We start from the raw sequence: 115,343 nt of genomic DNA on the forward strand, positions 1-115,343 counted from the left end.
GTTTGGAAGGGATAAGCGCTGAAGGCATCTAAGCGCGAAGCCCCCCTCAAGATGAGATTTCCCATCCTTAATGGAGTAAGATCCCATGTAGATAATATGGTAATAGGCCTGAGGTGTAAGTACAGTAATGTATTCAGCTGACAGGTACTAATAGATCGAGGACTTGACCAATGACCAGTGTTTGGAACAAACACAGAAGGTGGCAGGCTTTTACGAAGTAAACGCCGAGAACCCTAGTGTCCACGTGCAAACACAGTATAAGGTTTAAGACCACGCAACAAAACGGTTGATCTGATATATGCAATTTTGAATGTACAAGTGAAAACTTGACGTTTATATAGAGTACGATTGTAAATCGTACGAATCCAGTGATGATGGCGGAGGGGCTACACCTGTTCCCATACCGAACACAGAAGTAAAGTCCTCCAGCGTCGATGGTACTTGGCGGGCAGCTGCCTGGGAGAGTAGAACGTTGCTGGTTACAAAGAGATCTGATTGAATAATCAGGTCTCTTTGCTTTTTTGAAAGATCATACCTGTTACATGACGCAACGTTCTCCGCGCTTAAAGCAGCGCAAGGCTGTATTTTATATGCTCATGTTCATTAGAAGCATCTATTGAAATAGTACTTCCACAAAGCGGAGTACAGGAATCCGAAAACCAATCCGCAGAGTACGCAGTACTCGAGGACTCTTGGTGTGAGGGTTGCTGTACGGAGCGTATCCTTTACAACTAATGTGCATTATGCTAGAATAGTCAAATCACACAAATTAGATAGAAGTGGATGAATTTATTGTGATCACATGATTAGATAGAATTAGATGAATTCAGTTTAATCACATGAATTGAGTATAGCAAGTGGCTTCAATAAAGTTGTATAGATTAAATGGAATTAAGAGACTTCTATAATAAGCACATGTACTCAATAGATTTAGAGCAAGTGGATCGGAGATGAATGAGGTAATAAAATGTGGAGAAAACAAGGAAATGGATATAAACTTAGTTCTTTAGCAGAACATAATATACATAAGTATATTTTGTATTCAGTATTTAGCAATTTGTTAATTTTGGGGCCAATACTGACAATTTTCTTTTTGGCGAAGGGTCTCAATTTTACACAGATATTCACTATAGGTGCGGTGAATAGTCTTTTTGTTGTTTTATTTGAAGTGCCCACAGGAGCAGTAGCGGATAAGTATAGCAGAAAGTTATCCATAATAATTGGGTGCATCATGTGGATAATTTCACTTTTCATCTATATTTATGCACAGAACTTTGCTACTTTTATTATTGCTGAAATTATATTTTCTATAGGTATGACTTTTAAATCTGGCGCTGAAATGGCTATTTTGTATGATTCTTTAAAATTGGAAGATCGAGAACATGAATTTCAAACGATTGTTGGAAAAGGTAGATCCTATTTTTTATACGCTTCTGCAATTGGATCATTAGTTGCTGGTTTTGTCTATAGTTATAATATCTATTTGCCTTTTATGATTTCAATAGGTTTCATTTTTATTTCCTTAGTAATTGCCATTTTGTTTAAAGAGCCGAAGCTACATGAGTTTAAGGTGCATAGTGAAATTAAATATACACAAGTTATTAAAAACAGTGCTGGATTGATTCTTAATAATAGAAAGGTTTTAAATGTCGTCTTGTTTAGCACGGTTACATTTATATTTATGAGAATGGCATATTCTTTTTATCAGCCGCATATGCAAGCGTCGGGTGTGGACGTAAAGTACTTTGGACTTATCTTTTTTGCCTTTAACATTGTGGCAGGATTTTCTGCTAAGCGCATTGACTTTTTTATTAAAAAAACAAAACCTTATTCTATGCTCAGCGTGGGTGGACTTGTTGCAATTTCATATCTATTATTGGGATTATTTCCTGTTTTAATCAGTTTTTCTTTTATATTTCTTCAGCAAATTACACGCGGACTTGGTAATCCAGTATTTAGTAAGTACATTAATAAAAATATTCCTTCTGAGTATCGGGCAACTGTTATTTCCTTCAATAGTTTAATTGGCAATGTGGGTGTCATAATCTTGCAACCATTATTTGGGTATTTAATTGATAAATACAGTGTATTTTTAGTTGAAATGGGTATAGGAGTGTTGATGATCATATGCTTAGGGTTAATTGAAATATTTGTAAAACGAAATCAAATGAAACAGGGCTAAATGCTGAATTTTGAAGGATTTTAAGATTCGAAATTCATTATAAAATTAGTGTTTTAAATAATTTGACACTATCCAAAATTCTGTATAGAATGAAATAGAATAGATTATCTTGGAGGATGAAATGGATCTTTTTGATCAGAAAAAAGAAAACAAATCGTTAACGTCTTTGATCTTCGAAAGAATTAGAGAAGACATCTTAAATGGTAGATATGCCCCTGGTGATAAATTGGTTGAGATAAAGTTGGCCGATGAATTGGGTGTAAGTAGAACACCAGTTAGAGAAGCTCTCAAACAGTTAGAGCTTGATGGCTTGGTAGACAACATACCTAATAGGGGGGTAGTTGTAAAAGGCATTACTTCTGAAGATATTGATGATATTTTAACGATTAGACTGTGTATTGAAGGTTTGGTTGGTCAATGGGCTGCTGAACGTATTGAGGATTTCGAAATTAAAGAATTACAAGAAATTTTCGATTTGATGGAATTCTACACTTCCAAAGGAGATGTTGAAAAGATATTTGAACTCAACACGAGATTCCATGAAACGCTTTATAAAGCAACAAAAAGCAGATATTTAGAAGGCGTGTTAAAAGATTTTCAGTTGTTCATTAGACAATCCAGAAATAATTCATTAAAAGCCGAAGGCAGAATTGATTTTGCATTGGAAGAACATAGAGAGATATTAAGCGCATTAAAGAAGCACGATCAAGAGAACACACGAAAAGCATTGACAAAACATATAAGTGCATCTAATGATAACATTAAGCATTTGATATAGTTAAATTAATGCTATAAATTAAGCCATTTCTCATTGAAATGGCTTAATTTTAATAAATATGCGTGGAGGGGCGGTTATGTCGGAAAATAGACGAAAACTGATTATTGAAAAATTGAATTTAAATACAGAACCAATCACTGGGACAGAATTAGCTTCTTCTTTTGAAGTTTCAAGACAGGTGATTGTTCAGGATATTGCAATACTTCGCGCAGAAGGGTACAGTATTTTAGCCACATCTAATGGCTATATAATTCCTAAAATTCATGGGCAAAATCGAATCATTAAAACATTTGTGTCTGAGCATAAAGGTTTTGAACGCATGGAGGAAGAACTTAGAATTATTGTTGAATATGGTGGCAAAGTTATAGACGTTATCGTTGAGCATCCGGTATATGGTGAAATCGTAGGTACGCTGTTAATATCTAATATGGATGACGTTGAGAAATTTATTAAACGTGTTGAAGAAACCAACGCACAACCACTTTCATTATTAACAGATGGTGCACATGTTCATACGATAGAAGTTCCAAGTGAAAAAATATTTAAATTGATCAAAGCTGAGCTTTTTGAAAAAGGCTTTATAAAAGAGCAGTAATTTTTTTAATATTTACTGACAAGACATATGTCTTTATAAGATGACAATACAGAGATTGATTTCTAGAGTATTGATAATAAATGATTCGATTCTAAAGGAAAAGAGGGATATGATGGGGATTAGAAATTATTTGATAAAAACATTAAACGGTATGGCCTTGGGATTATTTGCGTCATTGATCATTGGATTGATTCTTAAGCAGATTGGTGATTTGGTAGGAATTCAACAGCTTGTTACATTTGGAAAAGCTGCACAGGTTATGATGGGACCAGCTATAGGGGCAGCTGTTGCATACAGCGTAGGTGCCTCACCACTTGGTATTTTTGCATCTATTGTGGCTGGGGCTATTGGTGCAGGTAGTATAAAAATAAATGAAACCAGTCAGATGATTATAAACATCGGAGAACCCATGGGTGCATTTGTATCAGGGTTAGTTGCAGCAGAGTTCTCGAAATTGATATCTGGCAAGACAAAAGTGGACATTGTTTTAGTGCCTGCGCTGACGATTGTGGTTGGAGGCATTGTGGGCATGACATTAAGTCCTGTTATAGCTTCTATAATGAAGGCGTTGGGCGCTGTTATAAATACAGCCACAGAACTCCAACCGGTGCCAATGGGAATCATTGTAGCGGTCATTATGGGGATTGTACTAACACTTCCAATAAGTAGTGCAGCGTTGGCGATATCTCTCGGACTATCAGGTGTGGCTGCAGGCGCATCACTTGTGGGCTGTTGTTGTCAGATGATTGGCTTTGCATGTATAAGTTACCGTGAAAACGGCATTGGTGGATTCATTGCTCAGGGTTTTGGGACGTCAATGCTGCAAGTGCCCAACATCATAAGAAATCCAAAAGTTTGGATGCCGCCCATTATTGCCAGTGCAATATTGGGTCCTATTAGTACTGCTGTGCTTCATCTTGAAAGCAATAGTATCGGTGCAGGTATGGGAACAAGTGGCCTTGTAGGTCAATTTGGGACTTTTGCCGCCATGAGTGAAACCACCTCCATGTCAAGTCTGTTGTTATTAATAGGCATGATGCATTTTATATTGCCTGCAGTGATCACATTTATAATAAGTGAATGGATGAGAAAAAAGGGTTGGATCAAACTTGGCGACTTAAGCCTTGAGGGAACGCATAAATAGCTAAATAGGCTATGGATCCCCGTGCGAAAAACAAATAGATGATAAATTTAAAAAAATGAGCGATGACAATATAAAATTGAAATCGCTCATTTTGATTTTATTTTAAGTTCAAATCCAATACATGGATTACCAGAACTTTTAAAAACAACAACAGAGGGAATTTGTTTTGATTTAAATCCAAACTGGCGACAGCCATGAGGATTATTGGGGTCCCAAGTCACATAATAATATTTACATTTTCTGCAGTCAATTGCCATTCTACTACTCCTTGCATAACGGATTGTATTGAGAAACATAACTCTATTGTAACGGAGGATCTATTTTTTTTCAAATCAAATTCATGAATGGCGTTGAAGATCCTTTTTTCTGGATTACAAGAGTTTTTTCAACGAGACCTCCAGATGATATTTCAAAGGAAATATGATATAATTGGAATGATTTAAAATATGGTGGTGTTTGGATTGAATAAAAATAGTAAAATCGGTGTATTTGATTCTGGACTTGGTGGCATTTCGGTGCTTTATGAAATTCATAAGCTCATGCCAAATGAATCCATTGTTTATTTTGGAGACTCTGGAAATGCACCTTATGGGATAAAAACTAAAGAAGAGGTCGTTGAACTTTCAAAGCGGATTTGTGATCATCTTATTGAAAAGGAAGATGTAAAGGCAATTGTCATTGCTTGCAATACAGCGACAAGTGCTGCAGTGGATATTTTGAGAGGCCAATATAATATACCAATCATAGGAATGGAACCGGCAATTAAACCGGCAATAACGGGAACAGAAGGTGTTATTGTGGTGATGGCTACGGAAATGACGCTTAAGGAAGAAAAGTTCAATAATTTGCTTTACTCCTTTGAAGAGGCGCATCGAATTATTAAAATGCCTTCACCTGAATTGGTTGACGTTGTTGAAAATCACATGGATGATATCGAATATATAAAAAAATCTATTTCAAATTACTTAGATTCAATAAGTGAGCATGTTGAAGGCATTGTTCTGGGATGTACGCATTTTATTTTTTTAAAAGATTTTATTGATGAATACTATGATCACAAGGTTGAAATCTTTGATGGCAATTTTGGGACGGCAAGTCAACTTAGGAATGTACTTCACACATTAGAGCTCTTAAGCGATGAAACCTTTGAAGGTGAAATCAGTATTTTTAATTCGAGAGATAGTGCATTTGTTGAAAAGTCAAAAAATCTGTATCAATATTTGAGAAAGAGAGAACAAGATGGCCATAAATGAACCTTCAGCTGTCGATGTTAAAATGATGGCATTAGTGAATGAAAAATTGCAATTGATTTTAGAAGAGGCTATTTTTGACGAAAAAGCTGAACAAATTTTTAGAATGCGCTACGGTATTGACTGTCAAATTCAAGTTCCTAAAAACATATCGAAGACACTTAAAGTGCCCATGAAGAAATTACATTTGGAGATGCATCGCATTGACAATAAAGTATTTAATATTTTAAAGAAGCATGATTTGTTTGAACAGATCTAGCATGATTTATTTGAGCAGATCTAAATCGAACTTAGAAGATCAAATGGAGCCAATCATAACGGCTGTGGATAGAAGCTAATAACTAAACTAACATAATAACTAAACTAAAATAGCAACTAAAATAAAAGCACACTTAACCTATGCATGTCTCTTTAGATTAAGCGTGCTTTTGATATTTTATTCTCTATATTAATGCTTGATCACATTTTCTCAGAGCCATCCTTAATGAACGGCTAAGTTTCTACTTTGGACACTCATCTCTTAACTTTTTAATCGCTTTGAGATTTTATTGAGGTATGAGCGACTGAGTTTTATTAAGTCATGTAAAATCATCGGCGTCATAGCATACATAACCAGCTGAGTTAAAAGAGTGAATTCAAAGTCGAATCGCATGCTCCAGAAGGCACCAATCATGAAAATGAGAATTAAAATGCCCGAGGTGGTATTTAACGCAGTTTGATGAAATGCAATTTTTCTCAACGAGATAGAAACGGGATATTGAAAGATAAAAGCCATCCCCACAAAGACAAGTCCCATAAAAAATAGAGGTTCAGGGTGATAATTACTGTACGAAATCATGAGACAATAAAGGCCGACCCATATACCAATGTGCAGTATGTTGGAATTAAAATAGCTTATGGATTTCGATTTAACGGGCTTTGACGTATCCACAGTTTCTACAAAAAGAGCTAATCCCAGTAAGCCGGATAGGCTTAAATTGAGTAAGAGCAATAGATATGGAGAAACGGTGAAAAGCATTCTAAGCGTAATTAACTCCACTAAATGCAATGATATGATGAATGATTTCAATTTATCAAATCTTATAACCAGAGTTTTGCTTTCTTCAAAAACTTCAGAAAATGATTTTTCTTCATAGGTCTTATCCACAAAATAGTCAAATAAAGTATCGTCCAGTTGCTTTAGAGGCGACTTTTCACAAGCTGTTTTTAAAATTACGGCAGTGTTTTTTCGATAAAGTGATACAATTCGATGTACTTGATCTTCATTAAAACGAGTCATAAAAGTATATCGATGTAGAACAGGGGCAAGTGTCTTATTTGAAAAAGTAATGAGTTTACTCTGATCAAATACTCTGCTCTCCTCGTTTAGTAGATTTAAATGTTTGGCAATGGCATTCACATAAATTGGTGATTCTTGAGAAAATGTGATCACTTTATAGGGTTTATCACAATGGATTTTTTCAAAATAATTGGCCGATTTCTCAGCGATTTTAGGGGTCGTTTTAATCGGTGCAAAAATACTGATTGCGCCGATATAAATAAGATCCGATGGGATATCGTCAATGACGTTGTCTCTGGAATCTATTTTAAAAGCATATCCCCAAACGCGCTCAAGTGCGTGTCCATGTTTGTGTTCAGAGGCAATGATTTTGGCAACATGTTCTTTTTTCAGAATATCGATGCCGTTTTGTGTTAAGACGTGAGTACATCTCTCCAGCAGTTGATCCAAGTCGCCCATACACATGAGTTGAGTCATATGAGTTTTTATCTCTTGATGTTGAGTCAGCCAGAGACCTTCATTTTGCCATGCTCTTATTTTAGGCCACTGTGCAGACAAGGCAATTTCGTCAATTGGAAAAAGGGATTGCAGTTGAATCTTGGAGGGTACAAGTCGTTCGTCTTCATGAGCACATAAGAGTGCTGTCTGAAGCAGTTTGGTCATATTTTTACGGCCCAGTAAAGTCTTATCATTTACAGCTGAATGCTCTGAAAGCGCAATTTCTAAATCAAATGTTTCAAGGTGAGCAATTCTCGAATTACTGTAGTCCACTAAATGGTTCATATCAGTGACGATGAGATTGCTTTTATGAATCGATTTGGATGTTTCCAGAGAATCAGATTTATACGAAATGAGCTTTGGATAGAGTTTAAATGCTTGATTTTGAACGAAATAAAGTTCAACAGGCATCAATACAACCATCAAAAGCTGAATCAATTTATTGGGCATAAATACGATGCCTATAAAATAAATGGCTATGGCTATTAACATTTTAATTTGATGTTTCTTTTTATCGGAATCTTCAGGTGAATGAGTCGCATTAAAGTACAACATGAAAAGTCCTTTCTAAGATGAATGGAGTGAGATTCTGAAAGATTATAACTGGCTCAAATAGGTTTTAATTCTACTTAATCCCTCTTGAACAAGGCTGAGTTCAGTTGCATAAGAGAGCCTAATGCAATGGTCATTTCCGAACGCAATCCCTGGCACAACTGCAAGATCGTATTGTGTTAACAGATCATCACAAATTTGTAGGGAAAGACTGTCTTCAGCATTAAATTTGTCCTTGTAGTACGAGAGATCCATGAAAAGATAAAAAGCACCATCGGGTTGTATAAAGGTCACATGGTCAATCTTACGAAGTGTTTCAACGAGGAGATCTCTTCTCAATTTATATTCAGAAACCATTTGGGTCATATCGTCTAGACAATCTGTAAGTGCAGCAGCGCCAGCCCATTGGGACACAATGCTTGGATGAGATACTAAATGGCCTTGAATCGTAGAAATCGCTTTGGCAATTTCAGGAGAAGATGCGGTGTAGCCAATGCGCCATCCAGTCATTGCAACAGATTTTGAAAGGCCGTTGATAACAACTGTAATTGCTTTTGCTTCAGGAGAAATAGAAGCAATGGATGTGAAATCATCTGTGTAGCAAATGCGTTCATAGATTTCATCTGCCAAGATGAAAAGGTCTTTTTCGATGCAAAGGTTTACAAGTGGTTCCAGTTCAGATTTTGTGTACACGGCACCTGTAGGGTTAGAGGGATTATTGATGAGTAGCATTTTAGTCTTTGGTGTAACGGCATTTTTAAGCTCTTCAAGTGTAAGTTTAAATTGATTTTCAATCTTTGTGTCTACGAGTACGGGAATACCACCGCAGAGTTTGATCATTTCTGGATAACTTGTCCAGTAAGGTTTTGGAACGATGACTTCATCTCCGGGATCTAAAATTGCAAGCAAAGTGTTTGTAATGGCATGTTTTGCGCCTGAAGAAACGACGATATCTGTCACTTCATAGTCAACGCCATTTTCAGTTTTCAATTTATTGACAATTGCTTTTCGAAGCGCCATTAGTCCTGGAACCATGTCGTATTTGGATTCATTTCTTGCAATCGCATCAATGCCCTCTAGTTTTGCCTTTTCAGGCGTAAAAAAATCAGGTTCTCCTATACTCAAATCTATAATGGATTTACCTTCAGATTTTAGGGCTTTTACTTTAGTACTTATACCAATGGTATAAGAGGGTGTGATGGTTTGAACTCTTTGAGATAATTTCATAATAAGGTCACCTTCAGGTGCTAAAACACCTGCCTTTCAGTGTAATTTTAAAAAGTTTACATTTGTTTGATGAAACAAGCATTCTAATGTGTTAGAATTATTATAGCAATTTATTGCAAAAACACAAAGACTGAGGTTAAAAATGTCTGTTTTAGATTGGATTTTAATTGGTGCAATCATTCTTTTTTTTACAGGGGTAGCTTTTTTTGCGCTTGGAGATCTCTTTAGAGATCGTAAATTTTATAAAGATAAGCTTAAAAATATTCAAAAAATGTCCGATTATAAGCAGAAGAAGCCCGTTTCAAATTCTGGAAAGGCTAAAAGATGAGACTGTTAGAAGCACTTCGTGCCATTGAATCAGAACAATTGCATTCATTTTATATGCCAGGTCATAAAAAACATCCCCAATTTATAAAAAAACTTGAAAATTTGATTCACTTAGATATTACTGAAATTCCAAAAGCAGATCATCTTCATGAGCCTAAGGGCTGTATACTTGAAACTCAGAATTTAATAGCTTCCACATATGAATCAGGGGCGTCTAGACTTCTGGTCAACGGTAGTACTGTGGGATTGTTGAGTATGATCATAGGCAGTTTGGACGAAGGGGACGCTGTTTTAATAAATCGAAATGCACACAAATCTGTTTATAATGCAATAACTTTTGCTAAGCTAAAACCCTACTATTATCTCCCTGAATATGATGATTATATGGGTATAGTTGTCGATTATGATGTAGAGCGGATTTGTTCTATTTTGAAAGAGAACACGCATATTAAAGCCGTCATTTTAACATATCCCACTTATGAGGGCGTTTGTATGGCGTTGAAGCGTGTTATAGACTTTTCTCATGAACGCAATATTCTAGTTCTAGTAGATGAGGCGCATGGTGCTCACTTAAAGTTTAATTCGGAGTGGCCAATATCTGCACTTGATTTAGGCGCTGATATTGTAGTTCAGAGTTTTCATAAAACCCTACCGGCTTTGACGCAGACTGCATGTTTACATTATGGCAAGCATTTGACTGAAAGCATGAGAGGTAAGCAGATTATACAGCAAGTGGATGATTGTTTAAAGACTTTCCAGACAAGTAGTCCGTCATATGTCTTAATGGCATCAGTGGATGCCATGCTTGATCTAATGCTTGAAGAGGGAAAGCTTTGGAGTGAAGAACTTACATCACAGATTGAATGGCTGTATAAAGAGACCCAAGATTTAAAAACCATTGCTTTTTATCATACGAAAGTTAAAAAAGATCCAAGTAAGTTATTGCTTCAAATTCATCCGGATTTTTATGAAGAAGGCGTTTGGGATGGTGAGGTGCTTTCAAAGTGTTTAAGGGAAATGGCGCATATTCAAGTGGAGTATGAAACCCAAACAATTCTTTTATTCATGACGAGTATCTGTAATGATCACTCTGATTTTGAAGCTCTTGCAAACGCATTAAAAACATTGGATAAGTTGAGAATTTTTGAGCTTTCAAGTGAATCTATTAAATCAGAAGCACGTTTAAAGCAAAGTTCAAAATTCAATTTTGTAAAACTGTATGAGGGATTGATTAAATCTGAGATTCAAATTTATCTACCTCATGAAGTGAAACGCAAAACATATACAGAAGTGATGGCTGAGGCCGCAATAGGTGAGATCAGTGCTGATTTTATAACACCGTATCCACCTGGAATTCCTATTTTAGTTCCTGGTGAGCGCATTACACAAGGTGCAGTGGATTTATTAAAAATACTGTTGGGTGCAGAGCTGAAAAAAATTAAGATTCTCGAAAGGAGCCTTGAGGAATCCTCAAGATAAATATTATGGATAAAATAAAAAAAGAATTACTCGAATGGGGACAAGCAATACTGGTTACATTAGTCATTTTTTTAATTTATAATTTCTTTTTTGCGACGACAACGGTTTACAATACGTCTATGTTTCCAACGTTAGTTGAAAAAGATATGCTTTTTATGGTTAAACGTTCAGAGCTTAAAGCAGGCGACATTGTCTCTTTTAAATCAGATTTGACTTTGTCAGCACGAGATATTGATAGTCTTAATTTTATTCAGAAATTGCTACATCATGAAGGGGAACGTAAAAATCTTATAAAGAGGGTGATCGCTGTTCCTGGAGATAGTATTGAAGTCAAGGATGGTGAGGTAATTGTAAACGGTATTATTCTGGATGAACCATATATCAATACAGTGACCAATAAATCCGCTTATTATGAAAAGATTCCAGAGGGCATGTACTTCTGTATGGGTGATAATCGATTTGTCAGTTATGACAGTAGAGAGATTGGTTTAATTTCTGGAGATGACATGATTGGCAAGGTTGTTTTTAGGTTTATGCCATTAAGTAAAATAGGTAAGGTGAATTAATTTTCGAAATTGTGGTATAATAGTGAGTAGAAGTTACTTTTGAAAGGAGGCCTATTTATGAAATTGATTATTGCAATCGTCCATGACGAAGATGCACATGCACTCGTAAAACAATTAACACAAGCTGATTTTGGGGTGACTAAATTAGCTTCCACTGGTGGTTTTCTAAAATCCGGTAATACCACTTTGATTATAGGAACACCCAAAGAACGTGTTGAATCAGCACTTGCCATTATTGAAAAGACAAGTCAGACGAGAAAAGAGATTACAACGACAACTTCATTATTGGGAGACAATTCAGTTATGGGAATGCCACTGGAGATCACTGTTGGTGGTGCCACTGTATTTGTAGTAGATGTGGAAAAATATATTAAAATGTAAAGGGTAGCGGTATGCAGTATCAAACACAGAGACTTTTTTTAGAAAAGGCCATATTAGGTGGCAAGCTATCACATAGTTATATTTTTTCAGGAACGGATGATATCAAGTTTTCAACTGAAATTGCAAAGTTAGTTTTGTGCAAACAGGAACACACCGGCTGTGATTCCTGTTCGTCATGTTTAAAAATAAATTCGAACAATCACCCGGATCTTATGATCATTTCACCAGATGGCAATTCAATTAAAAATGCACAAGTAGAAGCTTTTCAAGAGTATATCTATATTAAACCCTTCGAGAGCAAATTTAAGATTGTCATTTTTAAAGATTTGGATTTGATGACGCCAAGAGCACAAAACAGAATTCTTAAGACACTGGAAGAACCGCCAGAATATGCTCTTTTTATTTTTATGACATACAATTTAGAAGCTGTTCTTGAAACCGTTGTTTCAAGATGCCAAGTGATTCAGTTTTATCATGCTTTGGAATCACAGGGAGAAGAAATTGAACAAGAAATCTTAAATAAGGCAATTGAGTTTGTTAAAAGTATTGAGTTTAAGGATGTAAATCGGGTTTTCGAATTTGCCCTATATGCCAAAGAAGATAAATCAAGGTTTCAAGTTGTGATCAACAGAGTTGCTAAAATACTCAGGGACGTCATGATCTTCCGTGAAACTGAAAATCTTCAATTGATAAATTCTGAAAATTTCACTATACTGGACTATAGAGATCAACTTGAAAAACTCAATAAGAGTTTTACCACTGAAAAATTGGTCGAGTTGATCTTCATTATAGATGATGTCGAATTAAAACTTAAAAATAATATGAACTTTGAACTTACAATTGATCAATTGCTGTTCAAATGTATACAATAGGAGGCATAAATGATCACTGTCGTAGGCGTGAGATTTAAAAAAGCTGGCAAAATTTATTATTTCGATCCAGGTGATGTAGACGTTAATAAAAACGATCATGTGATTGTTGAAACTGCTAGAGGTGTGGAATATGGCGAATGTGTCATTGGAAGAAGAGAAATCACTGAAGATCAGATCATAAGTCCATTGAAGCCTGTTCTTAGAACTTCAACATCTGAAGACGATGAAATCCATTTAAATAATAAAAATAAGGCAAAAGAAGCGTTTGATGTTTGCATTGAAAAGATTCAATTACATCAGCTTGATATGAAGCTCATAGATGTGGAATATACTTTTGATAACAATAAAGTTATTTTCTATTTTACAGCAGATGGCCGGATTGACTTTAGAGAACTTGTAAAAGATTTGGCAGCTATTTTTAGAACGCGGATTGAGCTTAGACAAATAGGCGTTCGTGACGAATCTAAAATGGTAAAAGGATTAGGGCCTTGTGGGAGAGAGATTTGTTGTGGGAGTTGGTTAGGCGATTTTGCGCCGGTTTCTATAAAAATGGCGAAGGATCAGAATCTGTCACTTAACCCCGTTAAAATATCAGGACTTTGCGGTCGTTTGATGTGTTGCTTGAAATATGAATACGAGACTTATGTACAAATTCGAGTGGGCATGCCAAATAGAGGCGATAAAGTCAAAACACCAGATGGCAGTGCATATGTTGTGGACACCAATATTTTACTTGAACAAGTAAAAGTTAGACATATCATAAAAACAAGTCCTCATGAAGAACTTAGTGAAGATATAGTCCCTTATAACAAAGCGAACATTAAAGTGATTGAAGTTAACAAAAGTCATGGACATTCTCATGTGGCAGCGATTCCAACTGAAACAGAGCCTGTGGATTTTGTGGCATTAAAAAAATTAGAAGACTAGAATTTTAAAAGAGCTTTGTGGCGATTCCCATTAAAGCTCTTTTCTATATTTACGAGGGTAGCGGTGGAGATCGAGGATTTAAAAATGAAATTGGGAGAGAGATGTATGAAAAGACTGGAGAGAGATCTTGAAAAAGAATTGGTCATGCCGCATGAGCGAGTGGACGATTTACAATTGGATGGGCTTAAAATTATTCAAGATCCAAAGGGTTTTTGTTTTGGTATAGATGCTGTATTACTAAGTCATTTTGTAAAGGTGAAGCGCACACATCAAATTGTTGAATTTGGAACGGGCACTGGGATTATTCCCATATTATTGGCTGGTAAGACAGAATTTAAACATCTCTATGCATTTGAAGTTCAGGAAGAAGTTGCTGATATGGCCAGCAGGAGTGTGAAATTAAACCATTTGGAGGATAAAATTGAAATTATAAGAGCCAATTTAAAAGAGGCACTTCAATATTTTGATAAGGGCACAATGGACACGATTGTGAGCAACCCACCTTATATGAGCACAGATGGCGGTATTAAAAATCCTTCTGATAAGAAGGCCATATCAAGACATGAAGTGCTCTGTACACTTGAAGATATCATCGTTAATGCCAGCAGTCTTTTAAAACCTGGGGGAAATCTGTATATGATTCACAGGCCAAATCGATTGGCAGATCTCATATATCTTTGCAAGCAGAATAAGCTAGAGCCCAAAGAAATTAGAATGATTCAGCCTTATGCGCACAAAAAACCCAATATCTTTTTAATCCGATGTGCCAAAGGTGGGCGTTCAGATCTTAAATTTCATGATCCTTTGATTGTGAGAACAAATCAGGGGGATTACACGAAGGCAATTTACGATATTTATGGGATGGAGAATATAACGGTTTTTGAATAGATAGAGTTCAGATGTCGTTATTGAGATAAAATGCATTATTATGAACAGATCTATGGCATCAGATTTAAGGAGATGGATCATGAGAGGTAAGTTATATATATGTGGGACGCCCATTGGCAATTTAGAGGATATCACTTATAGGGCACTTAGAATTTTACAAACTTGTGATGTGGTTTTTGCAGAAGATACTCGACACAGTTTGAAGTTGCTGAATCACTTTGAAATTAAAAAACCGCTCTATAGTTATCATGAACACAATAAGCAAATAAAGGGACCTGAAATTTTAAGCAAATTAGATGCTGGAGATATGGTGGCACTTGTGACGGATGCAGGGATGCCAGGAATTTCAGACCCTGGTCACGATGTGATAAAACTGTGTATTGAACAGGGGTATGAATTTGAAATTATACCCGGTGTCACAGCATTTACCACTGCACTTGTGGGATCTGGACTGGATACTTCTCGGTTTATCTTTGAAGGGTTTTTGGATCGAGATAAAAAGATGCGCAAAACCTATCTTGAATCCATTCAATATGAGAAAGGCACGTTGATTTTTTATGAGTCACCGCATCGAATTAAGGCGACTTTGAAAGCTATTTACGATGTGTTAGGGAATAGAAATTCAGTTATTGCAAGGGAACTCACAAAAAAATATGAAGAGTATAAAAGAGGCCCTTTGTTAACTCTGATAAAATCACTTGAGGAGCAAGAGGTAAAAGGCGAGATTGTACTGCTGATTGAAGGCAGTCTTGAAGAAGCGCCAAAGGGTGAGAGTGTGATAGAAAGTTTATCTGTGGAGGCATTGCTAAATCATTATATAGAGCAGGGCATCGATAAAAAAGAAGCAATTAAAAGAGTTGCTAGAGAAAAACAGGTCAAAAAATCTGAAGTATATGCCATTTCAATTAAAGAGCCTCTCTGATTGACTAAGGATTCTGTTTGACTTAATATGATTTTAAAAGAGCGTTCATGGAGAGGAGGAAATGATTTTCTAAGGAGAATATCATAAAGTATAAGATGACGGATAGAGAAAAAATTATAAAACTTCATGAACTGGTCGGAAAAATATATGAGAAACAGCAGAAACAAGCGGATGTTACTGAGATAAAATCGCTGGTGGATACCTACAATGAATTATATGAAACTCTCATTGAAAATTATCTAGACTTTAAAGAAATCAGTGATCATCTCTTTGACGGCATCTATGTGTCAGATGGCGAGGGCAAAACGATTTATGTAAATGAAGCTTATTCTAGAATAACCGGAATTGACAAGCATTTGGTACTCAACCGAACGGTAAAAGAGATATCACAGGAAGGTAAAATTTATCAAGGCGCTGTTACGATGAGGGTTCTAGAAGAAAGAAAAAGGATCAGTTCCATTGGGAAAAGTCTCTTAAATAACAGAGAACATCTCGTTACAGGATCGCCTATTATGGATGAGCACGGTGAAATAAGGCTTGTGGTCATCAACAACAGAGATATCACGGAGTTAAGAGACCTTGAACAGGAAATTTGCAATCTCAAATCTCATAGAATCAAAGCAGCTGAAGAAATTAAATTTCTGAGGAAGCAACTCTCCAATGAAATTATAGAGAGCCAAGAGGTAGATACAAAAGCGATTTTCGATGTTATTGAGACCATAGCGCCAACAGATGTTTCTGTATTGATCACTGGAGAATCTGGAACCGGAAAAGAAGTTTTTGCCGATGCAATTTTTAATAAAAGCAACAGAAAAGATAAACCTTTTGTAAAGATTAACTGTGCTGCAATACCAGCAGAATTGTTGGAATCAGAACTTTTTGGATATGAAAAGGGTGCATTTACAGATGCGAGTAAGAAAGGTAAAATCGGTTTATTTGAACTTGCCAATGAAGGTACGATTTTACTTGATGAAATAGGAGATATGCCAACGAAGCTACAGATAAAATTATTGCGCGTATTGCAGAACAAAGAAATTATGAGACTTGGGAGCACTGAAACGATAAATTTGGATATCCGTTTAATTGCCTCTACCAATAAGGATCTTCATAAGGAAATGTTAGCAGGCAGATTTAGAAAGGACTTATACTATCGCATCAATGTCGTTCCAATCCACTTAAAATCTCTCAGAGAGCGTAAATGCGATATTATTGTTTTTGCAAATTATTTTTTAGAGAGATACAATAAAAAATATGGAAAAAATTTGACCTTTGAGAAGGGCTCGTTGAAAATATTAGAGGCCTATGATTGGCCGGGCAATATCCGTGAAATGGAAAATGTAATTGAGCGTATTGTTGTTGTCAACAGAGAGCCCGTTATTAAAGTCAAGATGTTGCAAAATTTACTCCATCTATCTGATTCTGATAAAGATGAGGGTCAAAATACTTCAGGATTAAAAGATGAAGTTGAACGATTTGAAACTCAAATTATTGAAAAGGCATTAAAGCAGCATGGCTCGATTAATAAAGCTGCAAAAGCTTTGAAAATTAGCCAGCCAGCGCTTTCAAAAAAATGTAAGCGCATAGGCGTTAATTATAAAGATTATCTGTTATAACATTAAGAATAAGCGCATTATAACTATAGTTATAATGCGCTTATTCTTAACTTTGTCACTTAAATACGGCTTTATAAAGCATAAATTATTTGTATCCATACATAGTTATAACTTTTGTTATATAAAATGCGTTATGCCATAGAGCAACAAAACGGATAAATCATTCAGTATTGTTGGAATTTAAGCGTTTCTAATCAAATTTGCCAACTGGCATGCCTTTTGCAATATATACTTGTGCAATCTACAAAAGTAATTTGTAGTAAAAGAAGTAGAGCGTAGTGAAAGGAGTTTTTATGAAGAAGAGAATTATAACTGTGGCACCAACAGGTGCTTGGCCGACAAAGGAAAACAATCCCAATGTGCCAATGACGCCAGAGGAAATTGCGAATGATGTGTATGAGTGTTATCAGGCTGGGGCAGCAGTGGCACATCTTCACATGCGTGATGAAAATGGCAAAGGTACAATGCGCAAGGAGCTCTTTGCTGAGACGGTTAAATTGATCAGAGAAAAGTGCGATATCGTCATTAACTTGACAACGTCAGGAGATTTAGAGGCGACTGATGAGACGAGACAAGCACATCTTAAAATGATTAAACCGGAAATTGCATCTTATGACTGTGGTTCTATGAATTGGATGCATAATTCATTATTTATTAATCACCCTAAGTTTTTAGAGACATTGGCTGTTACAATGAAAGCAAATAATGTGAAACCAGAAATTGAGATTTTTGATGCGGGTATGCTTTATAATGCGCTGTATTATAACAAAAAGGGATTCCTTGAAAACAATATGCACTTTCAATTTGTATTAGGAGCTGCTGGTGGCTCTGCTGCAACTGTTGAAAATTTAGTTTATTTGAAAGGGTTGTTGCCAGAAAAATCAACATGGTCTGCACTTGGCATCGGAAAAGGTCATATTCCAATTTTACTGGCAGCAATTGCCTTAGGTGGTCATGTTAGAGTTGGTATGGAAGATAACGTGATGTATTCTGAAAATGAGTTGGCAAAGTCAAACGCTCAATTCGTTACGCGTGCGGCAAACTTAATAAAGGAATCAGGATACGAAGTGGCAACACCGGATGAAGCAAGAGAGATCCTTGGATTAAAAAGGAGTTAATTATGATCAAAAATGTTGCAGTAATAGGTGGTGGCACTATGGGGCATGGCATTGCAGAAACTTTTGCAATGCACGGTTTCCAAGTCAATGTTTATGAACTCAATTCAGAAATCCGTGATCATCTCTTAGAGGCTGTTGAAACAGAACTCAATTTTATGGCAGAGCATGATGTTGTTAAAAAATCAGAGATCCGTTCAATACTTGAAAGAATTTCAGTATTCGATGACTTACAGCGTACTGTTGCAGACGCAGATTATGTTATTGAAGCTGTTCCTGAGGTGATTGAACTCAAACAAAAGTTATTTAAGGAAATGGATGGCTATTGTAAACCAGAGGCCATTTTTGCATCCAACACTTCAAGTTTGGCACTAGAAGATATGATGAGAGATGTAAGCGAAGAAAGAAAAAAGAGAATGATGGTCTGTCACTGGTATAACCCAGCACATTTAATGCCGATAGCAGAGCTTTCTTTCTTTGGCAATATGCCTCTTGAAATTTATAAACAGGTAGAATTACTTTATACGCATTCAGGGAAACAGGTTGTAAAAGTGTTAAAAGATGTACCAGGACTTGTTGCAAACAGAATTCAACAAGCCATTGCAAGAGAAGTATTTTCTCTTATGGAGATGGGGGTAGCTGAGCCAGAAGATATAGATAAGGCCTTAAAATTTGGTCCTGCGTTTAGATATGCAACAGCAGGGCAATTGGAGATTGCAGATATGGGGGGACTAGATATCTGGTGCACCGTTGGAGATAATCTTTTAAAAGTAATGGATAATAGTTTGTGTGCCAATTCGATATTGAGGGAAAAAGTGAATTCAGGAGACCTTGGGATCAAAACAGGGAAAGGTTTTTTTGAATATCCTCAAGATCAAATGGACCAAAAGAAAGAGGCCTTTAATAAGCGCCTAATTACGCAGTTAAAAATTATTTCAAATTATATTTAATTTAAGGGGGAGAATATGTTTACGAATACAAATGCAAAGAAAAGTAATGGTTCGCTGTTATGGCGCTTTAGCCAAAAGTTTGAATTTGCTGCAGAAAATATTATTCCAGATCCACTTGTTTTCTGCCTAATTTTAACGTTAATATTATTTGTATCTGGCGTTTTATTTACAGATTTTGGGCCAACCGATATGGTTAACTCATGGTTTAAGGGGATATGGTCCCAAATTGGTTTTGCATTTCAGATGTCATTTATGGTTGTAACTTGTTCTGTTACAGCAAGATCGAAACAAGTTAAAGGTATGCTTTCTAAATTTGCTGGTCTCGCCAAAACACCAGTAACAGCTATTATATTACTCATGATTTTCGGATATGTGGCAAGTTTTATGAACTGGGCATTTGGTACGATAGCGACACCAGTACTCGCTATGCTTTTGAGTAAAAAAATTAAAGGACTCCACTTTCCGATGCTTATTGCAGCGGGCTATTCAACTATGATTTTGGGGCAATGTCTTGGTCCCAGTGCATCCGTGTACGCATTAATTGCTGGACAAGACCACTTTTTGGTGGATAAGATCGGCGTTATAACACAGGATGTATCTGTATACAACCCGCTCAATACGATATTGTTCTTTATATTGGCCATTGGAACGATCATATTGACAATTATGGCAATGCCTCCAAAGGATCAAATCGTTGAATTTAAAGGATTTGACGATGAGGACGAATCTGAAGAAGAAGTCTCAAAAACAACGGGAAAACTATCTTTTGCAGATCGAATGAATGGCAGTAGATTGATTATGTATCTCATCGGTTTAGGTGGATTAGTGGTTATTGGAACAACTATATTTGAAAAAGGATTTTTAGGTTCTTTAAGCCTAAACTTTGTAATTTTTATCTTTTTAATAGCAAATTTCTTTTTATATGGATCGCCAGCAAAGTTTGTAGGCGCTTACAAAAATAACATGAGTCTTGCGACAGATGTCATGATACAGTTTCCGTTTTATGGCGGTATATCTGGGATGATGATAGATTCTGGACTTGGTCAAGTTATAGTGGGTGGATTTACAGCTATTGCAACAGCTGAAACACTTCCGTTTTTTGCATATATTTCAGCATCCATTGTCAACTTATTCATTCCATCACAAGGGGGACAAATTATTGTTCAGGGACCAATATTAATTGATGCGGCATTATCTTTAAAGGCGAATGTCCCACATGTACTCAATGCCTTTGTGTACGGTGATGAAGCGACAAATTTACTTCAACCCCTTTATGTTATACCAGCACTTGCAATTGTCAGAATGAAATTAAAAGATGTTTGGGGATATATGGCCTTTATCTGGTTATTCTGGCTCATTGTGACCTCGATAGGATTGCTCGTGCTACCAAATTTCTTCTAATAATTTAAAAGTAGCAGTTGAATTCAAATCAGTTGAATTCAAATCATATAAAATGACATCACATAACTAAAAGTTATTTATGCACAAAAAATATGTAAAGCCAGCGCTTTTGCGTTGGCTTTATTTTACAGCAAATAAACTACAAACATTGTGCCATATAAAATTAGAACAAAACTATAATACTCTAATTTCATCTACACAAGCAGGGCAAATATTTTTGCCTTTGATGTTTTTAACACCTTTTGCTTGACCACAAAAAATACAAGCTGGCTCATATTTTTTTAAGATGATTGTTTCACCTTCAGTGAAAATTTCTAGAGCATCTTTCTCGCCGATGCTGAGTGTACGTCTTAATTCAATTGGAATAACCACTCTGCCAAGCTCATCGACCTTTCTTACAATACCTGTTGATTTCATTGTAAACCTCCTGAGACAATTTTAAACATTTCCATGATATAATAATAGCTTATAATTTTCCATAAGTCAACAAATGTAGTAAAAAACGAGAATGTTTTTTAAAAATTGATAACTGCGCTTTAAAAATTATATTGCGCGAAGGCATTGAAATTCAAGTCTATAAATCATTCAATTCTTTTTCTGTTTCCTTGATCGTCTCTTTTAAATCTTCCAGTTTTTCCCCAAAAAATTTATCATAAATGGCCTTTCCAATGGCAACCGTATGCATAAAAGAAGCAATGCCATCCATGAAAGACTGATTTTCCTTAAGTGTTTCCGTTATGGACTCAGAGGTTTCAGCAACATTGTCAACCGTTCCTCTAAAAGCGCTTACATCATGTGCAAATTCTCCAGAGATGACTTCGATATTCTTTGTCAAATCAGGAATAACGTCAAGCGTTGCATCAATTTTTGTGCGATTATCCTCCACCACATGATTAACCGTTTTAATAATTTTAAAGGCCTTGGTTAAAATTAGAATGAGATATGTAAAGATCACTACTAATAGTCCCCAAAGTACAAATAAAAGTATATCTTTTAAAGAAATGACAATTTCACTATTCATGAATTAACCTCCTAGTTATGAGTTGAATAAATTTGAATTCAGTCGTTAGATGTTTGGATTCTAAAAATATTATACCTTAAATTTATGAAAAAAACAGAAAATAAAATAAGAGCAGATCGAGAACTTTAATAAGCATAAAAGTTTTCGATGGGCTCTCTAATTTGTAATTGGAATATTTTTAATAAATCAAATTATAATTTCACGGCATATTCTTTATTGTTAATTCGGATGCGATGCGCATCAATATAAAGTGACGAGTTATTGATATTCACAGCAAAGTTTGGAACAGAAACGAATAGGTCTTCTGAGGATCGCGTATCCACCGCAGTAAACTCACCAAATCCCAGCGTGTCATAAGAAATAATATTCAGATTCTTATCTGAAAGCTCAAGCTCTGTTTTGAGATCGTGATCGATAAAGTAAAAGGCCTTTACATCTTCAAAAACAATCAGAGCATTATCGTCATAGTCATGTCGTATTATATCTATTGAAATTTTATCAAAATCCATATCAAAGTTAATGGCATCAATTTTACCTTTAGCGTAGTTATCTAAAATGGGGTTAAAACTGTTAGTCATAAGACACCTCTTTCCTTAATTCAAAACAAGTTTCAAAAGCTTGTTGAGCTATAGGGACTTGTTCTATTAATGTCGCTTAAAATTGTATAACTTTTAAAACACATATATTAATATCATATATTTGAACCGGATGCAACGTTTTTTTGAAAAGTTAAAATTTCTTATTAAATGAAACTTATCTAAATATGGATTGCAAATAATAGAGTATAAAAAAGAGAACTTGCATTAATGATATAGCAAATTCCCTAAAAAATATAGCAAATTCCTTAAAATTCAATGATTATTTAATCTTTATAAAGAAATCATCTTGTATACATGGATAATAGTACGGTCTTGGTTTTTGAAATTAAATAATCAATATCTTGCATGGTGTGCGCTTCTGAGAGGAACCATCCTTCAAATTGAGCAGGTGGCAGTAAAATGCCTTCAGACAACATTATTCTGAAAAATTCGCCATACTTTTCAGTATCACAATCTTTGACGTCGTCATAGCTGCTAAAGGCGCCCGCTTTGAAAAAGAGACATGTCATCCCCTTAAATCGGACAAATGAGAGTGGCAGATTGTTGCTTTCAATAAATGCACTCAATTCATTCTCAAGGTGGATTGCTTTATCTTCCATGTGCATATAAACTTCTGGATGTGCCTTAAGATAGTTAAGCGTTTGAATGCCCATATGCATGGCAAGTGGATTGCCAGAAAGCGTCCCCGCTTGATAAACAGGACCTAGTGGTGAGACGATAGACATGAATTCTTTCTTGCCACCGTACGCGCCCACAGGAAGCCCACCACCGATTATTTTACCAAAGCAGACGAGATCAGGATGAACGTCATAAACCGCTTCAGCGCCCCCAAAATCGAGCCTAAAACCGGTGATGACTTCATCGAAGATTAAAAGTGAGCCATACTCATCGCAAAGAGCTCTCAATGCATCCAGAAAAGCTTTGGTTCCTGGAATAACACCCATATTGCCTGCAACGGGTTCAACAATGACACATGCAATTTCATCTTTGTTTTCTTCGAAGATCTGACGTGCCATTTCGATGTCGTTGTAACGTCCAGTTAAGGTATCTCTCACAGTGGCTTCGGGTACGCCAGGGCTCGTAGGGACGCCATAGGTGAGTGTGCCACTACCCGACTTTACTAAAAGTGCATCAGAATGACCATGGTAACAGCCTTCAAATTTGAGAATTTTGTTGCGATTCGTATAGCCTCTAGCGACGCGAATGGCACTCATGGTCGCTTCGGTACCTGAATTGACCATGCGTACCATATCCACGGCATGGTATGCACTGACAATGAGTTCCGCCATTGTGACCTCTTGATGTGTGGGCACGCCAAAACTGGTGCCTCTTGAAAAGACTTCTTCTATATTTTCAAGTAGTGCTGGATGACTGTGGCCTAGAATCAATGGTCCCCAAGAGCAGATCATATCTAGATAGCTGTTGCCATCTGCATCGTATATTTTAGAGCCCAGTCCTTTTTCAATAAAGATGGGGTCGCATCCAACGGATTTAAAAGCCCTCACAGGGCTGTTAACGCCACCGGGAATAACGGCCTGAGCACGCTCAAAGAGTGCTCTAGAATTTGTATTTTGATTTGACATAAAGACCTCCTATATGGCACTGTTGTCATCTGACAGCCATTTTCGAACAATTTCTTTTGCAAAATAAGTGATGATGATATCTGCACCGGCACGCTTAAAACCGATCATGGTTTCATAAATAATGGCTTCATCCACAAGCCCTGAAATGATACCTTGCTTGATCAGCGAATATTCACCACTGACATTGTAGGCAACTACTGGTTTAGAACAATTTTCTTTGACTTTTTGAATCAAATCCAAATACATCATTGCAGGTTTCACCATGATGAGATCAGCACCGTCCTGAATATCTTCGTGGACGATATCGAGAATTTCTCTTTTATTATGGTAATCCATTTGATAGCGCTTGCGATTTCCAAATTTAGGACTTGAATCGGCAGCAACTCTAAAAGGGCCGTAATAGTTTGAGCTGTATTTGAGTGCATACGACATAATGGGTACATATTCAAAACCATTTTCATCTAGGTGATCCCTCATGGCTTTGATACGACCATCCATCATATCAGATGGCGCCACCATATCTGCGCCTGCCTTAACATGACTGAGCGCAATTTGAGCGAGATATTCTGTGGTGATATCATTCATAACATTGCCACTGTCGTCTATGATACCACAATGCCCATGATCTGTATAAGAACACATGCAGACATCTGTAATCACATAGAAGGAATCGTTATGTGATTTAATTGCCCTTACAGCCTTCTGGACGATACCTTTTTCATCATAGGCAGAATGTCCATGTGAATCTTTTGAATCGGGCACACCGAAAATAAGCAGGGTTTTAAGACCCAGTGCGTCCAGTTCATCCAGCTCATCTTTGAGTTTATCAATAGAGAAGTGATAGACATCTGGCATAGAAGGGATTTCCTCTTTAATGCCCTCCCCTTCTACGATGAATAGAGGGTAGACTAAATCATGAAGGGAAAGTGAGTGCTCTCTAATGAGCGGTCTTAAATTATCTTGCATTCTAAGTCTTCTAAAGCGTTTCATCTGAAAATTCTCCTTATTTTAATTGCTGTTGATATTTCAATAGGATCTTGAAATTATTGTATATCCTGAATTGCAACTTTATATCCTAAATTGCCACGGCACATCGTGAATGGTCAGAGTGCATCCTCTAGCATGACTGCGCATCCTCTATCAATTGTGTGAGTAATGCCTCTAGAGTATGCGGCTCAGCGGACAAATGAACATGATATCCAAGTGCTTTTAAAGTGTCAGAAGTGATTGGCCCAATGGAGGCAAACTTCACCTTTGAATGGAGTGAAATATCGTGTTGCTCAAGAAACTCATGGAAGTGTCGTACAGCAGAGCCACTGGCGAACGTCACATAATCAAGTGCGTCAATCTTGTTGAGAAGCGGCACGAGCTCATCTTTACCGTAAATAGGTCTAATAGTTTGATAAATCGCTAATTTTTCATAGGTGCAGATGTCCTCAAGCCAGTCTGTTAAAAGAGATCTCATGACGGCAGCTCCAGGTATAAGGATAGAATCAGACGCATTCAATTTCGTTTTCATAAGCTCAATGATACCCTCTTGCGTGTATCGGGTGGGCATGAAGTCCGGTCTTATGCCGTATTGCTCTAAGCATTTAGAGGTCGTTGGTCCAATTGCCAGTATCTTGTGTCCAAAAAGTGCTCTTGTATCTAAGTCTAGCGCCCAAAGAGATTTCATAAATTCATGGACGCCATTTTCACTGGTGAACCATATCTGTGTGCTCTTTGCGAGGTGATCTTGCTCAAGTTTATGGGGTAGGCTTTCAATGGCGATCATGGGCAGCTCTATCACAGATGCACCTTGTGCTCTCAACATAGCGGAAAATTTACTGCTCTGTGCAGTGGCGCGTGTCACTGCTATTTTTTTACCAAAGAGCGGTTTACTTTCAAACCAGTTAAGCGTTTCTCTCATATGGATGACTTCACCAACCACGAGGAGTGCAGGTGACTTAATTTGACCAATTGGCAATTCATCCAGTGCTTTTTCAAGAGTGGACTCAAAAACTTGCTGGTCACTGGATGCGGCATTCGAAACAACTGCAACGGGTGTAGATGCTTTTTTTCCAAATTGAATCAATTGTGAAGTGATGTAGGGAATACTGCTGATACTCATTAAGAAGACCAGCGTGCCTTCAATTTTGGCCACCACGGACCAATCATGGTCTTTGGAATCATCTTTAAAGTGTCCAGTAAAGACGTGAAACGAGGAAGCATGATTTCTATGCGTGATGGGTATACCCGCATAGGCGAGACCACCAATAGAAGAAGAGATCCCAGGGACCACTTCAAAAGGCACTTGATGCGCTCTTAAGACTTCGCCCTCTTCGCCGCCTCTTCCAAAGACATAGGGGTCGCCACCTTTTAAGCGGACCACTGTTTTAAAGTGTTTTGCTTTTTCACAAAGTAGTAAGTTGATATCTTCTTGGGGCATGGCGTGGTTTGAAGCGGCCTTGCCCACATATATTTTTTCACAAGAAGCTGGCGCAAGTGCCAGCATCTCATCTTGTATAAGTCGATCGTAAACGAGACAGTCGCAAGATTTTAGGAGAGATAAACCCTTATGGGTTAATAAACCAATGTCACCAGGTCCGGCGCCCACAAGATAAACGGTTCCAATAGACTGTTTTGAATTCATTTAGGCCTCCTTTATGGCATCGGCACATCTTTGACCCAATAGCTCTGGGGCATCACTAGAACCTGAAAGTTTTACATTTTTTAAGATGCTGCCGTCTTCTGTGCCCCAAACACAGGTCATTTCAAGTGTCTCTTTATCTTTAGAAAGCACAGCATAGGCACCCATAGGGATGTGGCAGCTGCCATTGACACCTTTTAAAAAAGCGCGTTCTGCACGTACACAAAGGTCTGAATCTTCGTCAGATAATTGATTTAAAAGTGCTTTTAGGTCTTCACGCTCTTGATGATACTGGAGTGCTAAAGCCCCCTGTGCTGGTGCTGGGATCATCAATTTAGGATCGAGATATTGTGTAATTCGATGTGATAAATCCAAGCGATGTAGACCAGCGGCTGCGAGTATAACCCCATGAAGATTTTCTTTTTCTATTTTTGAAAGACGTGTTTCGACATTACCACGGATGGCCACTGGAACGATGTCAGGACGGACTTTTAAAAGCTGAAAAAGCCGACGCTTGCTACCAGTGCCAATGCGTGCCCCTAGAGGGAGATCATCCAGGGATGTATAGCCTTCTCTCAGAGAGAGAACGTCCCTTGGATCTTCTCGTTTAGGTACTTTTGAAAAGGCAAGTGGCGAGCCTTGATCACTGGGCATATCTTTCATACTATGGACGGCGATATCAATGTGTCCATTGAGAAGCTGTTGTTCAATTTCTTTAACAAAAAGACCTTTATCGCCAATCTTATCCAGCGAAATATTTTGAATTTCATCGCCCTTGGTGCTGATAATAATGGTTTCAAATGTCAGAGAAGCATCGAGTGCTTTTAAGGCGTCTATGACCCAATTTGTCTGTGCTCTGGCAAGTCGACTGCCACGCGTACCTACTTTAATGGTTTTCATCTTTTAAGATCCTTTCTAATTGCTCTATGGGCATTTTATTGATTTCATCAAATTTTAGACCTTTTGCACGGAACTGTCTTCTTCCCTTTTTTAAAAGAGAAAGCTTTCGGATCAATGTTTCAGGTAGATTTTGAATTAAATAATTCATGAGAATTTTACTTCCCCAAGGGGACCCCTTGCTGGATACAGCGATTAAATGTGTCTCGTGATCTTGATAAAGCATGTCGGAGAAATCGCCAAGTTCATACTGATCGGTTCGGTTCACTAATTTCCCAAAGCGCTTGCAATCATCACTGATTTTAGCATTGACGATGGGTTGATCAGTGCATGCATAGATCAAATGCATGGACATTAGAAGAGGACTGTTTTGCTTGTAAAAAGCGTCATAAGTCATGGGGATGTGGTTGATTTTATTTTTATCCACGAGAGGTTTGAATTCTATGCACAATTCCGGGGATAAAATCGTCAAAGAGGCACATTTATCCACAAAGCCAGAAGCTTTTCGAAATCCAATGTGACCACCGCCAATGATTAATATGTTTAATGATTCACATTTTAATAAAACAGGTTTATTATTCATAGCCATAAAGCTCCTTTAAAAGCTGGACACTGTGTTCACGTTTTACGGAATTGTCCATAGTCTTCAAAGATTCAAGTGGTTTTTTAATCATTTTTTTGAGCGCAGATTCCAAGTGTTTATCTAGAAGTTGTTTTAAATCTTCATCATTCAAGTCCATTTTTCGTGATAAAATGTCCAGTGTTTGCCCCTTGATCTCATTGATGGAATTATTCCAAGATTTTAAGAGATCATCTACTTTAGTTGCTTCAATCCACTTTAAACACTCATTGGATTTATCGAAGATGAGATCATCCACTTGCTTTATCAGAGATTGTCTCTTGTGATAGTTCTCCTCAGAGACTTCTTTCAATGCATCCACATCCCAAGCAGTAATGCCAGGCATTTCATAAACGCTTTGTTCACAATCTCTAGGCATGGCAAGGTCCACAATCACAGGTGTTTGAGTTTTAAAATTTAAAGAGGATTTTCGAATCACTGGATGTGGTGCAGCCGTTGAAGAGATAATGAGGTGACTTTTGTTGATTGCATTGTAGCGTTCTTCAAAGGGCACAATCATTATTTTATCATGGTCTAAAATTTCTTGTGACAATTTCTCAGGATTCCTGACAGCAATATAGATGGTCTTAAAAGGGCTTTCAAAGAGATATTTTATTGCGAGATTGCCCATTTTGCCTAAACCGACCATGGTGATGATGGTGTCTTCTGTAAGTGTCATGGCTGATTTGGCTTTTTTTATGCCAATGTAGCTCAGTGATAGGGGTGTTTCAGATATTTTCAGTTCTGTTTTGATGCGTTTTGAGAAAGACACCGCTTCTCGAAAGAGCTTGTTGAGTATTTTGCCGCTGCAAAGGCAATCTGAAGAAAGTGTCAGTGCATTCTTAGTTTGTCCAAGGATTTGATCTTCTCCTATAATTGCAGAATCAAGACCTGAAGAGACCTTAAAAAGGTGGTCAATCACATGAAATCCAGACTTTTGGTAGAGATCGGCATCTATTTTAAAGTTGTTTTTAAGGTGTTTAAGAATTTTTTGTTCTATTGGTTGGAAATGATCCATTTGAGTGACATAATAGATCTCAAATCGACCACAGGTGCCCAGAACAACGGTTTCGATTGCTCCAAGACCTATAATTGTCTGCATCAATTCAATTTTTTGATTGTCTGTCAGAGCAATTTTTTCTCTCTCTGCAACAGAAGCAGAGTGATGATTTAATCCAATGATCCCAATTTGCATAGTAACCTCCTAAAGATCAGTGTTCGAGTTCATTATAGATCATATATCCAATCAATTTGTGAACTCATTTGGTCAAAAGCGATATCATCAAAGACAAATTAGAGGCTAATCTGTCTCTCAGGATATGGCTCTGTAAACTAAAAGGCAAAGGCCTTTAAAATAGTTTTAAGGATTCAAGTTTACTTTTAAGCGCGTTTAAATCGCCACAGCTTTCACTTGTTTTGCTGACAACAGGTTGAATACAAATGGGGATGACGTCAGTTCCTTCAAGTGAATCAATATTTTGTTTAAAGGCACTGCCTGCGCCTGAATTTTTAAAGACGAAATAGTCAATTTCAAAATCCTTAAAGAGTGTTTGATTGAAAGCGATGGAACAGGGCGCTTTTATAGCCACAATGTTGCCAGCAGGTATTTTTTCATCCAAGCAAATTTTTAAAGATTCCAGCGAGGGCATAATTCTAAAGTAGAGCTGGTTCACATCAAACGCTGCTTTCCATTCGCGAATGTGCTTAATACCCGTAATGAGGATATGCGTTTTCTCATCTGAATACGATCTTACATGGGCAATCGCCTGTGCCATACTTTCAAAAGTGGGCATTGCCATTTTTAAGTCGATTTCTAGATCGACGGCTCTCTGATAGAGGATATAGGGTAAGTTCATTTTATGAGCTACTGAACTTGCCATGGCCTTAACCACACTGGCATGTGGATGCGTGGCGTCTATGATGAGCCCGATTTCATTTTGGGTGATGTAAGCTTCCAAAGTATCTGGTTCAAACCGAGTGATTAAACACTCGGTTGAGAGATGTCCATAGAGTTTGGCGCCAAAGTCAGTGGTGACAGATAAAACATGTTCTAAACCCAGTTGATTTAAAAGCGTACAAACTTCAGTGGTTTCATGTGTGCCGCCGAGTACTAAAATCATACGTGATAACCTCTCGGCGTCACCATTTTACCGTGGATGACTTTAGTGGCTTGGTTGCCGACGATGACCATAGAAGTCATGTCTATGAGATCATAGTCTACTTCATCGATTTTAAAAATATAAGAAGCTTCTTCTTCGCGGCTGGCGTCTTTCACAACGCCCACTAAGATGTGATCCCCTTGAATGGCTCTAATATGATCAAGCGCCACTTTAATATGATCTTTTCTACCATGACTCTTCGGATTATAAAAGCAGATGACAAAGTCGCCATGAGCAGCGTGCTTCACTCGATCCATGATGAGATCATATGGGGTTAATAAATCGCTTAAACTAATATGGCAGTAATCATGCATTAAAGGTGCACCTAAACAAGCTGCACTTGCACTTGAAGCGGTGATGCCTGGAATTACCTTGATGACGTCATCTGCATTTGCCAATTCGTAAATGAGGCCTGCCATACCATAAACGCCAGCGTCACCACTGCTGATTACTGAAACGGTTTTACCCGTTCTAGAGCGTTCTATCGCCTCCTTACAGCGTTCAACTTCACCGCGCATGCCGTTACTTATGACTTCTTGCTCCGTCAACAAAGATTCAATGAGTTTGATGTAAGTTTTGTAACCTACGATGATATCAGAACGGTTAATTGCGATTTTTGCTTCTTCCGACATCTTTTCAATTGCGCCTGGTCCAATGCCAATGACATATATCATAATTCAATCCTCCCAAAGGAAAAAGTACATTTTTCTTTTTTAAATGTTTTAAAAGTAAGTGCATCTTCACAAAGTATATAGGCCGAAGGGCCTGCAATTGATCGAATACCTGTTGTCTTTTCAACAAAATCAGAGCCTTCAAAGTATTTTGTAAAAGGGGCTAACTGTGTTGTGCTATGTGTTATAAAAGGCACTTCAAGCGCTTCAGAAAGCACTAAAAGGCAATTTTCTTTTGCCTTTAAAGCCACTGAACTGATGACGCCGATGGCCTGTATCGAGAGCCCTTCGGCACTCAATGCCTTTAAAAGTTGTTTAAAATAATCTTCAAAAGGCAGTTCTTTTCGGCATCCTGTTCCAACGACTAAAGATTGACTATAGAAAATAAAGCAATCATCATCGTATAGTGGATTTATCCACAGCTCAGGTTTTCGAAGGGTTATGATGGCTTTAGGGCCAGTGTGTTCAAAGAATGCACGGGATTCTTCATAGACAGTGATGGCATTGCTGTCATAGGACTTTGAAATGCGGAGCATGGGATCTAATAGAAGACCAATCGTCTGATCATTTGCCAATGCTGTATTTAAGACCTTTATAGCGGGTCTGTTTTTCTCCAGACTAATTTTGAAAAAGGACATCACTTCTTCAAAGCCCTGTATCCCCCTAATGTCTGTTGCTGTGGTGATTACAGGCACGGTTTGATAGGCTTCTTTTAAGCACTCTGCAAACAGGGTTGTATAAGCATTGGCTTTGCCAATATGTCCCGAAAGTAAGCTGATGGCAAATCGCGCGTGATCGTCTATGACAATACAAGCAGGATCTTTAAGCTTATCCTTGAGATGTGGTGCAAGCATTCTCACTGCAATACCCACTGCGCATGTGAAAACTAAAATCGTCTGATGCCGATTGTCATAAGCTGAATGCGAAGGCGGTATGATTTCCTCAAAAGTTTGAGCCACGACCTCTTTTAACCCGCCAAGTGCTTTTAATTCAGCAGGCGAATAGGCTTTATAAGTGGGCAGAAAGGCTTCATCGCAATTGACAAAATGAATCTTGAGAAGGTTTTCTAAATCTGTCATCACGTGTTGACCCTTTTCAGTTAAAGCGAAAAAGACGAAGTGAGGTTTATGATCTAAATTCATGCTTAAAGTCCTTGTCGTAGAGTTTTGAATCGTTATAAGACTTTCCAAGGCATTCTCCTACGATGATTAATGCTGTTTTGGTGATACCTTCTGCTTTCACTTTTTCTGCGATGTCCTCCAGTGTGCCACGTACAATGATTTGTTCTGGCCATGTGGCTTTGTAGATCACGGCAACAGGTGTCGTCATTGGGTAGCCACCGATGTGAAGTTCTTTCATGACCTCTTCCAGCATCCCAGTGGACAGAAATATTGCCATTGAAGTTTGATGCGCAGCGAATGATCTAAGGGCTTCTTTTTCAGGGACGGGTGTGCGACCTTCCATCCTTGTGATGATGACGCTCTGTGAAATTTCAGGGACAGTGTATTCGATTTCAAGTGCAGAGGCTGCGCCTAAGAAACTGCTCACACCTGGTATGAGTTCATATTCAATTTGAAGCGGTGCCAATCTTTCAATTTGTTCTCTCAATGAACCGTAGATTGAAAAATCGCCAGTGTGAAGTCTCACGACTTTTTTGCCCGCTTTAGTGCCCGTTTCGCAAACGTCGATGATTTCATCGAGGTTCATGGTGGCACTGTTATAAATCACACATTCTGGGGTGCAATAGTCGAGCAATGCAGGATTCACAAGTGAGCCTGCATAGATCACGATATCTGCTGTGGCAAGTGCTCTTTGTCCTTTGACGGTGATGAGTTCTGGATCTCCCGGGCCTGCGCCCACAAAATATACTTTCATTTTTGCCATCCTTTATTAATGAGTATAGTGGTGAAGTAACTGATATCTTCGAAATTGACAGTCTCAAGATTGTCATATATTTTTTCATTAGGTTTAGAAAAATCACTGACTGCAACGGCATCTTTAATGAGATTATGTTTCATGAGCAATGATTTGATAATATCGAAATTGCGATAAACTTTCATGAGTACAATAGACTCATGTGTCATGAGCTTTTGCTCAAGATCAGATAAGTCCTCTGTACAAGGGTATATGAGCAGTGGCGTATCGCCTTCAACTAAGGGTCTGTTAAAACCAGATGCCATGGCACTGTATGAAGATAGACCCCCAATGGTTTCGATTTCAATTTGATCTTTTAATCTCTTGAGTAAGTAGATGTAAGTGCTGTAGAGCATTGGATCACCCAGTGTGACGAAGCCAACGGATTTACCCGAGTCCACAAGTGCTTTGATTTCCTCAGCAATTGGATCAATGGCATCATCCATTTCCTTTTGATTGGCAGTCATGGGAAAATGCCTCGCGATGACTGCCACGGAGGAAGGTAAATGAGGTGAGGCGATGATATGCGCTTCGCTCTGACCGCCTTTTCGACCTTGCGGCACTACAAGTATATCCAGTGCTTTTAAACAGTTAACGGCTTTTAAGGTGAGTAGCTCTGGATCTCCAGGGCCAACACCAATACCATAAAATTTAGACATTTAGACCTCCATAAGTGCATTTGATCACATAGCAAGGGTTCAGTGGCGAAAAATAGTGATATCTGCCAAGGGGTTCAAGACGACTGGCTTGAATCATGGAACCCTCCAGTTCAGTGTATTGCTCGTGGGCTTCTAAATAAGACATGATCCCATTTAAACTTTCAAGCGTGATTACAGAAAACACGATAATAGTCCCCGTTCTCATGTGACTTTTTTCAAGCCAAGCCATGATTGTACTTAGATTTGACCCTGTTCCGCCAATATAGATTCGGTCATATATTTTGGGTGGGTAGTGATCAAGGGGTGCTTTTCCAAGTATGGGTGTCACGTTTGTCAGGGCATGATTTTGAGCATTCGCTTTTATGAGCTCTATGCCACTTTCAGTCATTTCAATGGCATCCACCGTGAGGTGTGGAAACTGTTTTGCGATTTGAACGCTCACAGAACCGGTGCCGGCACCGATGTCCAGCACAGAGGAAGCCTCTTCGCATTCAAGGTAACTGATAATGGTATTTCTAATTTCCATTTTAGTCATGGGGTTTTTGCCCCGAATAAAGTTATTATCTTTCATAGTCTATGATCACCACATTCATTTCGTATTCTCTATCTGCCACATCACTTGCACGATGTTCTTCGATTTTTTCATTTTCATAGGAGAGAGATTCGCCTATGATCATCATTGGATTTTGACCTTGATCTAGAATGAGCCTTGCGATTTTATAGGGTGTATGTGTTGTATCCGTCAATACGCATAATCGCTTATAGGCAGTCAACTCCTTGGGATCAAGTGTTCGGCCGTGAAGGCTTGTGAGGTAAATATCATGCATGGGGTAGCCCGTCTTTGAAAATAGAATTTGATAGCTGCCAATGCCGTTTAAAATGTCGATTTGCTCTTCTTCAAATGTACGTCGCACCCATTGACTGATGCCATAAAAACTGGGGTCTCCAGAAGCTACAAGTGCCACATGATCATGTGCTTTAAGGGCATTATGCATCAACTCTTCCAGATGCGAAAGTTTACCGTTGTAGACCAGTAAGGTGCCTTCACTGAAGGCTTCTATTGTTTCGAGTTGTCTCTGAGTGCCGATGATGCATGGACTCTTGGACAGGGCAACCGTGGCTTGCTGTGTCAAATATTTGGCATCACCAGGGCCTATGCCTATAATTTTAATCATTTGTATCTCCTAAGACTCTATTTTTCATATCGTACATGATGATCTGGATTTGGGCTTCACCATGGATATAGACTTCACATTTTGTTTTCGCGCGTTGAGTCAATGTTTGAAAGCTCTTGAAATAAGGCGTTTCAAACAGTAGATCTGAAATTTCATCTGTGGTATTGGCATCAAAGCAAGCTCTAATCAGTTCAAGTGGCGCACCGTCAAGTGCGAGCTGGGTGCAGATGATTTCGGATTTTGCATCGGCTACTTTGGAATGTGTGTTAAAAATGCCACCGGCAATCTTTATGAGTTTGCCCACATGACCGACGATCAAAATTTTTTTAAATCCCAACGAAGCGGCAGATTGGATTGAGAAGCCAACGAAGTTACTCATTTGAACAATTTGATCTTGGTTAAAATTCATGCGACTGTTTTGAAGGACATTAAAACAAAAATTTTCACCATGTTTTCCGGGAACTAAGACGAGTTGTTCTGGACATAGCGTATATTTTTGTTTGAGTTCAGCATAAATGGATGCCATAAAAGCATCTTCGCTCATGGGTCTTACAATACCCGTTGTGCCAATAATGGAAATGCCCCCTTGAACACCTAGGCGCTCATTAAAAGTTTTTCTAGAAATTTCAACGCCTTTGGGCACACGAATAAGGACTTCAATGCCAAGGGCGATGGGTTTTATAGATGATAAATTTTCCTTAAGCATTTGAAGTGGTGTCGGGTTGATGGCAGCACTGCCCAAGGGGCATCGAAGCCCTGCTTTGGTGACTCTGCCAACACCGTGGCCTCCCTCTATTTGAATTGCATTAAAAGCGGTTGTGAGCTTCACATCAGCCACGATCTCAAGACCGTTTGTGACGTCGTAATCATCTCCCGAATCCTTAATGACGCTACAGGAACAATAATCTTTCTCATGCAGAGTGATATCAGACACCGGCAGAGTAAGCGATGTGCCCTCCGTATTGAAAATTTCCACACCTTCAAGAAGGAGGCGTGTTTTTTCTTCTGGCGATAGCATCACTAAAAGTGCCGCTTTTGCCGCAGCTGTGGCGCAAGCTCCTGTGGTATAGCCCATTTTCAGAAGTTTGCCCTCTGAATTTAACACGCGATCAGTTGTCTTTGTAAAATCAATTTTAGAGGGTGTATTCATCTTCTATGCTCTTTCTTTAAAATGGTAAACAAGTGCGTTGACAATAGAAGCAGCGACGTTACTGCCACCTTTTCTACCAAGTGCTGTTATACATGGAATCGTGGAATTGTAGAGTGCAAGTTTGGATTCTTCTGCACCGACGAAGCCAACAGGAACACCGATGATGCCAATTAAACTGTCTTTGAACGCATCCTGTAGATCAAGAACTTGAAAGATGGCTGTTGGTGCGTTGCCAAATACAAATATTTTTTTACCGGGTTCTTTAAGTGCCAATTGGATAGATGCCATTGAGCGCGTAATACCTTGTTCTTTGGCAAGTGTCTTAGCTTCTTCATTCGCAACAAAGCACTTCAGTTGCCAGCCTGTTTGATTAAAAGCCGCTTTATTAATCCCTGAAAGGACCATATTGGTGTCCGTATAAACCGTCACAAGCGCCGGATTTTCATTTGTAATCACTTCTGAAAAAGCATTTATAAAATCATCTTCGATTTTAAGATTATCCAAATAATCAAAATCGGCACTGGTATGAATCACACGGCGGTAGATATTTTGAATGAGCGGATCGGCAGAAGGATAGATTCTAGATGAATTTGCAACAATACCATCTATGATTTCGAAGCTCTCTCGTTCTATGCCCATAGGATCTTTTTTGTATTCAAACTTCATAAGCTGACTCTTTCTATAATAAGATCAAGTACTTTTTCATCGTAACCAATATTTTCAAGGAAAGTAATGTTGAGTTCAGGATATTCGGCTCTTATGGCATCTAACACTTCTGGAATGTCTTCTTTGATATGATTGCCATTGAATATGAAAAAAGGAAAGGCTTTGATGTTTCTGACGCCAGATTCATATAGAGATTTAACGATACTTTCGATAGAAGGCTCCATAAGTTGTAAGTAACAGTACTCAATTTGAGTTTCAGGCATTTTGAGCACTAACTCTTGTTGATATTTTTTCATAATATCATCCGTTTCTTTCACTTTGCTCCCGTGAGCAATAATTAAAACAGCATCTTTTCTCATCTTTTTAAACTCCCTTATTTTTAAATTAAAAAAGCACACCCGAAAAGGTGTGCGACTATGTTAGTTTTTGACTCGGGTTACTGAAATGAGTCAATAGAACATCACTAATGCGCAAACTTCCCTCCGAAGCTTTGATCATTGAATATCATTGGCAGGTCTCCTGGCTTGGGGATCAGTCTACAGCTTCTCCTTCCCATGAATTTTGTTCACAGTGGTTTAGAAACTTCGTACTCCCATACAGTAGCGGGGGCTGCTGAGGCATTTGACCTCATTCCCTTTTATCCTATTTTAAAGGACCAATGACAACATTTAATTATCAAAATATGCAAATGCGTTGAGAAAAAAATAACGAAAATGCAACCAACGACATCATATCATAAATAGTGCTAAAATGCCACCTTATAATGGGGGAAATATACATGGATTAGGGTAAAAAATTGTGAGATCATTGGAGTTGTAATTTCAATATAGATTTGATTGAAACTGGCGGTTCTCTTAAATTGAGCTTATAATAGATTTAAAAGAAACGAATACAGGTGAAGAATTGCATGGGTACAAATAGAAAGGGTCTATTGTATTGAGATGAGTAGAGGTGAATCAAAGTGAAGATCCATTTTTATAGGCATAGGCCTTTAGGTATAGAAGTCATCGCCATTGATGAATCCAATGAGTACTATCCCGGTCATAATCATATCTCGCATTATGTGATTGGTCTTATGCTGAATGGGCAAGTAGACTTTCAGAAGAAACAAGAGGTCTATACGCTTGGCGCTGGAGATACATTCGTTGTTGAGCCTAATAAATGGCATTCAGTAAGAGCTTTAACACCTTTTTCACTGATTACTTTCGCCATAGAAAACACTTTTTTTAACACTTATTCTGTGGAAGAGGCTAAAAAGATTATTTTGCTGATGAAACAACAACCTGAATTATGCGGTCGATTGAGTGATGTGAATCTAGATTTGATTCTGAATCATATTGAAGCAATCTATAGGTTGAAAAAAACAAATCCAGCTACCTATAAGCATAGAGAACTGGATCACGTGAAGGCTTTAATCTGTGAAAATGCAACTGAAACTTTGAGTCTAGATGATTTGGCAAAAGTGGCTTTTTTAAGCAAATATCATTTGATAAAAAAATTTAGTGCAGAATTTGGATTAACACCTCATAATCTTAAGATTCAAAGGCAAATTAGATTAGCACAAAAGCAATTATTAGAGCAAAAATCAATTTCTGAAGTGGCACATAATGTGGGTTTTTTTGATCAAAGTCACTTCACGAAACACTTTAAAAAGATATTGAAGCTCACGCCGACAGATTATAAGCATGCTTATATAGAACTTGAAGTGATAGATTCTAAACCAAAGCAGGTATAAATTTTGCAAATAGATAGAGACCGTCAGCATCTGCGGTGACTTCGTGTTGTTCGCCCTTGTTAAAAATAGAGATGACGCCAGGCGCATAAGAAATTTGGGTGGTTTGATTTAGGCAAATGCCTGTGCCGGAGATGATCTCGTGTGTTTCGAGTTGTGATTCGTGGATATGCATACCAATTTTCATAAAGGGTTCAATTTTCACAAGATGATAACTAAAGAGACCATCTGTTTGCTCTGAAGTGATGATGTGCTTTAAGCTCACACCCTTGAATTGCTTGTGTGCATGCCACTGGAGCATATTAAATTCAACTGTTGAGTTGGGCAGTGCAAGGTGACCTTTTGAAAAAGTTTGAAATAAATTTGGGTTTTCCATAGTGTATCCTTTCTTTCTATACAATAGATGGTTTATACAAAACTGATTTTTGAAACTCTAATGATATTTGAGATATTGATATAATTCTAATGGAAATGCATCTAATTTAATTGTAAAAAATTGCGGTTATACATATGCAGGTGATTATATAGGGATGGTGATTAAATGGACATGCTTTTATTAATATTAACGGTTACAGTGATGACGTCACTTTGGTACTATCTTCAGAAAAAAACAGACTATTTAAGGCGAATAGAAAACAGATCAACAACAAATTTGTCTATAATTTTGTAGTGTCCTGTCTAATCTTAGCGTGTTTTATGCTCTTCATTAATAAAATGAATAAAACGGTATTTTGGGCCATGGCATTTTCCACAGTAAATGCTTTTATATTGAGAGAAAAAAGAAAGTTTGAGATTTTATGGTCAGCATAATAGCAAATTTAGTGAATGATCAACGAATTTACCTCTTGATTCGCAAATCCGAATATGGTACAATTTCGTTAATTGAATGCTAAATGTATGGATAGGAAGAGTAGTTTGTAGAGAAGGCGTAGAGAGCTGATGGTTGGTGAAAATCAGTGTTTTGAAGCAGATGAACATGGCCCTTGAACAGAACACATGAAATGAGAGTAGTGTGTTACGGATTTGTACACGTTAACGTACAGCTGATAGATTAGATCAGCACGAGGATATCATAGTGATGTGATATCAAAGTAGGGTGGTAACACGACATTGACTTCGTCCCTTTGGGGGAGCGAGGTTTTTTTGTTTTTTGTTTACAAATTTCTGTTTAAAAATCTAACTGAAGTATCAATAAAAAAATATGGGAGGTATTATGATGTCAAAAGGCACTTATTATGTAACAACACCAATTTATTATCCGAGTTCTAAACTTCATATCGGGCATACGTACACCACTGTGGCAGCAGATGCGATTGCAAGATATAAACGCGTAACGGGTTATGATGTAATGTTCTTAACTGGGACGGATGAACATGGTCAAAAGATTCAAAATGTGGCAAACGAACAAGGCAAGACACCAAAAGAATTTTTAGATGTGGTGGTGGGTGAGATCAAAACACTTTGGGAAACCATGGAGATTTCATATGATCACTTTATCAGAACCACGGATGATTACCACGAAAGACGTGTTCAAGAGCTATTCATGACGCTTTATAACAAAGGCGATATCTACAAAGGGGAATATGAAGGACTGTATTGTACGCCATGTGAATCCTTCTGGACAGAATCGCAACTTAAAGATGGCAAATGTCCTGACTGTGGCAGAGATGTACAAGTGACTAAGGAAGAGGCGTACTTCTTTAAACTCTCTAAATATCAAGATAAATTGTTGGCACTTTTCGAAAACAATCCAGATATTTTAGAACCAAAGTCAAGAGTGAATGAAATGGTAAACAATTTCATCAAGCCGGGTCTTGAAGACTTGTGTGTTTCAAGATCGACCTTTGACTGGGGTGTTCCAGTCCCTATCGATGAAAAACATGTCATTTATGTGTGGCTTGATGCACTGAGCAACTACATCACGGCACTTGGCTATCCTGAAATCAAAGATGGTGAATTTGCGAAGTACTGGCCTGCAGATGTGCATCTTGTGGGAAAAGAAATCGTGAGATTCCATACGATCATATGGTTCGCAATCTTAATGGCGCTTGAAATTCCAGTGCCTAAAAAGGTATTCGGCCACGGATGGATACTGCTCGAAGGCGGAAAAATGTCTAAATCTAAAGGCAATATCGTCGATCCAGTGGTTCTCATTGAACGCTACGGCGTGGATGCACTTAAATACTTCTTGCTTCGTGAATACACATTTGGACAAGATGGTATTTTCACAAATGAAGTATTACTCAATCGGATTAATTCAGATCTCGCAAATGATCTTGGTAACCTCGTTTCAAGAAGTATTTCAATGGTGGAAAAATACCGTGGTGGTGTTGTTCCTGCTCTTGGAACTGCAACTGAGTTTGATGAAGATTTAAAGAAAGTGGCGACCAATGCATATCTTGCGCTGGATAAAAAAATGGATAATTTAGATTTTTCAGGTGCGCTTGAAGAAATTTGGAAAGTCATCAGAAGAACCAATAAATATATTGATGAGACTATGCCTTGGGCACTTGCGAAGGATGAAGCAAATGCGGCTACACTGGACTCAGTACTTTACAATCTCATCGATAATATCAGATTGATTTCAATCTTAATTCAACCGTTTATGATCCATACATCAAGAGGGATTTGGAATCAAATTGGTCTTGTTGAAGGTGAAGCAACACAGTGGGATGCAGTCAAAGAAGCAAACCTCTATCCTGTGGGCACAAAGGTCGTAAAAGGCGAGTCTCTTTTCCCAAGAATTGATATTAAAGCAGAACTTGAAGCCCTTGAGGAAATGGCAGCCGCTAAGCATGTAAAAGAATTTCCACCGATCAAACCTGAAATCACAATCGATGATTTTTCAAAGATTGATTTAAGAGTGGCGACGATCCTTGATGCAAAGCCACATCCGAATGCGGATAAGCTTCTAATTTTATCCTTAAAAGTGGGTAACGATGAGCGTCAAGTGGTTTCGGGAATCGCTAAACACTATAAACCCAAAGAGATCATCGGTAAAAAAGTGGTCATCGTGGCAAACCTTAAACCCGTTAAATTACGCGGGGAGCTTTCTCAAGGCATGATTTTAGCGGCAACAGATGATGCGGACTTCTTGACACTTGTGACCGCAGATATAGAAGACGGTAACATCGTTTCTTAGATAATATAAATTGAATAAAATTGAAATAAGAATTTGAGAAATAAGAACTTGATAATAATCGAAATTCTTATGATGATTAACCTAACAAGGCATGATTAAATTAACAAAGCACCCCCTTATCCAATATCTTATGAAGGGCCTTCTTCAGACTTTAGTCGAGGGCAGAGTCCATAATAAGATTCTTGAATGAGGGGGTATTTAGTATACTCTGAACGATAAACGTCTTATCCATAGTCCGTACTAGAAAAACAATTGCGCCATGTAATAAAATGTATATTATAAATTGTAAATTTGTGTGTGAACATTGATATTTCTCCAATGCAATCCTGTTATATTAAAATGAATATTATTTTGAATCTCAAAAAAAGATTAAGAAAAATTAATATTGTCATTGACAATTTCAATAGGAAGGCACAGAATTATATCTATATAAACCCTTTTATATAAAACAATACTTTTAGGGTCAAAAGATAATTTTACATAAACCCTATACTCGATGATGTATGGCATATTTTCTATAAATCAAATTGGAGAGCATAGGGGAGTTTAACTTTGAACTTTTGGTACTTTGAGAAATGGTACATCTTAAGAAGAAAAGGACAGTTAAATAGGTGGCAATGGCGTCATTTAAGAAATACTGAGATCACTCTTTTATAAGTGAATACCATGGCAGACAAGGATGATTCAGTGGATGAGCTTACTGAAGTCGTCCTTTAATTTTAATATGGGGGAGCGATATAGATGAAATATATTATTAAACGTTTATTGGGGACCATTCCTATTGTCATAGGCGTAAGCTTGTTGCTTTATATCATGCTTAATATTGTACCTGGAGATCCAGTTGCTTTGATGATGGGAGAACATGTGAATGCAGATACCATTGAAAGAGTGAGGGCAAGAATGAATTTGGATGACCCACTTTTAGTGCGGTTTTCTAAATATGTATTAGGTGCATTTAAGGGTGATTTGGGCTATTCCTATAAATTAAAGCGCGAGGTTTCAACATTGATTTGGAAAGCTTTTCCGAATACGGCGATCCTTGCAGTTGCCGGTGCTCTGGTATCTTGGATGATTGGTATTCCAGCAGGCGTAATATCGGCGGTTCGTAAAAACACAGCAGTGGATTACGGCGTTATGACTTTCGCTTTGATTGGCGTATCCATGCCAGTATTCTGGTCAGGTCTTTTATTTCAGTACCTCTTTGGACTTAAATTAAAGTGGTTGCCGATTTCAGGTTTTGATGGACTAAACATCAAGTATATTGTTATGCCTGCCATTGTTTTAGGGTGGAGTTCCGCTGCGACGATTGCCAGATTGACGCGATCAAGCCTTCTTGAGGTCATGAGTGCAGATTATATCAGGACAGCTAGAGAAAAGGGGCTTTTAAGATATCAAGTGATTATGGGACATGCACTTAAAAATGCATTTTTACCTGTGCTCACTGTGATGACGATTCAAATCGCTTCACTTTTATCGGGTGCCGTGATCACGGAGACTATTTTTGGGATTCCGGGAATCGGCCGAATAGCAGTCAGTGCGATTCAAACACGTGATATGCCTCTGTTGCAAGGGAGTGTCATGTTCACAACTATTTTAATTATTTTGGGAAATCTAGTGGCGGATGTTTTGTACAGCTTTATAGATCCTAGAATTAAATACAATTAGGGGGATTCATGATACAGAGAACACAGTTTTTTAAGGAAATCGCAATGGATAGCAAATTGAACAGGCGGTCACCCTTTGGGTTTGGTCGCAAGCGCTTAAAATATATGATGTCAATTGAAGCCACAGAAGCAAAAAATGAAAGTGATTTGGCAACTTCGGAATCTTCAAAATCCTCTAAAATACCGAACAACGGAAAGTCGCCGCGAGATGCAGAGGACTTGGTAACGGAAGAGCATTTTTGGCAATCGCTTTTTAAGGGCATCTATCGTGATAAAAAGGCATTGGTTGGTTTGGTCATGGTATTTCTCTTTATATTAATTGCCTTATTAGCACCTTGGATCGTACCACATGACCCGTATGCTGTAGACATGGAAAAAGTTTTAATTGCGCCAAATTCAACCTATGTCATTGGCACGGATTTTCTGGGCAGAGATATTTTGAGTCGAATCATATATGGTGCGAGAATTTCACTTGTAATTGGCCTGGTGCCAACACTGATTTCTCTTGCAATTGGGACGTTTTTGGGGATGGTATCCGGCTATTTTGGAGGTAAGATAGACTATTTGATCATGCGACTTGCAGATGTCTGCATGGCCTTTCCCTCACTACTACTTGCCATGGTTGTCATGTATACTCTGGGCGCATCACTCTTTAATATATTTATTGCATTGAGTATTGTGAACTGGGGAAGTACGTCGAGAATCGTCAGAGCTCAAACCCTTTCGATAAAAGAAAAAGAGTTCGTTGAAGCAGCGCGCTCTATTGGCGTTGGCAAATTCAAAATTTTATGGCGTCATATATTTCCGAATTGCATTCCATCGTTAATTGTTTTGTTTACCTTGAGTGTGCCAGAAGCAATTATGTCTGAGGCAAGTTTATCCTTTTTAGGTGTTGGTGCTCAACCCCCTACGCCGAGTTGGGGTTTGATGATTTCAAGAGGAAAAGAATTCCTTTTTTCATCGCCATGGGTTGCGATAACACCTGGGGTTGCAATTTTCTTGGTTGTAATTGCCTTTAACTTTATTGGTGATGGCTTAAGAGATGCATTAGACCCGTACACAAAACATTGAGAAAGGGAGGCGTGATGATGAATGAGACTGTGGTAGAGATTCAAAATCTCAAAACCTATTTCGAGACGGAAAAAGGCTTTAATCCTGCTGTGGACGGTGTTTCTATGATCCTAGAATCCGGTAAAATTATGGGGCTTGTGGGTGAATCCGGTTCTGGAAAAAGCATGACGGCAATGTCCATATTGGGCTTGATTCCAAAACCCTTTGGTCAAATATTGCCTGAGAGTAAAATTCTGTTTGAAGGTGATGATCTGACAAAGTTAAGTGAAAAAGAACTCGCTAAGATAAGGGGTAATAAAATAGCAATGATCTTTCAAGAGCCCATGACGTCCTTGAATCCCGTCTATACAATTGGAAAGCAATTAATGGAACCTCTCAGGCTTCATAAGAATTTATCAAAACGCGAGGCCAAGGTTTTGGCACTCAAATATCTAGAGCAAGTGCGCATTCCAGATGCGGCAAAACGTTTTGCTTCATATCCGCACCAACTTTCTGGGGGGCTCAGACAACGTGTTATGATTGCAATGGCATTGACTTGTGAACCCAAGCTCATCATTGCAGATGAGCCGACCACGGCACTGGATGTGACCATACAAGCTCAAATTTTGGAACTTTTAAAGGATATACAGGTAAGACTCAATACCGCCATTCTATTTATAACGCATGATTTGGGCGTTGTAGCGGAACTTTGTGATGATGTCTGCGTCATGTACGCTGGAGAAGTTGTGGAAAAGTGTGATGCAGATAGACTCTTTGAGACGCCGATGCACCCCTACACAATTGGCCTTTTAAAGTCACTGCCTAAAATTGACGATGATGTAGAGGAACTCTATTCCATTGAGGGCATGGTACCAAACCTGATTCATGTGCCCACAGGATGTCGATTTGCACCGCGTTGTGATAAGTCTAAGCGCATTTGTTTTGACGCGTTGCCACCACGCATACTAATTGATAAACAACATGAAGTTTTATGTTGGCAATACGATGAAGGAGCGTGGTCAAATGAGTGAGATCTTATTAAGTGCTAAAAATTTAAAAAAATACTATCAAGTTTCTAACAATACTCTATTTTCAAGTAATGCCAACAAGGGGATTGTTAAAGCTGTTGATGACATTACGCTTGATATTCCAAAGGGCAAAACACTCTCATTGGTGGGTGAATCGGGTTGTGGAAAAAGTACACTGGGGAGGACTTTGATTAATCTAATTGATCCCACAAGTGGAGAAGTTCTCTTCAATGGTAAAAATATACATGCCTTTAATGCGCAGGAAGAGAAAGCCTTTAGAAAGTCCGTTTCCATTATTTTTCAAGATCCCTATGCCTCTCTAAATCCACGTATGAAAGTGAAAGATTTAATTGGAGAGCCTCTTTTAACACATGGCATGAAAGCTAAAAAGGAGCGCTATGCGCGTGTATATGAGCTGATGAAGATAACAGGGCTCAAAGAGGAGTACGCCAATCGCTATCCGCATCAATTTAGTGGTGGCCAGAGACAGAGAATCGGTATTGCCAGAGCTCTTGCCCTTAACCCGAGCTTAATTGTCTGTGATGAAGCGGTTTCGGCGCTGGACGTTTCCATACAAGCACAAATTTTAAACCTGCTTAAGAAGTTACAGCGAGAATTTAATTTAACCTACCTTTTTATATCGCATGATTTAAGTGTTGTCCGTTATGTAAGTGATGAAGTCTATGTCATGTATCTTGGGCAAATTGTGGAGGCAGGTAAGCCAAAGGCATTGTTTGAAGAACCGATACATCCTTATACACAATTTTTAATCAGTGCGGTGCCAATTGCAGATCCCAAGAAGAGGGATCGCAAAAAACTAATCTTAGAGGGAGATTTGCCAAGTGCGATTAATCCGCCACAGGGCTGTAGGTTCAACACAAGATGCCCTTATGCAACTGAAATTTGCACAAATGTATGCCCAGAGCTCGTCACTGAGGACGATCGAAAATTTGCCTGCCATCATCCATTGGGATAGAAAACGATACAAAAATGATGTGGAAAATGGTTTTTGTTGTCATGCTTTCATACAATAAAAATCATTCTATATAAAACTCATAAAATAAGAGGGGGAAAAAATGAATAAAAGGTTAATGACACTGGTACTCGTATTTGTGATGATTTTTACACTGACAGCATGTGGTGATAAAAATGCGGATTCAGCGACACCAGAAAAGGAAAAGGTTGTATTTACAGTACCTTATGAAAAAGATCCAGGTACAATTGATGTTGCCAAGACGACAGAATACTATGGACTGCCGCTTAATGTTTTTGACCGCTTAGTTGAATCTGTAACAGTGGGTCCTGGCGAAAGCAAGTTGGTACCGGGGCTTGCAGAAACTTGGTCTGTGAGTGAGGACGGATTGGTGTACACTTTTAATCTTAGAAAAGGTGCCAAATTCCATAATGGAGATGAAGTCAAAGCAGAAGATGTGTATTTTACTTTTGACAGAATGCTCAATCCAGAGACTGAAGGCCTTAACACGGATTTCTTTGACATGATTCAAGGGGCTCAGGCGAGAATGAATGGTGAAGCGGATACTACCACTGGGATAAAAATCGTCGATGATTATACGATAGAAATCACTTTAGAGGCACCTTTTGGACCATTCGTTGCAGGTCTTGCGACACCAGCAGGTTCTGTTTATTGTAAAAAAGCAGTAGAAGCTGCAGGTGATCAATTTGGGGTAGATCCTGAACTGACTGTTGGCAGTGGTCCGTTTAAACTGACGGATTGGGTTGTCAATGATAAAATTGTTCTCGATACCTTTGTGGATTATTGGGGTGGAAGAGCACAATACGATGAACTTATTTATAAAATCGTCCCAGATGCGGAGACGGCTAGAATGTTGTTTGAAAATGGCGAAATAGATGTCTTTGATTGTGATATGGCGAGAAGTCAAATTCCTTATTTTGAAGAAAATGAGACTTGGAAAAATAATATCGTTTCTGGACCAAGGGTTGGTGTTTACTATATCTGCTTAAATGAATCGATTGCACCACTAGACAACGTTACTGTAAGAAAAGCTTTGCAGATGGGCATTGACCGAGAAAATATTCTCAAGCAAATGTATTATGGCAAAGGCGTCTTAGTAAATGGGATTATACCACCGGGCTTATATGGCTACAATAAAGATTTGCCAGAAATCACGTATGATCCTGAGAAAGCAAAATCACTTCTTGCAGAAGCTGGTTTTCCAGATGGCTTTGATATGGAAATTACTCAAGTAAGTGACAATGCGTCAACTTTGAAGATTAATGAAATTGTACAGTCCGATCTTGCGAAAATAGGGGTTAAACTTACAATTACACAATTGGATTCTTCAACGTTCTTTGGCATTAGAAAAACGGGTAAATTGCCAAGTTACTTTAATAATTGGTCTGCAGACTACAATGATCCTGATAATTTTGTGTACACATTCTTTGATAAAGAAAATGCAATTGGTCGATCTTTTAATTATGTAAATGACGCTGTTCAATCTAAATTAGATGCTGCACGCGTTATGACTAATCCTGAAGAGCGCATTGCACTCTATCAAGAAATTGAAAAGACTATCGTGCAAGACGACGCTGCTTGGATTCCACTGTTTGAGCTCGATCATCTCTTCGTTGTCCAACCTTATGTTAAAAACTATACAGTGGCATGGAATGGTTGGTCTGATCAATCCTTTTACAATATTGTAATTGAAAAATAGACGACTTAAAACAGAAGGGGTTCATGCTGTGAGAAAAAAGCATGAACCTCTCTTCTGGTCTTGGAGTGGACAAGTTATAAATGATTGAGATTGTCGTTTAGATATAAAAAGATTAAGATAGAATTAGATTAAGATAGAGTTGAAGAGATAAAATAATCATGGACAATCGTAATGTGGAAGGAGAAGGTATAATGGAAAAGTTGACACTATCTTCAAGAATAAATGCCATCAATTACAGTTTTAGTGGCACAATGGGCGTTTATGCAAACGACTTTAAGGGCAACACCATTGAACTGAATGCAGATGAACACTTTGAAACGGCAAGCTGTATCAAGGTGCCTATTCTGGCGACGCTTTTAAGACGTGTGCATGAAAAGCAGATCCATCTAGATGACAAGATCAGTTATACGCCAGAAAACTATGTCGATGGCAGTGGCATCTTAAGAGCGCTTAGCGTAGGATTAGAGCTGTCTATTTTGGATTTTGCCACACTGATGATTATTGTAAGTGATAATATAGCCACCAACACTCTCATCGAACTTTTGGGTATAGATGCCATTAACGAAACTTGTGAAATCTTAGGGCTTAAAGAGACAAGGCTTCACAACAAAATTGATTTTGAAGCCTATAGACAGCTGGGCACGACAACGCCACGTGAGTATGCTGTGATCTTTGAACTCGCCTACAAAAAGAAACTTTGGAGTGCCGAGATGAGTGACTTATTTGTGGCAATTCTCAAAAAACAGCATTACAACACCATGTTGACCAAAGACCTGACACCGTATTACTTTGATTCAGAGGATACCGGGGATGAAGAACTCCTTTCAATTGCTTCTAAAAGTGGCAGTATGAACGCATGTAGGAATGATGGCGGCTTATTCTACACCCCTTACGGCGGCTATGTGATCACAATTTTAACAAAAGATTTCAGAGATCCACTGTACTACTCAGAACATGAATCCTACCAGTTTGGGCCCAAAGTAAGTCGATTGATCTTGGATCATTATTTATCGCTTAAAGGTTCGTTTTAAACTTAATAATGCTAATGTAAATGCAAATAGGCTCACAACTAAACACCTTATGAAGGGACTTCCGCAGACATCCGCCGCGGACTGGGACCTTATTGAGGGGGGATTGTGAGCCTTGCTATTTGAAAATGAGTGGCTAAATATCGTCTTTATGACTTTTGTATGGTATAATAAACCGTGTTTTTTATACAGGAGACTTAAAAGATTAATGGTGTTTTTAGGAGGCAAGTCATGTTGTTTGATTCACATGCACATATAGATTCAGAGCAGTTTGATCATGACAGAGATCTTGTGATCAGACGTGCGCAGTTGAATGATATCTCATATATTATGAACCCCGGTGCGGATTTTGAGTCCAGTGAAAGGGCTGTGGCACTCGCTGAAAAATATGACTTTATCTACGCTGCAGTGGGTGTGCACCCACACGATGTTGAAACGATGGATGATCAAATGTTGGCAAGCCTTAAGACGATGGCTCAAAAGGAAAAAGTAAAGGCAATTGGCGAAATCGGACTCGACTACTATCGAGATTTGTCACCGAGGACACTCCAGAAGAAGTGGTTCGTGGCACAGCTTAGACTTGCAAAAGCTCTTGATATGCCCGTGATTATTCATGATCGGGACGCCAATGACGATGTGCTTAGGTTGTTAAAAGAAGAACAGGCTTTTGAAACGGGTGTTTTAATGCACTGTTTTTCGGGTAGTAAAGAACTTGCCAGACAATATGTGGCACTTGGCGCCTATATTTCCATTGCGGGACCGCTGACTTTTAAGAATGCACGCAAGGCAGTTGAAGTCGTTGAGACAGTTCCAGTTGAACGGTTGATGATTGAGACGGATTCGCCTTATTTGACGCCGGAACCCTTTAGAGGAAAGCGCAACGAATCTATGTATGTCAAATACGTATGCCAGAAAATGGCGGATATCAAAGGTATCTCTTATGAACAACTTGCAGAAATCACGCTTAATAATGCGAAAGCATATTTTAAAATAGAATAGAAAATATAAAGCGTGTCAGAGTGTTAAAAGTCAAAGAATAGGATAGCCTTTTGTCCCATGATTTTGTTGATAAAGGCATAGGATTGAGGGGTTACGCCAAATGATTATTGGACACTTTGACCAAAGATGGGAGTATGAATATGAGTTCTAGAGGTATAAAATCACTACTTCTACTCGTCATATTTGGCTTAGTCATTATTTTCGGTATTAAAACAGTCTTTAAGCATGAAGTCGTCATCATAGATGAAGACAAAACGGTCACCATAAGCACCTTTGAAAGTAAAATACCTAAAATTTTGAAGCTTGCAGATATCAATTTGAGAACAGAAGATCGAATTGAGCCAAATCTAGATGAAGCCATCGGTAAAGATGGCAAAATAGTCATACAACGTGCAAAACCGATTACCCTTGTAGAGGGAGAAAAACAGACGACGATATACAGCACTGAAAGCAAAGTTGGTGCAGTACTTGAATCGGCTGGGATTACACTTGGAAAAGATGATCAGGTTTATCCGAGATTAAACGATGCTGTTGCAAGGGATAGACTTATAGAGATTGTAAGAGTCAAGGTCGCTTATGAAACCGTTTCTGAGAAAATTCCCTATAATACAGTTTACAAGATGACGGATTCAAAATCGCCTGGAGAACATGAAATCTTATCAGAGGGTAAAGACGGCACCTTGGAGTGTCGGTTTAAAATCGTCTATGAAAACAACGCGGAGGTTTCTAGGCAGATGGTTTCAGATAAAGTTGTATTGGCGCCGGAAACTGAAATTATAGAAGAAGGCTTAGATAAGCTCTATGTAACCAGTCGAGGGATGCCCTTTAGATATAGGGAAGTTTTAATTCTTAGAGCAACAGCTTATGACTTGTCGTACGAAAGTTGCGGTAAGAATCCAGGAGATCCGGGTTATGGTATCACTCGATCAGGTACAAAAGCGAGACCTGGTGCAGTGGCTGTAGATCCAAGGGTTATTGCTTTAGGTTCTAAACTCTATGTGGAATCGCTTGATGGGACATCGGATTATGGTTTTGCGTCAGCTGAGGATACGGGAAGCGCCATAAAAGGTAATCGAATTGATCTTTTTATCAGTAACAGAGCACAAGCTTTGCGCTATGGCGTACACCGTGTGAGGGTCTATGTACTCGATGAGAAGATTCCAGAAGAGATGCTTGTGGGCTATTCTAAAAAATAAAAAAACGGAGCAATAGATTCATGTTAGATCAAATAAAAGAAGTCATTGTCGTAGAAGGAAAAGATGATGAGTCTGCTGTGAAAAGAGCAGTGGATTGTGAAATCATCATTACACATGGATTTGGCATTCGCGAGGAGACTTTTAAGCGGATTGAGAGGGCATCACAGACCAAAGGGGTTATCATATTTACAGACCCTGATTATGCGGGTGAACAGATTCGAAATCGAATTGAAAAGCGGGTAAAAGGGTGTAAGCATGCCTTTTTAGACCGTCAAGAAGCGACTAAGAAGGGTGATGTTGGTATTGAAAACGCATCACCTTCTGCTATTAGAGAAGCCCTCAGTAAAGTGAGGACGCTTGAAATAAAAGCGGTAAATGAATTTATGCGGTCTGATCTCGTACTTGCGGATTTAATTGGGAATGACAAGGCGGCTGATAGAAGGGCTTTCATGGGTAAGATATTGGGCATTGGCTATTGTAATGCAAAACAATTTTTAAATCGTTTGAACAGATATGGTGTCACAAGGATGGAATTTGCAAGTGCACTTGAAACTATGGAGAAAGAGGAGTCTTTATGGATCGATTGACGTCACCGAGAACCATTAAATATATTATGGAGAAATATGGATTTAGATTTAGCAAGAGCCTTGGTCAAAATTTCATCATCGATTCTAACGTTTTAGATCGAATTATCGATGGATCGGAACTGTCTGAGACAGATCATATTCTCGAGATTGGTCCAGGGATAGGGGTTATGACGCAAGTGCTTTGTGAAAATTGTGAAAAAGTAGTTGCTGTGGAAATTGACAGTGCACTGATTCCGGTTCTAGAAGAAACCGTTGGTGCGTTTGAGAATTTAAAAGTGATTCACAATGACGTTTTGAAATTAGATTTGAAAGCGCTTTTTGAATCTGAGTTTAGGGCGAAAAAGCCAAAACTCATTGCAAATTTGCCGTACTATGTCACCACGCCAATTATTATGAAATTTTTAGAAGAACGCGTACCTGTATCAGACTTAATTGTCATGATACAAAAAGAAGTGGCGGATCGCATGATGGCTGTTCCCTCCACAAAAGCATATGGTGCGTTGTCTGTGGCAGTGCAATACTTTACAGAACCCTCTATAGTGACCACCGTATCTAGAGGTTCTTTTATGCCCATGCCCAATGTGGATTCAAGTGTGATCAGACTTAAGGTGAGAGCAAATCCCCCTGTTATTTTAGAGAGTGAGGCGATCTTTTTTAAGACCATTAAGGATGCTTTTGGCAAGCGTAGAAAAACTTTATTAAATGCGTTATCAAGCGGCATCTTGGGCATGAATAAAGATCAAGTGCGAACAGCCCTAGCTGCTAGTGGCCTGTCGGAGAACCTGAGGGGAGAAGCACTTGATATTGACCAATTTGCAACGCTTTCAAATGAAATATTTAAAGTGATGAAAACAAATTAGGAGTTTGGAATGAAACGTATTTATGAAACAGAGCGATTGATATTAAAAGTGTTAGATGAGTCCTATGCTGAATCAGTTATGCAGTTTTACATCAAGAACAAGGATTTTTTAGAGCCTTTTGAGCACACTAAATCGAAAACTTTTTACACTTTGGAGAATCATAAATTGACTTTACGACTCGAAGAGGAAGCGTTTTTGAAAATGAATATGGTGCGATTTTGGCTTTTTAAAAAAGAGGATACACAGTTCGAAAGACCGATTGGAAGCTTGGCACTTACTAATATCATTCGAGGCGTTTTTAAATCGTGTTTTTTGGGTTATAAAATGGACAAAGATGAAATTAATAAGGGGTATATGACAGAAGCCATCCAAGCGGTTGTCAAGATTGCATTTGGATACATGAAACTTCACAGAATAGAAGCAAATATTATGCCGCGTAATGAACGCTCCATAAAGGTCGTTGAAAAATGTGGCTTTGTCAAAGAAGGTCTTGCAAGGCAATATTTAAAGATTAATGGGATTTGGGAAGATCACTATCATATGGTTATTTTAAATGAAGATGACGTTTAGAGATAAAATAGAGTATAATAGATGTAGAATAGAATATTGGACATAATGATAGGTAAGGAGTGATTGATTTGGCAGTTAAAATTATAACAGACAGCGCTTGTGATTTACCCATTGAGGTTATTCAATCTCTAAACATTGACGTACTTCCACTATCGGTTTACGTGGATAATAAAGAATACTTAGATTCTGTCAATCTGTCTTCGGACGAACTTTATGAGCATATGATTCAAGGGAAAGCTGTTAAAACAGCACAAATCCCCCTAAAAACATTCATAGAAAAGTTTGAGACATATGCTCAAACCAAAGACAGTTACATCTACTTGGCATTTTCATCAAATCTTTCTGGTACATATCAAACTTCGTTACTGGCTATGGAAGCCGTAAAAGAAGATTATCCTGATTTTGATCTTACAATTATTGACACCAAGTATGTGTCCTTGGGATTGGGGTTATTAGTTGTGGAAGTCGCCCAAAAAGCCTTGGCAGGTATGGGTAAGGCAGAACTCATCCAAACCGTTTCGAATCAAACTCATGAAATCATACATTTATTTTCAGTGGACGATTTAGAATATTTGTTCAAAGGGGGACGAGTCAGTAGAACACAGGCGACTATTGGCAGTGTTTTAAACATCAAGCCCATTTTAAATGTTCAGGATGGTTTTTTAGTCCCTATAGATAAAGCCAAGGGCAGGAAAAAAAGACTGGTGAAAATGCTGGATTACGTCAGTGATCATGGCAGTGAGTTTCAAACGATTGGCATTGCGCATACGCTTAACATGGAAGAGGCGTCTTTGGTGAAATCTCACTTTGAATCTGAGTATGGCACTCAAAATTTTATTATTAATCAACTGGGCTGTGTCATAGGTGCGCATTGTGGTCCTGGTGTTATCGCTATTTTTTTTAAGGGAGAACTTTAACTTTAAGTAAGATGAAATCTACAAATGAAATCTATAAATGAAATCCATATGAGTTATACGGGGTGCCATCTCAGTGCAGTAATGATATGAACAAGGGGAGGGCACTTTTTTTAGGCCTATTTTTCTTGCTTTATTAAAATCATTAGGGGTATAATAATATCAGAAGACAAATGTTGGAATATTCAGAAAATTACTTTTGATAGAAAGTGGGTGATTATATGTTGCGAGATCAAAATGTTTTGCCCCAAGAAATTCAAGGCCAGCTTCCTGATAAGTTGAGTAAAGTCTTCTATTTAGAAGCATCAGAAGTTATAGAACTTGAAATGCCATTAGTTGTAGATGTCACGAAATTGTTAGTAGGCAAAATTATCGTGACGACGCGTAGCATATATCCCGTAAATAAGTTTGTGAACTTGGATTTGGTCATTACCGATTTAAAGTACTCTCTTATTGGCAGAATTAAAAGTTTTAGAGCGATTGAAGGCCGATTATATGAAATTACCATATTTCTAGAGGATTTTCCTGAAAGTCTAGTGATGGAAATCGAGTCATATTATGTTGAAAGATAGAGACAGTTTTGGATATAATAGAAGAAATACTCAAAGGGTGGTGTACAGTGAGAAAAATAGATGTTAATCAACTTGAAGAAGGTATGATTTTAGGTGCTCCGATTGTGGATTCAGAAGGGGTTGTGGAACTTTTAAGCAGAGGGACAAAGCTTACGAAGAGACACATTGCACTGATTACTCAGATGGGACCTATGGACATTTTCATATTGGAACATGAAGATGAAGCTTTTGAAGAGATTGAGATGAATGTTGAAGACCTTGCCCAAAAAGCAAAAGCCGATGGCAAAGCTTTCGACCTCGAAAAACTCATGAAAGACCTTGATGAAATCGATCAACATATCTATGAACCTGCACAGAGAAGTCTTGTAAATGCGAATATGGAAGTGAACATTCTCACAGGGGAATTTGATTTGCCTATAGATGTGAGACATGAGAAAACCATAGAAGATAATAAAAAGATATTTACTCAAATCCAAGAAGATGGTGTTTTAGATTTAAATAGAATTCGGAAAAATGTTGAAAAGACCCTGCCGGATATGGTCAGAAACAATGACGTTCTAAGGCGGCTTAATCAGTTAAAAAATTCAGATGATTATACTTTTGAGCACTCTATGAGAGTTTCTATATTGGCAACAATGATAGGCAAATGGCTAGGATACTCACAAGAGGAACTTGTAGAACTTGGAGAAGCGGGTCTGCTCTTTGATATTGGCAAGTTAAACATTCCTGACTTTATCTTAAAGAAGCCCACACAAGTTGATTTAGAGGAGTACGAGCTCATTAAAAAGCATGCTCAGTTTGGATATAGCATTTTACTTAAGACAAAAGGGGTTTCAAGCAACATTAAGTATGCGGCACTTCATCACCATGAAAGAATGGACGGCAGCGGCTATCCACTTAGACTGAGAGAAAATCAAATTCACGACTATGCTAAAATTATCATGGTATGTGATGTATTCGACGCTATGATCACGGACAAACCTTATAAAAAGGGTATATCCCCGATTCTGGCGGCAGACTACTTGTCTTGGTCAAGTGGAAAACTCTTTGATTCAAAAGTGTGCTATATATTTATTAAGAAATTATCAGAATACTATTTGGGTAAAAAAGTTAAGTTGTCCAATGGTCAAGAGGGCACAATCGTCTTTATAGATGGGAATTATCCAACGAGACCACTTGTAAGGGTGGGTAATGATTTTATAAATCTTATCAAAGATAGAAGTATCAATGTTGAAATTTTAGAGTAGATAAACGACGTTATATGAGATGTGTATGTGAAGGTTGACATTTAAAAAGATTTCGTTTATATTATTGTTAATTGCATTATAATTTCATAGAGGTGTTTGAGTGATTAGAGTAGAATTTAGATTTTTGTTTAAGAGAGTGGTGTGTTTGGTGGGAGCATCATAGAGATTTATATTCGAATTACGGATCATGAGCCATAGTGAGAAATTGCTACGCATGCTGAGCGTTAAACAGTTTGAGGTGTTGTTATATGAATTTGGCAACATGAATTAAGGTGGTAACACGGGTATTCTCGTCCTTTGGAGAGAATAGTCCGTGTTTTTTTATACACAGGTTTTTTGATCAGATACGAAGTGTAAATAAATGATGGGGTGATAAAATGGAAAATGTATATGATATTTTACTTGAACGCGGTTATATTGAGCAAGTGACGCATGAAGAAGAAGTGAGGGCAATATTGAGCAATGAAAGAGTCCCTTTCTACATTGGGTTTGACCCAACTGCAGATAGTTTGCACTTAGGGCATTTTATTCAAATCATGGTTATGATGCATATGCAAAAGGCTGGACATAAACCGATTGCACTTGTGGGCGCAGGAACTGCAAAGATCGGTGATCCTTCTGGTAAAACCGATATGAGAAAAATGCTTACACCAGAACAAATTAATGAAAACGGAAATAAGCTCAGAGTGCAAATGGAAAAATACCTGAATTTGGATGGCGAAAATGGCTACCTTGCCAACAATGCAGATTGGTTGGACGAACTCAGCTATATTCCTTTCATCAGAGAGATTGGCAGTAAGTTTTCTGTGAATAGAATGCTTACGGCAGAATGCTATAAGCAAAGATTAGAAAAAGGATTAACTTTTTTAGAGTTCAACTACATGATCATGCAAGCTTATGACTTCTTAGAACTTAATCGACGTTATAAATGTAAAATGCAATTGGGTGGTAATGATCAATGGTCTAATATCATCGCTGGAGTAGACCTTGTGAGACGTATGGAGCAAGAGCCCGTTTATGGCCTAACGTTTAAACTTCTACTCACAAGTGAAGGGAAGAAGATGGGGAAAACAGAAAATGGTGCGATTTGGATTGATCCCGATAAAACATCACCTTACGAACTCTTCCAATACCTCCGAAATGTTGAAGATGCAGATGTTGAAAACTGCTTGAGACTTTTGACGTTTATTCCAATGGACGAAGTTAAAAGATTAGGTGCTCTTGAAGGTGCAGAGATCAATAAGGCAAAAGAAATTTTGGCATTTGAATTCACGAAGATCGTTCATGGCGAAGAAGAAGCTCAAAAAGCGTTAGAGGCGGCAAAAGCATTGTTTTCAGGTGGTGGCGATAGTGATAATATCCCATCTACAACTTTAAAGGCAAGTGATTTTAGCGAAGGCATGCCTCTTTTAGATCTACTCATTCGCTTAGAACTCATTGCATCTAAAGGAGAAGGCAAGAGACTTGTGGCACAAAAGGGGATTTCTGTTAAAGATGAAGTCGTAGGTGATTTTGCTATGAATATCACTTTGGATCTTTTTGAAGATCAAGCGCTTATGATTCGCAAGGGCAAAAAAGTGTTCCATAAAGTGATTGTGGAATAATCATTAGGTATTGAGCGACGGATTAAATAGGGCGCTAAGTGTTAAACAAGGTGCGAAGCAGTCAACAAGGTTTAAAATAAAACTCGGTGATTCACTCTAAATTTAGAGTGTTTCCGAGTTTTTTTATTTTATGGGTCTAGGGGGTCAAAATAATCTTTCTATAAAATTAAATGAGATTAAACCTAGATAAAGTACATAACTCCCGATATAATGGTATAAAGGCAATAAATGTCTTGAAGAAGAAAGAGGATTTTGCAATTGAAACGGAAGGATGATAACCGTGGCGATAGAATTTAAAGATATACTGGAAACTGTACTCAAAGAGGATACATTAGACATCTACGAAAAAATGTGTCTGTTAATCCTGCTCAACATGGAAGGTGAAATCAATTTGACTTCAGAGACCCTTGGCAATTATATGGGGTGCTCCACAGTAAGGGCCAAACTCGCTTTTGAATCACTCAATCAAAAGGGGTACTTAAAGGGTGAATCCGTCTGTTATGAAGGCGAATTTATCCAGCGTAGAGAGAGCAATATCATATCGCCAAGTAAAGAGGCGATTGATGTAGGGGATATTAGAGAACCCTTGAAAGTGGAAACAGAAGAGTTTTTAGAGGGCTTTTTTAAACCGACGAAAGAAGTGCGTCCTCCAGAATACTCAAAAGACTTTCAATCGATGGCAGAGTCCAATTCAGATAGAGTACCCATTTCTGAAGCGGATGAAGAAATGGAAAGACGTCAAAGACTTGCGGCTTATCTGATGGGTAGTGATGAATTTAAAGCTGGTGAATTGAAACCTTTTGTCAGTGTCAAAGAGTCAAAACAGTCTCTAGTGGACCAAGTGATCCGTATAGTAGATGAAAAAATAAGCTTTAAGGAAGCCAATATCATACTTGGATTTGCAAGTAATGATCTCGAACTCATTAAGAGGAAATATAAAATCGCGAAATTGTCACAGATGTCAGATACCATTAGTGTATTGATTAACGAATTGCAGAAAAAAGACTCTGCAGTTATAAAGGCAGAAGAAGTGGAACTGGAAAACAATCAGATCAATACCAGTCGCATTATGAAAATGCAAGCCTATAAAAATCAACGGAGATAATTGTGTAAAATGGGGGAAATGATGCATAAAGAAGGGGTTAAACGGTGGGAGATCCTCTTTTTATCTATAGTGATTCTAGTGGTGTTTTTAACCGGTTGCCAAAAAGAAACAGGTAAAGTTCAAACGGTGACATTGGAACCTACTGTTGAGGAAAGAAAAGAGGAACCTGTCACTGAAGAACAATTAGACGCTATTTTAAAAAAAATTCAAGCGGATATGAGGGTTTTTGATGTCGTAGAGTATCATGATGACCTCTATGAACAGATCAAATCCAAAGTGAGTGCTGGAGCAGATGATGATACCTTGAATGAGATCATAAATCCCATCGTTAAAGCGTATATTGACGATATCCTATCTGATAAAATAAAAGAATCATTAGGCGAGTATTATGCACAGGCAGATTATGATTGGCTCGTCGATCGCATCGAAACAGAGTCACTTCAAAAATTGATTGTGGCCTATGAGAGAGAATACATTAAGCATATTGCAAAGTAGGTGAATGAGATGCATACCATAATGGTAGTGGAAGACGAAAGGCGGCTTAGAGAAATCATTGCAAAATACTTTATAGCAGAAGGTTTTAAAGTGATTGAAGCCGAGAATGGAAAAGAATCCATTGAACACGTAAAAACAACACATGTAGATGTCATTTTAATGGATGTTATGATGCCTGAAATCAATGGGTTTGAGGCTTGCAAGCAGATTAGAGCGTTTTCTCAGGCACTCATCATCATGCTCACTGCTAGAGATGACGATGAAGATAAAATTAAGGGCTTTGATTGCGGCGCGGATGAATATGTGACGAAACCATTTAGTCCCAAGGTTCTTGTAGCACGTGTAAATGCACTGCTTAAACGATTGAACACCGCTGTGGAGAGTACGAACTATATTCAATTTGGAAAACTGAAAATTAATAAAGACAACTATGAAGTATATGATCATGAGGATGAAATCAAATTGAGCCCAAAGGAATTTGATTTATTGCTCTTACTTGTGGAAAATAAAAATGCAGTGCTCACGCGTGAAGTTATACTCAATAGAGTTTGGGGATACGATTATTATGGGGATTATCGAACTGTGGATACTCACATAAAGAAACTGAGAAAAAAATTGCCGCACAGCAGTGATGCCATTAAGACAATCGTTAAAATCGGTTATAAATTTGAGGTGAAATAGATGAAGCGTTCAAGTGTTGTTGTTAGATTGTTCATCTTGACGACGCTCTTCTTAGTGATCTTTGTATCAATAGCATTTAAACTTCAATTAAAGTCTTTTGAAGAATATTATTTTGAACGTAAGATCAATGATATTGATGAAAAGTACTTTGACTTTATGGCGTTATATGAGTCTTCTCATTGGAACCAGACCGAATTAGAGCAAAATATTCAATATTTTGAAAATCAAAATGATATCAAAATTGCCATGATCGACAATTATTATAGCATTATCAATGAACGCAAATATAAGATTTTTATACTGAATAATGATGGAAGAGTTTATGAAGTTCAATTAAATAACGTCTTGACGAAATTTGATTATATGAAACTGGATGTTCATACAGGTGATCGCATTACGGTAAGAGGTTATATTTGGGGAGAACAGAAGAAGAATATTTCCTTAATGCAGATGGTTTTAAACGACGTCATGGTTTTTGACGTGATTGAACCGAGACTTAACGATCGCTTAAAAGTGGATGAAGTAGAAGGCACTGTCATCCGTTTTAACCTACCGGATCAGCAAGATCTCATCTTTGGTGTGGATTACACAGGGATTGCAGGTGTGGTGGATTACTATTACTTTACACCTAAAAATGGCATAAAAAAAGATGAGAGCTTTATTTACACAGAAGAGGACACTGGAAAGAAGCAAATTGTAAAGGTATTCCCTTCTAATCGTAAAGGGCTTAAAAGTATCTTTATCATGACTCAGCAACAGCCTATTATTGAGGCGACTCAGGCACTATCGGACTTCTCACCCATTCTAATTACTGGATCCTTGCTTCTTGGAGCCATATTTTTGTTTATATTCTCCAAAATGATTTCAAGTCCTTTGATTGAGCTGGAGCAAAAAGCTCAGAAAATGGCAGATTTTGATTTTAATGAGTACATTGAGATCAAACATAATGACGAAATTGGCGGATTGTCTAGAAGTTTAAATCAGCTTTCTTATAATTTGGAAAAAACAATTAAAGAACTGAATGATGCAAATGAAAAATTGCTCGATGATCTTGAAAGAGATCGAAAAATTGAAAATATGAGAAAAGAGTTTATTCGCAATATTTCACATGAACTCAAAACACCCCTTGGTGTCATTAGAGCATTTACAGAGGGGTTGCAAGACGGCATTGTGGAAAACGATGTGGATTATTATTCGGGTGTCATATTGGAAGAAGTGACCACAATAGAAGCCTTGGTCAAAGATATGCTTGAACTCTCAAAACTTCAAACAGGTGCTTACAAGCTTGAGCTGGAAACTTTTAAAATCAATGTGCTCATTGAAAACGTCATCTTAAAACAAACGCGCTTTGCCTCAGAGAAGGGCATGTCTTTTACCTTTGAACGCTGTGAATATGATCAAGTTTTTGGGGACTATCGCAAGATGGAGCGTGTGGTGTCCAACTTTGTTTCAAATGCAGTACGCTATGGGCAACCGGATACGCGTATCGAAGTTAAAACAAGTGTTTCAGAGAGACGTATTCGATTTACAATACAAAATGAATGTGAACCCCTATCTAAAGAACAGCTTGATCGGGTTTGGGATAAGTTCTATAGAGCTGATGAATCTAGATCCAAAACACTGGGGGGAAGTGGCCTTGGTCTTTCCATTGTGAAGGAGATATTGGACCAACATCAGGCAATCTATGGTGTTGAAAACACTGCAAAGGGCGTCCTCTTTTGCTTCGAAATGGATAAATACGGTAATAGTATTGTGTAAAATATACAATACAAAAATAAACTATTTTGAATAATTTCATAAGTACTCAGTAATATCAACCGATTCGAAGGTGTAAAATTAAGGAAAAATGTTTAGTTGTTTAGTGGTTAACAACATAAGTTACATTTTATTAATTGACAGACTTTTGGAGTGTGTTATAATTTGAAAAGTCAAAACAAACATAGCGCGTAGCTATGTTTCATTTTTTTTAGAAAGGTTGATAAAACATGAAAGCAAGTCAGAAGATTTTTTATAGTGCTTTTGCTATGCTACTACTCATTGTGATCGCGCTGGCCTTCCAGCAGATCAAAGCAGTACAAAAAATCGAAGCTTATGAAAACGAGCGTGCATTATTAACATCTCAAATAACAGCACAAGAAGATAAAATTGAAACCCTAACCGCATCATTAGAAAATGCAAAAAGCACTTTATCAGATCAATCCGATATGGTTGATGAGTTTAAACGATTGTCCAAGTTTATTAATTTTAGTGAATTTGATTCATCGCAGCTGGAAAGAAGTCAAAAGATAGCAAATGAGACGCCTCTGGATTCAGAGAGTGCACTTGCACTTGTAAAGTACACGGATCAATATGATGTCCCTGTGTCATTGGTGTTATCCATTATGGAAATTGAAAGCAATTTTGACGAGCATTTAGTCGGTGCAGATCAAGATAGAGGTCTTATGCAAATTATACCCGGTACAGAAAAATGGCTGGCAACAGAGTATGGCGATGAACTTGGGTTGAAATACGATCCAGATCGCATCTTTGATGCTGATTACAACATCGCTTTGGGTGTAAAGTATCTTGATATTCTAATGAATTCGCATGGATCAAACTTTGAGAGAATTCTGTCAGAGTACAATCGAGGACCATATAATCTAGAAAAGTATTATGCGTTGAATCAAACATATTCCACAACTTATTCAAGATCTGTGCTCAGAAAAGAGAAAAAGTACGTGGCTCTAAATCATTAAGTGTAACTAATAATGCAACTGCTCAACAGGGAGCCATGCTTAAAGCTATGGCTCTTTTTCACTTTTTTTGGTACAATGGATAAGAACACATGTTCAATGATAAATTTTAATGTATTTCTAATCAAAGTCACATCGAAATGCGTTAAACTGATGAGGATGGACTAGATATGGCAGATCAATATTTGAGCAAAATATCTGTAAGAGGTCTTGTGGAGTTTGTGTACAGAAGTGGCGATTTGGATTTGAGATTTCAAGGCAAGTCCAGAGCGGCTGAAGGCACACGCATTCATCAACGCATACAAAACTCTCAGGGAATGGATTATGATAAAGAAGTCTTTTTACAAAAGTCCTTTGAATTTGATGATCCCCACGACCAGGTGCCTGTTAAACTTGTGGTCAGTGGTAGAGCAGATGGCATACTGAAGACAGAAGAAGGCTTTACAATAGATGAGATAAAGAGCACAAGTACTTTTTTGGAGGATATTGACGAGCATACATACCCGCTTCACTGGGCACAAGCTAAAATTTACGGTGCGATATTTTGTGAAGAAGAGGGGCTGGATGCAATTACCATACAGCTCACCTATGCTGATTTTGAATCCTTAAGCGTCAAGCGGATCAAAGTGCCTTATAAGCGCGATGTACTGGTCTCTTTTTTTGAGACCACAGTGGCACAGTATAAAAAGTGGGTTATTTATAGGAAAAACTGGCAAAAAATACGCAATAATAGCTTAAACGACTTGACTTTCCCATTTGCAAACTATCGCAAGGGACAAAGAGAAATGGCAGTAAGCGTCTATAATGCATTTAAAAATGGACAGAATGCTTTTATTGAGGCGCCAACGGGTATAGGCAAGACCATTTCATCTCTTTTTCCAACGTTGAAGGCGATGCATGAGGGGCTTGTAGATAAAATTTTTTACCTAAGTGCCAAGACAATTACGAAGAAAGTTGCTGAGGATACTTTAAAGGTCCTCTATAATCACAGTGATAATGCGCTTAAACTCAAGGCACTGACGCTGACTGCAAAAGATAAAATATGCTTTTTAGATCAGGCGACTTGCTATCCAGATAAATGCACCCATGCAAAAGGTCATTTTGATAGATGCAATGATGCGCTTTGGGATTTGCTTCACAACGATGTGGTACTCAGTCGGGACACCGTTGAAATCTATGCCCAAAAGCATCACATATGTCCCTATGAATTTTCACTAGATGTGGCGCTCTTTGCAGATGTGATTATTTGTGATTACAATTATGCCTTTGATCCCAGAGTCTATTTAAGACGTTTTTTCGATGCGCCCACAGAGAGTTTTGCATTCTTGGTCGATGAGGCGCACAATCTTGTGGATCGGGCAAGAACGATGTATTCAGCAGAGCTCCACAAAGATAAAGTGATGGCTATTAAAAATGAGATTAAAGCTTATGACAAATCCCTTATGAAACAGATGGAAGGGATCAATAAGATGATGCTGGAGATTCGTAAGCGATGTGATGAAGACGGCATTTATGTGGATAAAGAGGAAGTCGCTGATATTTATACACAACTTAAAAGAAGGGCTTCTGTGATTGAAAAATGGCTTGTTAAAAGCCAAAGTTCTGAAATTTATGATCTGGTACTTGATTTTTATTTTGAGATTTTAACTTATTTGAGAATTAGCGAACTCTATGATGATGGTTTTCTCTTTTATATCACAGAGGGCAATAGCTCTAAAACGACCTTTAAGCTCTTTTGTATTAACCCAGCGTCACAACTGATGCGATTTATCAACAACAGCAAGGCCTCAATCTTTTTTTCGGCGACTTTATCGCCACTAGATTATTATCAAAAGATTCTCTCAGGAGATGACAATGCGAAAAAGCTGAAATTGCCTTCGCCTTTTGATCCAAATCGAAAACTAGTGCTTTTCAGTGAAGATGTTTCTGTGAAATATAAAGATCGAGAGGCAGCACTTTTGCCGATCTGTGATTATCTTTATAATATGGGTATGAGTAAAGAGGGTAATTATATGGTATTTTTGCCATCATACACATACTTGAAACATGTGACGGATTTATTTATAACCCAATATGCGTCTGAATTTGATATAATTATTCAAGAGCGTGAAATGGATGATCAAGACAAAGAGGCATTTCTCTATCAATTTGAACACCATCATAACCTCAGAAATACAGATGAGTGTACGGCGGCAGTTCGTAGAGGCAAATCACTTATCTGCTTTGCGGTTCTTGGGGGTGTTTTTTCAGAGGGCATTGACCTCACTGGGAACTTGCTCATAGGCGTTGCGCTCATAGGTGTTGGGCTACCAATGATGAATTTCGAAAACAATCTCATTAAAGCTTACTTTGACGATTACAATCAGCAAGGCTTTGAATATGCTTATCAGTATCCAGGCATTAACAAAGTCATGCAAGGCGCAGGCCGAGTTATAAGGAGTGAGACGGATCGAGGTGTCATCATCTTGCTCGATAAACGACTATCCAACCGCTATTATAAGAGACTTTTACCAAGAGACTGGGGACATACCACAGCTCGTAGAGAAACTTCAAAGGAAATCATTCAAAATTTTTGGGAGGAGTGACCAAACGATGAAAGTAAGAAAAGCCGTTATACCTGCAGCAGGATTTGGAACTAGATTTTTACCAGCGACAAAATCAATGCCTAAAGAGATGTTGACCATCGTAGATCGCCCAGCAATTCACTACAATGTTGAGGAACTCATTGACGCCGGCATTGAGGATATACTCATTATTATTGGCAGAAATAAAGAAGAGATTCCAAATTATTTTGATCGTTCACCAGAACTCGAATTACTTTTAAAAGATAAGCACAAGGAAGATCTGTTTGATTTAACAGAGCGCATCTCAAATATGGCCAACATACACTATGTGCGTCAGAGAGATGCAAAAGGACTCGGTCATGCGGTGTACTGCGCAAAGACATTTGTTGGCGACGAGCCCTTTGCACTGTTATTGGGAGACGATCTCGTCTACTCTAAGACGCCATGCATTAAACAGCTTGCAGACATGTATGAAAAGTATGAAAGCACCATAATTGGCGTGCAATCTGTCCCTGAAGATCAAGTCAATAAATATGGCATTGTGGGGGGAATCAAAGTGGATGACGATTTATATGAAGTCAAAAATTTGGTTGAAAAGCCTGCCATAGATGAAGCGCCTTCTAACGTTGCGATTATGGGACGTTATATTCTGACAGCGGACATCTTCGAGATGATTGAAAAAACGCCTCTGGGCAAAGGGGATGAAATTCAATTGACGGACTCGCTTAAATTGCTTTTGGAGCACAAAGAAATTTATGCTTATGAATTTGATGGCAAGCGATACGATACAGGCGATAAACTGGGTTATTTAAAGGCCACTGTTGAGTATGCCTTGAGAAATGAAGAACTGTCTGAGGACTTTAGAGCGTATTTAAGAACAATTATATAAAAAGAGGGGTGCTGAACACATAATTGTATGTTCAGCACCCTTTTTTAATGGACTTTAATTTGCTTCATTAATTTCATGAATGTGCTTGATTTTTATAAAAATCACAACAGTGAAAATCACAACATTAAGAGCTCATAAATGGCAGATGCATATATTTCGGTGATCTTTAGAAGATCTTTAATTTCAATATACTCATCTCTCTGATGCATCGTGTCTTCTCTACCAGGGAGTAATGCGCCAAAGGCCACAGAATTGGGCATGCTTCGAGCATAAGTGCCACCCCCTATGGTTATCGGCTTAGAGTCTAGATCACCAGTGCGATCTCGATAGACCTTCATCAGTGTCTTAACGAGAGGATGGTTTGGCTTGAAGAACAAAGGATCCACACCACGCCATTTTGTTATTTGGATGCCTGTGTCTTGAAGTGTACTCTCCACACCGGCTTTTACAAGTTTTTCTTTTGTCGTAATGGGATATCTTACATTTACAACGACTGAGCCGTGATCCTCATCGAGCTCTATGAGACCAAGATTGAAAACGAGTTCATTGTACTCATCTTTCAGGCCAATACCAAAACTTTGACCGTTGGTTTCCATGCCAATGGTTCTGCTTAAAAAGCGTATAAAGTTTGATAGGTCTCCAATTTCCATATCGATTAAGTCCAAAAACTGAATCAGTGCAGAAATGGCATTTTTGCCTTTTTCAGGTGCGCTTCCGTGAGCTGAAACGCCGTAGGATTTTAAAACGGTAACATGATCTTCTTTTATATACTCGATTTGAGTGCCCTTTGTGGCGTTATAAGCCGTTAAGATTTCTTTAATTGGATGATTTTCAATCAGACGCGCTTCTGCATAATCAGGCACCATATTAGGGGCATTGCCCCCTTTGAGGCTTAGAATTTTGATGCCGCCATCCTCACATTTATCCGTGAAGGTCTTTTCAAGTTTAAAAACGATGATTCCCATTTCACCATGAATTACTGGGAAATCTGCATCAGGACTAAAGGAAACGGTGGGAACTTCCTCGTGTTTTAAATAGTGTTTGATACATGAACTGCCACTTTCCTCATCTGTTCCGAGAATGAGGCGTACTCTTTTCTTAGGTTCAATGCCAATATCCTTAAGTGCTTTCATCGCATATAAGCTGGCGATTGCAGGGCCTTTATCATCTATAGCGCCTCGCCCATAAATTCTATCGTTGGCGATTGTGGCGCTAAAAGGTGGATAGGTCCATTGATCGCCTTCAGGGACCACATCAAGATGACATAAGATACCGACCATTTCTTTGCCTTCTCCAAATTCGATATAACCGACATGATTCTCCATATTTTTCGTCTTAAAACCTAAGGCATCACCGAGGGACAAGGTGTATTCAAGTGCGTCTTGAATGCCCTTTCCAAATGGCATATCGCCCTGAGCCGGCGCTTTGACACTTTTAATTTGGATGAGTTCTCGTGTGGATTGAATGACCTCATCTTTAAAGAGTTGAACCGTTTTTTCAAAAGTCATGTTATTTACCTCCGTTTTTTATAGGATTGCCAAGATAATCACCTTTCACAAGCCATTTCAGGAAAGCCTCTTTGGATAAATCTTCAGCATATAAATCGTCGAGTTTTTTTAACATCGTACTGGACTGTTCAATGCCTTGATTAAAATGGATGTTGAAAGCATCAAATTTAAGTGATTTGAGGTCTGTTTCTGTAAAATGATTGGGATACATGAGCTGAGACAAATCGTACTTAAAGAGTTTTGAAAAATTCTGAACCCATGGGTTTTTGCCAATGAGATCAGAGAGCAACACTTTTTGTATGACGAACATGTCATCATAGGCAGAATCGAAATCCTTACTCAAAATACTGGAATTTATAGAGAGTGAATGCAGTATAGGAGACCATAAATGCTTTAAATATGCCGTGGCATGATTTTTATAAGGCGTTACCGTCAGGGTATGAATAGGAACCTGTTCATAATAGGTCACGCACAATGCATCCAAAGCGAGTTCATAAACCTTATGAGCGCGTGGCTCAGGGGCATGCGAACAGATATGTGGATGACACTCAGCATCCAGAATATAATGTGTTAGGTAGCCAGCAACATAAGCCCTTATTGGGGGATGTGTACTCTCGATGGCACAGTCAATCAACAGTTCGAGTGTCCTATGGACATCATGGTGATGAAAATGTGTCCCAAGTGCACTGTAATGCCTTTTTGAAAAAGGGTTTATCTGATGGATATAATAGTAAAAATCAGGACCCTGCGCACCGAAGCAGTAATCTTTCATCAGATCACCTTCAAAGCTTGGTTTTGAGTCCTTAAATTGTAAGTAACGCGTGTATGCTTTTTGAGCGGCAATATGATGGCTCCAAAAATCTGGCAAGACAATCACCTCGACAATAGATTTGATTCACTTCATCATATTATACACCAAATCATAAAACTTGTGTTTCCAAAAGAATCGCTGTAAAATAATAACGGCTAAAAAAATTAGGAAAAGAGGATGATCATGGAGACTATCACAGCACTTTGTAAAACCCTTATTGATGAAGAAAAAATAATACAGATGGTATTGAGTAATGTTAAGAAGGGCGTTGAAAAGACTTATCAAAAAGTAGAGATCAAGCCAGTGCTCATTAAAGAAAGATATCTCTATCATGTTTCCTATTTTTATGAGCAGAAGGTGAAGCACGAGAATTTAGATGGAGAGGCTTTGATGGGCGTGCTCAGTGAACTCTTGGGCGCATATTTTAAACAGGGGGTCATATTTACATCGGAACAGGATTATCAAATTCTTTTCAGTAAAAAGGGAAAAGGCACTTTGCTCAAAAAGGCACCGACTAAATTTGGAATAAACTTATCTCATAATAGAGAAAAGAACTATATTCTTAAAGAGGGCACGCCATGTGATTTTTTAGAGGCACTTGGGGTGATGGATGCCTCTGGGAAAGTCTATAAGAAAAAATATGATAAATACAGACAACTCAATAAATATTTAGAATTTGTAGAAGATGCACTGGATGTTCTTAAAAGCGAAAATGGTCCTATTAAGATCATTGATTTTGGATGTGGCAAAGCTTATTTGACTTTTGCGCTTTATCACTATTTGGTGACTCAAAAAGGGCTTGAGGTAGAGATTATTGGCCTTGATTTAAAAGAGGATGTTATTGAATACTGCAATCAAGTGGCAAAGGATTTGAAATATACAGGGCTTAGATTTGAACTGGGTGATATAAAAGATTATAAGTACAAAGGCAATGTTGATATGGTGGTTTCACTGCACGCTTGTGATACTGCTACAGATGAAGCGCTTGGAAAGGCATGCGCTTGGCATGCCAAGGTGATTTTTGCGGTGCCTTGTTGTCAGCATGAACTCTTTAATCAGATTGAGCAACCCAATTTAGAGCCGCTTTTAAGGCATGGTATTATCAGAGATAAATTTGCAACTTTAGTGACAGACACCCTTAGAATGACCGCGCTTGAAGTCATGTCTTATGAAACTCAGATGCTTGAGTTCATAGACTTAGAGCATACGCCGAAAAACATACTCATAAGGGCCTATTTAAAAGACAAAACCAAGGCAGATGAGCAAGTCGCAGTGAAAACCTACGTGGATTATCGAAATTACTTTTCTGTGAAACCTCATATTGAGAAAGCACTTGGACAAGTCTTTCATGATAAATTGCATTCGTATAATGACGAATTATAAATATTTATGTTCTGAAATAATTCGGAATTCAATTGACTTTGCGGGACCATTCTGTTAATATGACTATGGAATAATTTGATGTGCTATTAAAGTCACACCTTTGAAGCGATTATGCTTTGAAAATGACTGATTATATAAAGTGAGGTGTTTTTATGTCAACTGTTGTTATTGTAGGCGCACAGTGGGGCGACGAAGGAAAAGGAAAAGTTATTGATTATCTTTCAAAACAGGCTGATGTTGTTGTACGCGGTCAAGGTGGAAACAATGCAGGACATACTGTAGTTGTTGGAGACCAAAAGTATGCACTGCGATTAATTCCATCAGGTATTCTAAACAAAGATACGATTAATGTCATTGGCAATGGCGTCGTGTTTGATCCAGAGGGATTTTTAAACGAAATTGAAGGCTTAAAACAAAAAGGTGTTGATGTTTCTTCAATTAGAATCTCAGATAGAGCACACGTGGTATTTCCGTATCATAGAGAAATAGATAAACTTGCTGAAGAGGCAAGAGGTGCCGATATGATCGGGACCACAAAAAATGGCATTGGCCCTTGTTATATGGACAAAGTTGAAAGAAGTGGGATTAGAATCTGTGATTTTATAGATGCCCCTTTCTTTGAAAAGATATTCAGATCACAAATGGAAAACAAAAATGAAATCATCACTAAAATTTATGGTGGTGAACCCCTTGACATAGATGCAACCCTCCAAAAATATAATCTCTATGCAGAGGCCATTAAGCCCTTTGTCAGAGATACTTCTGTAATCGTGTACGAAGCACTTCGAGCAGGAAAAAAAGTTTTACTTGAGGGGGCTCAAGGCACTTTACTTGACCTTGACTATGGAACTTATCCGTATGTCACCAGTTCACATCCTACATCGGGTGGATTTACAATCGGTTCGGGCATTGGACCGAATGAGATCAACGAAGTCGTTGGCATCACTAAAGCCTATACGACAAGAGTTGGGAAGGGGCCATTTGTTACAGAACTTGATAGCGAAGTAGGCGATCTGATCCGAGAAAGAGGCAGAGAATTTGGTACAGTCACAGGTAGACCGAGAAGATGCGGATGGCTGGATACGGTTATGGTGAAGTATTCACAACGTGTCAACGGAATGACTTGTATTGCTCTGATGTTGCTGGATGTGCTCTCGGGTTTTGAGACACTTAAAATCTGTACGGGTTACGAATATAACGGCGAAGTGATAAATGATTTCCCAGCAAGTCTTAATGTGCTTGGTCAGTGTAAACCTATTTATGAAACACTTCCAGGATGGCAAGAAGATATTTCTGAATGTGATACGTTTGAGAAGTTACCTGTAAACGCTCAAAATTATATTAAGCGCATTGAGGAACTGGTTGGTATTCCTGCTAAAATCATCTCTGTTGGACCAAAGAGAAGCCAAACAATCATCAGAGGTGACATCTATTAAGCAAACTTTAAAATGGACAGTCTTACATTTAGGGATAGTTTTTATTCAATAGGCCTAGATAAAATAGAACTGGGGCTTGATTATATAAAAATAGAGCGTATGATATAATTAAGTTTATATATAAAGTATCAGCTTCCTCAATGATTACATAGTGTAATACTGGGGGAGCTGTTTTTAGGTTGCAGTAGAGCGGGTATAGAATAGAAAAATTGGAATTAAGAGATTCATTGATGTAATTGGCGTGAGATGATTTTAATGGGGTGAGAGGCATGGAAAACAAGGTAATTCATATGGATGAAGTGCAGAATATTATGAACAAGACCATACAGGCGATAGACGACAGTAGAGATCAATTGCTTGATATTGTTGAGACTGCCAGAGAAGAATATGATCTTCTTAAAGCGGAACTTGCAAACCTCAAAAGGGATATTGACCGTGTCATCAGCGAAGTCGATAGACTTTCCATAAAGGATAAAATGGTAAGAAACCATCTAGCTAACGTTTCTAAGGCTTTTAACACACATACTGAAGAGGATATTAAGCAAGCTTATGAGAGGGCATCTGATGTAAGAATAGAATTGACTTCTATACGCAAAGAAGAAGAACTGCTCAAAACAAGGCGTTCTATGCTGGAGATATCCATGAAACGCTCTATGAAAAACATCCAAAATGCAGAACATGTGGTCAATCAAGTGACGATTGCAGTAAGCTACTTAAAAGGTGAGATATTCTCTGCAATTGAGGATATGGGCGCAGAGAGCATGCTTCTTGGTGTGAAAATTTTGGAGGCTCAGGAAAACGAGCGCAGGAGAATTTCACGAGACATCCATGATGGCCCAGCTCAACAGATTGCTTCCATCGTTATGAAAGCGGAATTCTGTGAACGCATCATCAAAAATGATTTTGAAAAGGGCATGAGAGAGCTTGCTGAAATGAAAGCTGCTACGAAGAAGGCTCTTAAAGAAGTCAGAGATATCATTCAGGATTTGAGGCCGATGTCTCTAGATGAAATCGGTCTCAATGAAGCCATTGAAACATATGCAGTGAACTATGGTAAAACGCATCAGATCTCCGTAAAGACGAGAATCAAGAAAATGACTTTTCCTGTGGAGGCAATCATACAAGTGGCAGTGTTCAGACTCGTACAGGAGATTCTCAACAATGTAAAAAAGCATGCCAAAGCCAGTCAAGTCAACATTGAACTTGAATATGATGCCGTGTATCTTAGATTGATAGTTGCGGATGATGGTGTGGGATTTGATTTAGAAAAGACTTTAAAAAAAATAAAAATGGAACATACTTCTTTTGGCCTTTTAGGGCTTTATGAACGCGTCAATCAACTAAGAGGAGAACTTGAAATTGTATCTGAATTTGGAGAAGGCACGACTTGCACAATTAAATTGCCAATAAATCGGGAAGTGATTGCTCATGAACGACAGTAGCGGAAGCGTGAAAATAGCATTAGAAAGATGATCAAACGAGATCACGATCCATAACCTTCTAAAAGGCGATGAATCGTGATCTCTTTTTTGTATCCATTATTTCCGATCGGATAACGGTGTGTATTTTTGGCGTTGATGTGGACACACATAGGCTGGTCGGATGATCTTTGTGTCACTCATAACCTGTTCAATTCGATGTGCGCACCATCCTGCCATACGTGCCACTGCAAAGAGTGGTGTATAGAGTTCTTCAGGAATATCTAACAATTGATAGACAAGTCCAGAGTATAAATCCACATTTGCACAGATGGTCAAACCTGGCCCCTTCTTTTTTCTTAAGAGTTCAATACCGATGAGCTCCACATTTTCATAAAGTGAAAATAACTTCAACTTGCCTTTTTCAGTGGCAAGTTGTCTTGCCTTTTCTTTTAAAATAACAGCCCTTGGATCAGATTTAGTATAGACTGCATGTCCCAAACCATAAATTAGACCTGAACCATCATAGGCTTCTTTGTTAATGACTTTTTCAAGATAAGCTCTAATTTCGTCTGCGTTGCCAATATCGGTGACATTTTGGTTGAGGTCGAGCATCATATCTCTGACGCGATTATTGGCGCCGCCATGTTTGGGTCCTTTTAAAGAGCCCACTGCAGTGCTGATGGCCGAATAAGTGTCTGTGCCACTGGATGAGACCACATGCACAGCAAATGCAGAGTTATTGCCGCCTCCATGATCTGCGTGAAGCACAAGTGCCAAATCAAGTGTGGATGCTTCAGTTTCAGTATATTGGTTATCGCTTCTAATCATGTGCAGAATGTTTTCTGCTGTGCCCACACCCTCTTTGGGTGCATGTATGAAGAGACTTTTGCGATCAAAATAATGGCGTTTCGCTTGGTAACCATAGGAGACAATGGTGGGCACCCGGGCAATGAGTTTGATACACTGAAGAATAAGATTTTCAACGGCAAGCTCATCAGGATGTTCATCATGTGAATACAAGACCAAAATACTTCTCTGAAGCTTATTCATGATATCTTGGCTTGGAATCTTAAGAATCATATTTTCTGTGAAACCTTGGGGTAATTGTCTGTAGGCATCAATCATATTGTTGAAGTCTTCAAGCTCTTGTGGATTTGGAAGTTGTCCAAAGAGGAGTAGGAAGATCGTCTCTTCAAACAAGCGTGTACCACTGGAAGCATTTTTACTGACAATATCATAGAGATCAATACCACGATAGTAAAGACGTCCTTCATCAGGACTTTTTTCTCCATCTATCAACTGATAGCCGTGAACGTCACTGATGCCTGTAATGCCTACAAGGACACCAGTACCGTTGTTATTTCTGAGGCCGTGTTTAATATCAAATCGTTTAAAATTTTCAGGTGCAATGACATTATTTTGATTCGCAAGATCAACTAAGTGCTGATTTGTGAGTTTTAGCTGTTTTAAGTCCGTATTTTGACCGGGTAAAACTTGATTAAAAATATCGGCAAAGCCCATAGTGACACCCCCTTTATAAATTATAATTTCCCCTTAGAGTCTTTTTATAACGGCATCGGTGAACTCAGACGTTGTAAGTGTTCCTCCTAGGTCCTTGGTTCTTGTATCCGCATGATCCAAGACGGCAGTGATGGCTTGAGTGATCGCCTGTGCGGCTTTCATTTCGCCAAGATGTTCAAGCATGAGGACACCGGAAAGAATGCAGGCCGTCGGATTGGCCAAATTTTGACCGGCAATATCTGGCGCACTGCCGTGTACGGGTTCAAAGATTGCCATATCTTCACCGATGTTTGCGGAAGGTGCAAGTCCAAGGCCGCCTATCAGACCAGCTGCAAGATCTGATAAGATATCGCCATAGAGATTTGTAGTGACGATAATGCCGAATTGAGAGGGCTTCATCACCATTTGCATAGCGGTATTATCCACGATCATCTCCACCAATTCAACTGTTGGATATTTTTTGGCCACAGCTCTGACAGTTTCTAAGAAGAGACCGTCGCATTGTTTTAGAATGTTGGCTTTATGAACTACGGTGATTTTAGAAGCATTTAATTTTAGGGCATGTTCAAATGCGGCTGTTGCAATTTTCATGGATGCGCTACGCGTTGTCACTTTTTCTGCAACGATATGATCTTCCGAAATAACATGTTCTATGCCGGCATATAACCCTTCCGTATTTTCTCTGAAGATGACGAGGTCGATGGATTCGTCATATCGAGTAGGGATAATTTTTTTTATGGGTCTCACATTGGCATAGAGATTGTATTTTTGTCTGAGAAAGACATTGATGCTTTTAAAACCAAATCCAATAGGCGTTGTAATGGGCCCTTTTATAGCTACTTTATTCGTTTCAAGACTCTTGAAAAGTGCCTCACTGAGTTGTCCATCTACAATATTGAATACTTCCCAATCGATTTTTAAGTCACTGTGAAGTTCAAGCGCTGCATCTATAATGGATCGAGTGCTTCCGGAGACTTCTGGACCGATGCCATCCCCTTTAATTAATGTAATTTTCACGATAAACCTCCAATTTTGATGTAATTTAAATAACCACGGTTTAAAAGTATTTGACGCTCGCGTTCGGAGCCTGTAAAATGAGCTGCAATTTTGCATTTGTCATTTGTGAGAAAAACATTTGTTCCTTCCGATATGGCAGATTCAAGCCCTTGAACTTCAAAAGTCATTTCAGGTGTAATCAGATCATAATCATCTGGGTTATTAAAGACTATAGGCGCAATACCTGCGTTGATGAGATTAGATCTGTGGATTCGAGCAAACGATTTTGCCAAAACAATTCTCACCTTTAGATAAAGAGGCACAAGTGCGGCATGTTCTCTGCTGGAACCTTGCCCATAATTTTTACCGCCGATAATGAGAACATGGTCCATGGATTTGCATCTTTCGGGAAACTCGGGATCAATGTTCTTAAAGCAATACTCTGAAAGATACGGAATATTAGAACGAAACGGCAACAAACTTGATGTGGAAGGCACAATGTCGTCTGTGGTGATGTTATCCTCAGTAATGAGTCCAACCTTGACGTTTTTGATTTCTCTTACATCAAAGCTATCTGGCAGCGGTTTGATGTTTGGACCTCTCACAATTTCACCTTTGCAGGTGGGTTGAACCAAGAAACTGTCATTGGTTGTAAACTTTTTAGGCAGTTTTATCTGCTGAGCTGTTTTAGGTGCAGTGACTTGACCCGTGATCGCAGAAAGTGCTGCTGTAAGTGGACTTACTAGATAGACGCCTGCGGAAGGCGTACCGCATCTGCCTTTAAAGTTTCGATTAAAAGTCCTAAGTGAAACGCCTTCACTGATTGGCGATTGTCCCATGCCGATACAAGGCCCACAAGAAGGTTCGAGAATTCGAGCACCTGCTTTAATCATATCTGAAAGTGCGCCGTTTTCTGCAAGCATGGTATATACATTACTTGAGCCTGGCGTTATGGAAAGGCTTACGTGAGAGGCTATCTGCTTGCCTTTTAATAGTGCTGCAACTTGCATCAAATCTGAGAAGGAGGCATTTGTGCAGCTGCCAATAGCCACTTGGTTGACTTTCAAGCCCTCTATTTCAGAAACGGAAGTGACATTATCCGGCGCGTGTGGTTTGGCCACCATTGGGATGATCTCACTGAGGTTGACGATGAGCGTATCATCATATACGGCATCTGGTTCTGCATATAACGGCGTGAAATCACTTTCTCGATTTTGTCTTTTTAAAAAGGCATGTGTGATGGAATCGCTTGGGAATATAGATGTCGTCGCACCGAGTTCAGCCCCCATATTGGTCAGGACAGCGCGATCCGGAACATCCAGTGAGCGTATGCCCTCGCCGCCGTATTCGATGATGTAGCCGACGCCACCTTTTACAGTGAGCTTTTGAAGAATCACTAAGATAATATCTTTAGCAGTAACGCCTGGTGATGGTATGCCATCGAGTTGAATCTTCATCTTTTTAGGATTTCGAATAAAGTATTTGCCTGTTGCCATGGCAGTGGCAACGTCTAAACCCCCTGCACCAATGGCGAGCATACCGATGCCGCCAGCTGTGGGCGTATGACTATCCGATCCCAACAGTACTTTAGTTGGCTTTGCAAAGCGTTCAAGATGAACCTGATGACAGATGCCACCACCTGCTTTAGAGAGTATGATGCCAAACCGATCTGCACAGGATTTGATGTATTCATGATCATCAGCATTTTCTGTAACCGTTTGAAGAGTATTGTGATCAATATAGGCAACGGAAAGCTCAGTGGCAACTTTTTCGATCTGCATAGCTTCAAGTTGTAGATATGCCATAGTGCCAGTTGTATCTTGAGTCAATGTCTGATGCACTTTAATACAAATTTCATCCTCTGTCTGTGAAATGAGGTGAGCGTCAATAATTTTATCAAATAGTGATTTCATATGGGAAGCCTCCTTTGTATACATTATAATTGTATACAATTATACATAAGACCTTTGTTTCGGTCAAGAGGATTTTCCATAAAAAAAAACTTTTTTGCAACATTTTAAAAGACTTCTTTCAAAATGAGTGAGATCATTCTAAAAAAAGTCTTTCTGAGTCGTACTTTTGTATGAAATTATTTTAAAAATGATAAAAACTGCAAAGAGACTTGCAGTTTTGAATGTGTGATTGAATTGCCGATTGTAGTATTACAATCTTATATTGAGTTAATGAATGAGAAAGTATTCTAATTCAATGAATGATAAAGGGGTTATACTTCCCATCTAACATCTGGACCATAAAACTTGATGAGCTGAAAATGCCCTTTAATCCGAGAATCAATACGATCATTATAGAAAGAAGCTATTTCAGAGAGCTTAATATTGGTGGAGATAATGACGCTTTTCTCATTGAGAATGCGCGTGTTGAGAATATTGTAAAATTCATTGATGGTAAAATTATTGGCAGTCTCTGTCCCGAGGTCGTCAATAATGAGTAGATCACAATCGAAGAGTTGTTGATATGCCATTTGGATAAACTCGTTGTTTTTATCGGTAAAGGTTCTTTTTTCAAGGATATTGATGATGCCAAAAGGCGTCTGATAGATAACGGAAAAACCTTTGTCCAAAAGCGCTTTAGCAATTGAATTGCAAAGGTAAGTTTTCCCAAGACCACTTGAACCAAAGAACAACAGGTTTTTATTGTTGGGGAAGGACTCAACAAAAGCTTCGCTTTCGGATAAAATTTGCATCATGTTTTCGCGCTGGGTAAGTGATTCTTTTGCAAGCGCTTCATCAGAAAACACTTTGAGATTAAAGTGCTCAAAATTTTGTTTTTCCATTTGCTTTTCAATATTGGACATTTGGTAAGCGACGCTGATGAGTTTTTGATTGAAACAAGAACAGCGTTCATTGGTTTCAAGATAGCCTGAATCGCCACATTTTGAACATTTGGGTTGGAGTTCCAAGTAATTCGTAGGGATATTGTTCTTGATCATAATCATCGCCTTTTCTGATTTTAAGGCGTCTAAAGAGAGCTTGAGTTCTTGCAACATAATTTCCGCATCTTGTGGGGATTTCATAATGGCTTTAGAAATTTCTGCTCCGATTTGGCTCATTTGAAGATCAATTTCCTGAAGTCTCGGAAATCTTTCATATAGCAGCATTTTACGGACCTTGCGATCGTGTTTGTTCAATTCTTGTTGACGTTTGTAACTGTCAAAGATCTCTCTGTATGGATTAGATGTATTCATAAAGTAATAACCTCATTCATTTCAAGTTTTTTCCCTTTTTAAGGAGTAAAGCTTCAAGTTCATCCTCTGAATAGGTGCGTTCTTTTTCTATCGTATATTGTTTTTTGCGTGATTTGGCCGGGATAGATTTTTGAGAAGCTGTATTTTCGGGTTTTTCAGTTCGGCTATAGGCTTCAAATGTCAAGATATTTCTAGCATGCAAATCTTTTAAACGGGTCTCAATATAGTTGAAATTCATATTCATCGTGCTTTTCGAAAAGCTTTTGAGCAGATCATAGAGGTCGTTGGGTTCAAAGTGATATTCATCTATCCAACGGTCAATGGCCTCTTTCTCCGCCTGATTTGCCATGCGAAAAGACATCCCCAGTATACGTAAAACTTCTTTATAGACTTTAAATCGGCGCGTGGACATCTCAATGGATTGATCAATGGCCTCAATTGTACTGAAACCTTGATCAATCCAACTGTTTAAAAGAGAATCAATTGCTTTAATATTTCTGATATTTCTTTCAATGTAGTTGTATTCAAAAGCGCGAACAATAATGTCGGCATTTTTATAATAGTGTGTGTAAAAATCGTTGATTTTTCTGTAATCGGCGTGCTTTAAAGGCGTTGCAATGATTTTTTCAATCCGTGCACAAAGCGCCTTAAATTTTTCGTTTTCTTTCACAAACACCGCATTTTTTGCAGAGGCTGTCTTAGAGGGCGCTGTGGATTTAGAAACAAAGTTATCTAAAATATAGAGTTCCCTTAAAGATAAAAATTCAACATCATAAGCCACCTGATCTTCGTGAAAATGTCTTACGATGAGTTTTTTACCTTCCCAATAGATCCAAGCTTCATGTATGTCTTCAATTGGTATTTTCAACATATTGGCAAGAACAGCATTGTCAAAGCGATAGTTTTTATTTTCTTCTTTGGAAAATAAAAGCCCCATCAAGTATACTTTGACATACGTGCCGCTGGCAATGGGGAGAAAATCTGTAATGAACATATTCTCAATATTGAGTTCGCCGATATCAAATGATGGTATTTTTCGATAAAAACCCATTTTTCCCCCTTTAGTACACTGTTAGAGTGTCAAATTTCAAAAGTAGAGTAGCCTTCGTCCAAGTGTTGTCGTCCATAAGTGGTACACGATACAGCAAAGGGCGAAAGGATTAAGCTAAATGGATGTGACACTCTAATCATACTTTCTATAGTCATAAGTTAATGTAGCAATATTATAGCATAAAGCCCTAAATATAGACACCATCATAAAAGGATGCAGCTGAAGAACACTTTTTTTTATTCAATAAAACCCCATAATGTTGTTGTATAATCACAATATAAATCAATATATTGTAGATGACGTGATTTTCAAAAAAAATAAAAAATTAAAACATTTATCTCTAATTCTCCATGTGATATAATAAAATAGGTATTTTTGTAGATTTAGAGAGAGATGATACAAAACCACTTACTTAAAAGGAGTATAGGATGGGGAAACAGAAAGAGAATCGTACGTATCAGAAACGGGTCTATAAGCATACACCACAGAAATACTATATAAAAGGCGATCGAAATATTGCAAGAAAAGAGAGAGTGCTCGAGTGGCTTGTCAGAATCATTGCAATGTTATTCTACCCTGTATATATGTTGATGGTAGGCTTTAATAAACTCGTAAAATACGTAAAGACAAAGGATTGGAAATCTGTGCTGAACATAAAAGGATTGAATGCACAAAAAAAGCAGAATTCGAACCCGTATTATAAGAAGTCAAATTCAAAATCGAAAAAGGGCACGAACAAATCGACTTTATCGAGAAAAGATCTCTCTTTCAAATTTTCAGGTGACAAATTTAAAGAGCGTATTTCAGCATTTGCGAGCAAGTCTTTAGAGTTATTTAAGACACATAAAATTATAGCGATTTCTGTCTTGACAGGCATTGTTGCCTTAGCAGGAGGCGGTTATGCGTGGACACATATTCATAAGACACCTACGATAGATTTGGCAACAGGAGAAATGCACATCGTTTCAGTGGGCAATAAAACAGTTTCTTCGGAACCGCTTTTGGAAAAACCATATATTGAAAACTTAGGATTTGCAAGTTTGGAGTCCTATCAAATAAAAGCGAATGGCAATGTTTTATGTAATTTTAAAACAGAGGCTGAAGCCAATCAATTGCTAGATGATCTTAAGAAGATGTACACGAGTAATGCAGCTGTTGAATTTTTAGAAACCTATTTCAGCGAAGAGGTTGAAGTCGACAAAGGTTATGTTGAAATCACTAAATTCAATGGTTATGATGAATTGGAATCTGCACTCGCATTCATTGTGAAGGGCACAAAAGAAGAGAAATTACATGAAGTTCAAAAGGGTGAAAACTACTGGGTCATTGCAAGTTATTATGGTATTAACCCTTCTGATCTCGAAAAGGCAAATCCGAATGTCAAGCCTGAAACATTGCAGATCGGGCAAAAAATAAGTTTGGTTGTACCACGACCTCTAATCAGCGTCTGTACAGTTGAACAAGCTGCTTACAACACCGAAATGCCTTTTAACGTCACTTATGAGGAGACGAATTCTCTCTACAAGGAAGAGACGAAGACAAAGGTAAAAGGCGTACTTGGTGAAAAAGCTGTTGTGGCTAAAATTACACGTCAAAATGGTAGAGAAATTGGACGCATAATTATTGAAGAGTCCGTGATTTCCGAGCCAGTTGATAAAGTTGTTTACAAGGGGACAAAAGATCCTCCGCCTAAAATGGGTACAGGTGTACTGGCAAAGCCGACTTCGAGAGGTGTTATCACATCTGGATTCGGATGGCGATGGGGAAGACGTCATGAGGGTATTGATATTGGACTTCCAGTCGGTTCTGATGTGAAGGCAGCGGATGGTGGCGTTGTCACTTTGGCAGCTTATAGCAGTTCTTATGGAAACTATATCATCATAGATCATGGTGGTAACATGTCTACGCTTTATGCACATAACAGCAAGCTGTTGGTGAAAAAGGGCGATAAGGTTTACAAGGGACAAGTGATCAGCAAAAGTGGTAACACAGGGAGAAGCACAGGACCACATCTCCACTTTGAAGTTCGTAAAAATGGTGTTCCTCAAGACCCAACAAAGTATGTGAATTATTAATTTGAGAATGAAGGAAGTGTTAGCGTGGGCTATGCTTCCTTTTTTTAAAGACTTTAAACCTTTATTATAATAAGATATAATGGGTGTAGTTGAAAAAAATAAAATGACGGATGTTGAATCAAATCGGATGTGTATGAGCTTTCGCGATCATTACGGCGCAAAAGGTTACGGACGGCTGGATGAGTTCAACGCTTTGGACAGATTGTTATATATGTAAATGAGTATGCGCACAATAAGGGGGCGGAAGTATGAGTAAAAAGATTTTGATTGTGGATGATGAAAAGCCAATCTCGGATATTATCAAGTTTAATTTGTCGAAAGAAGGCTATGAAATTGATACCGCATTTGATGGTGATGAAGCGCTTAAAAAGGTATATCAGTTTCAACCGGATTTGGTACTATTGGATGTGATGTTGCCTAAATTAGATGGCTTTCAAGTTTGCAGAAAAATTAGAGAGAGCTTTAATATGCCCATCATTATGTTGACGGCAAAAGAAGAAGAAGTAGATAAAGTGCTTGGTTTTGAACTGGGTGCAGATGACTATATTACAAAGCCTTTTGGTATGAGAGAGCTAATCGCTCGTGTTAAAGCCAACATTAGAAGAGTTGAACTCCTGGATGTGGATTCAGGTGGCAATAATATCATTACAGCAGGCAAACTTCATATAGATCTCGATCGATATGAAGTCAAAAAAGAAAATGAAGTGATTGAATTGACGCTCAGAGAATTTGAACTCTTGAAGTTCTTGGCGACACAATCCAATCAGATTTTCACAAGGGAACAACTTCTCAAAGATGTCTGGGGCTATGAATACTTCGGAGATATTAGAACGGTGGATGTTACCGTTAGACGTCTTAGAGAAAAAGTGGAAGATGATTCAAGTGAACCCACTTACATTATGACTAAACGCGGTGTAGGCTATTACTTTAAAAAGAGCTAAAAAAGGCGTTTAAGGGAGGGTTAATGTTTACAAGCATAAGATCACGATTTACAATTATTTATTTCTTGCTTGTGTTCATCGCCATGATTATTGCAGGTATTTTTATCATACAGTCTTTTGAGGATTACAACCTCAACATTGCGTCTGAAAGATTAGATGATATAGCTCAGATTATGATATCTGAGCTATCTAAAATTGAGGACAGTGACTTAGTGAGTAATAAAAAGCTTATACAAGCATCCATTGATAATCATGCAGATATCGGACTGAGAGAGGAAATATTCATAATAGATGCTGAAAGCCAGCAAATTATTGCTTCGAGTTCAGAGAATTTCGATGGCAACCTATCGGATATACTGGATGACGGTCTTGTCATCGATGGTCTTTTAGGTCAGAAAGTGGAAAAGAATATCCAAATTTCAGAGAACGTTAGGACCAAGGACAAGGTCTATCCAATTAAGTTTTCAAATAAACTGGTGGGATTGATGTACTTAAGATTTGATCTTTTGGATATCTATACGAGTCTTAACAAGACGCGTATGATCATACTTCAGGCCATATTGACTTCTTTGGGCGTGACCATTTTTATCGGCTTTATCATTTCAAAGAGCATCACGGATCCGATCAACGAGATCACTATAAAGGCCTCCAAGTTGGCTGAGGGCAATTTTGATCAGATGGTTGAAGTTCGTTCAGATGACGAAATTGGAACACTTTCGAAAACTTTTAACTTCCTGACTTTAGAGCTCAAAAAAGGCATTCGCGAAGTTTCCAGAGAAAAGAGTAAACTGGAAGCCATTATCAATTATATGGAAGATGGCCTTGTTGCCATTAACGAAGAAGGCCAAGTGATTCACCACAACCCAAAGGCTTTAAAATTATTGGGATTTGATGAAGTCTTAGATCAAGATATCATAGGGGATTTGATGTCCATATACAATTCCGGCAAATTGGGCACGGGTATTGGGACTAAAAACGTCAAATACAATAAACGCGTTCTAAAAGTCAATTTTGCGCCTTTTCTAGATGAAAGGTCTGTGAAAGTCGGGGCGGTATTTGTACTTCAAGATATCACGGAAGAAGAACGTCTAGACAATATGCGAAGAGAGTTTGTGGCAAATGTGTCGCATGAACTCAAAACCCCTCTTACCAGTATAAAGAGTTATACGGAAACGATTCTAGACGGTGTTGAAGACCCTGAACTTCAAAGAACTTTTTTAGAGGTTGTCAACACTGAAGCGGATAGAATGTCGCGTTTGGTGAGAGATTTACTAGAACTGAGCAACTTCGACTCCGATACGGTTAGACTTAAGAAAAATGAGTACAATATCAATCAGATGATCAACAGTTGTGTTTTTAAAGTTAAGGTTACTGCAGATCAAAAGAGACAGACCATCATTAAACAATTGCCAGAAAAAGCTTTAATCGCCGTTGTGGATTATGACAAGATTGAACAAGTGATCCTCAATATTCTCTCCAATGCAATTAAATACACTGGAGAGGACGGGCAAATCGAGGTAGAACTCAGGACTGGGGAAACCAGTGAATGGTTTGATATCGTGGTTATGGACACGGGGATGGGCATTCCAAAAGAAGACCTCGATAGAATCTACGAACGATTCTACAGAGTAGATAAAGCAAGGTCTAGAGCGCTTGGCGGCACAGGGCTTGGCCTTTCAATCGCCAAAGAAATCGTCGAAGCACATCGCGGTAAAATTGAAATTACTTCTGAATACGGATTGGGTACAAAAGTTACAATTTCTCTGCCGTTTCAAGAAACGCTTAACGTGTAATGCCATTTTAAATCTTATGTAATCTCTCTGTAATATACGTATTGTATAATAGTTATATAATTGTGAGTTAGACGGTAAAAAAGTTGGAGGCGTTTAAATGGGTCGTAAATTATTGAGCATGGCGATAAGCCTGTTGATCATATTGAATATGGGCATGGTATTTGGTATAGAAACCAAACAACCCCCCTCAATTTCTGCTGGAGAACTTATTATTGCAGAGCCTGTATCGGATATTCTATATGAGAATAAGCCCGTCTTTTTGAACGTAAATATCAGTGCAAAGGCAAAGGTTAATGTTCAGGAACACCCTTTAAATCTCACACTTGTAAAATTGGAAGATAAATTGCCTTTTGCGGAAGAACTGGATAAGAATTTGAATATACCCATTATAAAACTTTCGTCCAGTGCGCTTTTAAAAGAGTCGCCATCTGTACTCTACGTGGTTGTAGATCCAGCTTTAGAAAAGACAGAAAATACGGATGATTATAAGATTGAGACAGAGATCATCAATAAATATTTTAAAATGGCCGAAGAGATCAGTGCTTTAAATGCGGAGATCCTATCTGCAAATAAAAAATATAAATTGGATGCTTTAACAGAAGTGAGTCTTAGTAAGTCAAGTGAAGAGGTTAAAAAAGCCTACAAGACTTGGATTGCAAATAAAGCTGTGCTGTTGAAGCAGAAAAAAGATTTTGAGCAAGTACAGGCAACTTACTTGAGTTTGTTTGAAGTGAACATATTAGAGGATCAAGTTGACAAATTGAGTTACTTGAAAGAGGTTGGCAAACTTGATATTGGAAAATATAAATTGAGATTTACAGATGATGATGGTATTTTCATCAAAGAGATGGTTTTTGAAGTCGTAAAGGAAGATGATACTTTGAAGGCGATTACACCTACTATTAATGTCAACGATAATACAGAGAAATAAGGAGCAACACTTTGAAAGAGCGTATTAAATCTATTGCTCTCATCAGTTTAATCTTCATGGCGCTTATCTTAAGCAGGTGGGTATTATACGATGGCTTAAAGACGAATATCGTCAAGAACAGTGAAAGCGAAGTGAAAATGGTTAACCTTAATTCGTATATTAACCCCCAAAGTTATCTTATTAGCTTTGGGGGTATGTCATATACCAAGGTTTACGATCAAGAAATTCGCAATCAGATCTGGGAGAACCTCCAACCGTATATTTTTACCACATTGAGTAACTATGAGACCCTTAAAATTATTGACGAAAAAGCATATGTAGAGGCATTTTCAACTAAAAGTATTTTACTGAAGATGCCTCTTGAGTTGCGTCTATCTGACTTGGCGACATTCTATGGTATAGAGGACATACCCGAAGAACTGGCAGCGGTTATTCCAACTGAATATCTGATTGTCGGTGACGAAACGCAATCGCTCTATTTGCTGGATGGTGCTTCTCAGCAGTATTATAAAATTAAGAGCAAGACTTTTACACATGATGTTTCGAAACTGTTTGAAGTTATAAAATCGAGAGAGTTTGTTGAATACAGAAAGGTGAGCGATCGATTTAGCCTTGAAAGTACAATGGGCGAAGATAAAAATTATTTGAATTATACCTTGATTCCAATTCAATACAAATATCTGGTGCCTAATCTGAAAATTCAAAACGAGGTCGATTTGGACTCTGAGCAATTTGATGATCAAATCAGAATCATTGCAAAGGCTGTTTTCGGGAATCGTTTTGACTTCATCAAAAGACTTGAAGACATCAATGGATCTGTGATTTTCATGTATGGTTATGGCGATAAGGCGTTGACTATTACCCGTGAAGGTGTGGTTTCGTATAGTCAGAAGTATAATGCAAACGATAAATCGAGTGTTTCTATGGCTAAAGCTTTAGCGCTCGCCTGTGGAGAACTCGAGCCGTTTGGTGTTTTGCCAAGTGGTGTCAACTTGATCAAATACGAATCTAAATTAGAGAATGGCATAACGACCCAAATTTTTTCGTTTAATTATAAGTTGGGTAATTATGAAGTTATGCCTCAAAATAATTTAAGTGCAGACATTCGTGTGGTGGTTAAAGGTAACCAAGTGATCCATATCACTAAGAATGTAAAATCCTATATTGGAGACGCCAATTTAGAGCGTGCTTTAGGCTACAATAAAATGTTTGATATAGATGAATGTATCACGAGTAACTATTTAGATGTCAGTATCTATTATTTGCAAGACAACAATATCTATGATGCTTCGATGAATAGCGTTCAATACCATTATGATATTCGAAGTGCGATTTCAAGTATTGAAATGAATTATTACCAGTTGGATGAAACACACATGATTCCAGTATGGGCAGTTGAGATCAGTGGTAGGACTTATATCTTTGATGCTTATACAGGCGACATCATTACGTCATATAGATGAGGAAGTATTATGGATTGGCCGAGGATTAAAACAATTTTAATTATGGTATTGCTAGTGACAAATATCCTTTTAGGGGTTATGATTGTTAACGAACAAAAAACTTTTCAAAGAGAACAATCAGAAAAAATTGACAATATTCGTGCGCTTTATGAGAAGAGAGGCATCACTATATTGCCAATGAGTCTGAAATTTCCAGATAAGATCGAATCCTTAAATGTGGAATATGACACCTATGGTGAAAGTGAACTGCGTACCATTTTAGGAGATGATTACGAGTATGATGGTTCTAGATACTTAAATAGAGATGAAATGGTGCTCCTTACAGGCACGACATTAGAATATTTCGTCAATATTTATAGACCTCAGGAAGATTTGTTTGATATAGAGATCACAACGCCGTTTGCCCTTTTAAGCAATGGGACAGAAATAAAATCGGTTTGTGATGATTTTTTAAAGGCACTTAATATGGATCAAGATTATGTTTTTGAACACTATAAAACAGAGGGGCAATTGACCTACATTTGTGTAAAACAGATCTACAAAGATTATTTTTTAGATGATTCTTCAATGATTTTTGTCATTAAAGACAAAGAAATTGTAGGCTTTAAACGTAAGTGGTTAAATATCCTTGATAACAATGCTCAATCTAAGTATCCAATCATTTCAATAGACAAAGCATTGTATGAGTTGATGATGAACTTTAAAGAAGAAGATGTTATTTCTGAAATTGCCATTGGGTATAAACTCAATGATAGCAGTTTGCTTGTGAGTGACCTCGTATCAGGGGAAGCTCTACCGTATTATAAAATCAAATTGGAAGCAGGCAAGTGCTATTATGTTCAAGCGGTTTCTGAAACACAATAATCTGAGATACAATAGAAAGAGGCGTTATGTCATTTTATTTTTGCTCGCTGGCCAGTGGCAGTTCTGGAAATTGTCAGTTTATAGCATCGGACAAGACAAAACTTCTTGTGGATGCAGGCATGAGTGGGCGTTATATTAAAAATTCGCTGAGCAATATCGATGTGGATATCAATCATATTAATGGTATTTTATTGACACATGAGCACGCAGATCACATCAGTGGTGTGGGTGTGCTCATGAGACGACACAAAATTCCGCTTTATGTGACGGAAAAGACATGGGAAGCATTAAAACACAAGATTGGCAATATAGATGAGCATTTACTACACCTATATGATCGAATTGATAATATTGAAATTGGCGACATATTTGTGCAATCGGCGAGAATTTCACACGATGCAGTAGATCCGCTTTGTTATGCACTGATGCATGGCAATAAAAAAATAGCGATTGCCACGGATTTAGGCACAATTTCTGATGAAGTTGTGGAAAAATTTAGAGACAGTGATCTTTTAATGATTGAGTCCAACCATGATATTGAGATGCTCAAAGTAGGGCCATATCCAATTTACTTAAAAAGGCGTATTCTCAGTGAATACGGCCATTTATCCAATGAGGATGCGGGTTACATCGCCAAAGAAATTATAGAATATGGCAAAGTCAAGCACGTTTTGCTGGCGCATTTGAGTAAGGAAAACAATTTTCCAGAATTGGCTTTTGAGACAGTAAGGGGCATTTTGGAAGAAGCGGGCATCAAGGACGGCGTGGATATTAACTTGGACTTGACCTACAGAGATAAAGTGGGAAAAACCTATAAATTGTTATAAAATACTGGAGGTAGCGGATGAACGTCAAATTTATTGAATCATTGTCAAATGCGTATGGTGCACCAGGTTTTGAGGATGATGTGAATGCAGTTATCAGAGATTATGTGAAAGATCAGTTTGATATTCAAGAAGATACCATGAGAAATCTGATTCTCATGAGAAAGAATCACGATGGTGACAAACCGATATTAATGCTAGATGGTCATTCGGATGAAGTGGCTTTTATCGTGCAGTCCATCAGACCTAATGGAACGCTTAGGTTTGTCCCTAATGGATCGTGGTCTGCTCAAAATGTGGCGGCACACAAAGTGAGGATCAGAAATGCAGAAGGTGTGTACATTGAGGGCGTAGTTGCCTCTAAGCCACCTCATTTTAGTTCAGGACCAGAGATGCTTATTCCAATCAGTGAGATGCTAATTGATGTGGGGGCTTCTTCATATGAGGAAGTTGTCAATGATTATAAAATTGAGATTGGGGCGCCAATCGTGCCTGATGTGACATTCTCCTATAATGAAGACCGAGGTATTATGCTTGGGAAAGCCTTTGACAATCGGTTGGGATGCGGCTGTGTTGTCGAGGTGCTCAAGGCAATTGAAGGTATGGACCTTGCCATTGATGTGGTGGGTGCAATTTCTACTCAAGAGGAAGTTGGCGGCAGAGGCGCTAAAGTCAATGCACAAATGATTGAACCCGATATTGCCATTGTGTTTGAAGGGACACCTGCGGACGATACCTTTAGAGACGTTTACGATGCGCAAGGGGCGCTTAAAAAAGGCACTCAAATCAGACATGTGGATAAGAGCATGATTTCTAATCCCAGATTTGTAAGTTTGGCAAAAGAGATTGCGAAAGTCCATGAGATACCTTTTCAAGAAGCTGTCAGGATCGGTGGAGGTACCAACGGTGCGTTAATTCAAACTCAGGTTTTAGATGTGCCTTGCATTGTGCTGGGAACACCTGTTAGATATGCACATACACATTATGGTTTTTCCGCAATTGATGATTACAAAGCTTCAATAGATCTTGCAGTGGAAATGATTAAGAAACTTTCTAAAGACGTTATAAACGGTTTTTAAGTTTACGTATAGCAAAGCAGCATAGGCACTCTATAGAACGCGTGATATGATCCGGACAAAGTTGAGCTTTTAAGGGTTTTTCATGGTTTGTTTTATAGGGTGTTTTTTCATATTTTATAAGGTGTTTTCTCATAGTAAAGGGCATTTATACGAAATTTAATATATTTTTCATGATTAATGTTCAAAAATCTGTTATAATCACCATGACAGTAATGAAAGTATATTACCCAAGCGGGTATTTTATAGATAAGGGGAATCGCTTTGAAAAAATTTTCAATTCTAACACTCATTGGTATTATAGTGATGCTACAGTCACTTATGAGTTTTGCTGATCGTGAAGATAACAGCAAAGAAGCACTAGAAAATCTCATTCAAGTTGAAATGATACAATATAATGTCCCAGGCATAATGGTCAGTATTGCGTTAGACGGGACATCCAGATTTGAAACGGCAATGGGCATGTCTGACCTATCGACTCAGGAGAAGATGAGTTTAAAACAGACTGTAGTTCAAACGGGCTCTATTTCCAAGACTTTTACGGCCTATGCACTGGTTGAAGCCATGAAGCTAAAAGGCGTTCAGGATGAAGATCTGATTGGACCATATTTGTCTAAAGCGGAGATTGAAGCGCATCCGAGCTTTGCAAACCTCACTTTTAAGAACGTTTTAACACATACCACAGGTCAGGCGAGTGTAAAAGCGGGAACAGCTCTGAATCAACATCCGAGTTTAAATCCCGATGCGATTAAAGTAGTGGGAACCTTTAGTGATGAAGCAGATCGCTTCATGAAGTCTTATAAATTTGACACCGTGGTCACACCGGATTCTTATTCGGTATATTCGAATGTAAATGCTGTTTTGGCAGGGATTTTAATTGAATCCCTTACGGATATGTCGTATGAGTCCTATCTTTCAAATATAATTTCAAAACAATTTGGTATGACGGTTTCGGGAAAAATGTTAAAACATGAAAAGATTGAAGAGGGCCAATTGATCTCGGGTTATCATGTTTTTGGCGGCGTTAAAACCAAAACAAGAGGATACCAAGCCAGATTGTTGCCATCAGATGATTTTTTGACAACCATGTCCGATATGAGCCATTTTTTAAATGTGCTCACAGCAGACCGCAATGATGTACTCGTTGAAAAATTCTTATCTAGACAGATTAGAAACGATGAGTTGAGTTCTGGCAGGAGCTATGGTTTTAGTATCATGAACATAGAAGGACACGAAGTTTATTTTCAAGATGGTGGTATTCCTGGTGTCAATGCGCGACTTTTAGTGGTGCCCAAAGAAAAATTTGCCATGTTCATCGTCTATAATTCTGACAGTACTGAGTTTCGATCTGAGATGACATCGAAATTGATCAAGGCTTATTTAGGTCATAAAGCAACAGAGGCTAAAGAGGGCGTTGCTGAAACTGCTCTTAATAAGTATATTGGCGCTTATACGCCGCTAAATGCGTCTAATGAGACCGCTGAAAAGTTAACTCAGATTATCCATCAAATTCGTGTTATGAACAAGCAAGACGGGTTATATATTGATAAGTCAAAATATGTGCCCTATGCACAAAATAGCTTTTTTTGCAAAGAGACACAAACCTATGCAACTTTTAAACTGGATGATTTGGGACGTTTAAAATATCTTATTATCAACAATAACATTTATAGAAGAACGCCTTTTTATCAGAGCTTAATTGTGGAAATTGTGTTGCTTATATTTACTGCGTTTTTTAATATGCTCAGTCTTTTAGTTTTGATTTCAAAGTGGCAGAATCTGAAGATCAACAGAATCCACGATACCCCAAGAATGATTATTTTAATAGATACACTTGTGGCATCTGCTTTAATAGGACTAATTCTCTATGCGGGGATGAATTATAATTCATGGGATGTCATATTTAACACGATGACCGTGATTAGCTGGATTAAAATTTTTAGTGTGTTGGGGATAGTGTTGATAATTCCAAATTGGATTATGATTCAAAGGGGTCGAGCAGATTTTAGATGGACAGGATTGATGATTTTCATCTTTAGAGTACAAAGTATACTCAATATATTGTTGTTAACTTGGCTATGGAGATACAATTTGTTGAAATTTTAGTGCTGTTGATAACCTAAGTGGAAAAGCATGAAACTGTGGATAACCTGTGAGTAAGTGACCCTTTATCCACAAAACATTCCAAAAAGTTATGAAAAAGAGGAGGATTCTGTGTGAATAAAGTCTTAAAGAGATTGTTAATAATTATGATTGTAGGCCTGGTTATTTTAGGATCGGGATTTTATATATGGACATTTTTTGTTTATAGTCCTATGCCCTCGGCATTGGATGATATGGTGAGCAATAGTGAGGTAAAGGTACTCAGTGGCGAAAATATTGTTTTTTTCCCAACAGGTGAAGTCAAGCCCGTCGGTATAATATTTTATCCAGGAGGCAAAGTCGCGCCAGAAGCATATGCCCCTCTCCTGATGCAACTTGCAAGGAATGGTTATGAAGTGATCGAAGTCAAGATGCCCTTAAATTTGGCAATTTTTGATATGAATGCGGCCAATAAGATTCTAAAGGATAGAACGGATAAAGATTGGATTATAGCAGGACATTCCCTTGGGGGTGCCATGGCGGCAAGCTTTGTAAAGCATTATCCGAATTCACGTCTTAAGGGGTTGATGCTCTGGGCTTCTTATCCAGGAGGAGAAAAGTATTCTTTAAAGGAGAGTTCAATACCAGTGGCATCTATCTATGGCACTAAAGATATGGGGATTGATAAAATTCTCGAAAATAAAGTTTATCTCCCTGAAAGCACAAAATACTATGAGATAGAGGGTGGTAATCACGCTCAGTTTGGGGACTATGGCCCTCAAAAGGGAGATCAGGTTCCCGACATCGATATGGAGACTCAACAAGAAGCCATTATCCGCGCAAGTGTGGATTTTTTAAATCAAATCTCAGAATAACAGCGTATGCAGATCGAGTACATCAATAACCTGGTTGAAGCGTATGAACAGAGCGTATGAATGGAATATATGAACAGAGTATATGAACCGATAGAATATAAAAACCCCTTTGAATCCTATTTTAGACAGCTTGTTTTGCAAGTCTTTTAAAAATAGGTTCCTAGGGGTTTTGTCGTTATTTATACATATTGGTTTTATCCGTAAAGATGTCGTTTTATAACTGAAATCGCTTTATTATTTGAGGTGCGGTGGCACGACATCGTGTTTTATGAGATCTGCATAGGTTTCTCTTTCGACGATCTCGTATGCCTTTTCGCCGGAAACGAGAACAACCGCAGGAATCACATGCTTATTATAGTGTGATGCCATTGAGTAATTATAAGCGCCTGTGCTGAAAACAGCCACAACGTCGCCGGCAACGGCTTTGGGGAGAGGTAAATGTTCCACGAGAAGATCGCCTGATTCACAACACTTTCCGCAAAGAGTCACCTCGCCAGCGGTCTCTTCAAGAGGTCTATTGGCAAGCAATGCCGAATATTTCGCTTGGTAGAGTGCAGGCCTTATGTTATCTGTCATGCCGCCGTCCACAGCAACGTACGTTTTAAGATCCTTGATTTCCTTAACAGCGCCGATGGTGTAAAGTGTTGTCCCTGCTTCTCCAACAATAAAGCGCCCAGGTTCAATACATATTCTAGGTCGAACTAAGTGATTGGCCTCACAATATTGATCGATGGTGTCTACAATGGCATCGGTGAAATAGCCAATGGTTTGTGGCGTACACGTATCCGTATATTTGATGCCGAAGCCGCCGCCAGTGTTAAGCTCGGTGATGTCGTAATTGTAAGTGGTTTTGACGCGCTTGATGAGATCAAGTGCGATTTGAGTTGCCATCACATGTGAGTTGTGATCAAAGATCTGTGAGCCCACGTGAAAATGAAAGCCTAAGAAGTTTAAAAAAGGTGCTTTGATGGCGTCTTCAATGGCAGGCATAATGACAAAATCATCTAGGGAAATACCAAATTTAGAATCTTTTTTGCCTGTAGCAATGTAATCGTGTGTTGAACTGCTGACGCCTGGTGTGATTCGAAAGAGTATGTTCATCTGCGTTTGATGCTGCTCTGCAATTGAAGCTAAAATTTCGAGCTCGGTGGTGTTGTCCACCACAATTCGCCCTACCTTGTTGACAACTGCCATCTCAAGTTCTTCCTTAGACTTGTTATTGCCGTGAAAAATAACCCGTTCCATAGGAAATTGGGCGTTGAGTGCTGTGAACAGTTCTCCGCCAGAGACGACATCCATATAAAAACCCTCTTGTGCTACAAGTTTGACGAAAGCTGTGGTCAAAAATGCCTTGCTGGCATATGCGGCAATAGTATTGGGATGTCTTTCGAGAAACTGCGTTCTAATTTCTCGAAATTTTTCGCGAATAGTGGTTTCAGAAAGCACATATAAAGGGGTTTTATAAGTTTTGGCAAGTGTCAGTGCATTGCATCCCTCAATGAACAGTTGTTGGTCCTTAATAGTAATATGTTGATGCATATTTTCCTCCAAATTTAAGACTTATATAGAGTGTAGAATCTAATAAATATAGAAACGATTTATAGAATTTGAGTTATATAAATGCAAGATATATGCCAAAGTGAAGATAATGGATCATTTTATGCAAAAAGGTTGAATGCATTAAAAGGATTCAATATAATGTAATCAATAGAAGTGTCCGAGAAAGAGGAAATTATATGAAACAAAATTTGACCATTAGAATATTAGATGAGATCGACGAAGGTATTATCTACTTAAATGCAGAGAAAGAGATCGTTTTTTTTAATGAAAAGGCAAAAGAGATCACTGGAATTTCGTTGAAAAGCGAACGACACCACGCTTCTGGCAAATTGGAGAAGGGTGATATTGTCATACTGATGACGAATCGTTTTGGTATGGATGATGGACCGCTCACAAGAGAGGCTTTGAAAAAAATAGGATGTGAAATTCCAGAGCTCAATCAAAGAGAAGCTTTAATTGCAGTGGGCGTTTATGAGCAGCCGCAGATAAATGGCATTCATAAAATATGGTCTCAGTCCGAATTGCTGGACTTATTAGAATTAAAAGTCAAATTTCTCGGAAACCAGATTCATTGTAAAATCGATCAAGTTGAAACGACGATGAGTATTCAAATCAATTCAGATGTCTTCGAACAAAAATATGCAAAAGCATACGGACATATGGTTGTTGTCAATGGGGAGACCGGACAAATTAAGTTTTTCCAAGGCAAGGGGTACACCATTAGAAGAGAAAGTATTTTAGAAATATTAGAAGGGGGTACTTTTAGATCCAAAGGCAACCGAGAGAAAGGGATTGAAGTTGAAGGCATGCTTTTATCTAGGCTCTTTGAATCAGAACAACTCTTTCAAGCACTGGAGCATATAGACGAAGACAATGGTTTGGAGTCGAGATCGTTCTTTTTAGATGTCAATCATAGACCGATGAATTGCCAGTTGACGCCATTTTTTAAAGAGACAGCTCTGGAGGGCATTCTTATTAGACTCAGTGATTTATCTGAAATGAGTGCGCTTTTAACCGAGCGCAATGAGCTTCTAAAAAGCATTGAAGCTCTAAAGGCGCAATCCAACCTGTCTACAGATCAGGAAGCCCTTGAAAAATTCAGCGACTTTATTGGCAATAGCAGTAATATTCGAAGTGTGAAGTATTTGGCAAATAGGGCAACTGAAATCAAGTCCAATATATTGATTACAGGAGAGAGTGGCACTGGAAAAACTTACTTAGCGCGTTTGATCCACGAGCACAGTCATTTGAAAGGTGATTTCGTAGAGGTAAATTGTGCTGCAATTCCTCAGAGCTTATTTGAAAGTGAGCTGTTTGGTTACGAGAGCGGCGCTTTTACAGGCGCAGATCGGAGAGGCAAAAAAGGATACTTTGAAATGGCAGACCAAGGGACTCTGTTTTTAGATGAGATCGGCGAAATTCCACTTGAAATACAGGTTAAGCTTTTGCAAGTTTTACAGAGTAAACGGTTTTATAAGGTGGGTTCAAGTGTACCTTCAACGGCAAGTGTCCGGGTGATTACTGCCACAAATCGTTCTCTATACGAAGCAGTACAGGAGGGGCGATTTAGAGAAGATCTCTATTACAGGATCAATGTTTTTCCAATTCATGTCCCTTCGCTGGCAGAGCGTCGTGAAGACCTCTATCTGATTATTAATGATCTGATGAAAAAGATTAGCGAGAGATTAGACATCAAAGAAAAGCCACTGTCAGGAGAAGCTTTCAGCCGCTTGTTAAATCATCCTTGGAAAGGTAACATCCGTGAACTGGAGAATGTGCTTGAAAGAGCACTTGCAATCAGCAAGACGAATATCATTTATCCTGAGCACATTAGTATGTTGACACATGAAACCAGAAATGCTGAGGAAGAACTCAACTTGAAATTGCGTTTGGAAGCCTTTGAAAGTCAAATTATCCGAGAGACAATTCAACATGCTGGCAGCAACCGTGAAGCGATGAGACAACTTGGATTATCCAAGTCCACATTCTATGATAAACTCAAAAAATATCATTTGGAATCTGAATTCGAAAGTTGATCCAGCAACTTTTCAGCAAGTCTTTTTTTAATGGAAGCCTCAAGAGTCAACGCGACGATTTGAGCGATCAAAGTCTCATCTGAATCGATCTCGTTGCCAATATAATCTGCTTTAAGAGCTGATAAAATGGCCTCTTCGGTACTTATAAAATGATTATAGGGTTCGGCTTCTATTTGATTCAGCGCTTTGATAAGCGATTTCGTATCTTGAAGAGAGAGAACTTGTTTAAACGCATAAACCATTATAAGATCCATAATGGCTTCTTTGGCATATTTCTTCTTTACGGGTGATGGGACAACGTTTGCTTTGACATAATTATTGATCATGGTTTTAGTGAAGATGGGCTCTTGATCTGTGCGCTTATTTGCGCCCAGTTTTGTTTCGAAAAAATCAAGTACCTGGTCCATATAGAGTTGAATTTCAGGAATATCATCGCTTTTAACAGTGTTAAAATTTATAAAATCAGAAGGGATTTGCATGGGTTCACCTCATTACCTCATATTTTAACAATATTATAACATAAAAAAGTCTTGAAATATAGAATACAACGTGATAGTATATCAATATAATACAACATAGTAATGAATACTATATTAAAAATTATCTGCCATGAAGGCATGTTTCTACTTTCTACTTTCTGGTTTGAGGTAGCTAAGTAATGAATGTTATAAATCAGTAAGTGATAAAATATGAATTTATTAAGGAGGCTTGTATGAGAGAACCTATTAATACATTGACTCATCTTGTGGGCATTATTTTGTCCTTTGTGGGTTTGGTCGTGATGATTGTCAACGCTGTGATGAAACACAATGTTGTCTATCTTATTGGAGGCATCGTATTCGGACTGAGCATGATTGCGCTTTACAGTGCTTCTACGATATATCATGGATTTAATGGCAAGAAAGAAATTATATTAAGACTGCGTAAGTTAGATCATGCCATGATTTTTGTGCTTATAGCTGGGACTTATACGCCCATTTGTTTAACGGTCCTTAAGGGTACTCTTGGCAATGTGCTTCTAATAGCAGTTTGGGCACTTGCAATCGTTGGCATTGTCATGAAAGTGTTGTTCATCCACATGCCAAGGTGGTTATCTGCAGGGATGTATCTCTTTCTTGGGTGGCTCAGCATCATCTTTATCTATCCGCTGTTCAAAGCACTGCCCTTTAACGGCTTTTTATGGTTAGTTTTAGGCGGGATATTCTATACAATTGGCTCTATCTTCTATGCGACGAAGTCTGAAAAGATCAAGATTGGCAAATTTGGTTTCCATGAAATCTTCCATCTCTTTATTTTAGCAGGTACTTTTGCACATTTTGTTCTGGTGAATAACTATATTATGATTGATATGCCGAAGCCTTTCTAGTTGATGTTTGCGTTAGGAAAAACAGTGCAATCAAAAAGAGACCTCTTTGAAAAGCATTTTAGTGAATGCCATTCTGAGGTCTTTTCTTTTGTATATAGACTCTGTATATAGGCTCTGCATATAGACTCGCTGAAGTTTAACGAATTCAATAAGGGTACAACATTATATTTCAACTTTTTGAGGCAGCTTTTGTTGTGCTTCGCGTTTTTCAATAAACTTTACAATGAGAATTTTGGCAATGGCGCCCAATGGGATCGCCAGTAAAATACCGAGAAGGCCTCCAAAACCGCCACCAATTGAGATGGATAGAATAATCCAAATGGGCTTTAGACCAATGTAATTGCCCATGACTTTAGGACCGACAATCGAACCGTCTATCTGCTGTAAAATGACGATGAAGACAGCAACCCAAAGTGCTTTTATAGGATCGTACATAAAAGTGGTGAGTATGGCTGGCACAGCGCCGATAAAGGGACCGAAATATGGAATGACATTGGTGAGGCAAATGATAAAGCCCAAAACAACAGCGTATTTTACGCCCATAATGCTTAAACCAATAAAAGCTAAAAGACCTATGATGAAAGCTTCCACAATAAGCCCTGTTAAAAAGTGTGAAAAAACATTGTTGACATCCCCTAGAAAATTAAAGAAAGATGAGGCCTTTTTCTTAGGGATGAAGGCATGGATCAGTTGTGTCAAACTTTTTTTAAGTGAATCTTTATCTGCCAGCATATAAATGGAAATAATGATTCCTAGAATAATGTTGAAAAACACAAGCGCAAATCCGACGAGTCCATCAATGATGTTCGTGAGTAATAGGTTGCTGAATTTAGATAAAAGTTCTGCACCTTTACTGAGATTATCGTAGATGATGCTGCCGTAGGCCCCAAAGTCATAGGCTTGAAGTTGCGCTGGAATCTGTTCGCCCCATTTTGAGATATCTGAGATCAACTTTGAACCGTTATCATAAATCTTTGGAACTAAGCTCACAGAGAAAAGCGTCAAAATCACAAGGAGCGCTAAATAAGTTATCAAAATGGCATACATGCGCTTAATTTTAAATCTTTTCTCCAACTTGGAGATGGGTTGATTTAATATATAGGCAATTGCAAAACCGATGAAAAAAGGTGTGAGCACATTTAATAATTTAGAAAAGATAGACATGACACCAGATCGGTCCATAATGAGCCAAACCGTTAAAAAGGCAGCGATACATACCACAACCACATATTCGATGAATTTACGTTTTTCCTTTAACATAGCAATCCCCTTTGTTAAATTTAAGTAACTCATTTCATATTACACTATTTATATTAAAACCGGGTTAAAAATCGTGTGAAACCTAAAAAAAATCATTCCAAATAGGGTATAATAGGATCAATACTTTTTCGAATGGACACAGCGTATCCCGAAGTGTATTCTAGGGTAGAATTGGAGTTGTATGAAAATGCTTGAAAATCAAAAGGCGGACTTGATAAAATCTAAAACGATATTGGGCTCAATCAAAGAAGGTGCAGATACTTGGTTTGGACTGCGATACAACATGAATCTTTATAGAGGGTGCCAGCATGGTTGCATCTATTGTGACTCAAGAAGTACGTGCTATCAAATGGATGCACTGGATCACATCTATGTGAAAGAGAATGCACTTGAGCTGCTTAAAAAGGAGATTGCAGGAAAGCGGAATAAGGGGACCATCGGATTTGGTTCAATGAACGATCCCTATATGCCTCTAGAAGCGCAATACAAGTTGACGAGAGGTGCGCTTGAAATCATACAGATGTATCGATTTCCAATTCATATTATCACAAAGAGCGATTTGGTGGTGAGAGATATAGACCTCATACGTAAGATTAGTGCTGTTTATGCGGCGGTTTCGTTCACGATAACAACCTTTGACGATAAACTTGCAAGTGTTTTAGAGCCTCATGCGCCAGTGAGTTCTAAGCGATTTGAAGCCATGAAAAAACTATCGGAGGCTGGGATCTATACTGGGGTTACTTTGATGCCGATTTTACCCTATATCAATGACACACCTGATAATATAAGACAAATTCTCTTTGCGGCAAAGGCAAATGGCGCAAAATATGTGATCGGCGCTCTGGGCTTGACTCTGAGAGAGGGATCAAGGGACTATTATTATAAAAAGTTAGAGGCGCATTTTCCAGGACTCAAATCCAAATACGAACATCGTTATCAATTGAGTTACAATGTGAAACCAGAGCAACACAAAATGCTTTACAAAGTTTTTTATGAGACTTGTTCAGAACTGGGACTTGCCACTCAAATGACATTTTACAGTTCTAAAGATACGTCGGATCAATTTGAACAGTTGACATTTAATTTAGACGGATAGAAGAAGTGCGTACAGCGAGGTAAAGATTTTGACGAAAGCCCCTTTAATGTGCTTCACGAAGCATATCAAATTCAAGGTAAAAACTATATTTTAGATGTGTTAAGGCTGGAAGATGCACTGCTTATTTTGAAAGTTATGTGTTTAAAGAGGATGGAATTGGCTACATAGAAGATATTATCAAGTATGAGTTGACGCTCTGCTCTCGAGTTAATTTTGTCAAGACATCTATTCAATCCTATTTTAAAAAAAGGCCAAACGCCTCATTTTCACATTCGTATAGAGAGCGAACCCTCATTGGCCTTGGCGTCTTCCTTGGATTTTAAAAGGCACAGTGAAGTGAAGCGGTGCGGTTTGGTGTAGAGAGGTAAAAAATGTTATACCGTGTTATAAAAATGACATTGGGCGTACTTGTCGGTATCTATATCGCAATCTTGCTCAATTTATCGTTTCCACTTTCGGCTGGAATCATCGTTATGCTGAGTTTGCTAGATACTAAAAAACAGACTTTTAGTGTGGCTTGGAAGCGCATTTATACTGCAGGAATAGGGTTTGTCTTATCTGCTGTGATCTTTAACTGGTTTGGTTTTGAGCCTTGGGTGCTGGGACTTTTTCTATTGGCTTTTGTGCCCATCAGTTTAAAGTTAAATGCGGCTGAAGGGGTTGTGATGAATACTGTGATTGCAACGCATTTTATGAGTTTTCAGAGTATAACGCTGGTCAATATCATCAACGAACTCGCCTTACTGGGGATTGGTATTGGTGTGGCGATTGTATTGAATCTGCATATGCCCAGTTTAGAAAATGAACTCAAAGAAAAGCAGTCTGAAGTCGAAAAACATATGAAGCACATTCTCATGCAGATGAGTTTTAATTTAAAGAATCTTTGTCTAGTTGAGGATACCAGTGAGGAAATGGCTCAGCTGGAGCCTTTTATAAAAGATTCTAAAGTCCTTGCTTTGAAGCATGTCAACAATCTTTTGCTTGTGGATCATCAAATCTATGTGGATTATTTTCAGATGAGATTAGATCAATTTTACTGGATGCTCTATATGCAGAAACATTTTAAAAATTGTTTTATTACCCAGACTGAAGCAGAGATGCTCAGTGAATTCACAGAACATATGGCCGAGATGCTTTCTGTGGAGAATGATCCCAAACCGCTTTTGGATGAACTCGCCAGAATCAGAGCCCTTATTGTAAAGCAACCGATACCGACGACACAACTTGAATTTGAAAATTATTCAGCACTTTATCAATACATGAATGATCTAGAAACTTTTATTCTACTCAAACTTGAGTTTTCAAAAAAATACTTGTAGCTGGAGGGTAATATGAGATCTGAAACAAGGATTTCCCAAAATTTAAAAAAGCATTTAAAAGACATTGACTTATATTTTGAAAAGATGATTGAAAGCGACTTCAGTCATAAGGGCATTCATGAGTATCGTGAAAGTATAAGGCGATTTAGAGCCATATTGTTTTTTTATGAACCCTTTATAAAAGGAGCAGACTATGTCGCCCTGGAAAGGATCTCCAAAAAACATTTTGATGCCACTTCGCTTATTCGAGAATTGGATGTTTTCGAAGAAGGCTACGGACACGTCATGAACACAGAAGTGATTTCAAAAATGCATAAGATCAAAGCACCTTTGAAAGAAAAATTGAGGGCGGATGCGGTCAAAATGAAAGAAGTGGATTTTAGTACATTTGAAATTCATATCAAGCAGCATATGGAATCAAAAGATTATGGTGAGTTTGAGCAAATAAGACAAGCGGAACTCTTTGAAGTTTTTGTTGAGAGATCTGCTTTTAATCAAGAAAATGTTGAAAAATCAATTCATGCCAAAAGAATGCTTGCTAAAAAGATTCGATATGTGCACTGCCTTTTGATGCCTGAAAGAGAGGATTTAAAAAACTTGAATGATCTATTGGATGCGTTTCAAATTGTGGCCAAGGCGCTTCATGACGTCTGCGTCAATCTTAGATTTATAGGTCATTATGAACTGGATGATCAAATTCTTTTGGATGAATTGGTAAAAGACCATGCGGCGTATCTTAAAGAGGCGGATGATCTCTTTGAATCCGTGCGTGAAGCCGTTGAGGGTTACTTGGCGTTTTAGAGTGGAATGCATAGTAGTAACTGACAAATAAGTACTTGAAATAACTTCTTTTGATCCCCAGTCTTCGGTGTTGTCTGTGGGGGGATCGCCACGAGCTATTTCAAGTACTTATTTTTATGGATAGTATCCAGTTGTATATTTAAAAGACGGCTGTATACATAAAAGGGCTTCGGTAACTTGGTGAAAAAGAAAGAGGAGAAGCGCAAAAATCAAATCTCAAAAATCCAAAAAACAAAAGAAGACTCTAGGGGGAGAGTCTTCTTTCTGTATATAAGTCGTTATTGTAGGGGAGTTGACACGGGGGGACGTGTCAATGAGTAAGAGTTTATTGCTTGGAATCTATCAATAATTTGGAGTTAGTAATTTATGTCTAGAGGAGGGAACTTCCTTTCGACATCTTTATATTACAATATACTTGTTAAGGTGGGATTAACAGTGTGTTAAAGAGCTAATAAAAAATCATGAACAATATGAAAACACTGCTTTTGTTGTCATAAGTGTGAGAAGTTAATAAAGCCCTTTACAAATCATGGGAAAAAAAGATAAAATAGTAGTAGTGCCGATAAAAAATTGGAGTGCTTTAGTTTGGGGGATGCTTATGAAATGTATAATAAAAAGATTTGACGATTTGACGATCTATGAACTCTACGATGTAATGCGCTTGCGCTTTGAAGTTTTTGTAATCGAACAGTCTTGTCTCTATCCAGAAATTGATGGTAAGGATCAACAAGCCTATCATTTGATGTGCAAGGACGATGAAGGTGAATTGCTGGGGTATTTGCGCATATTAGACGCCGGCGTGAGCTATGCGGAAACCTCAATTGGAAGGGTTGTGGTGAAAGAGAAGGCAAGAGGCCTGAATCTCGGTAAAAAAATCATGACAGAGGCGATCTCTTTTATTAAAACGGTTAGACATATTGAGGCCATTAGAATTTCTGCACAAGCATACTTACTTGAATTTTATAAATCTCTTGGATTTGAGGCTGTTTCGGATGAATATCTAGAAGATGATATTCCGCATATAGAAATGTTATTGAAGCTATAGAGGAGGCATCGTGATTCATAAGAAGACAATTAAGGCGTATGTTTATCAACGTGATCAGGGCAAATGCTTTCATTGCGGTAAGTCGATAAGATTCAATCAGACAACACTAGATCACTATTTTCCCAAGAGCAGAGGCGGGACAGAGGAATTTTTTAATTTAGTGGCTTGCTGTAAATTTTGTAATCGTATGAAAAAGAGTGTAGTCCCTAAGGACTGGTTGACGATTAATATAGAACTGTTTAAAAAAGCTGTGTTAGACGGCAAGGTGATCAGTCAAGTGGAGCCCAAATATAATCAGGATGAATTGGTGGGCCTTGCTCATGGGATTGAGTCTATATTTAGAAATAAGATCAACACCGTGTTTGAAGGTGATGGTTATAGACTGTATGTGAAAGAAAATAAAATTTATAAAATGGTGAGATTTCACCATGAAGAAGAATGATTCGTTTTGTGAAAGTATTTTAATAATAATGAACCTCTTATCTCTGAGACAAATAAGATAAGAGGTTCTATTAGTATGGGGGATGATAACTTTTTAAGAAGCTATTTTTTTGCTTTTAGTGCATTGAACATATCTAGTGCTTCTTTGTGATCAATGCCTTCGTGAACGATAGCGCGAACAGCTTGAACCATTGCGCTTGGATCTTCTGATTGGAAAATATTTCTGCCCATATCTACGCCTGCGGCACCCATTGAAATGGCATTGTAGCACATTTCGAGCGCTTCTGCTTCGGGTATTTTTTTGCCGCCAGCGATGACGATTGGCACTGGACAAGCTGCAATAACACTTTCGAAGTCATCACAGTAGTAACATTTAACCACTTGTGCGCCAACTTCTGCAATGATTCGAGTTGCCAGTCTGAAGTACTTAGCATTTCTTTCCATGTCTTTGCCAACAGCAACAACGCCCATAGTAGGAACGCCATAAGTGTTGCCTGTGTTGATTACTTTTGAAAGATTTTCGATTGATTTTCTTTGATTTGGTGCACCTATAAAGACTTGGCTCGCCATCAAATCTGCATTCATTCGAATGGCTTCAGCGATGTCCACTGAAATGATTTCATCGCTGAGATCATCATCTAATATAGAGGAGCCTGATGTCACTCTAAGTGCAATCGCCTTGTTTCCAGTGAGCGTTGGATTGATACAAGTGGTCATACCGCCGCGTGTTCCCATGAAACAATCAATGTATTCTGCAAGCGGTGGAATGTTGAGATCAAGTCTTTCAAGTCCTGAAGTTGGGCCTAAAAAGTAACCGTGATCAAATGCAAGCATGAGTGATTTACCTGAAACGGGGTTGAAAACTTTACTAAGTCTAGATTTCATGCCCCAGCTGTAGTGACCAGCACCTTTTACATAAAATCCGTCAGAATTTTGCTCGATGCCAATACCGTAATTTTTTGCTTCTAAAATACCGTCTTTATCTGCCATGAAATTGCCTCCTTTATTCTTTGGCATTGTGAGTGTTCACAATGTTATATATCATGTCTATATGTTGGGTGGGGATATTTTTTTCAACAGGGATATCCTTGAATAGCGTTATCCCTGAATAGCGTTAGTTACCAAGAGCAGGTTTAATCTTGAACATACTTGTCTTGGTCTTGGAACGGCGCAAGCATAAATACAGCTTTTGCAGTTGAAGTACTATTGTTGATAATGTAGTGTGTTTCTCCGGGTTCTGCCGTAATGAGATCACCTTGAACACATTTCACAAGCACATCATCTATATAAAAATCGAGTTCGCCTTCAATGATGAGGAAACTTTCTTCCATAATTTTATGATGATGACCTTGAAAATCTTGTCCGGGTTTGAAGACGACAACGCCACTGCTGAGATACGGACCTCTTCTTAAATATTTTGGGCCGCTGTCGCCAAAACGATATTCTCGTTCAGATTCGTTTACTTTTACCATTTTTTCACCTCTTAAATTTAAATTTTGATTCTTCTAATGAGAGTCTTTTGATGAGCGTTTTTTAGATACCTGGTGCACGCCACATGTGTGATAAAAATCCCATGCTGCTGCTTTTTTGTTGTGCAATTGATAAAGCTTTCCAATTGTTGAATATCATCTGATATTTAGTGTGATTTTCATTATTCGGTGTAAATGTATGCTCAATGGTGACGTGTTCCTGAGTATGCTCCAAGGATTTAAGCCAACCGATGCCCACAGCGGCACAAAAAGCGGCGCCAAGAGCGGTAGATTCTTTTATGACGGGCACTTGAACCGTTACACCGAGTACATCTGCAACGATTTGGCACCAAAGTGCGCTGTTGGAAGCACCAGATGCAAAGGTGATCGTCTCTGGAAAATGACCAAAGAGATCTTCGATTATTTTTTTGTGCCCCAGAGTGACCAGAGCAGCATTTTCTAAAAGGCTTCTATAGAAAGCCGCTTTATTATACTTTTCAGGGTCGATGCCAAAATTCGTAAAACAGGGTGATGGATGTTGCCAGTTTTTATAATCCATAACACTCGAGAAAGAGCACATGATACCATGTGATCCCACGGGAACCGCTTTGGCTTTTTCGTTTAAAATATCGTAAACATTCTGTCCTGTGTCCTTAGCCTGTTGCACTTCGAAGTCACAGAATACATCTCTAAACCATCTCATCACAAGACCTGGATAAAATGCGATGAGTTCCTGCTGCCACATATCTGGTGTGGCATGACAATTGACTCGAATAAGGCCTTTTTCATCGATATGTGGTGAATCCGTATTGTATTCAAGTTGCCAAAAGCTGCCGCCTAAAAGTGCAGCTTGATTGGGACTTGTGATCCCTAAGCCAATGCAGCCCATTTGAACATCGCCACCACCGACAACCACTTTACATTCTGGATTTAATCCTGTTGATGTTGCAATCGCCTCTGTAATGGTGCCAACGACTGTGCCGCTCTCATAAACGGGTGGGTACATGGTCTCCTTCAATCCGCATTTTTCAATGATTTTAGAGTCCCACTGTCTCGTATGAGTGTTTAAAATGCCTGTGGTAGAAGCGTTTGAAGGTTCGACGGATAAAATCCCTGTCAACTTGTAAATGATCCAGTCGTTAAGCATTGTAATAGAAGCGGTTTCTTCATAAATTTCAGGCAAATTATTTTTAACCCAAAGCAATCTTGGGATGGCGCCCAGTGCAAATGTTTGACCGGAGGCTTTATACACTTCGTCTTCAATGGTATCTGAGAGTGCCTTGAGTTCATAAACTTCCTTTGACGCTCTGGAGTCTACATTGGACACTGCCCAGATTTCTTCACCTGCCCTATTATAGAGTACAAATGCCTCTCGCATGCTCGTGGTGGAAATCGCTGCGATTTCATCACCTTTAAGACCTGCTGTTTTTAAAGCTTCGCGGATAGTATCAAAGAGCAATTTGGTATTATGTGTCACGTCAAAATCGATGGCACCTTCGTATTGAGGATCTTCTTTATGAGTCCACTCCTTTTGTGCAACACTTATTTGATTGAAATTCTGATCAAAGATGACCGTTCTGACGCTGCCAGTTCCAGCATCAATGGCCATAATGTATTGCTTCATAATAGCTCCTTTCTCAATGGTACGGAAATTTTAAGTACGATGAGTTGCTTTTAACTGTTTTTAAAAGTGATCAGCGATTCAGCCGTATCTTCATCTGTGATGAGGACATCGATATAGTTGCCGATTAAGGCAGAATAAATGGCTTGAATCTTTTCCTTGCCACCGGCAACGCCTATGGTTTTATGAGATGATCGAAGCGTGTCCAACTTAATGCTAATCAGTTTTTTGTGAACACTTGAATCCAAGATTTTGCCGTTTTTATCGTAGAATTGGCTGAGGATGTCGCCGACAGCACCTTGCATCTGGAGCAAGATCAAATCATCCGGATTTGCAATGCCATATTTGAAGATCGTCGCCGTGTTGGAGACAGAACCGATGCCGACTACGGACATATGAGAGAGATTGGTCATATCGAGCACATTTTTCACACTCTTTTCATTTAAGAAGACCTCAGCAACTTGTTCAGAAGATGCAAATAGAGGTGCAGGTAAAATGTGTATATCTGGTGTAATGCTCGTGGAACTTCTCTTTCGTGTGCCAGCAACAATTGCTGAAGTATAGTGTGCGACACCGCCGGATAAAGTGACAAGAGAAATTGGTTTTTCAAGTGAGTAGATCAAATGGTTGATGGTTCTAGAGATGGTATCGCCATAGCCAATGTTTATATAGGTATTGGCTTCAACATTTTCTTCTATATATTGTGCTGCACCTTTGGCGATGTTTTCATTGACGTTGTCTGGTGTAGAGGGTACCACGAAAACATCTTTCAAATTAAATTGGTTGATGAGCGATTGCTCCAGATCTATACGCGCTTTGGCATCTGGGTCCATTTTAAATTTGATGATACCATCGTTCTTGGCTTGATTGAGCAGTTTGACAACTCGCATTCTCGAGATGCCGAGATGATCTGCGATTTCCTGTTGAGTCATATTGTCCGCGTAATAAAACCAAGTTACTTTATAAAGCAAATTATCTTCGTACATGATATTTCTCCTTAATATGGATTTATAAGTATATAAAACAAATCTCTAACAAATGTTTTATTGTTGATAATATGTTCATCTAAAAATATTATAGCAATGCTTTTAGATGGTGTCAATAGACGCGGAAAATCTATGATAAACAAAAAAAGGATTGACAAGGCCTAGCAGTTTGAAATATTATAGAATTAATGAAAGATTCACGACAATCTAACGTATAATTAACAAAAGATTTCAACAAGAACAAAAGATACCTTTCATAACAAATGATTTAAATGCGAACAAAAGATTCAATCCAAAGCATATGATCAATATTGAGTATTTGTTAGTCTTCACGGGAACAAGATAACCATAGAAGTTGGAGGTAAATCATATGAGTGCGAATAAATCTCTTATGAAATTGCATGAGATCTATAAGTCATTCGGAGATAATGCGGTATTAAAGGGTGCATCTTTGGAATTATCTGAAGGTGAAATTGTGGCAATCATTGGTGGCAACGGTGCCGGTAAGAGTACTTTAATGAAGATTCTTATGGGGATTTATCCGCTTGATCGCGGCGAAATCTTCATAGAGGGTGAAAAAGTCAATATGAATTCACCGTCGGTGGCCCTTGAAAAAGGCATCTACTTAGTGCCACAGGAGCCGTTACTCTTTCCCAATATGACTGTTGAGGAAAATGTAGTTATTGGATTCAATGAGAACAAAAACGTTCTTTCAGGAAAATTGAGAGAATTGATTAAGCAACTTGGATGGGACATTTCACTGTCCAGAAAAGCGGCGACGCTTTCCATTGCAGAACAGCAACTGGTGGAAATATTGAGAGGGTTGCTTAGAGAAGCTAAAATTCTGATTTTAGATGAACCCACTTCCACGTTGACGTTTAATGAAATCCAATCTTTTTTTGAACTTATGATGGACCTCAAGAAAAAGGGCATTGGCATGCTTTATATCACACATAGGCTTACAGAAGTCTTCGAGGTGGCATCTCATGTGGTCATTCTCAGAGATGGCGAAATCACAGTGAGTGGGCCAGTGGCGAATTTTACTAAAGAAATGCTCATTAAAGGCCTTATGCCAGATAATATGGTTCATGCAAAGACCAACAGCGAGGTCTGTACAGTGGATTATACGAAGCAGCCGGTTTTGAAACTGGATGCACTCACGGGATATGGTTTTAGCGACGTTTCCTTTTCGGTATATGAAGGTGAAATACTAGGACTTGCAGGTGTGGTTGGGTCTGGACGCACTGAGCTTGCAGAAGCTATTTTTGGTAAAGGGGAAGTTTTAAGTGGTGATATTGAACTTCTTGGAAAGAGCATTAGAGGTTTAGACACGAATGAAATTGTAGAGAAAGGCCTAAATTATGTGCCTGAAGATCGACATCTCAATGGCATATTCGCCATGGCTGATGTGAGACTCAATACAACTTCTTCTATATTAAGTAGACTCAGCAAAGTGTTTATCAATAGAAAGCAGGAAAAGGCAGTAACCCAAAAGTATATTGATGATTTCAGGATCAAGGTAACTGGACAAGATCAAACTTTAAAATCCTTATCCGGTGGCAATCAGCAAAAGGTGGTTATTGGCAGAACCCTTTCTTCAAATCCCAAAGTGATCATATTAGATGAACCCACACGCGGCATTGATGCAGGTGCACGTGGAGATGTTTATAAGATCATCTATCAACTCAAAAAACTGGGACTTGCCATTTTGCTCATCTCTTCGGATTTTGAAGAAATCAACGAGTTGGCAGATCGAGCCGAAGTGATGTACCACGGGACCAATAATGTGGTGCTCTCAAAGGCGGAAATTACGCTGGATGCTTTAACACAGGCGGCATTTGGTTGCTAATTAAATCATTTTATGAGGTAAAGGGAAGGTGATTGGTCATATCATGTTGATTATAAAGAAGATATTTGAAAAAAGGGAAATCACAGCACTTGCATTTTTAGTGATCTTATTTTTAGGCGTCGGCCTTAGAAATCCAGATTTTGTGAATGCTCAAAGTATAGCAACGGTATTGAAAGGCAGTGTGCTCTATATATTCTTGGCGGTGGGCATGACGTTCGTGCTCCTTACAGGCGGTATTGATGTATCCGTGGGTGGCACTCTCGGCATTGCGGCAGCTGTTTCAGCAACCATGATAAGAGGTGGCTCAAATATTTTTATGGCTGTGGCCATTGCAATGATCATTGGGAGTAGTATTGGTTTAATCAATGGCGTAGGTGTGGCCATTGTAAAAGTGCCGGCCATTATTATGACACTGGGTATGCTGGGCATCGTCAGAGGCGTAATGATCGTTTATACAGATGGCAAATGGGTTGAAAATCTACCGGATTCTTTTAAAATGGCCTCTCAAGCAAATATTGCACATGTGAATATTTATTTTATATTGGCCATTGTGACAACAATTTTGGTTCAGCTCTATTTTTCTAAAGCGAGAACGGGCAAATATTTTGCTGCTATTGGCGACAATTTAGAAGGGGCTATCCTTGTGGGCATACCTGCTAAAAAAATGATCATAATTGCCTATGTGCTCTCAGGTCTATGTGCTTCAATTGCAGGAGTGATCTTTGCTTCACAAGTGGGCTTTGTGACCAGTAACACCGGTGTAGATATAGAGATGGTGGCCATAGCGGCTTGCGTCCTCGGTGGGGTAAGCCTCAGTGGCGGACTGGGTTCAGTGGTGGGCTCAAGTATAGGCGCATTGATTATGACGGCCATTAACTCAGCACTGATTTTTTTAAAGGTACCTTCATTTTGGAACAAATCGATCCAAGGGACACTTTTAATTCTCATTGTGGTTTCGGATGTGATTATTCATAAATATTTTGAAGATAAAGCGCGGAAGCAAAGACTTTCGGCAAGGGCACAGTGTCTTGATAAAAATCTTAAGAATCTTAAGGACACAGATATCTCTACAGAATCAACGCTTGTGGGAGGTAATGGTCAATGATGAATAAAATCAAACAGTTTAAGGCAAAGTGGGAAGCGTCTTTGGTGATCTTTCTCATTATGGAAATCATGTTTTTCGGTCTGTTAAATCCTCGTTTTTTAAAGATGAAAGTATTGCTCAACAGTGCAAATGACTTTGTGACAGTGGCGATTATTGCGCTATTTATGACCTTTGTCATTATCACAGGCGGCATTGACATATCCATGGGTTCAGTAGTGGGATTGAGTTCTGTGGTAATGGGGCTTTTGTGGCAGGAACTTGGACTCAATATTTGGATGGCGATGGTGCTTGCCATTATAGTAGGTGCCATATGTGGTGCTTTTAATGGCTATCTGATTGCCTTTGTGGGCGTACAAGCCATGGTGGCTACACTTGGAACAAGCTTTTTGTATGCAGGGGCTTCGCTTGTGATCATTGGATTTTCAGGCATCAGTGCGGCAGAAGGCATTGGTGGTTTTCCAGATAGTTTCAGAGAATTGGGTCATGGCAATATAGGCGGCATTCCAAGTTCTCTGCTCATCTTTGGCTTTTTAATTCTAGTGGCTTATCTATTGCTTCATAAAACCACATATGGTAGAAGGGTTTATCTCACTGGGATCAACCGTAGAGCAGCAGAATTCTCAGGCATTAATACTAAGTTGATCATCTTGAGTACTCATATGTTGGTGGGTATGGGTGCAGCGATTTCGGGGATGTATATTACTTCTTATTTGAGTTCATCAAGAGCCGATCATGGTGCAACACTGACGTTATCCGTGATCACAGCCGTCGTGCTCGGCGGTACTGCAATTACAGGCGGTGAGGGTTCAATTATTGGCACTGCCCTTGCGAGTGTTATTATTGGCCTTATGACTTTAGGTCTACAAATGGCTGGATTATCCACACAGTATGTGGGCATTGGCATCGGTATCCTACTTGTGGTGTCGGTGGCCGTAAAGAGTTACTTCAGTGGCGGCAAAGTGTTTGCAAATATTAAACGCCATTTTTCACAGGAGAAAAGTTAAAGCATCATAGGGTTCAGGTATCATCATAAAGTTATAAGATTTCAATGTATTTTGGTGTATATATTGCCTTTCAGAATTACTGTGAGGCTCATATATAAAATATGGAGAGGAGAATATGCTTAATGAAGAGAAAATATTTATCATCGGTAGCGATTATGCTTTTAGTCCTTGTTGTAATGGTGGGTTGTGGAAAAGCACCAGAAGCAGCACCAGCGGCGACACCAGCAGCAACACCAGAATCAACTGGAAATAAGGCAGCCACAGTTGACCCAGCTGACGTTTCAGTAGTATTTATTCCAAAGTTAACAGGTAATATGTTCTTTGAGTCTGCAAATGTAGGCGCTCAGGCGATTGCTAAGGAAGTTGGCTTTGAATGTAAATACGATGGAACAACGAACGCAACCGTAGCAGATCAAGTTCAAGTCATTAACAGTGCAGTTAATCAAGGGTACAATGCAATTGCAGTTTCATCGAATTCGCCTGATGGATTAAATGAAGCCCTTAAATCGGCTGCCGATTCAGGGATCAAAGTCGTTACATGGGATTCAGATGTAAATCCTGAATACCGTTCAATCATGGTAAGTCAAGGCACACCAGATCAACTTGGCAAAATGCTTGTGGATATGGTGGCAGATCAAATTGATGATGCTAAAAACGCAGAAATCAAATTTGCATTTTTCTACTCAAGCCCAACGGTTACAGATCAAAACTCATGGGTTGAAGCCGCTAAAACATATGTTGCAGCAGAATTCCCTAAGTGGGAACTTGTAACAACTGAATACGGCGAGTCAGACGCTCAAAAATCTATTCAAGTGGGTGAATCCATTCTCAACACTTACGCTGATATTGATGCGGTTATTTGTCCAGATTCAACAGCGCTTCCTGGTATGGCACAAGCTGCTAAAAACTTAGGGAAAAATGCGGATGATGTAATCATTACAGGTTTTGCAACACCAAGCTCTATGAGAGATTTTATTAAAGACGGCACTTTAAAACAATTCGGATTGTGGGATTGTGGCGTTCAAGGCGCTATGGGCGCTTATATTGCATACTGGTTAGCAGCGGGTAACGATTTTGTTGTAGGTGATAAGATTGATATTCCAACTGTTGGCGAAGTTGAAATTATGCCTAACTCCGTATTGAATTATGATTATTTAGCAGATGATTCCGGAATCGTTCTGATGCCCGAAAGAACGATCTTCGATATCAATAACATTGATGACTTTAATTTCTAAGTTGTGAATGGTTGTGAAAATCCCCTTTTTAATGTGAGTTTAAAAAGGGGATTCTTTTAGTAAAAAATACTATACATTTAAAAAAAGTATGTTATAATGAAGTTGATTAAGGGATTGTAACTGTTTGGCAGGCAACACCCAAGTTGAGAAAACCGCATGAATGTGTGGTTCGCATCAGTTTGGGTGTTTTTTATTATCACAAATAGGGTTAAACCTTAAGATTTGGGGGGTGTGCTCAACTTCAAAAGCTGTCTTGAGATTGTGTTAGGAAGGATAAATTCAAATGGGGTTGCATGTGAAAAAGATATTTAACAACAACATCATATTAGGTGAAGATGAAAAAATGTCTGAAATGATTTTGCTTGGAAAGGGGATTGCGTTTCAAAAGAGAATAGGTGATGCCGTTGATCCTGACAAGATTGATAAAACATATGTCTTTAAAACTTCGGAAAATTCTTCGAAATTTGTTTCTCTTTTGCAAGAAGTGCCTTTACACCAAGTAGAGTTGGCAAGAAAGGTGATCGAACAAGCACAAAAAGAATTGAATGTCACTTTCCACGACGGGATTTATATTGGATTAACGGATCATATCTGCTATACACTTTCGAGGTATCGCAGTGGGCTCATGATCAAAAACGCACTTTTATGGGAGATTAAGAAATATTATCCTAAGGAGTATGAAGCGGCTCGAAATGCGATTAAGTTGATTGACTACTATGAGAAAGTTGAGTTGTCTGAAGATGAAATTGGGTTCATTGCACTTCACTTTGTCAACGCTCAACAAGATGGCGAAGAAATTCAGAAGACCATATTGGTAACTGAAATCGTCAATGACATCTTGAGCATTGTGAAGTACCACTATCAGATAGAACTCAACGAAAACACTTTAAATTATAGTCGTTTTGTGACACACATTCGCTTCTTTGCCAGACGCATGTTGAGTAATGAATTATTGCATTCAGATGATGATTTTTTATATCAGCAGGTTAAAAATAAGCTCACGGAAGCAGTGGCATGTGCCGAAAAAGTGAGAAGCTACATCATGGAAAAACTAGATGTTTCTATTTCACAAGAAGAAATGCTTTATTTTATCGTTCATATCAATCGCGTTGCAAGTCGAGAAAATGATGTAAGAGCGGAAAATCAATAAAACTACACTAAAAAAAGAGGCGTTAAATTAAATATTGTGGATTGTAACCGTTCAGGGCAATACCTAAGTAAAATCGAGTAGAATCAGTGGATTAGGGCTGATTACTAGATTTGCTTTAGGTATTTTTTTTATTAAAAAAGAGGAGGGTAATGATGAATTATCAAGAGTTAGCGGGACAAATTCTCAAGCACGTAGGTGGCGGCAAGAACATCACACAGTTGAATAACTGTGCCACACGATTGAGGATGAATTTTAAAGACGAGTCGCGTGTCGATGTTGAGGCGCTCAAGAAAATACAAGGCGTTATGGGGGTTTCTAAAAAGGCAGGTCAGTACCATATTATCATTGGACCTGACGTGGCAAATGTGTGCAATGCCATAAAAAAAACAGCGCATATTGACACGGCGAATAGTCCCAACAAAAGTCACGGTAAGGTAGAGCAAGTGCTAGATATTTTTGCTTCGATTTTCACACCGGTGATCCCTGCGATCACAGCTGCTGGTATGATAAAGGCGATATTGGTGCTTTGTGTTTTACTGGGGATGTCAAAGGAATCTCAAGGCTACATCATTGTCAACTTCATAGCAGATGCTGGCTTCTACTTCTTACCGATTATGCTGGCGTTTTCAACTGCACTCAAATTAGGATGTAATCCCTATTTGGCGGCAATGATTGGCGGTGTTTTACTGCATCCTAAATTTGCAGGTCTTGTTTCGGCAGGTGATCCAGTTAGCTTTTTGTCAATACCTATTAAGCTTGTCAATTATGGATCAAGTGTTATTCCAATCATTTTAGCCGTGTGGTTTATGACTTATGTGGAGCGTTTTGCAGATCGTATTTCGCCTAAACCAATTAAATTCTTAATGAAACCCGTTTTAACTGTTTTAATCGTGGCACCGGTTACACTTATCGTGCTTGGGCCTTTAGGTTCTAATATAGGTACTGTGATTGCTACGGGAACAGATTTCTTAAATACACATGTGAGCTGGCTTGTGCCAACGCTAATGGGTGCTTTCATGCCTCTATTGGTACTCACAGGCATGCACTGGAGTTTCTTGCCGATTCTCATGACTTCATATACAACCTATGGCTATGAAGCCGTTATGGGTCCTGGAAGTTTGGTTTCAAATATTTGTCAAGGTGCAGCATCGTTAAGTGTTGCTTTAAAAACAAAAAATAAAACGCTTAAACAGTTGGCAGGTTCGGCAGGGATAACTGCTCTTATGGGTATTACAGAGCCTGCAATGTATGGGGTTACGTTGAGATTAAAAAGACCACTTATTGCGGTAATAATCGGTGGCGGTACCGGTGGCTTTTATGCTGGGATCATGGGCGTTGTACGTTATACTTCAGGTACGCCAGGTCTTTTATCTCTCCCAATTTTTATTGGTGAAAACCCAATGAATATTGTTCATGCTTGTATTGCAGCAGCTATTGGATTTGTGGTCACTTTTATCTTGACGTGGATTTTAGGATTCGAAGAGCCAGAAGACGAGTTCAATGATACTGATGGCCAGAACGAAAAGCAGGCAGATCATATCAATAAAAAATCCATTTTAAGCAATAAAAGCATTGTCTATAGCCCAATTCAAGGTGAAATTGTGGCACTCTCTAAAGTGAATGATGAAACCTTCGCAAAGGAAATTACAGGTAAAGGCGTGGCTATAGCACCTTCTGGAAATCAAGTTGTGGCGCCTTTTGATG

General features: G+C 38.5%; 105 protein-coding genes, 2 rRNA genes, 1 riboswitch and 1 other annotated feature (1 of these 109 running past the window's edge). Of the genes, 70 read left to right on the plus strand and 37 right to left on the minus strand.

The window, feature by feature from the left end:
• The 6 genes from ISU02_RS08815 to ISU02_RS08840 form a co-directional block, all read left to right on the plus strand.
• A 23S ribosomal RNA gene (locus ISU02_RS08815) occupies positions 1-171 on the plus strand; the annotation flags it as partial.
• Between the two features lie 193 nt (positions 172-364).
• Positions 365-481: ribosomal RNA gene (gene rrf / locus ISU02_RS08820) — 5S ribosomal RNA — on the plus strand.
• A 486-nt stretch (positions 482-967) separates the two neighbouring features.
• Positions 968-2,182 (plus strand): MFS transporter, encoded by a 1,215-nt coding sequence (locus tag ISU02_RS08825; protein ID WP_194701466.1) that lies wholly within the window; start codon positions 968-970, stop codon positions 2,180-2,182.
• A gap of 121 nt (positions 2,183-2,303) precedes the next feature.
• Positions 2,304-2,960 (plus strand): GntR family transcriptional regulator, encoded by a 657-nt coding sequence (locus ISU02_RS08830; protein WP_194701467.1) that lies wholly within the window; start codon positions 2,304-2,306, stop codon positions 2,958-2,960.
• A gap of 76 nt (positions 2,961-3,036) precedes the next feature.
• The gene (locus ISU02_RS08835; RefSeq protein ID WP_228727772.1) at positions 3,037-3,555 is read left to right on the plus strand and encodes a transcription repressor NadR; all 519 of its coding nucleotides are present in this window, start codon (positions 3,037-3,039) and stop codon (positions 3,553-3,555) included.
• A 112-nt stretch (positions 3,556-3,667) separates the two neighbouring features.
• Entirely contained in the window at positions 3,668-4,699 is a 1,032-nt protein-coding gene (locus ISU02_RS08840; RefSeq protein WP_194701469.1) for a PTS transporter subunit IIC, read from the plus strand.
• An 86-nt stretch (positions 4,700-4,785) separates the two neighbouring features.
• On the opposite strand, the gene ISU02_RS08845 is transcribed toward ISU02_RS08840, so the two are convergent.
• Positions 4,786-4,956 carry a uracil-DNA glycosylase gene (locus ISU02_RS08845; protein ID WP_194701470.1) on the minus strand — a complete coding sequence of 57 codons (171 nt, stop codon included), beginning with the start codon at positions 4,954-4,956 and terminating at the stop codon, positions 4,786-4,788.
• Between the two features lie 204 nt (positions 4,957-5,160).
• Between ISU02_RS08845 and murI the strand changes: the two genes are divergently transcribed.
• Together murI and ISU02_RS08855 are read left to right on the plus strand one after the other, a co-directional pair.
• On the plus strand, positions 5,161-5,952 hold the full coding sequence (gene murI / locus ISU02_RS08850) for a glutamate racemase (RefSeq protein WP_194701471.1): 792 nt from the start codon (positions 5,161-5,163) through the stop codon (positions 5,950-5,952).
• Positions 5,939-6,208 (plus strand): hypothetical protein, encoded by a 270-nt coding sequence (locus tag ISU02_RS08855; RefSeq protein ID WP_194701472.1) that lies wholly within the window; start codon positions 5,939-5,941, stop codon positions 6,206-6,208. Before murI ends, ISU02_RS08855 begins: the two co-directional genes overlap by 14 nt.
• A 261-nt stretch (positions 6,209-6,469) precedes the next feature.
• On the opposite strand, the gene ISU02_RS08860 is transcribed toward ISU02_RS08855, so the two are convergent.
• Complete coding sequence (locus ISU02_RS08860; RefSeq protein WP_207736237.1) at positions 6,470-8,281, minus strand: cation-translocating P-type ATPase; 1,812 nt, start codon at positions 8,279-8,281, stop codon at positions 6,470-6,472.
• Between the two features lie 42 nt (positions 8,282-8,323).
• Positions 8,324-9,505 (minus strand): pyridoxal phosphate-dependent aminotransferase, encoded by a 1,182-nt coding sequence (locus ISU02_RS08865; protein ID WP_194701474.1) that lies wholly within the window; start codon positions 9,503-9,505, stop codon positions 8,324-8,326.
• Positions 9,506-9,647: 142 nt separating this feature from the next.
• Between ISU02_RS08865 and ISU02_RS08870 the strand changes: the two genes are divergently transcribed.
• The 12 genes from ISU02_RS08870 (at position 9,648) to ISU02_RS08925 (ending at position 20,946) form a co-directional block, all read left to right on the plus strand.
• A complete protein-coding gene (locus tag ISU02_RS08870; protein ID WP_194701475.1) occupies positions 9,648-9,833 on the plus strand; it encodes a hypothetical protein in 186 nt (61 codons plus the stop codon).
• Complete coding sequence (locus ISU02_RS08875) at positions 9,830-11,311, plus strand: aminotransferase class I/II-fold pyridoxal phosphate-dependent enzyme (protein WP_194701476.1); 1,482 nt, start codon at positions 9,830-9,832, stop codon at positions 11,309-11,311. The genes ISU02_RS08870 and ISU02_RS08875 overlap by 4 nt, the downstream gene beginning before the upstream one ends.
• Before the next feature lie 5 nt (positions 11,312-11,316).
• Complete coding sequence (gene lepB, locus ISU02_RS08880; protein ID WP_194701477.1) at positions 11,317-11,877, plus strand: signal peptidase I; 561 nt, start codon at positions 11,317-11,319, stop codon at positions 11,875-11,877.
• A gap of 57 nt (positions 11,878-11,934) precedes the next feature.
• On the plus strand, positions 11,935-12,258 hold the full coding sequence (locus ISU02_RS08885; protein WP_194701478.1) for a cyclic-di-AMP receptor: 324 nt from the start codon (positions 11,935-11,937) through the stop codon (positions 12,256-12,258).
• An 11-nt stretch (positions 12,259-12,269) separates the two neighbouring features.
• A complete protein-coding gene (locus ISU02_RS08890) occupies positions 12,270-13,130 on the plus strand; it encodes a DNA polymerase III subunit (RefSeq protein ID WP_194701479.1) in 861 nt (286 codons plus the stop codon).
• A gap of 9 nt (positions 13,131-13,139) precedes the next feature.
• Positions 13,140-14,057, plus strand: a complete 918-nt coding sequence (locus ISU02_RS08895; protein WP_194701480.1) for a PSP1 domain-containing protein — start codon at positions 13,140-13,142, stop codon at positions 14,055-14,057.
• 105 nt (positions 14,058-14,162) lie between these two features.
• Complete coding sequence (locus ISU02_RS08900) at positions 14,163-14,945, plus strand: tRNA1(Val) (adenine(37)-N6)-methyltransferase (RefSeq protein WP_228727773.1); 783 nt, start codon at positions 14,163-14,165, stop codon at positions 14,943-14,945.
• Between the two features lie 79 nt (positions 14,946-15,024).
• The gene (gene rsmI / locus ISU02_RS08905) at positions 15,025-15,867 is read left to right on the plus strand and encodes a 16S rRNA (cytidine(1402)-2'-O)-methyltransferase (protein ID WP_194701481.1); all 843 of its coding nucleotides are present in this window, start codon (positions 15,025-15,027) and stop codon (positions 15,865-15,867) included.
• A 95-nt stretch (positions 15,868-15,962) separates the two neighbouring features.
• Positions 15,963-17,480, plus strand: a complete 1,518-nt coding sequence (locus tag ISU02_RS08910; RefSeq protein WP_194701482.1) for a sigma-54 interaction domain-containing protein — start codon at positions 15,963-15,965, stop codon at positions 17,478-17,480.
• A 293-nt stretch (positions 17,481-17,773) separates the two neighbouring features.
• Positions 17,774-18,598, plus strand: a complete 825-nt coding sequence (locus tag ISU02_RS08915; protein ID WP_194701483.1) for a beta-keto acid cleavage family enzyme — start codon at positions 17,774-17,776, stop codon at positions 18,596-18,598.
• A gap of 2 nt (positions 18,599-18,600) precedes the next feature.
• Complete coding sequence (locus tag ISU02_RS08920; RefSeq protein ID WP_194701484.1) at positions 18,601-19,545, plus strand: 3-hydroxyacyl-CoA dehydrogenase family protein; 945 nt, start codon at positions 18,601-18,603, stop codon at positions 19,543-19,545.
• Positions 19,546-19,560: 15 nt separating this feature from the next.
• Positions 19,561-20,946 carry a short-chain fatty acid transporter gene (locus tag ISU02_RS08925; RefSeq protein ID WP_194701485.1) on the plus strand — a complete coding sequence of 462 codons (1,386 nt, stop codon included), beginning with the start codon at positions 19,561-19,563 and terminating at the stop codon, positions 20,944-20,946.
• Positions 20,947-21,120: 174 nt separating this feature from the next.
• Here ISU02_RS08925 and ISU02_RS08930 read toward each other — a convergent pair whose 3' ends face one another.
• The 19 genes from ISU02_RS08930 to ISU02_RS09020 form a co-directional block, all read right to left on the minus strand.
• A complete protein-coding gene (locus ISU02_RS08930) occupies positions 21,121-21,363 on the minus strand; it encodes an AbrB/MazE/SpoVT family DNA-binding domain-containing protein (protein WP_194701486.1) in 243 nt (80 codons plus the stop codon).
• A gap of 157 nt (positions 21,364-21,520) precedes the next feature.
• Entirely contained in the window at positions 21,521-21,967 is a 447-nt protein-coding gene (locus ISU02_RS08935) for a hypothetical protein (protein WP_194701487.1), read from the minus strand.
• Positions 21,968-22,158: 191 nt separating this feature from the next.
• Positions 22,159-22,545 carry a YxiG family protein gene (locus tag ISU02_RS08940; protein ID WP_194701488.1) on the minus strand — a complete coding sequence of 129 codons (387 nt, stop codon included), beginning with the start codon at positions 22,543-22,545 and terminating at the stop codon, positions 22,159-22,161.
• A 302-nt stretch (positions 22,546-22,847) separates the two neighbouring features.
• The gene (gene hemL / locus ISU02_RS08945; protein ID WP_194701489.1) at positions 22,848-24,149 is read right to left on the minus strand and encodes a glutamate-1-semialdehyde 2,1-aminomutase; all 1,302 of its coding nucleotides are present in this window, start codon (positions 24,147-24,149) and stop codon (positions 22,848-22,850) included.
• A 9-nt stretch (positions 24,150-24,158) separates the two neighbouring features.
• A complete protein-coding gene (gene hemB / locus ISU02_RS08950; RefSeq protein ID WP_194701490.1) occupies positions 24,159-25,139 on the minus strand; it encodes a porphobilinogen synthase in 981 nt (326 codons plus the stop codon).
• A gap of 127 nt (positions 25,140-25,266) precedes the next feature.
• Positions 25,267-26,781, minus strand: coding sequence for a uroporphyrinogen-III C-methyltransferase (gene cobA / locus ISU02_RS08955; RefSeq protein ID WP_194701491.1), 1,515 nt, complete (start codon positions 26,779-26,781; stop codon positions 25,267-25,269).
• Positions 26,782-27,678: a hydroxymethylbilane synthase gene (gene hemC, locus ISU02_RS08960; RefSeq protein ID WP_194701492.1), complete on the minus strand. Its 897-nt coding sequence runs from the start codon at positions 27,676-27,678 to the stop codon at positions 26,782-26,784.
• A complete protein-coding gene (locus ISU02_RS08965) occupies positions 27,665-28,258 on the minus strand; it encodes a precorrin-2 dehydrogenase/sirohydrochlorin ferrochelatase family protein (RefSeq protein WP_194701493.1) in 594 nt (197 codons plus the stop codon). The genes hemC and ISU02_RS08965 overlap by 14 nt, the downstream gene beginning before the upstream one ends.
• Positions 28,251-29,489: a glutamyl-tRNA reductase gene (gene hemA, locus ISU02_RS08970; RefSeq protein ID WP_194701494.1), complete on the minus strand. Its 1,239-nt coding sequence runs from the start codon at positions 29,487-29,489 to the stop codon at positions 28,251-28,253. Before hemA ends, ISU02_RS08965 begins: the two co-directional genes overlap by 8 nt.
• Positions 29,490-29,643: 154 nt before the next feature.
• Positions 29,644-30,414: a precorrin-6A/cobalt-precorrin-6A reductase gene (locus ISU02_RS08975; protein WP_194701495.1), complete on the minus strand. Its 771-nt coding sequence runs from the start codon at positions 30,412-30,414 to the stop codon at positions 29,644-29,646.
• Positions 30,411-31,127 (minus strand): precorrin-3B C(17)-methyltransferase, encoded by a 717-nt coding sequence (gene cobJ, locus ISU02_RS08980; protein ID WP_194701496.1) that lies wholly within the window; start codon positions 31,125-31,127, stop codon positions 30,411-30,413. Before cobJ ends, ISU02_RS08975 begins: the two co-directional genes overlap by 4 nt.
• Positions 31,124-32,314, minus strand: coding sequence for a cobalamin biosynthesis protein (locus tag ISU02_RS08985; protein WP_194701497.1), 1,191 nt, complete (start codon positions 32,312-32,314; stop codon positions 31,124-31,126). The genes cobJ and ISU02_RS08985 overlap by 4 nt, the downstream gene beginning before the upstream one ends.
• Positions 32,250-32,999: a cobalt-precorrin-4 methyltransferase gene (locus ISU02_RS08990; RefSeq protein ID WP_207736238.1), complete on the minus strand. Its 750-nt coding sequence runs from the start codon at positions 32,997-32,999 to the stop codon at positions 32,250-32,252. The genes ISU02_RS08985 and ISU02_RS08990 overlap by 65 nt, the downstream gene beginning before the upstream one ends.
• Positions 32,996-33,697 carry a precorrin-2 C(20)-methyltransferase gene (gene cobI / locus ISU02_RS08995; RefSeq protein ID WP_194701499.1) on the minus strand — a complete coding sequence of 234 codons (702 nt, stop codon included), beginning with the start codon at positions 33,695-33,697 and terminating at the stop codon, positions 32,996-32,998. The genes ISU02_RS08990 and cobI overlap by 4 nt, the downstream gene beginning before the upstream one ends.
• Positions 33,690-34,268: a precorrin-6Y C5,15-methyltransferase (decarboxylating) subunit CbiT gene (gene cbiT, locus ISU02_RS09000; protein WP_194701500.1), complete on the minus strand. Its 579-nt coding sequence runs from the start codon at positions 34,266-34,268 to the stop codon at positions 33,690-33,692. The genes cobI and cbiT overlap by 8 nt, the downstream gene beginning before the upstream one ends.
• On the minus strand, positions 34,258-34,872 hold the full coding sequence (gene cbiE / locus ISU02_RS09005; RefSeq protein ID WP_194701501.1) for a precorrin-6y C5,15-methyltransferase (decarboxylating) subunit CbiE: 615 nt from the start codon (positions 34,870-34,872) through the stop codon (positions 34,258-34,260). Before cbiE ends, cbiT begins: the two co-directional genes overlap by 11 nt.
• Positions 34,865-36,022, minus strand: coding sequence for a cobalt-precorrin-5B (C(1))-methyltransferase CbiD (gene cbiD, locus ISU02_RS09010; RefSeq protein WP_194701502.1), 1,158 nt, complete (start codon positions 36,020-36,022; stop codon positions 34,865-34,867). The genes cbiE and cbiD overlap by 8 nt, the downstream gene beginning before the upstream one ends.
• 3 nt (positions 36,023-36,025) lie before the next feature.
• Positions 36,026-36,688: a precorrin-8X methylmutase gene (locus tag ISU02_RS09015; RefSeq protein ID WP_194701503.1), complete on the minus strand. Its 663-nt coding sequence runs from the start codon at positions 36,686-36,688 to the stop codon at positions 36,026-36,028.
• Positions 36,685-37,047 carry a sirohydrochlorin chelatase gene (locus ISU02_RS09020; protein WP_194701504.1) on the minus strand — a complete coding sequence of 121 codons (363 nt, stop codon included), beginning with the start codon at positions 37,045-37,047 and terminating at the stop codon, positions 36,685-36,687. The genes ISU02_RS09015 and ISU02_RS09020 overlap by 4 nt, the downstream gene beginning before the upstream one ends.
• A 133-nt stretch (positions 37,048-37,180) precedes the next feature.
• Positions 37,181-37,363: riboswitch (cobalamin riboswitch) on the minus strand.
• A 286-nt stretch (positions 37,364-37,649) separates the two neighbouring features.
• Here ISU02_RS09020 and ISU02_RS24295 point away from each other — a divergent pair.
• The gene (locus ISU02_RS24295) at positions 37,650-38,423 is read left to right on the plus strand and encodes a helix-turn-helix transcriptional regulator (protein WP_194701505.1); all 774 of its coding nucleotides are present in this window, start codon (positions 37,650-37,652) and stop codon (positions 38,421-38,423) included.
• Here the strand turns inward: ISU02_RS24295 and ISU02_RS09030 are convergent.
• Positions 38,404-38,796 carry a cupin domain-containing protein gene (locus ISU02_RS09030; protein ID WP_194701506.1) on the minus strand — a complete coding sequence of 131 codons (393 nt, stop codon included), beginning with the start codon at positions 38,794-38,796 and terminating at the stop codon, positions 38,404-38,406. The genes ISU02_RS24295 and ISU02_RS09030 overlap by 20 nt on opposite strands.
• A 513-nt stretch (positions 38,797-39,309) precedes the next feature.
• Positions 39,310-39,547: a binding site (T-box leader), on the plus strand.
• 89 nt (positions 39,548-39,636) lie between these two features.
• Here ISU02_RS09030 and metG point away from each other — a divergent pair.
• From metG to galU, 23 genes are all read left to right on the plus strand, one after another.
• The gene (gene metG / locus ISU02_RS09035) at positions 39,637-41,562 is read left to right on the plus strand and encodes a methionine--tRNA ligase (protein WP_194701758.1); all 1,926 of its coding nucleotides are present in this window, start codon (positions 39,637-39,639) and stop codon (positions 41,560-41,562) included.
• A gap of 741 nt (positions 41,563-42,303) precedes the next feature.
• Positions 42,304-43,227: an ABC transporter permease gene (locus ISU02_RS09040; protein ID WP_194701507.1), complete on the plus strand. Its 924-nt coding sequence runs from the start codon at positions 42,304-42,306 to the stop codon at positions 43,225-43,227.
• Positions 43,228-43,235: 8 nt separating this feature from the next.
• The gene (locus ISU02_RS09045; RefSeq protein WP_228727774.1) at positions 43,236-44,297 is read left to right on the plus strand and encodes an ABC transporter permease; all 1,062 of its coding nucleotides are present in this window, start codon (positions 43,236-43,238) and stop codon (positions 44,295-44,297) included.
• 17 nt (positions 44,298-44,314) lie between these two features.
• Positions 44,315-45,307 (plus strand): ABC transporter ATP-binding protein, encoded by a 993-nt coding sequence (locus tag ISU02_RS09050; RefSeq protein ID WP_194701508.1) that lies wholly within the window; start codon positions 44,315-44,317, stop codon positions 45,305-45,307.
• Entirely contained in the window at positions 45,300-46,280 is a 981-nt protein-coding gene (locus ISU02_RS09055) for an ABC transporter ATP-binding protein (RefSeq protein ID WP_194701509.1), read from the plus strand. Before ISU02_RS09050 ends, ISU02_RS09055 begins: the two co-directional genes overlap by 8 nt.
• A gap of 100 nt (positions 46,281-46,380) precedes the next feature.
• On the plus strand, positions 46,381-47,997 hold the full coding sequence (locus tag ISU02_RS09060) for an ABC transporter substrate-binding protein (protein WP_207736239.1): 1,617 nt from the start codon (positions 46,381-46,383) through the stop codon (positions 47,995-47,997).
• Between the two features lie 191 nt (positions 47,998-48,188).
• Positions 48,189-49,028: a serine hydrolase gene (locus ISU02_RS09065; protein ID WP_194701510.1), complete on the plus strand. Its 840-nt coding sequence runs from the start codon at positions 48,189-48,191 to the stop codon at positions 49,026-49,028.
• Positions 49,029-49,256: 228 nt separating this feature from the next.
• Positions 49,257-50,024 (plus strand): TatD family hydrolase, encoded by a 768-nt coding sequence (locus tag ISU02_RS09070; RefSeq protein ID WP_194701511.1) that lies wholly within the window; start codon positions 49,257-49,259, stop codon positions 50,022-50,024.
• Positions 50,025-50,164: 140 nt separating this feature from the next.
• The gene (locus ISU02_RS09075; protein WP_194701512.1) at positions 50,165-51,220 is read left to right on the plus strand and encodes a 3D domain-containing protein; all 1,056 of its coding nucleotides are present in this window, start codon (positions 50,165-50,167) and stop codon (positions 51,218-51,220) included.
• 20 nt (positions 51,221-51,240) lie between these two features.
• Entirely contained in the window at positions 51,241-51,807 is a 567-nt protein-coding gene (gene rnmV / locus ISU02_RS09080) for a ribonuclease M5 (RefSeq protein ID WP_194701513.1), read from the plus strand.
• Complete coding sequence (rsmA, locus tag ISU02_RS09085) at positions 51,795-52,667, plus strand: 16S rRNA (adenine(1518)-N(6)/adenine(1519)-N(6))-dimethyltransferase RsmA (RefSeq protein WP_194701514.1); 873 nt, start codon at positions 51,795-51,797, stop codon at positions 52,665-52,667. Before rnmV ends, rsmA begins: the two co-directional genes overlap by 13 nt.
• 9 nt (positions 52,668-52,676) lie before the next feature.
• A complete protein-coding gene (locus tag ISU02_RS09090) occupies positions 52,677-53,237 on the plus strand; it encodes a GNAT family N-acetyltransferase (RefSeq protein WP_194701515.1) in 561 nt (186 codons plus the stop codon).
• A 68-nt stretch (positions 53,238-53,305) separates the two neighbouring features.
• Positions 53,306-54,154 (plus strand): DegV family protein, encoded by an 849-nt coding sequence (locus ISU02_RS09095; protein ID WP_194701516.1) that lies wholly within the window; start codon positions 53,306-53,308, stop codon positions 54,152-54,154.
• A gap of 218 nt (positions 54,155-54,372) precedes the next feature.
• Positions 54,373-54,723, plus strand: a complete 351-nt coding sequence (locus ISU02_RS09100; RefSeq protein WP_194701517.1) for a hypothetical protein — start codon at positions 54,373-54,375, stop codon at positions 54,721-54,723.
• Between the two features lie 47 nt (positions 54,724-54,770).
• Entirely contained in the window at positions 54,771-55,970 is a 1,200-nt protein-coding gene (locus tag ISU02_RS24300) for an HD-GYP domain-containing protein (protein WP_194701518.1), read from the plus strand.
• A 377-nt stretch (positions 55,971-56,347) separates the two neighbouring features.
• The gene (tyrS, locus tag ISU02_RS09110; protein WP_194701519.1) at positions 56,348-57,574 is read left to right on the plus strand and encodes a tyrosine--tRNA ligase; all 1,227 of its coding nucleotides are present in this window, start codon (positions 56,348-56,350) and stop codon (positions 57,572-57,574) included.
• Positions 57,575-57,854: 280 nt separating this feature from the next.
• Entirely contained in the window at positions 57,855-58,679 is an 825-nt protein-coding gene (locus ISU02_RS09115) for a hypothetical protein (RefSeq protein WP_194701520.1), read from the plus strand.
• A gap of 21 nt (positions 58,680-58,700) precedes the next feature.
• On the plus strand, positions 58,701-59,174 hold the full coding sequence (locus tag ISU02_RS09120) for a hypothetical protein (RefSeq protein ID WP_194701521.1): 474 nt from the start codon (positions 58,701-58,703) through the stop codon (positions 59,172-59,174).
• A gap of 9 nt (positions 59,175-59,183) precedes the next feature.
• The gene (locus ISU02_RS09125; protein ID WP_207736240.1) at positions 59,184-59,855 is read left to right on the plus strand and encodes a response regulator transcription factor; all 672 of its coding nucleotides are present in this window, start codon (positions 59,184-59,186) and stop codon (positions 59,853-59,855) included.
• A complete protein-coding gene (locus ISU02_RS09130) occupies positions 59,856-61,613 on the plus strand; it encodes a sensor histidine kinase (protein ID WP_194701523.1) in 1,758 nt (585 codons plus the stop codon).
• Between the two features lie 227 nt (positions 61,614-61,840).
• A complete protein-coding gene (locus ISU02_RS09135; protein WP_194701524.1) occupies positions 61,841-62,590 on the plus strand; it encodes a lytic transglycosylase domain-containing protein in 750 nt (249 codons plus the stop codon).
• 167 nt (positions 62,591-62,757) lie between these two features.
• Positions 62,758-65,172, plus strand: a complete 2,415-nt coding sequence (locus ISU02_RS09140; protein WP_194701525.1) for an ATP-dependent DNA helicase — start codon at positions 62,758-62,760, stop codon at positions 65,170-65,172.
• Positions 65,173-65,179: 7 nt separating this feature from the next.
• The gene (gene galU / locus ISU02_RS09145; protein WP_194701526.1) at positions 65,180-66,040 is read left to right on the plus strand and encodes a UTP--glucose-1-phosphate uridylyltransferase GalU; all 861 of its coding nucleotides are present in this window, start codon (positions 65,180-65,182) and stop codon (positions 66,038-66,040) included.
• A gap of 116 nt (positions 66,041-66,156) precedes the next feature.
• Here the strand turns inward: galU and pepV are convergent, their stop codons facing one another.
• Positions 66,157-67,548, minus strand: coding sequence for a dipeptidase PepV (pepV, locus tag ISU02_RS09150; RefSeq protein ID WP_194701527.1), 1,392 nt, complete (start codon positions 67,546-67,548; stop codon positions 66,157-66,159).
• Between the two features lies 1 nt (position 67,549).
• The gene (locus ISU02_RS09155) at positions 67,550-68,416 is read right to left on the minus strand and encodes a zinc dependent phospholipase C family protein (RefSeq protein ID WP_194701528.1); all 867 of its coding nucleotides are present in this window, start codon (positions 68,414-68,416) and stop codon (positions 67,550-67,552) included.
• Positions 68,417-68,542: 126 nt separating this feature from the next.
• Between ISU02_RS09155 and ISU02_RS09160 the strand changes: the two genes are divergently transcribed.
• The 3 genes from ISU02_RS09160 to ISU02_RS09170 all read left to right on the plus strand — a co-directional run bounded on the left by ISU02_RS09160 (position 68,543) and on the right by ISU02_RS09170 (position 72,620).
• Positions 68,543-69,742 (plus strand): class I SAM-dependent methyltransferase, encoded by a 1,200-nt coding sequence (locus ISU02_RS09160; protein ID WP_194701529.1) that lies wholly within the window; start codon positions 68,543-68,545, stop codon positions 69,740-69,742.
• Between the two features lie 152 nt (positions 69,743-69,894).
• Positions 69,895-71,178: an adenylosuccinate synthase gene (locus ISU02_RS09165; protein ID WP_194701530.1), complete on the plus strand. Its 1,284-nt coding sequence runs from the start codon at positions 69,895-69,897 to the stop codon at positions 71,176-71,178.
• Positions 71,179-71,447: 269 nt separating this feature from the next.
• A complete protein-coding gene (locus ISU02_RS09170) occupies positions 71,448-72,620 on the plus strand; it encodes a sensor histidine kinase (protein WP_194701531.1) in 1,173 nt (390 codons plus the stop codon).
• 96 nt (positions 72,621-72,716) lie between these two features.
• Here the strand turns inward: ISU02_RS09170 and ISU02_RS09175 are convergent, their stop codons facing one another.
• The 5 genes from ISU02_RS09175 to ISU02_RS09195 all read right to left on the minus strand — a co-directional run bounded on the left by ISU02_RS09175 (position 72,717) and on the right by ISU02_RS09195 (position 79,372).
• Positions 72,717-74,120, minus strand: a complete 1,404-nt coding sequence (locus ISU02_RS09175) for a citrate/2-methylcitrate synthase (RefSeq protein ID WP_194701532.1) — start codon at positions 74,118-74,120, stop codon at positions 72,717-72,719.
• A 33-nt stretch (positions 74,121-74,153) separates the two neighbouring features.
• Positions 74,154-75,140 carry an isocitrate/isopropylmalate dehydrogenase family protein gene (locus ISU02_RS09180; protein ID WP_323985036.1) on the minus strand — a complete coding sequence of 329 codons (987 nt, stop codon included), beginning with the start codon at positions 75,138-75,140 and terminating at the stop codon, positions 74,154-74,156.
• Positions 75,134-77,029 (minus strand): aconitate hydratase, encoded by a 1,896-nt coding sequence (locus tag ISU02_RS09185; RefSeq protein ID WP_207736241.1) that lies wholly within the window; start codon positions 77,027-77,029, stop codon positions 75,134-75,136. Before ISU02_RS09185 ends, ISU02_RS09180 begins: the two co-directional genes overlap by 7 nt.
• A 311-nt stretch (positions 77,030-77,340) precedes the next feature.
• Complete coding sequence (locus ISU02_RS09190) at positions 77,341-78,321, minus strand: ATP-binding protein (RefSeq protein ID WP_194701535.1); 981 nt, start codon at positions 78,319-78,321, stop codon at positions 77,341-77,343.
• Between the two features lie 16 nt (positions 78,322-78,337).
• Positions 78,338-79,372 carry a DnaD domain-containing protein gene (locus ISU02_RS09195; protein WP_194701536.1) on the minus strand — a complete coding sequence of 345 codons (1,035 nt, stop codon included), beginning with the start codon at positions 79,370-79,372 and terminating at the stop codon, positions 78,338-78,340.
• Positions 79,373-79,800: 428 nt separating this feature from the next.
• On the opposite strand from ISU02_RS09195, the gene ISU02_RS09200 reads away from it, so the two are divergent.
• From ISU02_RS09200 to ISU02_RS09245, 10 genes are all read left to right on the plus strand, one after another.
• The gene (locus ISU02_RS09200; RefSeq protein ID WP_194701537.1) at positions 79,801-81,447 is read left to right on the plus strand and encodes a M23 family metallopeptidase; all 1,647 of its coding nucleotides are present in this window, start codon (positions 79,801-79,803) and stop codon (positions 81,445-81,447) included.
• A 248-nt stretch (positions 81,448-81,695) separates the two neighbouring features.
• Positions 81,696-82,388 (plus strand): response regulator YycF, encoded by a 693-nt coding sequence (gene yycF, locus ISU02_RS09205; RefSeq protein WP_194701538.1) that lies wholly within the window; start codon positions 81,696-81,698, stop codon positions 82,386-82,388.
• A gap of 23 nt (positions 82,389-82,411) precedes the next feature.
• Positions 82,412-84,181 carry an ATP-binding protein gene (locus tag ISU02_RS09210; RefSeq protein WP_194701539.1) on the plus strand — a complete coding sequence of 590 codons (1,770 nt, stop codon included), beginning with the start codon at positions 82,412-82,414 and terminating at the stop codon, positions 84,179-84,181.
• Positions 84,182-84,278: 97 nt separating this feature from the next.
• Positions 84,279-85,112, plus strand: coding sequence for a hypothetical protein (locus ISU02_RS09215; RefSeq protein ID WP_194701540.1), 834 nt, complete (start codon positions 84,279-84,281; stop codon positions 85,110-85,112).
• Positions 85,113-85,123: 11 nt separating this feature from the next.
• Positions 85,124-86,575, plus strand: coding sequence for a hypothetical protein (locus ISU02_RS09220; protein WP_194701541.1), 1,452 nt, complete (start codon positions 85,124-85,126; stop codon positions 86,573-86,575).
• A 9-nt stretch (positions 86,576-86,584) separates the two neighbouring features.
• On the plus strand, positions 86,585-87,439 hold the full coding sequence (locus ISU02_RS09225) for a two-component system regulatory protein YycI (protein WP_194701542.1): 855 nt from the start codon (positions 86,585-86,587) through the stop codon (positions 87,437-87,439).
• Between the two features lie 26 nt (positions 87,440-87,465).
• Entirely contained in the window at positions 87,466-88,266 is an 801-nt protein-coding gene (locus ISU02_RS09230) for an MBL fold metallo-hydrolase (RefSeq protein WP_194701543.1), read from the plus strand.
• 17 nt (positions 88,267-88,283) lie between these two features.
• Entirely contained in the window at positions 88,284-89,342 is a 1,059-nt protein-coding gene (locus ISU02_RS09235) for a M42 family metallopeptidase (RefSeq protein WP_194701544.1), read from the plus strand.
• Positions 89,343-89,603: 261 nt separating this feature from the next.
• Positions 89,604-91,445 (plus strand): serine hydrolase domain-containing protein, encoded by a 1,842-nt coding sequence (locus tag ISU02_RS09240; RefSeq protein WP_194701545.1) that lies wholly within the window; start codon positions 89,604-89,606, stop codon positions 91,443-91,445.
• A gap of 110 nt (positions 91,446-91,555) precedes the next feature.
• Positions 91,556-92,296 carry an alpha/beta hydrolase gene (locus tag ISU02_RS09245; protein WP_194701546.1) on the plus strand — a complete coding sequence of 247 codons (741 nt, stop codon included), beginning with the start codon at positions 91,556-91,558 and terminating at the stop codon, positions 92,294-92,296.
• A 234-nt stretch (positions 92,297-92,530) separates the two neighbouring features.
• Here the strand turns inward: ISU02_RS09245 and lysA are convergent, their stop codons facing one another.
• The gene (lysA, locus tag ISU02_RS09250; RefSeq protein WP_194701547.1) at positions 92,531-93,835 is read right to left on the minus strand and encodes a diaminopimelate decarboxylase; all 1,305 of its coding nucleotides are present in this window, start codon (positions 93,833-93,835) and stop codon (positions 92,531-92,533) included.
• A 197-nt stretch (positions 93,836-94,032) separates the two neighbouring features.
• On the opposite strand from lysA, the gene ISU02_RS09255 reads away from it, so the two are divergent.
• Positions 94,033-95,892, plus strand: coding sequence for a sigma-54 interaction domain-containing protein (locus ISU02_RS09255; protein ID WP_194701548.1), 1,860 nt, complete (start codon positions 94,033-94,035; stop codon positions 95,890-95,892).
• Here ISU02_RS09255 and ISU02_RS09260 read toward each other — a convergent pair.
• Complete coding sequence (locus ISU02_RS09260) at positions 95,865-96,371, minus strand: DUF1836 domain-containing protein (RefSeq protein ID WP_194701549.1); 507 nt, start codon at positions 96,369-96,371, stop codon at positions 95,865-95,867. The genes ISU02_RS09255 and ISU02_RS09260 overlap by 28 nt on opposite strands.
• A gap of 233 nt (positions 96,372-96,604) precedes the next feature.
• Here ISU02_RS09260 and trhA point away from each other — a divergent pair, with 233 nt between their 5' ends.
• Complete coding sequence (trhA, locus tag ISU02_RS09265) at positions 96,605-97,258, plus strand: PAQR family membrane homeostasis protein TrhA (RefSeq protein ID WP_194701550.1); 654 nt, start codon at positions 96,605-96,607, stop codon at positions 97,256-97,258.
• 162 nt (positions 97,259-97,420) lie between these two features.
• Here trhA and ISU02_RS09270 read toward each other — a convergent pair whose 3' ends face one another.
• Complete coding sequence (locus ISU02_RS09270) at positions 97,421-98,518, minus strand: AI-2E family transporter (RefSeq protein WP_194701551.1); 1,098 nt, start codon at positions 98,516-98,518, stop codon at positions 97,421-97,423.
• A 187-nt stretch (positions 98,519-98,705) separates the two neighbouring features.
• Here ISU02_RS09270 and ISU02_RS09275 point away from each other — a divergent pair, with 187 nt between their 5' ends.
• From ISU02_RS09275 to ISU02_RS09295, 5 genes are all read left to right on the plus strand, one after another.
• A complete protein-coding gene (locus ISU02_RS09275) occupies positions 98,706-99,614 on the plus strand; it encodes an SPL family radical SAM protein (RefSeq protein ID WP_194701552.1) in 909 nt (302 codons plus the stop codon).
• Positions 99,615-99,985: 371 nt separating this feature from the next.
• Complete coding sequence (locus ISU02_RS09280) at positions 99,986-100,933, plus strand: aromatic acid exporter family protein (RefSeq protein WP_194701553.1); 948 nt, start codon at positions 99,986-99,988, stop codon at positions 100,931-100,933.
• A gap of 12 nt (positions 100,934-100,945) precedes the next feature.
• Positions 100,946-101,734, plus strand: coding sequence for a CHAD domain-containing protein (locus ISU02_RS09285; protein WP_194701554.1), 789 nt, complete (start codon positions 100,946-100,948; stop codon positions 101,732-101,734).
• A gap of 598 nt (positions 101,735-102,332) precedes the next feature.
• Positions 102,333-102,779: a GNAT family N-acetyltransferase gene (locus tag ISU02_RS09290; protein ID WP_194701555.1), complete on the plus strand. Its 447-nt coding sequence runs from the start codon at positions 102,333-102,335 to the stop codon at positions 102,777-102,779.
• A gap of 10 nt (positions 102,780-102,789) precedes the next feature.
• Positions 102,790-103,221, plus strand: coding sequence for an HNH endonuclease (locus ISU02_RS09295; protein WP_194701556.1), 432 nt, complete (start codon positions 102,790-102,792; stop codon positions 103,219-103,221).
• 101 nt (positions 103,222-103,322) lie between these two features.
• Here ISU02_RS09295 and lsrF read toward each other — a convergent pair whose 3' ends face one another.
• The 4 genes from lsrF to ISU02_RS09315 form a co-directional block, all read right to left on the minus strand.
• Positions 103,323-104,210, minus strand: coding sequence for a 3-hydroxy-5-phosphonooxypentane-2,4-dione thiolase (gene lsrF, locus ISU02_RS09300; protein ID WP_194701557.1), 888 nt, complete (start codon positions 104,208-104,210; stop codon positions 103,323-103,325).
• 143 nt (positions 104,211-104,353) lie between these two features.
• Positions 104,354-104,692, minus strand: a complete 339-nt coding sequence (locus ISU02_RS09305) for a cupin domain-containing protein (protein ID WP_194701558.1) — start codon at positions 104,690-104,692, stop codon at positions 104,354-104,356.
• A 61-nt stretch (positions 104,693-104,753) separates the two neighbouring features.
• Complete coding sequence (gene lsrK / locus ISU02_RS09310; protein WP_194701559.1) at positions 104,754-106,313, minus strand: autoinducer-2 kinase; 1,560 nt, start codon at positions 106,311-106,313, stop codon at positions 104,754-104,756.
• A 50-nt stretch (positions 106,314-106,363) separates the two neighbouring features.
• Positions 106,364-107,296: a sugar-binding transcriptional regulator gene (locus tag ISU02_RS09315; protein ID WP_194701560.1), complete on the minus strand. Its 933-nt coding sequence runs from the start codon at positions 107,294-107,296 to the stop codon at positions 106,364-106,366.
• A 370-nt stretch (positions 107,297-107,666) separates the two neighbouring features.
• Between ISU02_RS09315 and ISU02_RS09320 the strand changes: the two genes are divergently transcribed.
• The 6 genes from ISU02_RS09320 to ISU02_RS09345 form a co-directional block, all read left to right on the plus strand.
• The gene (locus tag ISU02_RS09320) at positions 107,667-109,145 is read left to right on the plus strand and encodes a sugar ABC transporter ATP-binding protein (protein WP_194701561.1); all 1,479 of its coding nucleotides are present in this window, start codon (positions 107,667-107,669) and stop codon (positions 109,143-109,145) included.
• 28 nt (positions 109,146-109,173) lie between these two features.
• Positions 109,174-110,250, plus strand: a complete 1,077-nt coding sequence (locus ISU02_RS09325) for an ABC transporter permease (RefSeq protein ID WP_207736242.1) — start codon at positions 109,174-109,176, stop codon at positions 110,248-110,250.
• A complete protein-coding gene (locus tag ISU02_RS09330) occupies positions 110,247-111,254 on the plus strand; it encodes an ABC transporter permease (protein ID WP_228727775.1) in 1,008 nt (335 codons plus the stop codon). Before ISU02_RS09325 ends, ISU02_RS09330 begins: the two co-directional genes overlap by 4 nt.
• 122 nt (positions 111,255-111,376) lie before the next feature.
• Positions 111,377-112,489, plus strand: coding sequence for an autoinducer 2 ABC transporter substrate-binding protein LsrB (gene lsrB, locus ISU02_RS09335; RefSeq protein ID WP_194701563.1), 1,113 nt, complete (start codon positions 111,377-111,379; stop codon positions 112,487-112,489).
• Positions 112,490-112,784: 295 nt separating this feature from the next.
• Entirely contained in the window at positions 112,785-113,639 is an 855-nt protein-coding gene (licT, locus tag ISU02_RS09340) for a BglG family transcription antiterminator LicT (protein WP_207736243.1), read from the plus strand.
• Between the two features lie 152 nt (positions 113,640-113,791).
• Positions 113,792-115,343 carry the 5' portion of a beta-glucoside-specific PTS transporter subunit IIABC gene (locus ISU02_RS09345; RefSeq protein ID WP_194701564.1) on the plus strand. The gene runs 311 nt beyond the window's last position, so the window shows 1,552 of its 1,863 coding nt (coding positions 1-1,552); its start codon is at positions 113,792-113,794; its stop codon lies off the right edge, out of view.

Source organism: Fusibacter ferrireducens (genome assembly GCF_015352425.1).
GTDB classification, from domain to species: Bacteria; Bacillota; Clostridia; order Peptostreptococcales; family Acidaminobacteraceae; genus Fusibacter_A; species Fusibacter_A ferrireducens.

Bases quoted from the DNA above. Each gene is read 5' to 3' on its own strand.
- ISU02_RS09060 (WP_207736239.1), top strand. From the start codon at position 46,381: ATGAATAAAAGGTTAATGACACTGGTACTCGTATTTGTGATGATTTTT.
- ISU02_RS09260 (WP_194701549.1), bottom strand. From the start codon at position 96,371: ATGCAAATCCCTTCTGATTTTATAAATTTTAACACTGTTAAAAGCGAT.
- lepB (WP_194701477.1), top strand. From the start codon at position 11,317: ATGGATAAAATAAAAAAAGAATTACTCGAATGGGGACAAGCAATACTG.
- cobA (WP_194701491.1), bottom strand. From the start codon at position 26,781: ATGAATTCAAAACAGTCTATTGGAACCGTTTATCTTGTGGGCGCCGGA.
- ISU02_RS08965 (WP_194701493.1), bottom strand. From the start codon at position 28,258: ATGAATAATAAACCTGTTTTATTAAAATGTGAATCATTAAACATATTA.
- ISU02_RS09125 (WP_207736240.1), top strand. From the start codon at position 59,184: ATGCATACCATAATGGTAGTGGAAGACGAAAGGCGGCTTAGAGAAATC.
- ISU02_RS09275 (WP_194701552.1), top strand. From the start codon at position 98,706: ATGCTTGAAAATCAAAAGGCGGACTTGATAAAATCTAAAACGATATTG.
- ISU02_RS08990 (WP_207736238.1), bottom strand. From the start codon at position 32,999: ATGAAAGTATATTTTGTGGGCGCAGGCCCGGGAGATCCAGAACTCATC.
- ISU02_RS09055 (WP_194701509.1), top strand. From the start codon at position 45,300: ATGAGTGAGATCTTATTAAGTGCTAAAAATTTAAAAAAATACTATCAA.
- ISU02_RS09070 (WP_194701511.1), top strand. From the start codon at position 49,257: ATGTTGTTTGATTCACATGCACATATAGATTCAGAGCAGTTTGATCAT.
- ISU02_RS09255 (WP_194701548.1), top strand. From the start codon at position 94,033: ATGAAACAAAATTTGACCATTAGAATATTAGATGAGATCGACGAAGGT.
- ISU02_RS08835 (WP_228727772.1), top strand. From the start codon at position 3,037: ATGTCGGAAAATAGACGAAAACTGATTATTGAAAAATTGAATTTAAAT.
- rnmV (WP_194701513.1), top strand. From the start codon at position 51,241: ATGTTAGATCAAATAAAAGAAGTCATTGTCGTAGAAGGAAAAGATGAT.
- ISU02_RS09050 (WP_194701508.1), top strand. From the start codon at position 44,315: ATGAATGAGACTGTGGTAGAGATTCAAAATCTCAAAACCTATTTCGAG.
- ISU02_RS08910 (WP_194701482.1), top strand. From the start codon at position 15,963: ATGACGGATAGAGAAAAAATTATAAAACTTCATGAACTGGTCGGAAAA.
- ISU02_RS09185 (WP_207736241.1), bottom strand. From the start codon at position 77,029: ATGAAATCACTATTTGATAAAATTATTGACGCTCACCTCATTTCACAG.
- ISU02_RS08875 (WP_194701476.1), top strand. From the start codon at position 9,830: ATGAGACTGTTAGAAGCACTTCGTGCCATTGAATCAGAACAATTGCAT.
- cbiT (WP_194701500.1), bottom strand. From the start codon at position 34,268: ATGAAAGATAATAACTTTATTCGGGGCAAAAACCCCATGACTAAAATG.
- ISU02_RS09330 (WP_228727775.1), top strand. From the start codon at position 110,247: ATGATGAATAAAATCAAACAGTTTAAGGCAAAGTGGGAAGCGTCTTTG.
- ISU02_RS09270 (WP_194701551.1), bottom strand. From the start codon at position 98,518: ATGTTAAAGGAAAAACGTAAATTCATCGAATATGTGGTTGTGGTATGT.
- ISU02_RS08920 (WP_194701484.1), top strand. From the start codon at position 18,601: ATGATCAAAAATGTTGCAGTAATAGGTGGTGGCACTATGGGGCATGGC.
- ISU02_RS09305 (WP_194701558.1), bottom strand. From the start codon at position 104,692: ATGGTAAAAGTAAACGAATCTGAACGAGAATATCGTTTTGGCGACAGC.
- ISU02_RS09285 (WP_194701554.1), top strand. From the start codon at position 100,946: ATGAGATCTGAAACAAGGATTTCCCAAAATTTAAAAAAGCATTTAAAA.
- lysA (WP_194701547.1), bottom strand. From the start codon at position 93,835: ATGCATCAACATATTACTATTAAGGACCAACAACTGTTCATTGAGGGA.
- ISU02_RS08890 (WP_194701479.1), top strand. From the start codon at position 12,270: ATGCAGTATCAAACACAGAGACTTTTTTTAGAAAAGGCCATATTAGGT.
- rsmA (WP_194701514.1), top strand. From the start codon at position 51,795: ATGGATCGATTGACGTCACCGAGAACCATTAAATATATTATGGAGAAA.
- ISU02_RS09130 (WP_194701523.1), top strand. From the start codon at position 59,856: ATGAAGCGTTCAAGTGTTGTTGTTAGATTGTTCATCTTGACGACGCTC.
- ISU02_RS08845 (WP_194701470.1), bottom strand. From the start codon at position 4,956: ATGGCAATTGACTGCAGAAAATGTAAATATTATTATGTGACTTGGGAC.
- ISU02_RS08825 (WP_194701466.1), top strand. From the start codon at position 968: ATGTGGAGAAAACAAGGAAATGGATATAAACTTAGTTCTTTAGCAGAA.
- ISU02_RS09170 (WP_194701531.1), top strand. From the start codon at position 71,448: ATGGAAAACAAGGTAATTCATATGGATGAAGTGCAGAATATTATGAAC.
- ISU02_RS09210 (WP_194701539.1), top strand. From the start codon at position 82,412: ATGTTTACAAGCATAAGATCACGATTTACAATTATTTATTTCTTGCTT.
- hemL (WP_194701489.1), bottom strand. From the start codon at position 24,149: ATGTCAAATCAAAATACAAATTCTAGAGCACTCTTTGAGCGTGCTCAG.
- ISU02_RS08935 (WP_194701487.1), bottom strand. From the start codon at position 21,967: ATGAATAGTGAAATTGTCATTTCTTTAAAAGATATACTTTTATTTGTA.
- trhA (WP_194701550.1), top strand. From the start codon at position 96,605: ATGAGAGAACCTATTAATACATTGACTCATCTTGTGGGCATTATTTTG.
- lsrF (WP_194701557.1), bottom strand. From the start codon at position 104,210: ATGGCAGATAAAGACGGTATTTTAGAAGCAAAAAATTACGGTATTGGC.
- ISU02_RS08895 (WP_194701480.1), top strand. From the start codon at position 13,140: ATGATCACTGTCGTAGGCGTGAGATTTAAAAAAGCTGGCAAAATTTAT.
- ISU02_RS09320 (WP_194701561.1), top strand. From the start codon at position 107,667: ATGAGTGCGAATAAATCTCTTATGAAATTGCATGAGATCTATAAGTCA.
- metG (WP_194701758.1), top strand. From the start codon at position 39,637: ATGTCAAAAGGCACTTATTATGTAACAACACCAATTTATTATCCGAGT.
- ISU02_RS09195 (WP_194701536.1), bottom strand. From the start codon at position 79,372: ATGGGTTTTTATCGAAAAATACCATCATTTGATATCGGCGAACTCAAT.
- ISU02_RS08840 (WP_194701469.1), top strand. From the start codon at position 3,668: ATGGGGATTAGAAATTATTTGATAAAAACATTAAACGGTATGGCCTTG.
- ISU02_RS09290 (WP_194701555.1), top strand. From the start codon at position 102,333: ATGAAATGTATAATAAAAAGATTTGACGATTTGACGATCTATGAACTC.
- ISU02_RS09075 (WP_194701512.1), top strand. From the start codon at position 50,165: ATGAGTTCTAGAGGTATAAAATCACTACTTCTACTCGTCATATTTGGC.
- ISU02_RS08940 (WP_194701488.1), bottom strand. From the start codon at position 22,545: ATGACTAACAGTTTTAACCCCATTTTAGATAACTACGCTAAAGGTAAA.
- ISU02_RS08915 (WP_194701483.1), top strand. From the start codon at position 17,774: ATGAAGAAGAGAATTATAACTGTGGCACCAACAGGTGCTTGGCCGACA.
- hemC (WP_194701492.1), bottom strand. From the start codon at position 27,678: ATGAAAACCATTAAAGTAGGTACGCGTGGCAGTCGACTTGCCAGAGCA.
- ISU02_RS08870 (WP_194701475.1), top strand. From the start codon at position 9,648: ATGTCTGTTTTAGATTGGATTTTAATTGGTGCAATCATTCTTTTTTTT.
- lsrB (WP_194701563.1), top strand. From the start codon at position 111,377: ATGAAGAGAAAATATTTATCATCGGTAGCGATTATGCTTTTAGTCCTT.
- ISU02_RS09215 (WP_194701540.1), top strand. From the start codon at position 84,279: ATGGGTCGTAAATTATTGAGCATGGCGATAAGCCTGTTGATCATATTG.
- ISU02_RS08860 (WP_207736237.1), bottom strand. From the start codon at position 8,281: ATGTTGTACTTTAATGCGACTCATTCACCTGAAGATTCCGATAAAAAG.
- ISU02_RS09230 (WP_194701543.1), top strand. From the start codon at position 87,466: ATGTCATTTTATTTTTGCTCGCTGGCCAGTGGCAGTTCTGGAAATTGT.
- pepV (WP_194701527.1), bottom strand. From the start codon at position 67,548: ATGACTTTTGAAAAAACGGTTCAACTCTTTAAAGATGAGGTCATTCAA.
- ISU02_RS09135 (WP_194701524.1), top strand. From the start codon at position 61,841: ATGAAAGCAAGTCAGAAGATTTTTTATAGTGCTTTTGCTATGCTACTA.
- ISU02_RS08885 (WP_194701478.1), top strand. From the start codon at position 11,935: ATGAAATTGATTATTGCAATCGTCCATGACGAAGATGCACATGCACTC.
- ISU02_RS08930 (WP_194701486.1), bottom strand. From the start codon at position 21,363: ATGAAATCAACAGGTATTGTAAGAAAGGTCGATGAGCTTGGCAGAGTG.
- tyrS (WP_194701519.1), top strand. From the start codon at position 56,348: ATGGAAAATGTATATGATATTTTACTTGAACGCGGTTATATTGAGCAA.
- ISU02_RS09235 (WP_194701544.1), top strand. From the start codon at position 88,284: ATGAACGTCAAATTTATTGAATCATTGTCAAATGCGTATGGTGCACCA.
- cbiD (WP_194701502.1), bottom strand. From the start codon at position 36,022: ATGAATACACCCTCTAAAATTGATTTTACAAAGACAACTGATCGCGTG.
- ISU02_RS09225 (WP_194701542.1), top strand. From the start codon at position 86,585: ATGGATTGGCCGAGGATTAAAACAATTTTAATTATGGTATTGCTAGTG.
- ISU02_RS09140 (WP_194701525.1), top strand. From the start codon at position 62,758: ATGGCAGATCAATATTTGAGCAAAATATCTGTAAGAGGTCTTGTGGAG.
- ISU02_RS09280 (WP_194701553.1), top strand. From the start codon at position 99,986: ATGTTATACCGTGTTATAAAAATGACATTGGGCGTACTTGTCGGTATC.
- ISU02_RS09160 (WP_194701529.1), top strand. From the start codon at position 68,543: ATGGAGACTATCACAGCACTTTGTAAAACCCTTATTGATGAAGAAAAA.
- ISU02_RS09030 (WP_194701506.1), bottom strand. From the start codon at position 38,796: ATGGAAAACCCAAATTTATTTCAAACTTTTTCAAAAGGTCACCTTGCA.
- ISU02_RS09045 (WP_228727774.1), top strand. From the start codon at position 43,236: ATGATACAGAGAACACAGTTTTTTAAGGAAATCGCAATGGATAGCAAA.
- hemA (WP_194701494.1), bottom strand. From the start codon at position 29,489: ATGCAAATTGGGATCATTGGATTAAATCATCACTCTGCTTCTGTTGCA.
- galU (WP_194701526.1), top strand. From the start codon at position 65,180: ATGAAAGTAAGAAAAGCCGTTATACCTGCAGCAGGATTTGGAACTAGA.
- lsrK (WP_194701559.1), bottom strand. From the start codon at position 106,313: ATGAAGCAATACATTATGGCCATTGATGCTGGAACTGGCAGCGTCAGA.
- ISU02_RS09100 (WP_194701517.1), top strand. From the start codon at position 54,373: ATGTTGCGAGATCAAAATGTTTTGCCCCAAGAAATTCAAGGCCAGCTT.
- ISU02_RS09190 (WP_194701535.1), bottom strand. From the start codon at position 78,321: ATGAATACATCTAATCCATACAGAGAGATCTTTGACAGTTACAAACGT.
- ISU02_RS08865 (WP_194701474.1), bottom strand. From the start codon at position 9,505: ATGAAATTATCTCAAAGAGTTCAAACCATCACACCCTCTTATACCATT.
- ISU02_RS09175 (WP_194701532.1), bottom strand. From the start codon at position 74,120: ATGGGCTTTGCCGATATTTTTAATCAAGTTTTACCCGGTCAAAATACG.
- rsmI (WP_194701481.1), top strand. From the start codon at position 15,025: ATGAGAGGTAAGTTATATATATGTGGGACGCCCATTGGCAATTTAGAG.
- ISU02_RS09120 (WP_194701521.1), top strand. From the start codon at position 58,701: ATGCATAAAGAAGGGGTTAAACGGTGGGAGATCCTCTTTTTATCTATA.
- ISU02_RS08855 (WP_194701472.1), top strand. From the start codon at position 5,939: ATGGCCATAAATGAACCTTCAGCTGTCGATGTTAAAATGATGGCATTA.
- ISU02_RS09020 (WP_194701504.1), bottom strand. From the start codon at position 37,047: ATGAGAAAAGATGCTGTTTTAATTATTGCTCACGGGAGCAAAGTGAAA.
- cobI (WP_194701499.1), bottom strand. From the start codon at position 33,697: ATGTCTAAATTTTATGGTATTGGTGTTGGCCCTGGAGATCCAGAGCTA.
- ISU02_RS08925 (WP_194701485.1), top strand. From the start codon at position 19,561: ATGTTTACGAATACAAATGCAAAGAAAAGTAATGGTTCGCTGTTATGG.
- cobJ (WP_194701496.1), bottom strand. From the start codon at position 31,127: ATGATATATGTCATTGGCATTGGACCAGGCGCAATTGAAAAGATGTCG.
- ISU02_RS09015 (WP_194701503.1), bottom strand. From the start codon at position 36,688: ATGAAGTTTGAATACAAAAAAGATCCTATGGGCATAGAACGAGAGAGC.
- ISU02_RS09065 (WP_194701510.1), top strand. From the start codon at position 48,189: ATGGAAAAGTTGACACTATCTTCAAGAATAAATGCCATCAATTACAGT.
- yycF (WP_194701538.1), top strand. From the start codon at position 81,696: ATGAGTAAAAAGATTTTGATTGTGGATGATGAAAAGCCAATCTCGGAT.
- ISU02_RS09315 (WP_194701560.1), bottom strand. From the start codon at position 107,296: ATGTACGAAGATAATTTGCTTTATAAAGTAACTTGGTTTTATTACGCG.
- ISU02_RS09165 (WP_194701530.1), top strand. From the start codon at position 69,895: ATGTCAACTGTTGTTATTGTAGGCGCACAGTGGGGCGACGAAGGAAAA.
- ISU02_RS08830 (WP_194701467.1), top strand. From the start codon at position 2,304: ATGGATCTTTTTGATCAGAAAAAAGAAAACAAATCGTTAACGTCTTTG.
- hemB (WP_194701490.1), bottom strand. From the start codon at position 25,139: ATGAAACGCTTTAGAAGACTTAGAATGCAAGATAATTTAAGACCGCTC.
- ISU02_RS09090 (WP_194701515.1), top strand. From the start codon at position 52,677: ATGAAACGTATTTATGAAACAGAGCGATTGATATTAAAAGTGTTAGAT.
- ISU02_RS08900 (WP_228727773.1), top strand. From the start codon at position 14,163: ATGAAAAGACTGGAGAGAGATCTTGAAAAAGAATTGGTCATGCCGCAT.
- cbiE (WP_194701501.1), bottom strand. From the start codon at position 34,872: ATGATTAAAATTATAGGCATAGGCCCTGGTGATGCCAAATATTTGACA.
- ISU02_RS08975 (WP_194701495.1), bottom strand. From the start codon at position 30,414: ATGATTTTAGTACTCGGCGGCACACATGAAACCACTGAAGTTTGTACG.
- ISU02_RS09200 (WP_194701537.1), top strand. From the start codon at position 79,801: ATGGGGAAACAGAAAGAGAATCGTACGTATCAGAAACGGGTCTATAAG.
- ISU02_RS09040 (WP_194701507.1), top strand. From the start codon at position 42,304: ATGAAATATATTATTAAACGTTTATTGGGGACCATTCCTATTGTCATA.